This is a genomic window from Streptomyces sp. NPDC033966 (assembly GCF_055575955.1).
This window is the reverse complement of record NZ_JBVIRQ010000001.1, coordinates 572,658-688,000: the sequence shown is the minus strand read 5'-3', so window position 1 is coordinate 688,000 and position 115,343 is coordinate 572,658. Positions and strand designations below refer to the sequence as shown.

The following is a 115,343-nucleotide window of genomic DNA, read 5'->3' as shown; positions in this document are numbered from 1 at the left end:
CGGCGGCGAGATCACCCCCGACTCCCCGCTCTGGAAGGGCCACCAGGCGGAGATGGACGCCAACAACCCCGAGAAGCTCGCCGAGAAGCTGATCGCGAGCGGCGGCCCGGACGTCTACATCAACTTCCAGGTCGGCACGAAGGAGTCCGGCAAGGACCGGATGACCGCGTTCGTGCAGCAGTACGGCAAGGGCCCCGTCAAGACGACCATCCGCGACATCCAGAACGGCGAGCACAACGGCTGGCACTACGTGCGCGGCATGAAGGAGGGCTCGCTGGAGTGGGTCAGCAAGGTGCTGAAGGGCCCCGAGCCCGAGGCGGGCTGACCCGGCCCCCGTACGTTCGAAAGCCTCCCGTTCCCGCAGGCAGGACCCGTCCCCCGACCCGCCGCCGGACTCCGCCACGTGGCCCTCGCCACGTCGCCCCGGTCCCAGGCAACCCATACGGTCGTTCACACCTCTGTACAGGTGTCAAGGGGGACCAATCGGTCCGACCCGCGCCCAACCAGGGCGCCGGAGAAGGAACGGGAACGAATCCGTGCAGTATGACCACCAAGGCGACGGCGGCCCCACGACCAAGGGCGGCCGTCGCCCCCGGCGCCCGCGCAGGCGCCAGATCCTGATCGGCGGCGGACTCGCGTTCGCCCTCGCCGCCGGGGGCGGCGCGGCGTACAAGGCGGGGCTCTTCTCGGACATAGGGGATCCGGTCTCCTTCGGCAAGATCCAGGAGTCGGCCGCCGCCGAGGACATCCGCCCGGGGGTGCTGATGCCCACGGGCCCCAAGGCCGATTTCACCCGCACGAGCCGGCTGCCCGACGGCACACAGATCGCGATGACCACCGTGACCGGCGGGAAGTCCGGCTTCACGGGCGACGTATGGGTGTGGGTGCCCAAGGAGTACGACGAACCGCGCTACGCCAAGAGCGCCTTCCCCGTGCTGATCTCCCTGCCGGGCGGCCGCGGCTACCCCAAGAACTACTGGGGCACCGGTCCCGGCCTCGGGCTCCAGCAGGCCGTGATCGACGGGGTCAAGGCCGGCACCAGCCTGCCCTTCATCCTCGTCATGCCGGTGATCAACGCGGACACCAAGCACCACTTCGACGGATCGGACATCCCCGGCCAGCCGAAGATGGGCACCTGGATGGCCGATGACATCCCGGATTTCACGAAGGCCAATTTCCGCACCTTCACCTCCCGCGACGGCTGGGCCTTCATGGGCTCCTCCTCGGGCGGGTTCGGCGCCTTGAAGCACGTCCTGAAGTACCCCGAGCGTTTCAAGGCGGTCATCGCCAGCGGCGTCGACATCGTGCCCGACTCCCCGCTGTGGAAGGGGAACCGGCAGGCCATGGAAGAGAACAACCCCGAGAAGCTCGCCGAGAAGCTGATCGAGGAGGGTGGTCCGGAGGTCTGGATCAACTTCCAGATCGGCACCAAGGAGAGCGGCCGGGACCTGGCCGAGCGGTTCATGCGCGAGTACGGCAGGGGCCCCGTGCACACCCGGCTGCAGGTGATCCAGGATGGTGAGCACAACGGGAAGTCGTACGTACGCGGAATGAGGGAGGGCTCCCTGGAGTGGATCAGCAAGGTGATGCAGGGACCGACACCCGATCCCGCCGTGCGATGAGCCCTGCGGTGAAGGGGGCCACCGCGGCCGCCGCCGCGGGGATCGCGATGGTGTGCGCCGTCGCGTTCCTCAAGGCGCCCGGCGACCGCCCGGTGCACCCCTTCCCCACCGTCGGCGTGCTCATGGCGAACGGGGAGCACTGGTGCACGGCGAGCGTGGTCGACAGCCCCAAGGGCAACGTCGTCGCGACCGCCGCGCACTGCGTCGCCCCGGCGGGCGAGGACGGCGTGCCCGGCGAGGTCGCCCACGACGGCCTCGCCATCGGCGAGCTCTCCTTCGCGCCCGCCTTCTCCGGGGAGGGCTCCGGCACCCAGCCCCTCGGCGTGTGGAAGGTCCGCTCGATCCACGTCGACGAGCGCTGGACGAAGTGGGGCGACGACACCGCCGACTTCGCCTTCCTCACCATCGAGCCCGACGAGGACGGCCGCAGCGTGCAGGACGCCGTCGGCGGCAAGAGCGAGGCGCCCGCGCCCGACTGGACCTCCGGGTACGAGCGCGAGGTCACCGTCGTCGGCTACCCGGAGTCCGAGCACAACCCGCAGAACAAGCCCGTGTCCTGCACCACCCAGACCCGCCACGACCTCGACGACCCCGACATGCTGTACATCAGCTGCTCGGGCTTCTGGACCGGAACCAGCGGCAGCCCCTGGATCGCCGACCGCGGCGGCACGGGGCAGCCGGGCCGGCTGATCGGGGTGCTCAGCGGCGGGGACACGGACGTGGACTCCACGGCCGCGCTGTACGACGAGAAGGCCAAGGCCCTGTACGAGCGGGCCGCCGAGGGCTGAGCGGAGCTACTTCTTCCGGCGTTCCGTGCTGACGATCACGCCGACCGCCGCCACCACGATCGCGCCGCCGAGCACGATCGGCAGGGTCAGCGGCTCGTCCAGGATCAGCGCGCCCAGCGCGACGGCCACCACCGGATTGACGTACGCGTACGTGGCCACCAGCGACAGCGGCGCCGCCTGGAGCAGCCACGCGTACGCGGTGAAACCGACGACCGACCCGATCAGCACCAGGTAGCCCAGGGCCACCCACGAGGAGGTGGAGAAGGCCCCGACGTCCAGGCCGTGGTGCTCCCCGCGCAGCAGCCCCACCACCACACCGGCGGCCCCGCCGGCCAGCATCTGGTACGCGGAGCCGGTGAAGGGGTTGGCCGGCATCGGCAGCCGCCCGGCCGAGAACGAGCCCAGCGACCACAGCAGCGCGGCGCCCACCACCAGCAGCACCCCGCCCAGGTGGACGTCCCCGCTCAGCCCCGGACTGGTCAGCACCGCCAGCCCGGCGAGGCCCACCAGCACCCCGGCCAGGGTGCGCAGCGGCGGCCGGTCCCCGGTGGCCGCCCGCAGCACCACCACCCACATCGGCACCGACGCGACCAGCAGCGCGGCCAGCCCGGACGGGATGGAGGTCTCGGCTAGCACCACCAGGCCGTTGCCGCCCAGGATCAGCAGCAGGCCGACCAGCACCAGCGACCGGGCCTGCGCGGCCGTGATCCTGAGCGCGGCCGGCCCGTACCGCCAGGCGACGATGCCGGCCAGCACCAGGCCGGCGGTGATGAAGCGGGCCCCGGCGGACAGGAAGGGCGGCATGGTCTGGACGACGATCCGGATGCCGAGGTAGGTCGAGCCCCAGACCACGTACACGAGCGCGAGCGCGAACCACACCGCTCCGGTGGTCCTGCGGCGGGGAGTGTCCGCGGCCGTGCCCGTGCCTGCGTCGTCTATCGGAGTCGAGGTGCCCATGGCCGGATCCTACGGTCGGTGCCGCATGCACGCTTCTCGATATCCCCTCTTTACGCGGTCCTCGCGCGACTCGGCCGTGGCCGGCCTCCCCGGCTTCGGGCCCGCTGCGCCGGACTCCGTCCGTCGGCTCCAGGGCGGGCTTCTCGCTATCTCAGCCCTTGAGCAGGGCGTTCAGCTCGCCGTAGGGCAGGGCCCCGGCGAGGGAGCCGTACGTGCCGCCGGCCAGCAGTTCCTCGGTGGCGCGGCGGACCACGGCGTACGCGGCCTCCGCCACCCAGGAGCCGAGGCTGACGCGGGCCGCGCCGAGGGCGCCGAGCTCGGCGACGGAGGGGGCGTCCGGGCCGACGAGGACGTTGAGCGGGGCGTCGATGCCCTTGGCGAGCTCGGCGACGGTGGCCGGGTCGGTGACGCCGGGCACGAATACGCCGGTGGCGCCGGCGGCGAGGTAGGCGGCGGCGCGGGACAGGGTCTCGTCGAGGCGGGTGGAGCTCTCGCCGAGGCCGAAGAGGTACGTGTCCACCCGGGCGTTGATGTACAGCGGCACCCCGGCCGCGTCGGCCGCGGCGCGGGCCGCGGCGAGGCGCTCCGCGTGCTCGGCGGGGGCGCGGTGGCCGTCCTCGATGTTGATGCCGACCGCCCCGGCGGCCAGCACCCCGGCGACGGTCTCCCCGACCCCGGCGGCGTCGGCCGCGAACCCGCCCTCGATGTCGGCGGTGACGGGCACGGAGACGGCCGAGGCCACCCGGGCGATCAGCTCCAGCGCGCGCTCCCGCGCGAGCGCGTCCCCGTCGGGCGCCCCGAGCGACCAGGCGACCCCGGCACTGGTGGTGGCGACGGCCGCCGCCCCGGCGGCCTCGACGAGCCGGGCACTGGCGACGTCCCAGGCGTTGGCGAGGGCGAGGGGGGCGGCGGGGGTGTGCAGCGCGGTGAAGGCGGTGGCCTGGGCGGCGCGGTCAAGGTTGGTGGTCATGGCCCCAGTTGACCAGACTCCGCCCTCGCCCGGCTGGCGATTTTCCGACGCCTACCGCTGCCCTGGCCGGGCGGTGTACGGGTCCCCGGGCGGGGCGCTGCGCGGGGCCGGTTCCCCCACCCGCCCTTCGCCCGTTCCCCGGGGCTGCGCCCCGGACCCCTTCCTGGGGGCTCCGCCCCCAAACCCTCCCCCAGCTACCGCTGGGAGGTGCCCCCAGCGCCTCAAACGCCGGCGGGGCTGGATCTGCCGGCCCGGGCCGGCAGATCCAGCCCCGCCGGCGTTTGAGGCGCGGGCGCGGTAGCGCCGTGCAGTGAGCCGCGCCCGGCGACCGAGGGCGAGAACGGTTGAAGGGCGGGGAGGGGCCAGGCCCGCGCAGCGGCACAGCAGCCGCACCCGACCCACCGGCCCCAGCCCGCCAAGCGGCCCCGCCCCGCGTCCGCATCCGCCGGACGGAGCCCGGCGCGGCGGCGCGTTAAGAAGGGGCCGGCGCCAGGCCCGACTTGGCGCCCGCTCCGCACAAGGGGAGGACCGCCGTGCGCCCCCGGAGGGGGTCGCCGGGGGCGGTGGGGGAGACCGCCGCCCAGCAGGCCGCCGCCGTCGGCTCCACGAACAGGCCGCGCCGCGCCAGGTCCCGCTGCGCCTCGCGCAGCCGGTCGTCCGGGACCGTCAGGAACGTGCCGCCGGACTTGCGGACCGCCGCCAGGATCTGCCGGGCCCGCGGCGGGGCCGGGATCGCGATGCCCTCCGCCGCCGTCGGCAGCTGCGGCACCGCCGCGGCGTCCTCCGCGCCCGCCGCGAAGGCGGCCGCCAGCGGGGACACCGCCTCCGCCTGCACTCCGATCAGCGCGGGCGGCCGTACCCCGCGCCGGGCCAGCTCCTCCACCGCCAGCGCCGCGCCCAGCAGCAGGGTGCCGTTGCCCACCGGCACGACCAGCGCCTCCGGGAGCCGCCCGCCGAGGGCCTCCCAGATCTCGTACGCGTACGTCTTGGTGCCGTGCAGGAAGTACGGGTTGAAGACGTGGCTGGCGTAGAAGACCCCCGGCTCGTCCGCCGCCGCCCGCGCGGCCCGCGCCGTGGCCTCGCGGCCGCCCGCGATGAAGCGTACGGCCGCCCCGTGGGCCCGCATCTGCTCCGTCTTCTTCTCCGAGGTGCCCTCCGGCACGAAAACTTCACAACTCAGCCCGGCCCGCGCGCAGTACGCCGCCACGGAGGTCCCCGCGTTGCCGCTGCTGTCGGCGATCACCCGCTCCGGGGCCAGCCGCCGTGCCAGTTCGGCGAGCATGACCGCGCCCCGGTCCTTGAAGGACAGCGTCGGCATCAGGAAGTCGAGCTTGGCGTGAATCCGCTCCGCCAGCGGCACCAGCGGGGTGTGCCCCTCCGAGAGCGAGACCGAGAACGCCCCCGGCAGCGGCAGTGCGGGCGCGTACCGCCACAGCGAGTGGGGTCCCGCCGCCGGTTCGAGGGGGATGGCCGGATCGGGTGTGAAGTCGAGGTCCCAGGGGCCGCCGCACAGGGGGCAGCACCACGGCGCGGTCCGCACGTCCGCGTGCGTGCCGTCCTCGGGGCAGACGTAACCAGGAAGTGCGTGCGTCATGTGCGGAGCGCCTTTGCTCGTTCATGGCCGTTGTATGGCACGGATGTTACGCGTCCGTTGTGCTCCTCCGTGGCTCTTGTGGGACGGCGCGGGGTGGGTCAACCTTTCGGGGACGGCGGCCCGTTGGGGCGGAAAGCGTTGTCATGGACATGGCTAAAGCGAGTTCTTCCGCGTGTCCTCGCACCGCCGCTCGGCAGCCGCAGCCCACCCTTAAGAGGAGGACCCCCCACATGTCCGTGATGCGTCACACCCGCCGGAGGATCGCCGGCGTCAGCGCGACCGCCGTCGTGGCCCTCGCGCTCGGCGCGGCCGCCGCCTTGCCGGCCTCCGCGGCCGACGGCGGCCCGCAGGGCGTCATCGAGAACGCCGGCGTCGCCGGGGCCGTACCCGGCAGCTACATCGTGACCCTGAAGGACTCCGCCGCCCGCTCCACCGCGGACAGCGGCAAGGCCGTCGCCAAGCGGTACGGCGCGAGGATCGACCGGACCTACAGCGCGGCCCTCAACGGCTACTCCGTCGAGGTCTCCGAGGCGCAGGCCCGCAAGCTCGCCGCCGACCCGGCGGTGCGGTCCGTCGTGCAGAACCGCACCTTCACCGTCGACGCCACCCAGCCCAGCCCGCCGTCCTGGGGCCTGGACCGCATCGACCAGCGGGCCCTCCCGCTCGACCAGAGCTACACCTACCCGGACAAGGCCGGCGAGGGCGTCACCGCGTACATCATCGACACCGGTGTCCGCATCACCCACCAGGACTTCGGCGGCCGCGCCTCCTACGGCTACGACGCCGTCGACAACGACAACACCGCCCAGGACGGCCACGGCCACGGCACGCACGTCGCCGGCACCGTCGCGGGCGGCGCGTACGGCGTGGCCAAGAAGGCGAAGATCGTCGGCGTCCGGGTGCTCGACAACAACGGCTCCGGTACGACGGCCCAGGTGGTCGCCGGCATCGACTGGGTCACCCGCAACGCCGTCAAGCCGGCCGTGGCCAACATGTCGCTCGGCGGCGGCGCGGACTCCGCGCTCGACACCGCCGTACGCAACTCCATAGCCGCCGGCATCACCTACGGCGTCGCGGCCGGCAACGAGTCCACGGACGCCTCCACCAAGTCCCCGGCGCGCGTCGCCGAGGCCATCACCGTCGGCTCGACCACCAACACCGACGCGAAGTCCAGCTTCTCCAACTACGGCTCCATCCTGGACATCTTCGCGCCGGGGTCCAACATCACCTCGTCCTGGGGCACCGGGGACACCGCGACGAACACCATCTCGGGCACCTCGATGGCCACCCCGCACGTCGTCGGCGCCGCGGCCCTCTACCTCTCGCAGAACCCGGCGAGCACCCCGGCGCAGGTCCGCGACGGCCTGGTGGCGGCGGCCACCCCGAACGTGGTGACCAGCCCCGGCACCGGGTCCCCCAACCGCCTGCTGAACGTGGGCGCGAGCACCACGCCGCCGAACCCGGGCACCAAGTTCGAGAACACCGCCGACTACGCGATCAACGACAACGCCACCGTCGAGTCGCCGGTCACCGTCAGCGGGATCTCCGGCAACGCCCCGGCCGCGCTGAGCGTCTCGGTCGACATCAAGCACACCTACATCGGTGACCTGAAGGTCGACCTCGTCGCCCCCGACGGCACGGTCTACAACCTGCACAACCGCAGCGGCGGCAGCGCCGACAACATCATCCGCTCCTACACGGTCAACGCCTCGTCCGAGGTGGCCAACGGGGTGTGGAAGCTGCGGGTGAACGACAACGCCAACGTCGACACCGGGAAGATCGACTCCTGGGCGCTGCAGTTCTGAGCCGGGCGGTTCTGACGCCGGGCGGTTCCGGCGCCGGGCACCGCACTGAGGTCCTCAGCCCGGGCGACCGGGCGGCGAGGGGCGCGATAACAGGCTGGATCGCGCGATGAACGCGGGGGTGACCGACTGCTCGGTCGCCCCCGCTGCGTACTATTTCGCGCATTCGTTCGCGCCGCCCCTGATGGAGCACTCACCCGGTGAGCACCCCGCCCCCGCAACATCCCCCCGCCGGCCCGGGCCACGCGTGGCCCCCGCCGTCGCCGCCGGTGTGGGGGCCGCCGCCCGCGTACGGGCACCCGCCCGCGCTCAACGGATTCGCGCTGGCCTCCCTGCTGGTCGGGCTGCTGTGCTTCCCGCCGCTCGGGATCGTCTTCGGCGTCGTGGCGCTGGTGCAGATCGCGCGCAAGGGGGAGCGGGGCCGCGCCCTCGCCGTCGTGGGTCTGGTGGTCTCGCTGCTGACGACCGCGGTCCTGGTCACCGGTGTCACCCGGTACGCGGAGTACTTCGCCGGCGGGCTGGGCGGAGCGCCGGCGCCGGAGGAGGTCGAGGGCCAGCTGACGGGGATGGACGAGCTGCGCGTGGGCGACTGCTTCAACGTCCCCGGCGGCGACCTGCTGGACGAGACCCGCTTCACCTACCGGGTCGGCTGCGACCGGGTGCACGACGCCGAGGTGACCTCCACGACGCAGCTCGGGCCGGGCGCCTATCCCAGCAAGGGGTGGCTGAAGGAGAACGCCACGGACACCTGCTGGAAGGCGCAGGACGCGTACGCGATGGACTCGTGGGCGCTGCCCGGGTACGCGGAGATGTTCTACTTCACCCCCTCGCCGGACAGCTGGCAGAGCGGCGACCGGCGGCTCCTGTGCCTCATCGGCACGTCGACGGAGGACCACAAGGGCAGTCTGCGCAAGGATGCGGGGATGCTGACGCCGGATCAGGTGACCCTGCTGAGCGCGCTGAACACGGTGGACCAGGCGCTGGGGCGCGCCCCCGCCCGGGACCTCGACGAGGCGCTGCCCGAGTACCAGAAGTGGGCGCGGGGCGTGGACGAGGCGCTGGCGGCGCAGGAGCGGATGCTCCAGGGCGCCACCTCGGGCCAGGGCACGGGCCCGGCGGCGGGCGCCCGGCTCAGGGAGGTCGCGGCGGCGCGCAAGGAGTGGCAGCGGGCGGCCCGGGCGACGCGGCCGGCCGACTTCCAGCGGGCTTGGGACGCGGGGCTGGAGGCGCTGTCGGTGGACACGGAGAAGACGCTGCGCGGGTCGTACGGGCTCTCGACGCGGGTTCCGGAGTGGCTGGAGCCGGGTCCGGACGGGTCGGGGCCCGGGTCCGGGCGGGGGCCTTCGTCGGAGTCCGTCTGAGGTTCTGTGGGTAACGCGCGGTAAGGGGTTTGAGTGACCTGGGTTCATCACATCGAGTGAAACTCTGGCCCGTGCTTGCGCTGCTCAACCGTCGGTTGCCAGGGTGTAGCTGTCTGTCAACCTGATGGGAGTGGCTCGTGACTTTCGGTGAGCAGCCGGCCTATCTCCGCGTCGCCGGGGATCTGCGACGGAAGATCGTCGATGGCTCCCTGCCCCCGCACGCCCGGCTCCCTTCCCAGGCCCGGATCCGCGAGGAGTACGGGGTCTCCGACACCGTGGCGCTGGAGGCGCGCAAGGTCCTCATGGCCGAGGGGCTGGTGGAGGGCCGCTCCGGGTCCGGCACGTACGTGCGCGAGCAGCCCGTGCCCCGTCGGGTCGCCCGCTCCGGCTACCGCTCGGCCGGGGCGTCGACGCCGTTCCGCCAGGAGCAGGCGGAGGCGGGCGCGCGCGGCACGTGGGAGTCCAACAGCGAGCAGACGGCCGCGCCGGACCGGATCGCGGAGCGCCTCGGCATCGAGCCGGGGGACCGGGTCATGCGTACCCGGTACGTCTTCCGCGACGCGGGGGAGGCCATGATGCTCTCCACCTCCTGGGAGCCCCTGGCCGTGACCGGCCGGACCCCGGTGATGCTGCCGGAGGAGGGGCCCCTGGGCGGCTCGGGGGTGGTGGACCGGATGGCCGCCATCGACGTGGTCGTGGACAACGTGGTCGAGGAGGTCGGGGCCCGGCCGGGCCTGGCCGAGGAGATCATGTCGCTGGGCGGGGTCCCGGGGCACGTGGTGCTGGTGGTGAGCCGTACGTACTACGCGTCGGGCCGCGCCGTGGAGACCGCGGACGTGGTCGTGCCGGCGGACCGCTACCGCCTCTCGTACCACCTGCCTGTCCGGTAACAGGGCACGCGCGGGGTTTTCGGCCGTTTCGCAAGGGTCCGGGGCGCGCCCCGGACCCTTGTTCGACTCGACTCCGTACGGCGCGGCGGGCGCTCCCACGTCGCCCGCCCGCCGGTGCGCTCCGTGCGCCGGGTCCGGACCGGCGTACACGGCCCGCCCGTACGCCTGGCCGGATGCGTACGCCCCCCAGGTACCTCTTCGTGAAAAACCGTATCCGCTCAGTAAAGGTCGGGCGTAAGCTCAGGCATATGCGCAATGCGGTTTCCTGGGCAGGTACAGCGGCGGAGGGTGAAGCGCGATGACCGACAGCGGTGCCCTGCTTCCATGGCTGGTCATACGTCAGGACGACAACGGCAACCGCTACCGGGTGGGGCGCTACCCCACCCGGGCCGAGGCCCAGAAGGTCGTCGACAGCCTCGACGACCGGGGACACAAGCAGCTCTACTGGGTCGAGCGGATCGGACAGGAAAGCCAGACCGCCACCACCAACTGAATCGGCTGAGGGCACTGGCATAGGCTCCGTCCATGACTGTACGAGTGGTCGTGGGCGGAGCCCTTTGTCATGACGGGCGCCTGCTGGCCGCCCGGCGCAGCGCGCCGCCCGAGCTGGCCGGCCGGTGGGAGTTCCCGGGCGGCAAGACCGAGCCGGGCGAGACCGTGCCCGAGGCGCTGGTGCGCGAACTGCGCGAGGAGCTCGGCGTGGAGACCGAGGCGCTGGAGCGGATCCCGGGGGAGTGGCCGCTGAAGCCCGGCCTGGTCCTGCACGTGTGGACCGCCCGGCTGGTCTCGGGGGAGCCCGAGCCGCTGGAGGACCACGACGAGCTGCGCTGGCTCGCCCCGCACGAGCTGGACTCGGTGGACTGGCTCGACCAGGACCGGCCCTTCGTCGAGGAGGCCGGCCGCCGGCTGCGCGCCGGAGCGGACGCGGAGCGGGAGGCCGGGCGGACCGCGGGATAGGCGGCGGGGCGGGCGCCGCGTCGCACGGCGGGGCGCACCGGGGCGCGTGACGCTCCCGCTCTAGGCCGTCTGCGCCACAGTGCGCCGGTGCGTGGGGGATCGGGTGGTACGGCGCCCCGAATATCGGGTATGTCGCTATTAGTCCCTAATCTCCTCCCCCTTTCGTCCCGACGAACCTGACTGGGGTCGCTGGTGGCCCGGGAAGTGATCGGCGTGATCGACACAGACGGTGAATGCGCCGAGTGGGCCTTCCCCGCCGAGCCCGGTGCCGTCCGCACCGCACGCCACGCCGTGCGCGGCACCCTCCGCTCCTGGGGCCTGGAATCCGTCGGCGATGTGACCGTCCTGCTGGTCAGCGAGCTGGTCACCAACTCCCTGCGCTACGCCTCCGGCCCCATCGGGGTCCGCCTGGTACGGCGCAATCCGGCCGCGCCGGACCTGGCCGGCGGCCCGGCCCTGCTCGTGGAGGTCTCCGATCCGCTTCCGGATCCGCCCCGCGAGCGGATCGCGAACCCCGACGACGAGGGCGGGCGCGGGCTGCACCTCGTCGCCGTCTCCGCGCGCCGCTGGGGGACCCGGCACGGGAAGACGGGGAAAACCGTGTGGTTCGAGTTGGCTCTTCCTGGTGAGTAACAAGGAGAAGGGCGGCAGTGGGTCTCCCGGGCGGCGTCTGGGGAGACCACGGGACGTGGCCGGAAAACAACGGGACCCTTTTGTGATCGTGAACGCCGTGCCGTACGGGGCCGTGGTGCTGAATACTTCGGTCATGGCCGGTCCGGTTGCGGTGAGCTGGAGGGGACGGTCGCGTGAGCGAGATACCTGCGCAGACACATCAGGCCCGTGTGCCCGGGGAGCCTTTGCACGACTCCCTGTGGCACAGCAGTCCGCCTGGCTCGATATACGACTACATAAAGGTCGCCTCCTTCTCGATCGGCCCTGACGGGCTCATCGACCAGTGGAGCCTGCGCGCCGAGGAGCTGTTCGGGCTCAGCGCGGCGCAGGCGGTCGGGCGCGACCCGGTCGAGGCCTTCATGCCCCCCGAACTGCGCGAGGGCGGGCACCGCAAGGTCGCCGAGATCCTCGACGGCAAGGAGTGGACGGGCCTGATCCCCTTCCGGATCCCCGGCGGCAAGGGGGCCCACGGGGTGGCCGAGATCTACGTGATGCCCACCCAGACCGAGAGCGCCGAGCGGGCGGCACTCTGCGTCGTCGTCGACGTGCGCGCGCTGCGCCGCATCGAATCCGACCTCGCCGCATCACAGGCCATATTCGGCCAATCTCCCTTCGGGTTCCTGCTCTTCGGCACCGACCTCACCGTGCAGCGGGCCAACCGGCGCTTCGCGACCGTCTTCGGCGGAGCGGTCGAGGAGCACCGCGGCCGCACCGTCCACGACTACCTGCCGCCCCACGAGGCCGACCGGATGGCCGAAGCCCTGCGCCGGGTACTGGAGACCGGCGAATCCGTCACCGACCTGCGGATCACCGGCGCCACCCCCCGCAGCCGCGACGACCGCCACTGGTCCATCAACCTCTACCGGGTGCACGACGGCACCGGCCGCCCCATCGGCGTCGCCGGCCTCGGCACCGACGTCACCCGCCGCCACCTCGCCGCCCGCGAGGCCGCCGGGGTCCGCCGCAACCTCGCCCTCCTCAACGAGGCCGGGCACCGCATCGGCAACTCCCTCGACCTGGAGACCACCGCCCGCGAACTCCTCGACGTCACCGTCCCCGGCTTCTGCGACCTGGCCGCCGTCGACCTCTACCAGGGGCTGCTGCTCGGCGACGACGACCGCCCCGCCCGTCCCCAAGGGCCCGGCGTGCCCTCCCTGCCCGACCAGGGCGCCCGCCGCGGCCCCTCCGCGAAACTGCGCCGGGTGGCCTTCGCCTCCGCCGTCTCCGACGCCCCCCTGTCGGGGCCCGGCGCACTGGTGGCCGTGGGGGAGACCCACCGCTACCCCGCCGCCTCACCCGGAGCGATGGTCCTGCGCACGGCCCGGCCCCGGCTGGTCGACGCCGCCGGTCCCGACGACCTCGTCCAGTCCACGCTGATCGTCCCGATGGTCGCCCACGACACCGTGGTCGGCCTCGCCCAGTTCTCCCGTACGAAGGGCAGCGAGCCCTTCGGCGAACGCGACCGGGCCGTCGCCGTGGAACTCGCCTCCCGGGCCGCCGTCTGCATCGACAACGCCCGCCTCTACCGGCGCGAGCACGAACGGGCGCTGATCCTCCAGCGCAGCCTGCTCCCGCCCGGCGACCCCGAGGCCGCCGGCCTCGACATCGCCTGCCGCTACCTGCCGGGCAACGCCGCCACCGAGGTCGGCGGCGACTGGTTCGACGTCATCGAACTGCCCGGGCACCGCACCGCCCTCGTCGTCGGCGACGTCATGGGCCGCGGCCTGCGCGCCGCCGTCGCCATGGGCGAACTGCGCACCGCCGTACGCACCCTCGCCCTGCTGGACCTGGAACCGGCCGAGGTGCTCACCGCCCTCGACGAGGTCGCCCGCGGCCTCGGCGCCCCCGGCGGCGCCCAGCAGGCCTCGCGCGCCGCCCTGCACTCCCGCGACGCCGACCGCTCCGAGGTCTACCTCGCCACCTGCGTGTACGCCGTCTACGACCCCGTCACGCGGCGCTGCACCCTCGCCAACGCCGGCCACATGCCGCCCGTACTCGTCGAACCCGCCGAGGACGGCGCCGAACCACGCCCCGGGCTGCTGCTGGAGATTCCGACCGGGATGCCGCTCGGGGTGGGCGGCGAACCCTTCGAGGAGGTCGAGGTCGATCTCCCCGAGGGCGCGCTGCTCGCCCTCTACACCGACGGCCTGGTCGAATCCCGGGACCACCCCCTGGAGGAGGGCCTGCGCGGACTGCGCGGGGCGGTCGCCGATCCGTCCCGCCCCCTGGAGGAGGTCTGCGACCACGTCCTGAACACCCTCCACACCCGGCACGGCGAGGACGACATCGCCCTGCTCATGGCACGGGTCCAGGGGCTGCCCGCCGGCGCGGTCGGCGACTGGCAGCTGCCCCGCGAGGCCCGTTCTGTCGGCCGGGCCCGGGAACTGGCCCGGGCCAAGCTGCCCGGCTGGGGCCTGGAAGGCCTGCTCGACACCACGGAACTGCTGGTCAGCGAACTCGTCACCAACGCCCTGCGGTACGGGGAGGGCGAGATCCGGCTGCGGCTGCTGCTGGACCGGACCCTGGTGTGCGAGGTCTGGGACGGCAACCTCGCCCAGCCGAGGCGCCGCCGCGCCCGGGACACCGACGAGGGCGGCCGCGGCCTCCAGCTCGTCGGCCTGCTCTCGGCCGGCTGGGGCACCCGCCGCACCCACCGGGGGAAGACCGTCTGGTTCGAGCTCCCGCTCCCGATGCCGGGCGGCGCACCGGGAGAGGCGGTCACCGAGCTCTCGGCGGAACAGCTGCTGAGCATGTACGGCTGACGGCTGACGGCTGACGGCTGAGGGCGGATGCGGGTCCTATGCCGCGCGGGCTTTGAGGGCGGCCAGGCGGGCCTCGATCTCCGAGGCCTTGCCGAGGTCCTCCAGCGACTCGAACTGGGCGTCCAGGGAGGAGGCCGCCAGCTCCGACTTGCCCATGGCCATCGCCTCCTCCCGCCGCACCTTCTCCTCGAAGCGGTTCAGGTCGCTCGTCGGGTCCAGGACGTCGATGCTCTTGACCGCGTCCAGCATCGTGTTCTGCGCCTGCGCCGTCCTCGCCCGCGCCACCAGCTCGTCCCGCTTGGCCTGGAGCTCCGTCAGCTTGTCCTTCATCGAGCCCAGGCCCGCCTTGAGCTTGTCCACGACCTCCGTCTGAGCGGCGATCACCGGCTCCGCCGTCGCCGCCTCCTTCTCCGACTGCAACTGCCGGCCCAGGGCCACCTTCGCCAGGTTGTCGAACCGGTCCGCGTCCGCCGCCGCGCCGGACGCGCGCAGCTCGTCCGCCTTGCGGCTGGCCGCGAGGGCCTTGCCGCCCCACTCGGCGGCCGCGTCCACGTCCTCCTTGTGGTCGGCCTCCAGCATCCGCAGGTTGCCGATGGTCGTGACCACCGCCTGCTCGGCCTCCGAGATGTTGTTCGAGTAGTCGCGGATCAGCTGGTCGAGCATCTTCTGCGGATCCTCGGCCTGGTCCAGCAGCGCGTTGATGTTGGCCTTCGCGAGCTGGGTGACACGGCCGAGGACGGTCTGCTTGCTCATCGGGGTCCTTCCTGGTGGGTCCGGTGCCTCGTCGTTCAGAAGCGGCCGCCGCCGCCCATGCGGCCACGGGTGCCGCCGCCCCCGTAGGAGCCGGGCCCGCTGCCGAAGCCCCCTCCGCCCCCGCCGCCGAAGCCGCCTCCCCCTCCCCCTCCGCCTCCGCCTCCGCCGCCGAAGCCGCCCCGGCCGCCGCCGCCCCGGAGGATCTCGCCGAGGATGATCCCGCCGAGTACGGCACCACCCCGGCCGCCGCCCCCGCGCCGGCCCGCGTACGGGTTCCGGTACGCCCGGACGTCCTCCTCCGCCAGCTGCTGCGCCTGCCGGGCCAGTGAGTCCGCCTGCTGCGCCTCCGCCAGCGCGCCCGCCGGATCCTGGCCGGCCAGCGACGCCGACCGCTCCAGGTGCCGCTGCGACTCCGCCAGCCGGGTCCGGGCCTGGCTGCCGACGGCGCCCCGGCTGGTGGTCACGTAGTCCGTCGCCGCGCCGATGGCACTGCGGGCCGACAGCTGGGCCTGGTCCAGCAGCGCCGCCGCCCGCCGCCGCCCCGACTCCTGCTCCCGCGCCCCCGCCAGGGCCTCGTCCAGCGCCGCGTCCGCCTCCTCGACCCGGCGCAGCGCGTCGATCGGGTCGTACCGGCCGGCCGCCTGCTCCCGCCGCACGTCGGCCAGTACGGACTCCGCCCGGCCGATCCGGCCCCGCAGGTCGCCCGTGGCGGAGCCGGCCCGGGTACCGGTGAGCAGGCCGCGCGCGTCGGCGAGGTCCGTCTCCGTCTCGGTGAGGGCGCCCGGCAGCTTCCCGGCCGCCTCCGCCAGCTCCTGCGCGCGCCGCTCGACCGCGTCCACCAGGGTCGCCGCCTGGTCCACCGCGCCCTCGGCGGCCCGTACGTGCACGGCGGCCCGGCCGTTGTCCCCGGCACCGAGGGCGGCCCGCGCCTCACCGAGGCTGGTCGTCGCGAACAGCAGCCGGTCCTCGGCCTGCTCCGGGTTGGAGGCCACCGGCGCGGCCGCGGAGTCCGCGTAGCGGCCCGTCAGCGCGGTGAGGGTCGCCCCGGCCGTCGTCGTACGGCCCGTCAGCGCGCGGAAGTGCGCCTCCACCGTGGCCAGGGCCTGCGGGGCGTTCTTCTCCAGGTCCCGCAGCCGGTCGAAGTCCGCCGACTCGGAGTCGAGCCGGCGGTTCGCCTCCGTGCAGCGGGCCACGATCTCCTCCAGCATCCGCCGCCGCGTCGCCTCGTCCTCCGGGTAGGCGTCGTCCAGCTGCTGGCGCAGCCGGAAGGCGTGCGTCAGCTCGTCCCTGGCGTACGCCACCGCCGCGGTGAAGGTGCCGACCGCGTCGTCGCCGAACTGCGCCGTCGCGAAGCCGAGCTCCTCGGTGCTCGTGCGGACGGCGTCGTCGGTCTCCACGAGCAGGGCCTTCGCCCTGGCGTCGAGCTCGGGCAGCGGAGCGGGCCCCGCCCGCGCCCCGTCCCAGCCGGGGTGGGCGGTGGTGGTGCCCCGGCCCGTCCCGTCGCGCTTCCTGCGGCGGCGGTACGCGTACACCCCGAGCGCCCCGGCCGCACCGACGGCGACCACCGGCAGCACGAAGTCCCCGGCCCCGCCCTCGCCTTCCGGCGCGGCACCGGGATCGGCGGTGCCGGGGGTGACGGCGGGCACGGGCACCGGCTTTCCGCCGAGCACCGCGTCGTAGCCGTTCGCCGCGCCGATGGCGGCACCCGCCCAGTCGTTCTGGCGCAGGGCGGGCTCGATGGCGGTACGGGCGACGTCCGCGAGCTGCGCCTCGGTGAAACCGGAGTCGACATCGGCCGAATAGGCGTACTGGCGGCCGCCGGTCGCCACCGCGAGCAGGACGTCGTCCTGGCCGAGGCCGTTCTTCTGGGCGGTGGCGTCCGCCCAGCTCTGCGGGGCGCGGCCGGAGAAGTCGCGCACGTACGCCACGAAGAGCTGGACCTTCCGGTCGGCGTACAGCCGCTCCAGCGCGGCGGCCACGGCGGGCCCCCGGTCCCCGAGGGCGCCGACGCGGTCGGTGACCTGCCCCTGCCGCGACAGCGCGACGGGATCCTCGGCGCGGGCCGGCGCCGTCGGCAGCACGAGCAGCACGGGCAGCGCGGCGGCGACGATCAGGGCCCGGAGGGCGGCGGTGCCTCTCAGCGGATACACATCTGGGAGGCTATGGGGCCCTGTGCGCCCCCGCACCTGGAACCCCCGTCCGGGGGCGGTGTGCCGCTGCGCGGGGCCGTCCCCTACCCGCCCTTCAACCTTTCTCGCCTCAGATGCCGGCGCGGCTCACTGCACGGCGCTACCGCGCCCGCGCCTCAAACGCCGGCGAGGCTCAAAGTGCGCTGCTGCGCGCACTCCGGCAAATCCGGCCCCGCCGGAGTTCGAGGCGCTGGGGGTACCCCCAGCGGTAGCTGGGGGAGGGTCCGGGGGCGGAGCCCCGGGGAACGGTGGAAGGCCGGTAGGGGACCTCGCCCCGCGCAGCGGCCCAGCCACCCGCAGGCGACCCACCGGCACCAGCCACGGGGCCCGGCCCGGCCCCGCGTCCGCCGGACGGAGTCCGGCGCAGCGGCGCGAAGCCGGGGAGGCCGCCTGCGGCCGAGTCGTGCGAGTGGCGCGTGAAGAGGGCGTGGCCGCCTGCGGCCGAGTCGTGCGAGCGGCGCGTCGGAAATGGGGCGCGGCGCGTCATGACGGGGCGGGCAGCGGCACCCCCCGGAGGGACGGCCGGGCCAGGACGAGGGCGTCCGACGCCACCACCGGGGCGGGGCCGTCGGACGGGTGGTCCCAGTGGCCGCGGGGTTTGCCGTTCGTGACGTCCAGGCCCGTCACGAACGGCAGGGCCGTCCGCCCCAGCAGCCCCCGCCGCCCGCCGTGGGAGGACCTCACGTACAGCACCCCCCGCCGCACCCCCAGCAGCTGCAGCACGCACGCCGTGCCCTCCCGCCGCGTCACCGGCCGCTGCCACCGCACCGCCCCGCTCTCCGCGTCGAGCGCGAACACCACGTCCCAGCCCTGTTCCGCGCGGTACGCGGCCGCGTACACCACCCCGTCCCCGACGAGCAGCCCCGCCGCCGGCGCCCCGGGCTCGAAGCGCCACAGCTCGTAGCCCTTGCGCCGGTCCAGGGCGCGCAGGACACCGCCGTCCAGCACGTGCACCGGCCCGCCCGGCAGGTGGTCGGGGGCCGGCCGCGTGCCGGCGTCGTAGCCGCGCGGCCACGACCACAGCGGGGTCCCGCTCGGCAGGTGCAGCGCCCGCAGCCGGCGGCCGTCCCCGACGACCAGGCACTCGCCGGCGACGGTCAACGCCGCCCCGCCCGGCAGCGGATGCCGCCACACCGGTTCCCCGGCGGCCTTGTCCAGGGCGGTCAGCTCGCCCTCCGCCGCGTGCAGCACCAGCCCCGGCGCCGGGGTCAGCGACGCCGGCTCCGCCAGCTCCCGCCACCACCGCACCCGCCCGTCCGCCGGATCCCGGACCACCAGCCGCCCGCGCGACCCGCCGCCCGACCCCACGACCACGCACACGGTGTCCGCGTCGGCCGCGCACCACACCCGCTCCGGCTCCGGCAGCGGCCGCGCCGGCACCCCCTCGTCGGCGGACGCCGTCCAGCGCCCGGCCCCGGTCGCGGCGCCCACGCACCCCACCTCGGCCCCCGCCGTCCACACCACCCGCTCCCCGGCCGCGTACAGCGCGTCCGGCCGGTCCCCGCTGTGCCACCCCGCCGCCGGCCGGGGCCCGGCCGCGCCGGGGCGCGGCCCCACCGTGCGCGGGGGCGGCGTACCGGGGTCGGCCGCGGCGGCCGCCAGCCAGGGCGCCCCCGCCGTGCAGTCGCGGGCGATCCAGGCCAGCTCCCGGCCCCGCTCGGCGGGTTCGACGAGCCCCCGCGCCGCGGCCGCCCGCTCCCGGGCGACGGCCGGGTCGAGCACGGAGCGGTGGCCCCGCACGCTCAGGTCCCGGGCGGCGTCCAGGGCCGCCCGGGCCGCCTCCAGCTCCGCGTCCCCGGTGTCGGCCAGCGCCTGCTCCGCCAGGGCCAGGGCCTCCGCCGCGCCCGCCCGGTCCCCGACGGCGGAGCGTTCGCCCGCGACCCGGCACAGCGCCCGCACCCGGGCCCCGCCGCCCGGGATCCGCGCGGCCAGCCGGAGTGCGGCGGGCAGGTCCTGCCGGGCGACGGCGGTGACGGCCTTGGACTCGGTGGCGGCCCGGACCACCGGGCTCTGGATCAGGGACAGGTACCCCTCCGCCCGGGGGAGGTCGGCCGCGGCGGACGCCAGCGCGGCCCGCGCCAGTACGGCCTCCTCCGCCGGGCTGCCGGCGAAGTACCGCCGGGCCAGCCGGACCCCGCGTTCGGGGGCGACCCCCGCGAGTTCCTCCGCGACCTTGCGCAGCCGGGCCGTCCGCTTGGGGTCGGGCACGGTGAACAGGGCCTGCTGCGCGTCGGTCAGCACCCGTTCGGTGCGGGCGGGGGCGTCGCGCGAGATCCGCCGGGCCAGCCCGGTCAGCAGCGCGGCGACCCGGGCGCCGTCGCCGTCCCCGTCGGTCCAGGCCCAGAGCTCGGCGTCCGCCAGCAGCCGGCCGGCGAGGCCCGCGTCGAAGCGCGCCGCCGCCTCCGCCGCGAGGGCGAGCCCCTCGGTGCGCGCCTCGCCGGCCCCGGGCGGCAGGGAGGTCAGCGTCTCCTCGGCCTCCAGCAGCAGTTCCCGTACGAAGTCCCGTACGGCCCCGGGAACGACGCCCGGCTCCGTCTCCGGCCGGGCGTCCGCCTCCGGCCCCGGCCGGGCGTCCGCCTCCGGCTCCGCCTCGGGCCCCGGCCCCGGCCCCGGTTCCGGCTCCCGCGGGGCTTCCTCCGCGACGGGACCCGGATTCCGCACCCCGACGGAATTCCCCTCCCCGGCCCGGCCCGCCGCCTCCCGCAGCGCCCGCGCCACCCGCTCCGCCGAATCCGGCCGGTCCCGCGGGTCCTTCGCCAGCAGCGCCAGCACCAGCCGGCCCAGTTCCCGCGGCACCCGCTCCGCGGGCAGCGGCACCGGCGCGTCCTCCACGTGGCGCCGCATCAGGACGTACATCGGCTCCGCCGACCCGAAGGGCGGCTCCCCGCTCAGCAGGGCGTAGAGCACGCACCCCAGCGCGTACAGGTCGCAGCGGGCGTCCACGTGCTCGCCGCGCCACTGCTCGGGCGCCATGTACGGCGGGGTGCCGAACATCCGCCCCGTCACCGTCCACCCGGCCGTGGCATCGGCGGAGTGCGCTATGCCGAAGTCGCAGATCTTCAGGCGGCCGCCGGGCTGGAGGAAGAGGTTCTGGGGCTTCAGGTCCCGGTGGACCACGGCCTGTTCGTGCGCGGCCGCCAGCGCCTCCGCCGTCTGCGCGGCCAGTCCGACCGCCTCGGCCACCGGCAGTCCGCCGGGGAAGCGGGCCAGCCGCGCCCCCAGGTCCTCCCCGGAGAGCAGCTCCATCACGATGAACAGGCGCCCCTCGTGCTGCCCCACGTCGTGCACGACGGTGATGCCCGGGTGCTGGAGGCGCGCCCCGATGGTGGCCTCCCGACGGAACCGGGCGATCAGTTCCTCGTTGGTCGCCGCGTCCAGCAGCACCTTGACCGCCACGGCCCGGTGCAGGGCCTGGTCGTGGCCGCGCCAGACCTCGCCCATGCCGCCGGCACCGAGCCGCTGGTCCAGCCGGTACCGGTCCGCCAGTACTTCCCCCACCCGCACCGCGAAGCCCCCTGAGATCACGTCGTCCGACGGTCATCCAGGGGGCATTGTCCACCGCCGAGTGAACTAACGGGGGTCGTCGGCCGAACGGCGCCGGATCTTGTTCCCCAGCCACACCAGGGGGTCGTACTTGCGGTCCACGGCCCGCTCCTTCAGCGGGATCAGGGCGTTGTCGGTGATCTTGATGCCCTCGGGGCAGACCTCCGTGCAGCACTTGGTGATGTTGCAGTAGCCCAGCCCGTGTTCCTCCTGGGCGGTGCGCTTGCGGTCCAGGCCGGCGTCCGCGGCCGCGTCCAGCGGGTGCATGTCCAGCTCCGCGACCCGCATCAGGAAGCGGGGGCCGGCGAAGGCGGTCTTGTTCTCCTCGTGGTCGCGCACCACGTGGCAGGTGTCCTGGCACAGGAAGCACTCGATGCACTTGCGGAACTCCTGCGAGCGTTCCACGTCCACCTGCTGCATCCGGTACTCGCCCGCCGCGACCCCCGGCGGGGGCACGAAGGCCGGGACCTCGCGGGCCTTGGCGTAGTTGAAGGACACGTCCGTGACCAGGTCGCGGATCACCGGGAAGGCCCGCAGCGGGGTGATCGTGACGGTCTCGTCCCGCCCGAAGACGGACATCCGCGTCATGCACATCAGCCGCGGCCGGCCGTTGACCTCCGCGCTGCACGAGCCGCACTTGCCCGCCTTGCAGTTCCAGCGGACCGCGAGGTCGGAGGCCTGGGTCGCCTGGAGCCGGTGCACGATGTCCAGGACCACCTCGCCGTCGTGCACCTCGACGGTGAAGTCCCGCAGTTCCCCGCCCTCCGCGTCGCCCCGCCAGACCCGGAAGCGTGCGTCGTATGTGGTCACCCGTACAGCTCCTCTTCGGCGAGGTACTTGGCCAGTTCTTCCTTCTCGAAGAGCGCGAGCAGGTCGGGGCGGATCGGCTCGGTACGGACCCGCTCCAGCGCGATCCGCGCCGCGGCGGGATCGGCGGGGGCCGGGTCGACGGGGCGGCACAGCAGGTTCACCGGCCGCCACTGCCGTTCCATCGCCGGGCAGTCCTCGCGGGTGTGCCCGCCCCGGCTCTCGGTGCGCTCCAGGGCGGCGCGGGCCACGCACTCGCTGACCAGCAGCATGTTGCGCAGGTCCAGCGCCAGGTGCCAGCCCGGGTTGAACTGCCGGTGCCCCTCGACCCCGGCGCGGGCCGCCCGTACGCGCAGGGCCGCCAGCCGCTCCAGGGCCTCGGCCATCTCGCCCTCGCGGCGGATGATGCCGACCAGGTCGTTCATCGCCGTCTGGAGCTCCTGGTGGAGGGTGTACGGGTTCTCCGCGCCCTCGTCGGCGTGGAACGGGGCGAGGGCCTCGGCGGCCGCCGCGTCGATCTGCTCCTGCGAGACCGCGGGACGCGGCGCCGGGACCGCCGCGTACCCGGCCGCGTACTCCGCCGCGTGCAGTCCGGCCCGCCGGCCGAAGACCAGCAGGTCGGAGAGGGAGTTGCCGCCGAGCCGGTTCGAGCCGTGCATGCCGCCCGCGACCTCGCCGGCGGCGAACAGTCCCGGTACGCCGACGGTGGCGGCGGTGTCGGAGTCGACCGCGATCCCGCCCATCACGTAGTGGCAGGTCGGGCCGACCTCCATGGGCTCGGCGGTGATGTCCACGTCCGCCAGCTCCTTGAACTGGTGGTACATGGAGGGCAGCCGGCGTTTGATCTTCTCGGCCGGCATCCGGGTGGACACGTCGAGGAACACCCCGCCGTGCGGGGAGCCGCGGCCCGCCTTCACCTCGGCGTTGATGGCGCGGGCCACCTCGTCGCGGGGCAGCAGCTCGGGCGGGCGCCGGTTGTGGTCCGGGTCCTCGTACCAGCGGTCGCCCTCTTCCTCCGACTCGGCGTACTTCTCCTTGAAGACGTCCGGGACGTAGTCGAACATGAACCGCTTGCCCTCGGAGTTGCGCAGCACCCCGCCGTCGCCGCGCACGGACTCGGTGACGAGGATCCCCTTCACCGAGGGCGGCCAGACCATGCCGGTGGGGTGGAACTGCACGAACTCCATGTTGAGGAGCGGTGCCCCCGCGAGCAGGGCCAGGGCGTGGCCGTCGCCCGTGTACTCCCAGGAGTTGGAGGTGGTCTTGAAGGACTTGCCGATCCCGCCGGTTGCCAGCACTACCGCCGGGGCCTCCAGGACGAAGAAGCGGCCGGTCTCGCGCTCGTAGCAGAAGGCCCCCGAGACCCTCTCCCCCGCGGCGGAGCCGCTGTCGGACGCGGTCTTGAGGACCCTGGTGACCGTGCACTCCTGGAAGACCTTGAGGCGGGCCTCGTGGTCCCCGTACTCCTTGAAGTCCTCCTGCTGGAGCTGGACGATCTTCTGCTGGAGGGTGCGGATCAGCTCCAGGCCGGTCCGGTCGCCGACGTGTGCGAGGCGCGGGTACTCGTGCCCGCCGAAGTTGCGCTGGGAGATCCGCCCGTCGGGCGTGCGGTCGAAGAGCGCGCCCCAGGTCTCCAGCTCCCAGACCCGGTCCGGGGCCTCCTTGGCGTGCAGTTCGGCCATCCGCCACTGGTTGAGGAACTTGCCGCCGCGCATGGTGTCGCGGAAGTGGACCTGCCAGTTGTCGCCCTCGTTGACGTTGCCCATGGAGGCGGCGATCCCGCCCTCCGCCATCACCGTGTGGGCCTTGCCGAAGAGGGACTTGCAGATCACGGCCGTACGGGCGCCCCGCTCGCGGGCCTCGATCGCGGCCCGCAGCCCGGCACCGCCCGCGCCGACCACGACCACGTCCCACTGCTGCCGTTCCACTTGAGCCATCTCAGAAGATCCTCGGGTCGGTGATGGTGCCGCTGGCCAGCAGGTACACGTAGAAGTCGCACAGGGCCACGCTGATCAGGGAGGCCCACGCGAGCTGCATGTGGCGGGCGTTGAGCCGGCTGACCCAGCCCCACAGGCGGTAGCGCACCGGGTGGCGGGAGAAGTGCTTGAGGCGGCCGCCCATGATGTGCCGGCAGGAGTGGCAGGACAGCGTGTAGGCCCAGATCAGCACGATGTTGGCCAGGAAGACCAGGGTGCCCAGCCCCATGTGGCCCCAGGCGTAGTGCTCGTCGCGGAACGTCAGCACGGTGTCGTACGTGAGGATGCCGGCGACCGGCACCGCCGCGTAGAAGAAGTACCGGTGCAGGTTCTGCAGGATCAGCGGGAAGCGGGTCTCACCCGTGTACGAGGCGTGCGGCTCGGCGACGGCGCAGGCGGGCGGGGAGGCCCAGAAGCCCCGGTAGTAGGCCTTGCGGTAGTAGTAGCAGGTCAGCCGGAAGCCGAGCGGGAAGACCAGGATCAGCAGGGCGGGGGACAGCCCCCACCAGCTGCCGAACAGGTCGAGGTTCGGCCCGCCGCGCATCTCCTGGCAGTTCTCCGCCAGGCAGGGGGAGTAGAAGGGGGAGACGTACGGGGCGGCGTAGTAGTGGTCGTCGGCGAAGGCCCGCCAGGTCGAGTACGCGATGAAGGCGAGCAGCCCGGCCGCGGTGCCGGCGGGCGACAGCCACCACCGGTCGGTCCGCAGGTGCCGGGCCGTGATCGCGGCCCGCGAGGGGCCGTGGACCCCGCCGGGCCGCTGTCGGGGTGGTTCCGTGCCTGTGGCCAAGGGGAACTCCGGGTGGAGTGGTCGAGGGGTGGCCCAGGAGGCCCGGCCGCCGGAGCGGCCGGGCCAGATGGGGGTGCTGCGTGCGGACGGGCTGCGGGCCCTAGGGGGCGCGGCGGTCGCGGGCCCCGAGGCCCTCGTCGTCGGTGTCCGTCCACAGCGTGTTGTCGTACGGGGTGTCCGGGATGGTCACCATCCTGGATTTCTCCGGCGGCCTGGAGGCGGCGGCCGGCGCCTGCCGGGCGACGTCCTTCTCCAGCTGCTCCACCGAGCGGACCAGCTCGTCGAGACTGCGCCGTACGGCGGTCAGATCGTCTTGCAGGGACATGACTTGCCCTCACTTCCGCAGGGTGCGGTGGCAACGCTCACGGGCGCCTGCGAGTGTCGCGCCTCCCGTCCCCGGTTGTGAAGGGACGTGCAGCGATTCCGGGCGCGCAGGCGCAAACCGTGCGCCCCTCCCTGCTCCCATTTTCATCCCTCGAACGAGGGAACGCGCGTCTGGGCGCGGAGCCCCGCGGTGGCAGGGGGCGGGGGGCGTGCCCGGGGGCGCAAGCCGGATTGGTCCGCACGGGTGGGGTTCGCGGCGTGGCGAGGGGCCGCTGCGGAGGACGCGGGCGGCGGTCGATTTCAGTGGGTTTCCACACCGGTGTGATCAGCTCCATATACCGCCGAACGTGATCAAGACGCTCTTTTCACGGCCCTCGCGCCCCGCCCCGGAGGTACCACCCATGACCCAGAGAAGGCGCAGGTCCTTGGCGCTCCTCACCTCGGGAGTCCTCGCACTGCCGCTCCTCGCGGGCTGCGGCGCCGGTGAGGACGAGGGCGGCCCGGCCGCCGCGGGACCGGACATCGCGACGACCGTCCGCGAGCAGGTCGCCGACGGCGGCGTGCTGCGCTGGGCCGTGGACTCCCTGCCGGAGACCCTGAACACCTTCCAGGCCGACGCGGACGCCACCACCAGCCGGATCGCCGGCGCGGTCCTGCCCCAGCTGTTCACCCTGGACGCCAAGGGCCGGCCGGTGGCCAATCCGGACTACCTGGAGAAGGCCGAGGTCGTCGAGCGCGAGCCCAAGCAGGTCGTCCTGTACAAGCTGAACCAGCAGGCGGTGTGGAGTGACGGGCGCGAGATCGGCGCCGCCGACTTCGTCGCCCAGTGGCGGGCCCTGAACGGCAAGGACTCGGCGTACTGGACCGCCCGCAACGCCGGCTACGACCGGATCGAGAAGATCGAGCGCGGCAAGACCGACCTGGAGGTCAAGGTCACCTTCGTCAGGCCGTACGCCGACTGGCGCTCCCTGTTCAGCCCGCTCTACCCCAAGCAGGTCATGGGCACCCCCGAGGCCTTCAACGAGGGCGCCCGCGGCGCCCTCAAGGTCACCGCCGGGCCCTTCGGCCTCGGGGCCGTCGACAAGAAGACCGGCACCGCGGCGCTGACCCGCAACCCGCGCTGGTGGGGCCGGCCCGCGAAGCTGGACACCCTCGTGCTGACGGCGGTGCCCAGGGCGGGCCGTCCGGCGGCGCTGGCCGAGGGGAAGGTCGACCTGGCCGAGATCGACCGCGCGGGCGCCGACCGCATCGCCCTCGCCCACCGGGACGCTGGCCGGGTGGACGGCACGCACGGCCCGGCCGCCTCCCTCACCCCCGCCCAGGCCACGCTCTCCTGGGCGCTGGCCCACGGCGCCGACGAGGCCAGGGCGAAGGAGGAGCAGGAGACCCGCCAGAAGAACGCCGACGCCGTCAAGAAGTACGCGGAGGAGCAGTCGGCGCTCCGCGGCTTCACCGTCCGGAAGTCGCTGGAGCCCGCCTACACGCAGCTGGCGATGAACGGGGCCTCCGGCCCGCTGTCGGACGAGCGGGTCCGCCGGGCCGTCGCCCGCGCCCTGGACCGCAAGACCCTCGCCGAGATCGTCCTGAAGCCGCTCGGCCTGCCCGCGAAGCCGGTCGGCAGCCACCTGGCGCTGGCCGGGCAGCAGGCGTACGCGGACAACAGCGACGCCCTGGGCGGGCAGGACACCCAGGCGGCGCAGGCCCTGCTCGCGGACGCGGGCTGGCGCAAGGGCGGCAAGCTGAACGAGCCGGCCGGGGCGAAGGCGGGGCCCGAGAGCGCGGAGGGCTCGCAGGACGACTCCAAGACCCCGGCGGGCGCCAAGCCCGGACCGGGCGACGGCACCGGCGACGACGGCCTCTACATCGTGGGCGACGACGGACGCAACGGCGACCTGCGCTCGGCCACCGCCGACCTGGGCCTCCGCCGGACCCGCCCGGGCCTGCCCGGTGCCCCCGCCGCCGGGCTGCGCGTCCTGCCCGAGGCGCCCGCGCCCGGCTTCGGGGCGGCCCCGGCCGACGGCCTCGCCTCCTTCGGCCGCACCGACGGGCCCTCGCCGGCCCTGGCCCCGGCCTCGCTCGCCGCCCAGCAGGAGCACGCACTGCTGGCCCAGGCGGAGGCCCTGGCGAAGGCCGGGGCCGCCCCGGCCGCGGCCGACGACGGCAAGGCGCCCGCCGAGGAGGACGCCGCCAAGGAGGGCGACGACGCCAAGGAGCCCGCGGCCGCCAGCCCGGCCCCCGTCCCCGTCCCCGCCCCCGTCCCCGCCAAGCAGGCCCGCACCTCCGGCGCGATGCTCGCCAAGGACGGCAAGCCCCTCAGCCTGCGCTTCGTCCTCCCGGCCGGACCCGGCTCGGAGGCCCTGCGCTCGGTCGGTGAGCGGATCTCCCAGATGCTCCAGAGGATCGGCATCAGCACGGAGATCAAGAAGGTGGCCGACGAGAGCTTCTTCAAGGACCACGTCGCCTCGGGCCAGTACGACCTGGCCCTGTACTCCTGGCCCGCGACGGCCTTCCCGGCCACCGACGCCCGCCCCATCTTCGCCAAGCCGGAGCCCGCCGCCGACGGCTCGCTCCTGGTCGAGCAGAACTACACCCGGGTCGGCACCGACCACATCGACCAGCTCTTCGACCAGGCGGCCGGCGAGCTGGACGAGGCGCAGGCCCGCGAGCTGATGCGCAAGGCGGACGCCCGGATCTGGGCCGCGGCCGGCTCCATCCCGCTCTACCAGCGCCCCGAGCTGGTCGCCGTGAAGCCGGGTATGGCCAACGCCGGGGCCTTCGGGCTCGCAACGCCCCGCTACCAGGACATCGGCTGGAAGAAGCCGCCGGCCGCCAAGGACACCGAGGACGGCAAGAAGAAGTAGCCGCGGACATCGGGTGAAAAAAGGGGGCCTGTCAGGTTGACCCCCGGGTAGCAAGCTCAGAAGTGACTCAAGTTCCTTGCCCGCCGGATCCCCGGCGGGCAAGGTCGTGCCCACACCCATTGACCAGCCCATTGACCCGCATGAACACAGGCCGCACCCCCGCCGGGACCCCCCACCCGAAACCCGGCGTTCCTCAGCCGTCCGGCCTCTTGACAGACCCCCCGGCAGGCGGTTCCCGCCACTCGACGTAGGATGGGGTAAGGCCGTGGCAGGTTTTCCGCCCGGTCGAGGCGCGCGTGCCGGACCGTACGCGACGCCATCCACGATCCCGGGAGAAGCGCCGAAGTGCCCACGCGCCACGACATCCGTAACGTCGCCATCGTCGCCCACGTCGACCATGGCAAGACGACCATCGTCGATGCCATGCTCAAGCAGGCCGGTGCCTTCGCCGCCCACCAGCAGCTCGACGACCGCATGATGGACTCGAACGACCTGGAGCGTGAGAAGGGCATCACGATCCTCGCCAAGAACACGGCGGTGAAGTACCACCCCAAGGACGGCGGGGCCCCGATCACGATCAACATCATCGACACCCCCGGCCACGCCGACTTCGGTGGCGAGGTCGAGCGCGGTCTGTCGATGGTGGACGCCGTCGTCCTCCTGGTGGACGCCTCTGAGGGTCCGCTGCCCCAGACCCGCTTCGTGCTGCGCAAGGCCCTCCAGCAGCGCAAGCCCGTCATCCTCTGCATCAACAAGACGGACCGCCCCGACTCCCGGATCGACGAGGTCGTCAACGAGACGTACGACCTCTTCCTCGACCTGGACGCCGACGAGGACCAGATCGAGTTCCCGATCGTCTACGCCTGCGGCCGTGACGGCATCGCCTCGCTGACCAAGCCGGAGGACGGCACCGTCCCCGCCGACAGCGACAGCCTGGAGCCGTTCTTCTCGGCCATCCTGGAGCACGTCCCGGCCCCGGTGTACGACGAGGAGGCCCCCCTCCAGGCCCACGTCACCAACCTGGACGCCGACAACTTCCTCGGCCGCATCGCACTGCTCCGCGTCGAGCAGGGCGAGCTGCGCAAGGGCCAGACCGTCGCGTGGATCAAGCGTGACGGCACGATCTCCAACGTCCGCATCACCGAGCTGATGATGACCGAGGCGCTCACCCGCAAGCCCGCCGAGGTCGCCGGTCCCGGTGACATCTGCGCCGTCGCCGGTATCCCCGACATCATGATCGGCGAGACCCTGGCCGACCCGGAGAACCCGATCGCCCTGCCGCTGATCTCGGTGGACGAGCCGGCCATCTCCATGACCATCGGCACCAACACCTCCCCGATGGTCGGCCGCGGCGGCACCGGCAAGGGCGCGGACGCCAAGTCCGCGGTCAAGGACCGCAAGGTCACCGCCCGCCAGGTCAAGGACCGTCTGGACCGCGAGCTGATCGGTAACGTCTCGCTGCGCGTCCTGGACACCGAACGCCCCGACGCCTGGGAGGTGCAGGGCCGCGGTGAGCTGGCGCTGGCCATCCTGGTCGAGCAGATGCGCCGCGAGGGCTTCGAGCTGACCATCGGCAAGCCGCAGGTCGTCACCCAGGAGATCGACGGCAAGGTCCACGAGCCGGTCGAGCGCATGACCATCGACGTGCCCGAGGAGCACATGGGCGCGGTCACGCAGCTCATGGGCGTCCGCAAGGGCCGCATGGACAACATGTCGAACCACGGCTCCGGCTGGGTCCGCATGGAGTTCGTCGTCCCGTCGCGCGGCCTCATCGGCTTCCGTACGGAGTTCCTGACGAACACCCGCGGTACGGGTATCGCCCACTCGATCCACGAGGGCCACGAGCCGTGGTTCGGCCAGCTGGTCACCCGCAACAACGGCTCCCTGGTCGCCGACCGCGCCGGCGCGGTCACCCCGTTCGCGATGATCAACCTGCAGGAGCGCGGCGTCCTGTTCACCGACCCCGGCACCGAGGTGTACGAGGGCATGATCGTCGGCGAGAACTCGCGCTCCGACGACATGGACGTGAACATCACCAAGGAGAAGAAGCTCACCAACATGCGTGCGGCTTCCGCGGACAACACGGAGAACGTGATTCCGCCCCGCAAGCTCTCCCTGGAGCAGTCCCTGGAGTTCTGCCGCGACGACGAGTGCGTCGAGGTGACCCCGGAGGCCGTCCGCATCCGCAAGGTCGTCCTGGACCAGAAGGAGCGCTCGCGCACCGCGTCGCGCGCCAAGTCGGCCAAGTAGTACGCGAGTCGGACTCTGGCCGAAAGCAGTACGGCTGACAACGGCCCCTCCCCGCACCGCTCCGGTGCGGGGAGGGGCCGTTCGCGTTTGTCAAACGGATTGTTGAGTTCTGGTGTCCGCATAGCGAGCGTGACGCTCCGGATGATGAGCTAACCGTCCGTTTCGCACGTGTCTGTCTCCTATCCGTTTGTCCGGATTTCGGGTTTTCGCCATGCGGTGATGTTGTGAAAACGAGACCACTTAAGTGTGGTTTACGGCCTGGGAGTCCCTGAGGATTGGCTCCATTGAGCTCGGGTCAATGGGTCACACGCTGTGGGGAGCGTCGACTCACGAGCACACACGATGGGACCGGATTTCGCTGTCAGGGGTGTCAGCGGGAACCGGGTCCTTCACGAATCGACAGTGACTCCTGAGGAGGCAAATACCCATGCGCGGAGCAACGAGCGCCAAGTGGGTCGCGGGTGCCGTGATCGTGGCCATGGCCGCGACGGCCTGCAGCACCGGTAGCAACGACGCCGGTGGCAAGGGCGGCAACATCACGGTTGTGCTCGGCGAGCCGCAGCACCGCCTGATCGGTCAGGACACCGCCGAGTCCGAGGGCTCCGAGATCATGAACGCGGTCTTCAGCGGTCTGGTCAAGTACGACACCAAGACCAACGAGCCGAAGCTCGACGTCGCCGAGTCCATCGAGAGCACGGACTCGAAGACCTGGACCATCAAGGTCAAGGACGGCTTCACCTTCCACAACGGTGAGAAGGTCGACGCGCAGTCGTTCGTCCGCGCCTGGAACTGGGGCGCCAACCAGGAGAACGTGGCCGAGGCCATGCCGTTCTTCGCCAAGATCGAGGGCTCCGACGAGCTCGCGCCGGGCAAGGACAAGAAGCCCACCGCCAAGGAGCTCAAGGGCCTCAAGGTCGTTGACGAGAAGACCTTCACCGTCACGCTGAAGGAGCCCTTCTCCCAGTTCAAGACCATGCTGGGCTACAACGCCTTCTTCCCGCTGCCGAAGGCCTTCGAGACCATGGACTCGAAGAAGTTCGGCGAGAACCCGATCGGCAACGGCCCCTTCCAGATGGACGGCGCCTGGGAGCACAACAAGCAGATCAAGGTCAAGCGCTTCGACAAGTACCCGGCCGAGGGCCGTGCGAAGCTCGCGGGCGTCACCTTCAAGATCTACGACAACATGGACACGGCGTACAACGACCTGCGCGCCGACAACATCCAGATCGTCGACAAGCTCCCGATCTCGGCGATGGCCACCGTCTCCCAGGAGTTCGGCGACCGCTACATCTACAAGCCCGAGTCGGCCGTCGGCTACATCGGCCTCCCGCTGGAGACGAACCCCGAGGCGTTCGGCAAGCTGGAGATCCGACAGGCCATCTCCATGGCCATCGACCGGGACACGCTGACGAAGACCATCTTCAACGGCACCCGCAAGCCGGCCGACGACTTCATCAGCCCCATCATCCCGGGCTACCGCAAGGGCGCGCTGGGCGAGGTCGGCCAGTACAACCCGACCAAGGCCAAGGAGCTCTTCGAGAAGGCCGGCGGGGTCCCCGGCAACAAGATCGAGCTCGGCTACAACGCCGACGGCGGCCACAAGGAGTGGATCGAGGCCGTCGCCAACCAGCTGAAGGCGAACCTCGGCATCGAGGTCACCGCCAAGCCCTACGCCAAGTTCGGTGACATGCTGGACGACCTCGGTGCGGCGAAGTACAAGGGCGCCTTCCGCATGGCGTGGTCGATGGACTACCCGGCGGCGGAGAACTACCTGCGTCCGGTCTTCTCGAAGGTCGCGATCGAGCAGGGCTCCAACTACGGGCACTACCGCAACGACGAGTTCGAGAAGATCATGGCGGAGGCCGACAAGGCCACCGACGCCGCCGAGGGTCTGAAGCTGTACCAGAAGGCCGATGACGTCATCATCCGCGACCTTCCGTACATCCCGGTGTTCACGTACATGTCCTCCGCGGCCTACTCCAAGTCCGTGAAGAACGTCGAGGTCGACGCCCAGGGCCAGATGGACCTGGCGAACGTCGAGCGCAACTAACACCCCTCGTCACTTAGGGGAGTTCCGGGGGGCGGGCAGACGGAATCAGGTTTCCGTCTGCCCGCCCTTTCCCCCTGTTCTTTGCTGGAGGTCTGATGGGCCGCTACCTCATCCGCCGACTCATACAGGCGATCCCTGTGCTGATCGGCGCCACGTTCCTGATCTACCTGCTCACCTTCGCGATGCCCGGCGCTGACCCGATTCAGCTCCTCGCCGGCGAGAAGAAGGCAGACCCGCTCGTCGCCGCCATGCTGCGCGAGAAGTACCACCTGGACGACCCGTTCCTGCTGCAGTACTGGAACTACATCACCGGTGTGTTCCAGGGTGACCTCGGCGAGACCCTCACCGGGCGCAAGGTCACCGACCTGATCGGCGAGGCGTTCCCGTACACGGTGAACCTCGCCATCTTCGCCTTCGTGATCGAGGCGATCGTGGGCGTCGCGGCCGGCATCATGGCCGCCCTGCGCCGCGGCAAGTTCCTCGACCAGCTGGTCCTCATCTCCACCCTGATGGTCATCTCGATCCCCGTCTTCGTGACCGGCTTCGTCCTCCAGCTGACCCTCGGCGTCCAGCTGAAGAACAGCTGGGGCATCGAGCTCTTCTCCGTCTCCTTCAACGAGAACGACGGACTCCAGGCCTACCTCCTCCCGGCCTGGGTGCTCGCCTCGACCTCGCTCGCGTACGTGGCCCGACTCACCCGTACCAGCCTCATGGAGACCATGCGCGCGGACTACGTCCGCACCGCGACCGCCAAGGGCCTGCCCCGCCGCCGCGTCGTCGTGAACCACGCGCTGCGCAACGCGCTGATCCCGATCGTCACCTTCCTCGGCGCCGACCTCGGTGCCCTCATGGGCGGTGCGGTCATCACCGAGCGCATCTTCAACATCCACGGCCTCGGCGGCCTGCTCGCCCAGTCCGTCTACCTCAAGCAGGGTGCCGTCGTCGTGGGTGGTGTGACCCTCCTGGTCCTCATCTACCTCGTCGCCAACCTCCTTGTGGACCTGCTGTACGCCGTGCTCGACCCGAGGATCCGCTATGCGTGACACGAATACGGTGGAGGACTCGATGACCGACACCCAGACGGCCGCGGCCACCTCCGGGGGCAAGCAGGCCGGCAAGGTCCAGGACAAGAAGAAGGACCGCGAGGCCAGCCTCTGGTCCGACGCGATCGACGACCTGCGCCGCAACCCGATCTTCATCATCGGTGCCGTGCTCGTGGTGTTCCTGCTGATCGTCGCCGCCGTGCCGCAGCTGTTCACCGACGGCAGCCCGTTCGACGCCGGCGCCTGCAAGCTGGAGGACTCGCTCAAGACCCCGAGCGCGGCCCACTGGTTCGGCTACGACATCCAGGGCTGCGACGTCTACACGCGTACCGTGTGGGCCGCCCGCAACTCCGTGATCGTCGGCGTCGTCACCACCACGCTCGTCCTGTTCGTCGGCGGCGCCCTCGGCCTGATCGCCGGCTGGGTCGGCGGCTTCGTGGACAGCATCCTGTCCCGCTTCACCGAGATCTTCTTCGCCATCCCGCTGCTGCTCGGCGGCATGCTGATCATGTCCGCCATGCCCGGCAACGCCTGGACCGTCTCGCTGGTCCTCGCGGTCCTCGGCTGGCCGCAGATCTTCCGCATCATGCGGTCCTCGGTGCTGCAGAACAAGAACAACGACTACGTCGTGGCCGCCCGCGCCCTGGGCGCCGGGACGATGCGCATCACGATCCGCCACATCCTGCCGAACGCCGTCGCCCCGGTCATCGTGGTCGGCGCGATCAGCCTCGGTGTGTACATCTCCGCCGAGGCGGCCCTGTCGTACCTCGGCATCGGTGTCCAGCCCCCGGAGATCTCCTGGGGCCTGATGGTCAGCGACGCCTCGGCCCGCTGGCTCCAGGCACCGCACGTGCTGCTGTTCCCGTCCATCGCGCTGAGCGTCACCGTGCTCGCGTTCATCATGGTCGGCGACGCGGTACGCGACGCCCTCGACCCGAAGCTGCGCTGAGGAAGGGCGTAACGTTGACCACCATCGACAAGACCTCGAACGTCCCCGCGCCCCGATCGGCGCCGGAGGGCACCCCCCTGCTCGAAGTGCGCGACCTGCACGTCGAGTTCCACACCCGCGACGGTGTCGCCAAGGCCGTGAACGGCGTCTCGTACTCCGTGAACTCCGGCGAGACCCTCGCGGTGCTCGGCGAGTCCGGCTCGGGCAAGTCCGTGACGGCGCAGGCCATCATGGGCATCCTCGACATGCCGCCCGGCAAGATCCCGTCCGGCGAGATCCTCTTCCAGGGCCAGGACCTGCTGAAGCTCCCGGCCGAGGAGTACCGCAAGATCCGCGGTTCGAAGATCGCCATGATCTTCCAGGACGCCCTGTCCTCGCTGAACCCGGTGCACACCGTCGGCGCCCAGCTCGGCGAGATGTTCCGCGTCCACCGCGGCATGTCCAAGAAGGACTCGCTGGCCAAGGCCGTCGAGCTCATGGACCGGGTGAAGATCCCCGCCGCCAAGGCGCGCGTGGGTGACTACCCGCACCAGTTCTCCGGCGGTATGCGCCAGCGCATCATGATCGCCATGGCGATGGCCCTGGAGCCCGACCTGATCATCGCCGACGAGCCGACCACGGCCCTCGACGTGACGGTCCAGGCCCAGGTCATGGACCTGCTCGCGGAGCTCCAGCGCGAGATGAACATGGGCCTGATCCTGATCACCCACGACCTCGGCGTCGTCGCCGACGTCGCGGACAAGATCGCCGTCATGTACGGCGGCCGGATCGTCGAGACCGCCCCGGTCCACGAGATCTACAGCCGCCCGGCGCACCCGTACACCCGCGGCCTGCTCGACTCGATCCCGCGCCTGGACCAGAAGGGCCAGGAGCTCTACGCGATCAAGGGCCTGCCGCCCAACCTGCTCAACATCCCCCCGGGCTGCGCCTTCAACCCGCGCTGCCCGAAGGCGCAGGACGTCTGCCGCACCGACGTCCCGGTCCTGCACCAGGTGACCGAGCAGGACGGCACCGCGCTCGCCGGCCGCGGCAGCGCGTGCCACTTCTGGAAGGAGCAGATCCATGGCTGACCTCACCAAGCCCAAGGGTGAGCCGATCCTTCAGGTGCGCAACCTGGTCAAGCACTTCCCGCTGACCCAGGGCATCCTGTTCAAGAAGCAGATCGGCGCGGTCAAGGCCGTGGACGGGATCTCCTTCGACCTCTACCAGGGCGAGACCCTCGGCATCGTCGGCGAGTCCGGCTGTGGCAAGTCCACCGTCGCCAAGCTCCTCATGAGCCTGGAGAAGGCCACCGCCGGCGAGGTCTTCTACAAGGGCCAGGACATCACCAAGCTGTCCGGTGCGGCCCTCAAGGCCGTCCGCCGCAACATCCAGATGGTGTTCCAGGACCCGTACACCTCGCTGAACCCGCGCATGACGGTCGGCGACATCATCGGCGAGCCGTACGAGATCCACCCCGAGGTGGCCCCGAAGGGCGACCGGCGCCGCAAGGTCCAGGAGCTCCTGGACGTCGTGGGCCTGAACCCGGAGTACATCAACCGGTACCCGCACCAGTTCTCCGGCGGCCAGCGCCAGCGCATCGGCATCGCCCGCGGCCTCGCGCTGAACCCGGAGATCATCATCTGCGACGAGCCGGTCTCCGCGCTCGACGTGTCGGTGCAGGCGCAGGTCATCAACCTGATGGAGAAGCTCCAGGACGAGTTCAACCTGTCCTACGTCTTCATCGCGCACGACCTCTCCATCGTCCGGCACATCTCGGACCGCGTGGGCGTCATGTACCTGGGCAAGATGGCCGAGATCGGCTCCGACGTCCAGATCTACGACCACCCCACCCACCCGTACACCCAGGCACTGCTCTCCGCGGTGCCGGTGCCGGACCCGGAGGCCCGCGAGGGCCGCGACCGGATCATCCTCACCGGTGACGTCCCCTCCCCGGCCAACCCGCCGTCGGGCTGCCGCTTCCGCACCCGCTGCTGGAAGGCCGAGGAGAAGTGCGCCACGGAGGAGCCGCTGCTGGCGATCCCGACGCGCTTCCAGGGCACCGACAGCCTGGCCGCGCACGAGTCGGCCTGCCACTTCGCGGAGGAGAAGGCCGTCCTGGCCGGCTGACCTCCCCGTACGGCGTACGCGTCCCAGGGCGCCCGGGGACGGAGCACCAGCTCCGTCCCCGGGCGCCCTCGGCGTTCCCCGCCCGGCCCGGCCGCGCAGGTCCAAAGTCCGTTGCGGCCGCGCCCCGGCGCCGCCGACAGTGGACGGATGACCACCGAGACGCTGACCGTCCGCCCCGCCGGGCCCGGGGACGCGCGGGACATCTGCGCACTGCTCAACGCCGTCGACGTCATCGAGATCGGCAGACCCGAGACCGGCCTGGGCACCGTCGAGGCCGACCTCAACCACCCCGACGTGGACCTCGCCGCCGACTCCTGGCTCGCCTTCCAGGACGGCCGGCTCGTCGCCTACGCACTCGTGTGGGCCGACTCCGGACCCGGCGCCGTCGACGGCGACCACTACGTCCTGCCCGGCCACGGCCGGGCCGCCCTGGCGCTGCTGCGGCGGATGGAGGACCGGGCCCGCGAGATGGCCGCCGGCACCGGCGCCGGCGCGCGGCTGCGGATCCAGCTCAACGTCCGGCCCACCCTCGACCTCACCCTCCTCACCGGCCGCGGCTACCGCAGCGTCCGCCGCTACCAGGTGATGACCCGCCGGCTCTCGCCCGCCGCCGACCTGCCGCCCGCCCCGCCCGAGGACTTGGCCCTGCGCGACTGCGCCGCCGACGAGGCCGACCGCCGCCGCGCCCACGCCCTGGTGGAGGAGACCTTCGCCGCGCACTTCGGGCACGCGCACCGCCCGTACGAGGCCTGGCTCGACCACATCGACGGCCGCGCCCTCGACTGGTCGCTCGTCTGGATCGCGAGCCTGCCCGGCAAGGGCGACGCGGCCGTCCTCGTCACCCGCGACGACCGCACCAGCATGGGCTGGATCAGCCACCTCGGCGTACGCGAGGACCTGCGCGGCCGGGGCATCGGCGCCCACCTGCTGCGGCACGCCTTCGCCGCCTACGCCGCCCGCGGCCGCGACACCCTGGGCCTCGGCGTGGACACCCTCAACGAGAGCGGCGCCCTCGCCCTGTACGAGGCGCACGGCATGGCCCTGCACTACGCCGTCGACACCTGGGAGCTCATGTTGCACCCCCAGGGGTGACAGGCGGGGGACGCGAGGGTGCAATCGGGCCAACCGGGAGTGCGCGAGCCTGCACATGGGGTGACATTGCCCCTAAGTGAGTCTCGGTACCCCTAGGAGGCAGTCCATGCGCGGAGCCACCCACGCCAAGTGGGCCGCATGTGCGGTGGCCGTCGCCCTCGCGGCGACGGCCTGCGGCGGCGGGAGCGACACCGGCGGGGGCGGCGGCGCGGCCGGGATCGTCAGCTCCTCCTGGGGTGACCCGCAGAACCCGCTGGAGCCCGCCAACACCAACGAGGTGCAGGGCGGCAAGGTCCTCGACATGCTCTTCCGGGGCCTCAAGCGCTACGACGCGAAGACCGGCGAGGCCAGGAACATGGTCGCCGAGAAGATCGAGACCACCGACGGCCAGAACTTCACGATCACCCTGAAGGACGGCTGGAAGTTCAGCAACAACGAGCCGGTCACCGCGCAGTCCTTCGTCGACGCCTGGAACTACGCGGCGGACGTGCGCAACAAGCAGAACAACGCGCCCTTCTTCGCCGACATCGTGGGCTACGCCGACCTGCACCCCGCCTCCGGGGAGCCCAAGGCCAAGACCATGTCCGGCCTGGTCGTCAAGGACGCGAAGACCTTCACCGTCGCCCTGAAGTCCAAGTTCTCCACCTGGCCCGAGACCCTCGGCTACCAGGCCTTCTCCCCGCTGCCCAAGGCCTTCTTCACCGACCACTCCGCCTGGCTCGACAAGCCCGTCGGCAACGGCCCGTACACGGTGGACTCGTACACCAAGGGCACCGGCATGAAGCTGCGCGCGTGGGAGGGTTACCCCGGCGAGGACAAGGCGCAGAACGGCGGCGTCGACCTCAAGGTCTACACCGACAACAACACCGCCTACACGGACCTGATCTCCGGCAACCTCGACCTCGTCGACGACGTCCCCGCCCAGCAGCTGAAGAACGTCAAGAACGACCTCGGCGACCGCTACATCAACCAGCCGGCCCTCATCATCCAGACCCTCACCTTCCCCCTGTACGACCCCCAGTGGGGCAAGGAGGGCATGGAGAAGGTCCGCCGCGGCATCTCGATGGCCATCAACCGCGACGAGATCACCCAGCAGATCTTCCGCGAGACCCGCACCCCCGCCAAGGACTGGACCTCCCCGGCCCTCGGCGACAAGGGCGGCTTCAAGTCCACCCTCTGCGGCGACGCCTGCAAGTACGACCCCGCCGAGGCCAAGAAGCTCATCCAGGAGGCCGGCGGCCTGCCCGGCGGCAAGATGACCCTCACCTCGAACGTGGACACCGGCTCGCACCGCGACTGGATGGACGCCGTCTGCAACAGCGTCAACAACGCCCTCGGCGAGGGCCCGGTCTGCACGGTCAACCCGGTCGGCACCTTCGCGGACTTCCGCAACCAGCAGAGCGCCTACAAGCTCACCGGCCCCTTCCGCTCCGGCTGGCAGGCCGACTACCCGCTGATCCAGAACTTCCTCCAGCCGCTGTACTACACCGGCGCCTCCTCCAACTACGGCAAGTTCAGCAGCCCGGACTTCGACAGGCTCGTCGACCAGGCCAACCAGGAGACCGACGCCGCCAAGGCCACCGCCGCCTTCCAGGACGCGGAGAAGATCCTCGCCGAGCAGATGCCGTCCATCCCCCTCTGGTACCAGAACGGCAGCGCCGGCCACTCCGAGCGGATCTCCGACGTCGCCCTGAACCAGTTCAGCGTCCCGGTCTACAACGAGATCAAGGTCAGCTGACCACCACGACGGATCGATCCTGGAGCAGTCCATGGGACGTTACGTGATCCGGCGGCTGCTCCAGATGATCCCCGTGTTCATCGGCAGCACCTTCCTGATCTTCATCATGGTCTACGCGCTCGGCGACCCGGTCGCGGCCCTCTTCGGCGACAAGGCACCCGACCCCGCCACGGCCGCCCGGATCCGCAAGGACCTCTACCTCGACCGCCCGCTGTGGGAGCAGTACGTCCACTACATGGGGCAGATCTTCAAGGGCGACTTCGGCACGGCCTTCAACGGCCAGAAGGTCACCGAGCTGATGGCCACCGCCTTCCCCGTCACCCTGCGCCTGACCCTGGTCGCCATCGCCATCGAGATCCTCGTCGGCATCACCCTCGGCGTGGTCAGCGGACTGCGCCGGGGCAAGGCGATCGACACCACCCTGCTCGTCCTCACCCTCGTCGTCATCTCGGTGCCCACCTTCGTCACCGGCTACCTGATCCAGTTCGTCCTCGGCGTCAAATGGGGCTGGGTACGCCCCACCGTCTCCCCGGACGCGCCCTTCGACGAGCTGATCCTGCCCGGCGTCGTCCTCGCCCTGGTCTCCCTCGCGTACGTCACCCGGCTCTCGCGGACCTCCATCGCCGAGAACGTCAAGGCCGACTACGTCCGCACCGCCGTCGCCAAGGGCCTGCCGCGCCGCCGGGTCATCACCCGCCACCTGCTGCGCAACTCCCTGATCCCGGTGGTCACCTTCATCGGCACCGACATCGGCGCCCTGATGGGCGGCGCCATCATCACCGAGCGGATCTTCAACATCCACGGCGTCGGCTACCAGCTCTACCAGGGCATCCTGCGCAACAACTCGCCCACGGTGGTCGGCTTCGTCACCATCCTCGTCATCGTGTTCCTGGTGGCGAACCTGCTCGTCGACCTGCTCTACGCGGTCCTGGACCCGAGGATCCGTTATGCCTGAGCCCGAGCGCCCCGAAGGCCCCGGCGGCTACGACCCGGTGGGCCCCCGCCCCGGCGAGGCGATGTCACCCACCGGCCAGGGCGGGGCCATGGACCTGGCCCTCCAGGAGGCCGAGAGCGTGGAAGGCGTCGCCGTCGCCAAGGAGTCCGGACCCGCCGGAGCGGCCGGCCCCCGGGAGAAGGCCCGCTCCCTGTGGTCCGACGCCTGGCACCAGCTGCGCCGCAACCCCGTCTTCATCGTCTCGGGGCTGATCATCCTCTTCCTCGTCCTCATCTCCATCTGGCCCCAGCTCATCGCGAGCGGCGACCCCCTCCAGTGCGACCTGTCCAAATCGCAGCGGGGTTCCTCCCCCGGACACCCCTTCGGGTACGACACCCAGGGCTGCGACGTCTACACGCGGACCGTCCACGGCGCCCGCGCCTCCATCACCGTCGGCGTCTGCGCGACCGCCGGCGCCGCCCTGCTGGGCTCCGTACTCGGCGGGCTCGCCGGGTTCTTCGGCGGCTGGGGCGACTCCCTGCTCTCCCGCGTCGCCGACATCTTCTTCGGGATCCCCGTCGTCCTCGGCGGCCTGGTCTTCCTGTCCGTGGTCACCAGCACCACCGTGTGGCCCGTCGTCGGCTTCATCGTGCTGCTCGGCTGGCCGCAGCTCGCCCGCATCGCCCGCGGCTCGGTGATCACCGCCAAACAGAACGACTACGTCCAGGCCGCCAGGGCCCTCGGCGCCGGCAACGGCCGCATGCTGCTGCGCCACGTGGCCCCCAACGCCGTCGCCCCCGTCATCGTCGTCGCCACCATCGCGCTGGGCACCTACATCTCCCTCGAAGCCACCCTGTCCTTCCTCGGCGTGGGCCTGCGCCCGCCCACGGTCTCCTGGGGCATCGACATCTCCAACGCCGCCACCCAGATCCGCAACGCCCCGCACATGCTGCTCTGGCCGGCGGGCGCCCTGAGCCTGACCGTGCTCGCCTTCATCATGCTCGGCGACGCCGTGCGCGACGCCCTCGACCCCAAGCTGCGCTGAGGAGTGTGAGCCGCCAGATGCTGCTCGAAGTCCGGGACCTGCACGTCGAGTTCACCACCCGCGACGGGGTCGCCAAGGCCGTCAACGGGGTGAACTACTCGGTGGACGAGGGCGAGACCCTCGCCGTGCTCGGCGAGTCCGGCTCCGGCAAGTCGGTGACGGCCCAGGCGGTGATGGGGATCCTCGACGTCCCGCCCGGCCGGATCGCGGGCGGCCAGATCCTCTTCAAGGGCAAGGACCTGCTGAAGATGAAGGAGGAGGAGCGCAGGAGGATCCGCGGCGCCGAGATGGCGATGATCTTCCAGGACGCCCTGTCCTCCCTCAACCCCGTGCTCAGCGTCGGCGCCCAGCTCGGCGAGATGTTCGAGGTCCACCGGGGCACGTCCCGCAAGGAGGCCCGCGCCAAGGCCGTGGAGCTGATGGACCGGGTGAAGATCCCCGCCGCGAAGCAGCGGGTCGGGGACTACCCGCACCAGTTCTCCGGCGGCATGCGCCAGCGCATCATGATCGCGATGGCGCTGGCCCTGGAACCCTCCCTGATCATCGCCGACGAGCCCACCACCGCCCTCGACGTCACCGTCCAGGCCCAGGTCATGGACCTGCTCGCCGAGCTCCAGCGCGAGCTCAACATGGGCCTGATCCTCATCACCCACGACCTCGGAGTCGTCGCCGACGTCGCCGACAAGATCGCCGTCATGTACGCGGGCCGGATCGTCGAGGCCGCCCCCGTACGCGAGATCTACGCATCGCCCGCCCACCCGTACACCCGGGGCCTGCTCGACTCGATCCCGCGCCTGGACCAGAAGGGCCAGGAGCTCTACGCCATCAAGGGCCTGCCGCCGAACCTGCTCGCCATCCCGCCCGGCTGCGCCTTCAACCCGCGCTGCCCGATGGCGCAGGCCGTCTGCCGCACCGAGGTCCCGCCGCTGGCCGACGTCGCCCCGGACCGGGCCAGCGCCTGCTTCTTCTGGAAGGAGTGCCTCGGTGCCTGAGCCCATCCTGGAGGTCCGCGACCTCGTCAAGCACTACCCGCTGACCCGGGGCATCCTCTTCAAGAAGCAGGTCGGCGCGGTCAAGGCCGTCGACGGCGTCTCCTTCTCCCTCGCCCCGGGGGAGACCCTCGGCATCGTCGGCGAGTCCGGCTGCGGGAAGTCCACCGTCGCCCGGATGCTGGTCAACCTCGAACGCCCCACCGCCGGCGCGATCTCGTACAAGGGCGAGGACATCACCAAGCTCTCGGGCCGCGCCCTGAAGGCGGTGCGCCGCAACATCCAGATGGTGTTCCAGGACCCGTACACCTCGCTGAACCCGCGCATGACGGTCGGCGACATCATCGGCGAGCCGTACGAGATCCACCCCGAGGTGGCCCCGAAGGGCGACCGGCGCCGCAAGGTCCAGGAGCTCCTGGACGTGGTCGGCCTGAACCCGGAGTACATCAACCGGTACCCGCACCAGTTCTCCGGCGGCCAGCGCCAGCGCATCGGCATCGCCCGCGGCCTGGCCCTCCGGCCGGAGATCATCGTCGCGGACGAGCCCGTCTCCGCGCTCGACGTCTCCGTCCAGGCCCAGGTGGTCAACCTCCTGGAGCGGCTCCAGGACGAGTTCGGCCTGTCGTACGTGTTCATCGCGCACGACCTGTCCATCGTCCGGCACATCTCCGACCGGGTCGGGGTCATGTACCTCGGCCGCGTCGTCGAGATCGGCACCGACACCCAGATCTACGACCACCCCACCCACCCCTACACCCAGGCCCTGCTCTCCGCCGTGCCCGTACCCGACCCCGGGGCCCGGGCCCACCGGGAGCGGATCATCCTCACCGGCGACGTGCCCTCCCCGGCCAACCCGCCGTCGGGCTGCCCCTTCCGGACCCGCTGCTGGAAGGCCGAATCCCGCTGTGCGACCGAGGTCCCCCTGCTGGCCGTCCCGCAGGCCCTCCCCCCGGGCCCGGCCGCCCACCCGTCGGCCTGTCACTTCGCGGAGGAGAAACGGGTGGTCCCGCCCCCGGGCGAACTCCCGCCCCCGCCGACCCCCCTGACGAAGGAGTAGCGAGCACTTTCGGACGGCCGGGTGAGCGATCATTTCCAGCCACCCCGCACGTGGCCGCCCGGTCGGACCGGCTTTGACCCAACACGCTTAACACAGGGGCAACTTGACCGTTTCTGCCCCGAGATCTGGGGCATGCAGTCTGGGCCGTGTGCGGCCGTGCGGGTGCCGACAGCCGGCCGGGAGGGCGCTCAGCCCTCCCGGCCGGCCTTCGTGTGCCCCGGCCGTGCGCGGCATGCGCCCCTCGTGCTGCCGGAATTCGATCGATGCGCTGGTACGGATAGTTATGATCCGTAGCGCACGGTGGGTATGAATTCGCCGAGCACGAGTACGCATACCGATGTCCGCTCGACGTGGAGGTGAAACGCCGTGGCACTCTCGATCTCGGCCGTGGTGCTGCTGGCGATCGTCGTCTTCCTTCTGGTCCGGAGGTCGGGTCTGAAGGCGGGGCACGCGTTCGTCTGCGTACTGCTCGGGTTCTACCTGGCGAGTTCCACGGTCGCGCCCACCCTCAGTCAGCTCACGTCCAACGTGGCGAGCATGATCAGTGGCCTCAAGCTGTAGAGGGTGCTCGTAGGGTGGACCCATGAACGGTCTTCCCGCCCGTCGTCTGCTCCTCGTGCACGCGCACCCGGACGACGAGTCGATCAACAACGGCGTCACCATGGCCAAGTACGCGGCCGAGGGTGCCCACGTCGCGCTGGTGACCTGCACCCTCGGCGAGGAGGGCGAGGTCATCCCCGCCGAGCTGGCCCACCTGGCGCCGGACCGCGACGACGCCCTCGGCCCCTTCCGGGTCGGCGAGCTCGCCGCCGCCATGAAGGAACTCGGGGTCGCCGACCACCGCTTCCTCGGCGGCGCCGGCCGCTTCCGGGACTCCGGGATGATGGGCGCCCCGCAGAACGCCCGCCCCGGCTCCTTCTGGTCGGCCGACCTGGACGAGGCCGCCGGGTACCTCGTGGAGGTGATCCGGGAGCTGCGCCCGCAGGTGCTGGTCACCTACGACCCCGACGGCGGCTACGGCCACCCCGACCACATCCAGGCCCACCGGGTCGCCACGCGAGCCGCGGAACTGGCCGCCGACGCCGCGTTCCGCCCCGGGCTCGGCGCCCCGCACGCCATCGCGAAGCTCTACTGGAACCGCGTGCCGGCCTCGGTCGTCGAGGAGGGCTTCGAGCGGCTGCGGGCGGCGGGCGCCGGCTTCCCGGGCATCGCGACCCCGGACGACGTGCCGGGCGTGGTCCCCGACGAGCGGATCACCGCCGAGATCGGCGACGAGGGCGGCGCGACCGTCCTGGCGGCGGCGAAGGCGGCCGCCATGCGGGCGCACGTCACCCAGATCGCCGTGGACGGCCCCTTCTTCGCCCTCTCCAACGACCTGGGCCAGCCCCTGTTCGCGCGGGAGTACTACGAGTTGGCCGCGGGCCGCTCCGGCGCCCCGGCCGGCGAGCGCGAGCGGGACCTCTTCGCGGGGGTGGAGGCGTGACCACCGCGCTGACCCCCGGGCGGATCGCCGCCCTGCTCGGCCTGCTCGTCCTCGGCACGCTGACCGGCGCGGCCGGCTGGCTCGTGGTCGACCTGTGGTTCCCGGCCGGGCTGCTGCTCGCCCTGCTGGCCCTCCTCGGGCTGTTCCTCGCGGGCCGTCTGACGGTCGGCGGGGGCCTCGGCGTGGGCGCCCCGGCGGCCGGCTGGTTCCTGTCCTACGTCCTCCTCGGCATCCCCCGCCCCGAAGGAGACTTCGTGCTCGGTTCCTCCGGAATCGGCATGTACGCATACCTTTTGGGGGGAAGTGCGGCCGCTGTGATCTGTGCCACGATGCGCGGGCCCGCGCAAGGGGCCGTTTCGGCCTCGGACTCCCGCGGATGACAGGCCGCTGAACTCCCGCATCCGCCGATCGGGGACGGGTTGCGGGGGTTTGACGGGCCCTCGCCCGGGGGCGCGCGGAAGCAGAAGAGGAACCTGGGATTCCTGGCCGACAGTTGCGCCCGGGCGGCGGCCAGTATGGTGGACGGGCCGCCGAGCTGCCCGCGCACGGAATGACGGGCGGCGGAGCCAACCGGGAGAACCTGCCTTGAGTCGTGAAACCGACAGTTCGTCCCCCGGGCCCCAAGGGCACGGTGGAGCCGCCTACCCCTCGGGTACGCCGCCGTATGGAACCGGCCAGTATCCGTCCGTGCCACCCGGTCCCGGCGCCGCGACCGTCCCGGAGGAGAACCCTGTGACCTCGAACCCGTCCACGCCCGACACCGACGGGCCGAAGACCGAGACCCACCTGACGACCCGGATCCGGATCAACATCCCCGGATCCCGGCCGATCCCGCCCGTGGTCGTCCGCAAGCCCGTCAAGGACGGCGGCCAGGACGCGTCCCCGGCCGCCGCCGGTCCGGACGCGGCCCCGCGCACGCCCGAGCGGCGCCCCGCCCCGGCACGGTCCGCGGCCCCCGCGCTCCCCGCGGCCCCGGCACCCGCGCCGGCCGCACCCGCGCCCCAGCCGGCCCCCGCGCCCGCCGAGGAGCCGACCAGCAACTGGTTCGCCCCGCGCAAGGCGGCGGCGCCCCCGCCGACCGCGACGCCCCCGGCCGGCGTGCCCGTGACCCCCGGCGCGCCCGGCGGCTCCGGCGCCCCCGGCGGTCCCGGCGCGAGCTACGGCTCCGGCGTGCCCGGCTCCGGCGTGCCCGGCTCCGGCGTGCCCGGCTCCGGCGTGCCCGGCACCGGCGTGCCCGGCACCGGCGCCGGCTTCGCGCCCCCGGCCGAGCCCGGGTACCCGCGGCCCCCGGCCGCGCACGGCAGCGGAGCCGGCTTCGCGCCGGCCCCCGCCGTCGGCGGACCCGGAGTCGGCGCGCCCCAGGGGTACACCGGGTACGACAACGGGCCCGTCACCGAGCCCTTCCCCGCCTTCCCGGAGCCCTCCGGGCCGACGGGCGGACCCGCGCTGGGCACCGTACCCGTCGGCGCCGAGGCGCCCCCGAGCTGGCCCGGCCCCGAGGCCTTCGACACCCCGGCCCCCGCGCCCGTGCCCGCCCCCGGTCCGGCCGCCCCGCCGCCGGGCCCGAAGCCGCCGCGCCAGATGACGCCGCCGCCCGCCCCCGCGGGCAAGTCCGCCAAGTCCGCCCCGGCCGGCAAGCCCGCCAAGAAGAAGGGCCGCTCCAAGCTGGTCCTCCTCGCCGGCGGCATCGTCGTCCTCGCCGGCGTGGCCTACGGCGCCGGACTGCTGATGAACCACTCCGACGTCCCCAAGGGCACCACCGTCCTCGGCGTCGACATCAGCGGCAGCCGCGACGACGCCGTGGCCAAGCTCCAGACGGCCTTCGGCAAGCGCGCCGCCGCCCCGCTCCAGCTCAGCGTCGGCGGCAAGCAGGTCGAGCTGAAGCCCGAGAAGGCCGGCCTGACCCTCGACAGCCAGACCACCGTCCGCAACGCCACGGGCAGCGACTACAACCCCGTCACCGTCATCGGCTCCCTCTTCGGGGTCGAGCGCACGGCCACCGCCGTCATGCCGGTCGACGAGGAGAAGCTGCGGGTCTCCCTCCAGGAGCTGGCCGGCGCCGCCGGCTCGGCCTCCGAGAGCACCATCAAGTTCGACACCGGCAAGGCCGTGGCCGTGCCCGGCAAGGCCGGCGAGGGCCTCGACGTCGACGGCTCCGTCGACAAGGTCACCGAGGCCTTCCGCGCGCTCGTCGCCAACGGCAAGGCCCCGACCGTCGAACTCCCCGTCGCCAAGAAGGAGCCCACGGTCAACCAGGCCGAACTGGACCGCGCCATGAAGGAGTTCGCGGAGCCCGCGATGTCCGGCGTGGCGACGGTCAAGGCGGGCACCAAGTCCATCCCCTTCGGCCCCAAGTCCCTGCCGAAGATCCTCAGCATGACGGCCGTGGACGGACGCCTCGTCGAGAAGTACGACCTGGAGGCCCTGAAGGCCACCTACGGGAACGCCTTCGACGGCGTCCTGATCACCCGGGGCACCGGCGCCAAGACCCCCGTCACCCCACAGGACGTCGCGGGCGCCCTCGGCAAGGCCCTCATCGGCAAGACCCCCGCCGAACGGACCGTCACGATCGACACCAACGCGAACTGACCGGCCCGCCCGCACCACCCGCGCGAAGCCCCTCCCCGAGCCCCGGGAAGGGGCTTCGCCGCATCCCCGGCACCCCCTCCGAACAGGCCCGTCACGTCCACCGCATGACATCCGTCATGCGGGAGTCACGACCCGCGACACTGCCGCGCCCACCCCCGCACGGGCGAACCTTGAGCCATGACGACGACGACCGCGGCACACCCCGCCGCCCCGGGCCCCGCAGGCGGATCCGGCGACACCGCAACCGTGGTGTCCTTCCAGGACGTGACCAAGAGCTACGGCAAGGTCCGGGCCGTCGACGGGCTCTCCCTCGAACTCCACCCGGGCGAGACCGTCGCGCTCCTCGGCCCCAACGGCGCCGGCAAGTCCTCCACCCTCGACCTCCTCCTCGGCCTGCGCCCCGCCGACTCCGGCACCGTCAGCCTCTTCGGCACCACCCCCCGCGAGGCCATCGCCTCCGGCCGGGTCGGCGCCATGCTCCAGAGCGGCGGCCTGATGGAGGACGTGACCGTACGCGAGCTCGTCACCCTCGGCTGCGCCCTGCACCCGCGCCCGTACCCGGTCGACGAGGTGCTCAGCCGGGCCGGCGTCGAGGAGATCGCCGGCCGGCTCGTCAACAAGCTCTCCGGCGGCCAGGAGCAGCGGGTGCGCTTCGCGCTCGCCACCGCCGGCCACAACGACCTGATCGTCCTCGACGAGCCGACCACCGGCATGGACGTCACCTCCCGCCAGGCCTTCTGGGCCACCATGCGGGAGCAGGCCGCGCAGGGCCGCACGGTCCTGTTCGCCACCCACTACCTGGAGGAGGCGGACGCGATCGCCGACCGCGTCCTCGTCCTCAACAAGGGCCGGCTGCTCGCCGACGGCACCGCCGCCGAGATCAAGGCCAAGGCCGGCGCCCGCAAGGTCGCCTTCGACCTCGACGGGCCGGTCGACGAGCAGGCGCTGCGCGCCCTGCCCGGCCTGACCGCCTTCGACCTCACCGGCCGCTCCGTACGGCTCCAGTCGCGCGACGCCGACGCCACCGTGCGGGCCGTGTACGAGCTCGGGCTCTACCCCCGCAACCTGGAGGTCGCCGGCCTCGGCCTGGAGCAGGCCTTCATCGCCCTCACCGAGGCCGAGGAGGCCACCCGATGACGAACACGGTCCACACCGGTACCCTGCGGCTGGTCAAGCTGGAGATCTCCCGCGCCCTGCGCAACAAGAAGTACCTGTTCTTCACCGTCATGTACCCGGCCGCGCTCTTCCTGATGCTCGGCGGCACCCTGGACGGCACGACGAAGGTCATGGGCACCGAACTGACCATGCCCGCCTTCTACATGGTCGCCATGGCCTCCTTCGGCGCCCTGACCGCCGTGCTGATGGGCAACAGCGAGCGCATCGCCAAGGAGCGCGAGAAGGGCTGGGTGCGCCAGCTGCGGCTGACCGCCCTGCCCGGCCACGGCTACGTCCTCGCCAAGACCGCCAGCGCGGGCGTCCTGTCCCTGCCCTCCATCCTGGTCGTCTTCGCGGTCGCCGCGGGGGCCAAGGACGTACGCTTCGACGCCTGGCAGTGGTTCGCCCTCACCGGCGCGATCTGGGCCGGCAGCCTCGTCTTCGCCGCGCTCGGCGTGGCCATCGGCTACCTCGCCAGCGGGGACAACGTCCGCCCCATCACCATGCTGTTCTACTTCGGCCTCTCCATCCTCGGCGGGCTGTGGATGCCCACCGCGAACTTCCCCCAGTGGCTGCGGAACATCTGCGAGTGGCTGCCGACCCACGCGTACGCCGGCCTCGGCCAGGCCATCGAGCTCGGGGGCGCCCCGCACGCCAAGGACGTGGCGATCCTCGCCGTGTACTTCGTACTGTTCACCGGTGCGGCCGCCTGGCTGTACCGCAAGGACTCACTGAAAGCCTGAGACAGTGGCGCTGACGCAGGAAACCGACGGTCTGCACCGCATCGGCCAGGCACCGGAGACCACCACCCACAAGGTGGTGAAGAGCCTGTGGATCGGCATCTGGCTGTTCTACCTCAGCGCCCCCGTCACCGACCTGGTCAGCGGCGGACACAGCACCGGGGCCCGGCTGCTCGGCGGGCTGGGCCTGCTGGCCTTCACCTGCTGGTACCTGGTGCTGGTCTTCCGCACCGTCAGGATGATGCCGGTGCCCAGGGTGCTGGTCTCCCTGGCCGTGCTCGCCACGCAGGCCACCGTGCTGTCGCTGACCCTGGGCCGCGAGTGGCTGGTGCTCTTCGTGTACGTGTCCATCTCCTCCGGCGCCGCGCTGCCGGGGGAGGTGTCCCGCTGGACCGTCCCGGGCGCGACCGCGCTGCTGACGGCGGTGGCTTTCGCGGTCCCGGGCGGCACCCAGTACCTGGCCGGGCTGGTGGTCCCGGCGCTGATGGGCGGCTTCGCGATGGTCGGGGTCCGGGCGATGATCCGGACCACCATAGAGCTGCGCCAGGCCCGGGCCACGGTGGCCGAGCTCGCGGCCAACGAGGAGCGCCTGCGGATGGCCCGGGACCTGCACGACCTGCTGGGCCACTCGCTGTCGCTGATCACCCTCAAGAGCGAGCTCGCGGGCCGGATGCTGCCCGAGCACCCCGAGCGGGCCGCCCGGCAGGTGGCGGACATCGAGCGGGTCAGCCGGCAGGCGCTGGTCGACGTACGGGAGGCCGTGAGCGGCTACCGGCGGCCGACGCTGCCCGGCGAACTCGCGGGCGCGCGCACGGCGCTGGCGGCGGCGGGCGTGGCGGCGGACCTGCCGGCCGACCTCGAGGACGCCGAGCTCCCGGAGGAGACGGAGTCCGCGCTGGCGTGGTCGCTGCGCGAGGCGGTGACGAACGTGGTCCGGCACAGCGGGGCCCGGCGCTGCACGGTCACCCTCGCCGCCCGCCAGACCCTCGCGGGCCCGGTCGTCGAACTGACGGTGACCGACGACGGCACGGGCGGCCCGGCCGTCCCCGGCAACGGCCTGACCGGCCTGACGGAACGGCTGGAAGCGGTCGGCGGCACCCTGTCGGCCGGCCCGGCGGGCAAGACCGGCTTCCGCCTGCTGGCGCGGGTCCCCCTAGGATCCGGGTCATGAGCGAAGCCAGCGCCGCCCCCATCCGGATCCTCCTGGCCGAGGACCAGTCGATGGTCCGGGAGGCCCTCGCGGCCCTCCTCGGGCTGGAACCGGACATCGAGGTCCTGGCCCAGGTCGCCCGCGGCGACGAGGTCCTGCCGGCCGCCCGGTCCCACGACGTGAACGTCGCACTGCTGGACATCGAGATGCCGGGCCTGACGGGCATCGAGGCGGCCGCGCAGCTGAGGGCGGCCCTGCCCGCCCTCAAGATCGTCGTCCTGACCACCTTCGGCCGCCCCGGCTACCTCCGCGGGGCCATGGAGGCGGGCGCCTCGGCCTTCCTCGTCAAGGACGCCCCGGCCGCCCAGCTCGCCGACGCGGTGCGCAAGGTCCTGGCGGGGGAGCGCGTCATCGACCCCACGCTCGCGGCCGCGGCCCTGGCGGAGGGCGCGAACCCCCTGACGGACCGCGAGCGGGAGATCCTGCGGGCGGCGGAGTTCGGCGCGACCAACGCCGAACTGGCGGCCCGCCTCAGCCTCTCGCAGGGCACGGTCCGCAACTACCTCTCGACGGCCATCCAGAAACTCGCGGCCCGCAACCGCGCCGAAGCGGTCCGCGTGGCCCGCGAGAAGGGCTGGCTGTAGACCGGGGCGGTGTTGCCGCTGCGCGGGGCGGTCCGCTACCCGCCCCCGCACCCGAACCACCGGCCCCGCTCAGTTCAGCAGCGCCCGCGCGGCGGCGGCCTCGGCGCGGATCCGGGTCGCGGACTCGGGGTCGACCGCGTCCATCACCACCGCGTACGCGTCCATCTCCGCCGCACCCTCCTGGAAGGAGCCGCGTTCCACCAGCAGCCGCGCCCGCTCGTAGCGCAGGGCCGCCGGATGGGAGGGCAGGAGCAGGGACAGGTCGAGGGCCCACAGGGCGACCGCCGAGTGCTCCGGGCGGGAGGAGGCCCAGGCGCGGATGTTGTTCAGGATCCGCAGCACGATGTCCAGGGTGCGGGCCGGGGTCTTGGGGGCGGCCGCCAGTTCCGCCGGGCCCGCGCCCAGCGACGCGCCGCCGGCGAAGGGGTCCACCACCACCGAGTCCTCCGGGTCCCCGAAGCCCACCACGAAGTGCCCCGGCAGCCCCAGCCCGTACACCGGCGCACCGGCCCGCCGGGCCACCTCCAGCCACACCACCGAGAGGAGGATCGGCAGGCCCCGCCGGCGCAGCAGCACCTCGTGCAGGAGGGAGGACGACAGCAGGTCGTAGTCCTTCGGGGTGCCGTGGAAGCCCAGCCGGCCGCCCAGCAGCTCCGTCACCGCCGCCGCCCACGACCGCGCGTCCCGCAGCCCGTACGGCAGCATCCCCGCGAGCCGGTCCAGCTCGATCTCGGCCCGGTCCATGGCCCGTTCGTCCAGCTCCGGATCCGCCTCCGCGGCCAGCAGCAGGCACAGCCGGGCCAGGTCGGGCCGCTCCGCGCGGGCCTCCGCCGCGAACAGCTCGCGGGTGTTCACCGCGCCGCCCGGAAGTGGTGGTAGGCGTGGTGCGTGGCGAAGCCCATCCCGTCGTACAGGCCCCGCGCCGCCGGATTGTCCGTCTCCACCTGGAGCCACGCCGCCGACGCGCCCTCCTCCAGCGCCCGCCGGGCCAGCGCCGTCATCACCGCCGTCGCGAGCCCCCGCCGCCGGTCCTCCGGGGCGACGGTCACGGCCGCGAAGCCGGCCCAGCGGCCGTCCACCACGCAGCGCCCGATCGCCCGGCCGTCGTCCAGGGAGGCGAACCACACCGACGGGCCCTCCACCAGCATCCGCCGGGCGAGCTCCGGGTCCCGGACCCTGCCGTAGCGGGCGAGCCACCGCTCGTCCGGCTCGCGGGTCAGGCGTACCGCCGCCACGTCCGCGTCCAGGTCGCCCACCGGGGCCAGCGCCCCGACGCGCACCTCCGCCGAGACCTCGTTCACCCAGCCGCGCCGCTCCAGCTCGGCGCAGAGCAGCTCCTGCGTGCCCGCGGCGCCCGTCGCGGCCTGCACGTACGCCGGAAGGTCGCGCTCCGCGTACCAGGAGGTCACCCGCGCGAGTGCTTCGTCCAGGGGTATGCCCGGGTCGCCGAGCGGGAGCACGGAGTTGGCGCGCCGCGTGAACCCGGCGGCGGCCCGCAGCGTCCACTCGCCGAGCGGCTCGCTCTCCAGCGGCAGCCAGGCCCGCGCCGTGACCCGCGCCAGCTCCTCGAAGGAGGCCGCGGGACCCCTGCGCCGGGCCGGCGCGGGCGGCACGATCTTGCCCGCCACCAGCGAGGATTCCGGGATGTGGACGGACACGCCGTCCTTGCGTGTGATCGTCAGCACACCCCCCGTCCAGGATGTGAGCACACCGACCACGTCCGCGAACACCGGGGCACCGCTCCTGCCGCCCTCCACCCGTCGTACAGAGACCCGTTTACCCACGTCAACCGGGGTAATACGAATCTCCAGCAGCCCACCGGCAGTGATTTCCACAGCTCTGTCCGCCCCTCCTGTTCGGATCGTGCCCGGGAACGGAGATACTAGATGCGGGCATCGACGACGCCGCGCTCCCGCGCGAATGGACAGCCCTACCGAGGAGGAACGAGAGCGTGACCTACGTCATCGCGGAGCCTTGTGTCGACGTCAAGGACAAGGCCTGCATCGAAGAGTGCCCCGTCGACTGCATCTACGAGGGCCAGCGGTCCTTGTACATCCACCCGGACGAGTGCGTCGACTGCGGCGCCTGTGAGCCGGTCTGCCCCGTCGAGGCCATCTTCTACGAGGACGACACCCCGGAGGAGTGGAAGGACTACTACAAGGCGAACGTCGAGTTCTTCGACGAGCTCGGTTCGCCCGGTGGTGCCTCCAAGCTCGGCCTGATCGAGCGCGACCACCCCTTCGTCGCGGCGCTGCCCGCCGACATCAACGCCGGCGAGCACTGACCGTTCACGGCAGACGCGCCTCTCGGTCCCGTACGGCACTCCTGCCGGGCGGGACCGAGCCGTTTCCCCGTACGACACAGCCCCGCACCTCACAGAGAGCAGAGAGCACCGTGGCCGCAGTTTCCGACCGTCTTCCCGCCTTTCCCTGGGACAAGCTGGAGCCGTACAAGGCCACGGCGGCGGCCCACGCTGACGGCATCGTCGACCTGTCCGTCGGCACCCCCGTGGACCCGGTGCCCGAACTGATCCAGCGCGCCCTCGTCGCCGCCGCGGACTCCCCGGGCTACCCCACCGTGTGGGGGACGCCCGCCCTGCGCGACGCCATCACCGGCTGGCTGCGGGGCCGCCTCGGCGCGAGCGCCGCCGGACACCGCAACGTCCTGCCGGTGGTCGGCTCCAAGGAGCTGGTGGCCTGGCTGCCGACCCAGCTGGGCCTGGGCGCCGGCGACAAGGTCGCCTACCCCCGGCTCGCGTACCCGACGTACGAGGTCGGCGCGCGGCTGTGCGGCGCCGAGGCCGTCGTGTACGACGACCCGACGGAACTGGACCCGGCGGGCGTGAAGCTGCTGTGGCTCAACTCCCCGTCCAACCCCACCGGGAAGGTCATCCCGAAGGAAGACCTGATCCGGATCGTCGCCTGGGCGCGCGAGCACGGCATCCTGGTCTTCAGCGACGAGTGCTACCTGGAACTGGGCTGGGAGGCCGAGCCCGTCTCCGTCCTGCACGACGACGTGTGCGGCGGCTCGTACGAGGGCCTGGTGGCGGTCCACTCGCTCTCCAAGCGCTCCAACCTGGCCGGCTACCGGGCCGCGTTCATCGCCGGTGACGCGGCCGTCCTCGGCGAGCTGCTGGAGATCCGCAAGCACGGCGGCATGATGACCCCCGCCCCGGTCCAGGCGGCCACGGTGGCCGCCCTCGGCGACGACGCCCACGTCGAGGAGCAGCGCGGCCGCTACGCCGCCCGCCGCGAGGCGCTGCGCACGGCACTGGAGTCGCACGGCTTCCGCATCGAGCACAGCGAGGCCAGCCTCTACCTGTGGGCGACCCGCGACGAGCCCTGCTGGGACACCGTCGCGCACCTCGCCGAGCTCGGCATCCTGGTCGCGCCGGGCGACTTCTATGGTGAGGCCGGCGCGAACTTCGTCCGCGTGGCCTTCACGGCCACCGACGAGCGGGTCGCCGCCGCGGTCAAGCGCCTCGGCTGACCACCGCCGCCTGCGGGAAACGGACCGAGGGGGCCGGGAGCAGCAGCTCCCGGCCCCCTCGGGCGTTCGCGTGTCCGGCGGCGGTCAGCCGCCCAGCGGCAGGCCGCCCAGGGGCAGCTGGCCCACCGGCAGCTGGCCGGCGACCGGCAGGCCGCCCAGCGTCTGGCCGGCCGCGCCGGCGCTGCCGACGGCCTCGGTGGCGGGGGCGGCGACGGGGGCGGCGGCCGGGAGGGCCTCGGTGGCGGTGTGCGCGGCGTCGGTGGCGGCGCCGGTGTCGGGGGCGGTGAGCGTGTTCAGCTTCGGCAGGGACTCCAGGCCCACGGCGTCGGCCGCGCTGGCGGCGCCTGCCGCACCGACCACGGGAGCGGTACCGGCTGCGAGGAGAAGCGCGGCGCGGGCGATCCGACGGGTCAGGGGGAGGGTCATGATGCTCCTAAGCGGTAGCGGCTGAGTACGCCGTGTACAACCGCTCCCGGGGTGGGGGGAGTTGCGGACCCGCCGGGTAAAGGATCAGTAACGCATCGTTTAATCGGCTTCCGTGACAAGAGCACCGGACCCGCGCCGACCTGCGGTTCTGTCCGCCTTCCGGGTGTACGGGCCGAACGCGTGGACCCCCCTCACGGGTGACGGGGCGTACGCGTGACCGTGCCGCCGGGGCGTCGCGGCCGAGCCGCCCGCGCGCCGGGGGCGTACGCGGGCACCCCGGTGACCGGCACCGGCCCGCGGGCGGCGGCGCTCAGCGGGCGGCGGCGCTCAGCGGGCGGTGGCGCGGGCCATGAAGATCCGCACCTCGCCCGGAGCCGCGTCGTGCGGGTCCCCGGCACCGCCCTTGCGGCCGCCGCCCTTGCCCTGCCACGCGCCGCCGTCCCTCCCGGCCACCCACGAGGAACCGTCGTACGACACCCGTGCGATGCCCAGCTCCTTCGACCGGGCCACCGCCCAATGGGCCATCGCCCGCCCCCGCCGCGCCTCGGCCGGGCCGCCGCCCTCCTTGAGCCGCAGCCCGACCTCCGGCTCGGGCACCGACCCGCCCGCCGCCGACCGCCCGCCCGGAGCGCCCGCCCGGCCCGCGCCCAGCGCCTCCCGCGCCGGCGCTCCGAAGGCCCGCGCCAGCTCCGCCCGCACCTTCTCCGGGTCGCCCGCCGAGGGCGCCGGGCCGGAACAGGCCAGGGAGGCCGGCGTGCCGTTCTCGCCGAAGACGGCCGTCAGGACCGTCGCGTCCGGCTCGTGCTTCGCGTACGCCTGCGGGAAGCCGCTGAGCTGCACCTTCTGCGCGGCCACCGTCAGCGGCAGCCGGGTGTAGCCCTTGATCTCCGCGAGCCGGTCGTAGAAGATCCCCGCCGAGTACACCGGATCCATGATCTGCTCCGGGGTCCCCCAGCCCTGCGAGGGCCGCTGCTGGAACAGCCCCAGCGAATCGCGGTCCCCGTGGTCGAGGTTGCGCAGCGCCGACTCCTGCATCGCCGTCGCCAGCGCGATGGTCACCGCCCGGTCCGGCAGCCCCTTGGAGATCCCGACGGCGGCTATCGTCGCCGCGTTCGCCGCCTGCTCCGGCGTCATCTCGTACGTCTGGACGTTCCCCGCGCCCGCGGAACCCGCCCCGGTCGCCGAAGCCGTGCAGTAGGCGGCGCCGTTGTCGGACTCCCGCTGGACGACGAAGTACCCGATCACCCCGAGCAGGACGACCAGGCCGACGGCCTTGCGGAACGGCCGGCGGCGGCGGGGGCGGGAGCGATCGGTCTCGGACACGCGGCCCACCGTACTTGAGGCCGATAAACCGTCCACCGGCCGGACGCTCCCGCTTCCCGCCCATCCCGGGGCGTTAGGGTCAGTTCCATGTCCGAATCCGAGCTGGACCTCACCCTGGACGCTGCCGAGCTGACCGCCCGGCTCGTCGACATCCCTTCCGTGAGCGGCGACGAGAAGGTGCTCGCCGACCTGGTGGAAGACGCGCTGCGCGCCCTCCCGCACCTCACCGTCGACCGCCTCGGCAACAACGTCGTAGCCCGTACGCACCTCGGCCGCGCCGAGCGCGTCGTACTGGCGGGCCACCTCGACACCGTGCCGATCGCCGACAACGTCCCGTCCCGCCTGGACGAGAACGACGTCCTGTGGGGCTGCGGCACGACGGACATGAAGTCCGGGGTCGCCGTACAGCTGAGGATCGCGGCGACCGTCCCCGAACCCAACCGCGACCTCACCTTCGTCTTCTACGACCAGGAGGAGGTGGCCGCCGACCTCAACGGCCTCGGCAAGGTCGCCGACGCCCACCCCGACTGGCTGGCCGGTGACTTCGCCGTACTGCTGGAGCCCTCCAACGCCGAGGTCGAGGGCGGCTGCCAGGGCACCCTGCGCGTGCTGCTGCGCACCAAGGGCGAGCGCGCCCACTCCGCGCGCAGCTGGATGGGCGCCAACGCCATCCACGCCGCGAGCCCGATCCTGGCGAAGCTGGCCGCGTACGAGCCCCGCAAGCCGCTCATCGACGGCCTGGAGTACCACGAGGGCCTCAACGCGGTCCGCGTCGAGGGCGGCGTCGCCAACAACGTCATCCCGGACGCCTGCACGGTCACCGTGAACTTCCGTTACGCCCCCGACCGCAGCGAGGCCGACGCGCTGGCCCACGTCCGGGAGGTCTTCGCGGACTGCGACATCGCCGAGTTCGTGGTCGACGACTCCTCCGGCGGCGCCCTGCCCGGCCTGTCGCACCCGGCCGCGGCGGCCTTCATGGAGGCCGTCGGCGGCCGTCCGATGCCCAAGTTCGGCTGGACGGACGTCTCCCGCTTCAGCGCGCTCGGCGTTCCGGCGGTCAACTACGGGCCGGGTGACGCCCTGCTGGCCCACAAGGTCGACGAGCGTGTCGAGACGAAGGCCATCCTGCACTGCGAGGAACGACTCCGCGCCTGGCTGACCTCGTAAATTCCCCTTCCGGTCACCTTCGTGCGCCTAACCTGATCCAACGATCAGCAGGAGGGAGCACGTCATGGGCAACCACGGCAATGCCGAGGGGTCCCGCCGTCGGCCCGAGGAGCAGCAGCTCGGGCCGGTGCTGCGCAGGCGGGGCCAGGTGCAGGCGGGCAGTACGACGGACCAGCGGCTGCTGGACTCGGCCGGTCCCTCCGAGTGGGTGCACACCGATCCCTGGCGGGTCCTGCGCATCCAGTCGGAGTTCATCGAGGGCTTCGGCACCCTGGCGGAGCTGCCGCCCGCGATCAGCGTGTTCGGCTCGGCCCGCACGCCGGTGGACTCGCCGGAGTACGAGGCGGGCGTACGGCTCGGCAGCGCGCTCGTCGAAGCCGGCTTCGCGGTGATCACCGGCGGCGGCCCGGGTGCGATGGAGGCGGCCAACAAGGGCGCCCGCGAGGCGAACGGCATCTCCGTCGGCCTGGGCATCGAGCTCCCCTTCGAGCAGGGGCTCAACCAGCACGTCGATCTCGGGCTGAACTTCCGGTACTTCTTCGTCCGCAAGACGATGTTCGTGAAGTACAGCCAGGGCTTCGTGGTGCTGCCGGGCGGACTCGGCACCCTGGACGAGATGTTTGAGGCGCTGACCCTGGTCCAGACGCAGAAGATCACCAGGTTCCCCATCGTGCTCTTCGGCACGGAGTACTGGGGCGGCCTGATCGACTGGCTGCGGAACACGGTCATCGCCCAGGGCAAGGCCTCGGAGAAGGACCTCTACCTCTTCCACGTCACGGACGACGTGGACGAGGCGATCGCGCTGGTGACGAAGGAGGTCGGCAAGTAGCCGACCGGCAGCGGGGCGGGCCGCTCCGGCCCAGGGCGGCGCGGCCCGCGGCCTCAGGCCAGCCCGCGGCGGGCGACGGCCGGCGGGCGGTGCCCCTGGATCGAGCGGACCATGTCGAGGACCTGCTTCGTCTCCGCGACCTCGTGGACGCGGTAGACCTGCGCGCCGAGCCAGGCCGAGACGGCCGTGGTCGCCAGGGTGCCCAGCAGGCGCTCCTTGACCGGCTTGTCGAGGGTCTCGCCGACGAAGTCCTTGTTGGACAGGGAGACCAGCACCGGCCAACCGGTTTCGGTCATCTCCGCGAGCCGGCGGGTGGCTTCCAGCGAATGCCGGGTGTTCTTCCCGAAGTCGTGGCCCGGATCGATCATGATCGACTCCCGGGGCACCCCGAGGGCCTCGGCCCGCTCCGCGAGGCCGACCGTGACGCGCAGGATGTCCTCCATCACGTCCTCGTACGAGGTCCGGTGCGGCCGCGTGCGCGGCTCGACCCCGCCCGCGTGGGTGCAGACGATGCCCGCGCCGTAGCGCGCGGCGACCTCCGCCAGCTTCGGGTCCACCCCGCCCCACGCGTCGTTCAGCACGTCCGCCCCGGCCTCGCAGACCGCCTCGCCGACCTCGTGCCGCCAGGTGTCCACGCTGATCACCACGTCCGGGTGGCGGCGGCGCACCTCCGCCACGAAGCCGACCGTGCGCCGGGCCTCCTCCGCCGCGTCCACGTGCTCGCCGGGGCCCGCCTTGACCCCGCCGATGTCGATGATCGCCGCGCCCTCGGCCACGGCCTGCTCCACCCGGTCGAGGGCCGGCTCGTCGCGGAAGGTGGCGCCCTGGTCGTAGAAGGAGTCCGGGGTGCGGTTCACGATGGCCATGATCACCGGCTCGTGGGTGTCGAACTCGCGCCTGCCCAGTCGCAGCATCCTGCTCTTTCCTCCTTCGGCGACCCTCGCGCCTCGTCTGCGACCTTAACCTGAGGGGCAGGAGTCTCTCAGGGGAGTTGATCGTGTTCTGGTTCTTGCTGATCGCGCTGGTCGTGGTCGTGGCCGCGGTCACCCTCGCGGTGGTCGGCGGCGGTGCCGAGGCCGTGCTGCCCGAGGCCGAGCCCGACCGGGTGGCCGACGCGCTCCCGGAAAGCCGGCCGGTGGTACGGGCGGACATCGACGCGCTGCGGCTGCCGGTCGCGCCGCGCGGCTACCGGATGGCCGAGGTGGACGACGTACTGGACCGGCTCGCCGCCGAGCTGGCCGAGCGGGACGCGCGGATCGCGGAGCTGACGGCCGCGCGCGCCCATGCCCCGGCGGACCGGGTCGACCTCACGAAGGACGAACGGTGAGCGGCGCGGGACTGGTGGCGGGCCCGGACGGCGGGCTGCGCTGTCCGTGGGGGCTGTCCGCGGAGGACTACGTCGTCTACCACGACACCGAATGGGGCAAGCCCGTCCACGGGGACGACGCCCTGTACGAACGGCTGTGCCTGGAGGCCTTCCAGTCCGGGTTGTCCTGGATCACGATCCTCCGCCGCCGCGAGGGCTTCCGGAAGGCCTTCGCGGACTTCGAGATCGCGGCGGTCGCGGAGTTCGGGCCGGCCGACGCCGAGCGGCTGATGGGCGACGAGGGGATCATCCGCAACCGGGCCAAGATCGAGGCCACCCTCGCCAACGCGAAGGTGCTGGCCGGCTGGGGGGCGGGGGAGCTGGACGGACTGATCTGGTCCCACGCCCCGCAGAAGCGGGGCCGGGCCCCGAGGAGCACCGCCGACGTGCCGGCGGTGACCCCGGAGTCCACGGCCCTGGCCAAGGCCCTGAAGAAGGCGGGCATCCGCTTCGTCGGGCCGACCACGGCCTACGCCCTGATGCAGGCGTGCGGCCTGGTCAACGACCACCTCGCGGGCTGCGTCTCCCGCGAGGGGTGAGGCGTCAGCGGCCCAGGTACTCCGGCGGCTGCTTCGCGAGGAAGGCCTGCACGGCGATGGAGTGGTCCTCGGAGGCCCCCGCGCGGGTCTGGAGGACGTCCTCGCGCTCCAGGGCCTCGGAGAGGGTGTGCGAGGCCCCGTACGCCAGGGACTCCTTCAGGGCCGCGTAGGCCACCGTCGGGCCGGAGGCGAGGGCGCGGGCCACCTTCTCGGCCTCGGCGCGCAGCGACTCCGCGGGCACCAGCCGGTTCACGATGCCCAGCTCATAGGCCTCCTGCGCCTTGATCGAGCGGGGGAACAGCAGCAGGTCGGAGGCCCGGGAGGCGCCGATCAGCCGCGGCAGCGTCCAGGACACCCCGGAGTCGGCGGTCAGGGCGACCCCGGCGAAGGAGGTGTTGAAGGACGCGGTCTCGGCGACGACGCGGAAGTCCGCCGCGAGCGCGAACCCGAAGCCGGCCCCGGCGGCGACGCCGTTGACCGCGGCCACGACGGGCTTGGGCATCTCCGTCAGGGCCCGCACGATCGGGTTGTAGTGCTCGGAGACCGTGCTCATCGTGAGCGTCGAGCCGTTCTCGCGGTCCGCGGCGAGGTTGCCGATGTGCTCCTTGAGGTCCTGGCCCACGCAGAAGGCCCGGTCCCCGGCGGCGGTGAGCAGGACCGCCCGTACGGCGGTGTCGGCGGCCGCCGCCCGAACGGCGTCGCGCAGGGCGACCTTGGCCTCCGTGTTCATGGCGTTCATCGCGTCGGGCCGGTTGATCGTGACGGTCGCGAGTCCGTCGGTCACTTCGTAGAGCACGCTGTCGGCCATGGCGGGGGTCCCCCTTCGTCGCGGGCTTGGCTACCGGCCGGTACCGGCGGGTGCAAGGGCCAGCATGGCGGACGGGAGCGGGGGCGGGCATGTGATGTGCGTCAAACAAAGCGGAGCCCCACCCCCGGGGACGGCGGCGAAGTATCGCAGGCGGATCCCCGAAATGAGTGGTTTTGGTCGCGCGCGTTGCGCAAGCGTTCCCTTCCGATGTTGGTCATCGGGTCCTGACATGCGGGATAATGGCTGGGAAGCAATGTGTTCGATGCCGGGTACTAGGCGCCTGAACGGGGCCGTCGGCTGACGATGAGCTGGTTTCAGGAAGGGGAACGAGCATGGCGGCCATGAAGCCGCGGACGGGCGACGGCCCGCTCGAGGTCACCAAGGAGGGGCGAGGCATCGTCATGCGCGTACCGCTCGAAGGCGGCGGTCGACTTGTCGTCGAACTGACGCCGGACGAGGCGGACGCCCTGGGTGACGCCCTGAAGAAGGTCGTCGGCTGAGCCTCGGCCCTTTGATCTTGCCCCGCCCCTGCCGCCCACCGCGGCGGGGGCGGGGTTTTTTTGACGCGCCGCTCGCACGGCTCGGCGCCGGGGCGCGGGGTCTGGGTCGGAGCCCCTGGGGGTACCTCCCAGCGGTAGCTGGGGGAGGGACGGGCGAAGGGCGGGTAGGGGAACCCGCCCCGCGCAGCGGCACCGCCGCCCCCGGCCGGACCCGGACCCCGCCCGGTCAGGGCAGGGGCGCCCGGGCGCCGGCCGGCCAGGTCAGCGGCGGACGGCGCAGAGGAGCCCGTCCCCCACCGGCAGCAGCGCGGCTTCCAGCGCCGGGCTCTCCCGCACGCTGCGCAGCAGCTCGCGGACCCGGATGACCTCCACCGGCTGGGCCGCCGAGTCGACCGTACGGCCGTCGGCGAAGACGCCCTCGAAGCACACCAGGCCGCCGGGGCGGAGCAGCCGCAACGATTCCGCGAGGTAGTCGAGGGACTCGGCCGGGTCGCCGTCGCAGAAGACCAGGTCGTACCCGCCGTCGGCGAGCCGCGGCAGCACGTCCAGCGCCCGCCCCGGAATGAACCGCGCGCGGTTCCCCGCGAAGCCGGCCGCGCGGAAGGCCTGGCGGGCGAAGGCCTGCCGGTCGGGTTCGGGGTCCACCGTGGTCAGGACCCCGTCCGGCCGCATCCCGTGCAGCAGGTGGATCCCCGAGACGCCGGTCCCGGTGCCGATCTCGGCGACGGCCTTGGCGTCCGCGGTGGCGGCGAGCAGGCGCAGCGCGGCCCCGGTGCCGGGGGACACGGACCGCAGGCCCGCTTCCCTCGACCGGTCTCGGGCCCATCGCAGAGCGTCGTCCTCGGCTACGAACGCGTCGGCGAACGCCCAGCTCGTCTGCCGGTTGCCGCTAATGACCCTCTCCTGTCCCCATAGTTGGCGCAACGGTGACTGTATCCGCTGACGTCGGGAACCCGCAGATGGGACCGGGCGTTGGGAGGGTGAGAGGCGGGATAGAGGGGACGGCTGCGGGCAGATCGGCGGTCCGGACCCCGAGGTCCGTGCAAAGTTACTGCAAAAACGCTTATCCAGAGCTGACGGGAGGGGTGGCTATGGTAGGGGCTCCACTGGACACCACCAGAGCCGACAGGGGAGGTGCGGCTGCGCCTGTGGATCGTGGAGGCGTCCTCAGACGTCTCTTCTGGTCGGCGGGTGAGCCGAAATCCGTGACCTACACCGCTGACCGCTTCCACACCGCCCACACCGCGACCACCGCGACCTTTGCCGCCGATGCGGGCTCCCAGGCGTGGACCCCTCCCTCATGGGAGGAGATCGTCAGCACGCACAGTGCACGGGTCTACCGCCTCGCCTACCGCCTGACGGGCAACCAGCACGACGCCGAGGACCTGACGCAGGAGGTCTTCGTCCGCGTCTTCCGCTCGCTGTCCACCTACACGCCCGGCACCTTCGAGGGCTGGCTGCACCGCATCACCACGAACCTGTTCCTGGACATGGTCCGCCGCAAGCAGCGGATCCGCTTCGACGCGCTGGGCGACGACGCCGCCGAGCGGCTGCCGAGCCGTGAGCCGTCCCCCCAGCAGGTCCTGCACGACACGCACTTCGACGCGGACGTGCAGCAGGCGCTGGACACCCTCGCGCCCGAGTTCCGCGCCGCCGTGGTGCTCTGCGACATCGAGGGCCTGTCCTACGAGGAGATCGCCGCCACGCTCGGCGTGAAGCTCGGCACCGTCCGCAGCCGCATCCACCGGGGCCGCTCGCACCTGCGCAAGGCGCTCAAGCACCGGTCTCCCGAGTTCCGTGCCGAGCAGCGCGCGCTGGCGGGCGTGGCGGTGGGCGCCCCGGGCGCCGGGGGAGAAGGCGGAGCCGAGTGAGCGGAGCGAGTCCCTCCCCCGCCGAGCAGCACCTGGGTGACCGGCTCGCCGCCCTGGTGGACGGGGAGTTGAAGCACGACGCGCGCGAGCGGGTGCTGGCGCACCTGGCGACCTGCGCCAAGTGCAAGGCCGAGGCCGACGCGCAGCGCCGGCTGAAGACCCTGTTCGTGGAGAGCGCCCCGCCACCGCTGTCGGCCGGGCTGCTGGCCCGGCTCCAGGGGCTGCCGGGAGCGGGCCCGGACGGGCCTGCCGGGCCCGCCGGGCCGGGCGGCGGACCGGGGGCTCCGCTCGCGCCCCCGGCTCCGGGCGTCGACCCGTTCTCCTCGTTCGGGTACTCCGCTCCGGCCGCCCCGCGCGAGGGTTTCCGTATCCACGAGGTGGGCCGTCCCAGACGCCGCTTCGCCTTCGTGGCGGCGGGAGCCGTGTCGCTGGCCGCGATCGCGCTCGGCGGCTCGCTGCCGCTGGACGGGATCGAGCCGAACGCCCGGGGCGAGGCGCCCGCGACCAGGCCCGGACCCTCGGTGCCGCTGACCGACGCCTTCGTCCGCGACCGGGTCCCGACCCCCGGCGTGACGACCGGCGTGACGACCGGCCCGGTCCCGGTGGGGCAGCTGCCCACGGCGGCCTCCTCGGCCCCGGCGACGGCGCGGCCGGTCTCCCTCTCCCGCTGACCCGGGCCCCGAGGGGCCCGGGTACCTGGTTGAATCTGCGGCACACGCGCCGCCCCGCGGTGCGCCAGGCCCGCGGGGGAGCGCCCATGTCCGACAGTCAGCAGAACGGTCCGGCTCCGGCGTGGTGGAGCCGGCCCGCCGCCGTGCCGGAGCCGGGCCCGGAAGCGGACACCGGCCGGACTCCGGCGGTGCCCGCCCCGGACCAGGCCCCCGGCTCCGCTCCCGGCCCCCGCTACGACCCCTGGGCCGCCGGCCCGCTCCAGGTCGTCGACCAGGGCAGGGCGCCGCGCGGCGGGCCCGCGCTGTGGCAGCTGGCGGTCGTCGGCACCGTCATCGCCCTCCTCGCGGGCTGTGCCGGCGGCTACCTCGGCATCCTCTCCGAGCGGCGCACGAGCACCCGCCTCGAGCTCCCGCAGGCCGCCGTCGACAACAAGGGCCGGGCCCCCGACAGCGTGGCCGGCATCGCGGCGACCGCACTGCCCGGCGTGGTCACCCTGCACGTCAGCGGGGGCGGCGGCAGCGGCACCGGAACCGGGTTCGTGCTGGACGACCAGGGCCACATCCTGACCAACAACCACGTCGTCGCCGACGCCCGCGACATAACGGTCACCTTCAGCACGGGCGAGAGCGTCAACGCCGAGCTCGTCGGCCGCGACGGCGGCTACGACCTGGCCGTGGTGAAGGTCAACGGGGTCCGGGGCCTGCGCCCGCTGGCGCTCGGGAACTCCGAGAACGTCCGCGTCGGCGACCCGGTGGTGGCCATCGGGGCCCCCTTCGACCTCTCCAACACCGTCACCTCGGGCATCATCAGCGCCACCGGACGCCCCATCACCGCCGGCGGCGGCAAGCGCGACGGCAGCGACATCAGCTACGTCGACGCCCTCCAGACGGACGCCCCCATCAACCCCGGCAACTCCGGCGGCCCCCTCCTCGACTCCCGCGCCCACGTGATCGGCATCAACAGCGCCATCCGCGGTGCCGACAAGGGCGAGGACGGTGACGACCCCACCCGCCAGAGCGGCAGCATCGGCCTCGGCTTCGCCATCCCCGTCAACCAGGGCAAGCGGGTCGCCGAGGAACTCATCCGCACCGGCCGCGCCACCCACCCCGTCATCGGCGTCACCCTGGACATGGAGTACAAGGGCGACGGAGCCCGGGTCGACGCCAAGGGCGAGGACGGCAAGCCCTCCGTGGTGGCCGACGGCCCCGGCGCCCGCGCCGGGATCCGGCCTGGCGACGTGATCACCAAGGTGGACGGCGTACGCGTACACGGCGGCGACGAGCTGATCATCAAGATCAGGGCGCACCGGCCCGGCGACCGCCTCGGCCTGACCGTGCTGCGCGACGGCAAGGAGCGCACCCTGGACGTGGTCCTCGGCTCTGCGAGCGGCTCCTGAGAGGCCCCGGGGACGCCCGGGGGAGGCCCCCCGGGCAGCCGTCCGCGACACGAATACCGGATGACGCCCGGGTGAATCCGTGAACGGTCGCGCACCGGCGTAGGGGAGCGCAAGGAACGCCGGGTACCGTTGACCGGGCCGGATGTGGAGAGAGCCGAGGAGCGGCAAGGTGTTCAACGACATAGGCGCACTCGAGCTGGTCACCATCGTGGTGCTCGCCATCCTCGTCTTCGGCCCGGACAAGCTGCCGAAGGTGATCCAGGACGTCTCGGGCTTCATCCGGAAGATCCGCGCGTTCTCGGACAGCGCCAAGCAGGACATCCGCTCCGAACTGGGCCCCGAGTTCAAGGACTTCGAGTTCGAGGACCTGAACCCGAAGACCTTCATCCGCAAGCAGCTCACCGAGAACGAGGACCTCCAGGAGCTGCGCAGCAGCTTCGACCTCCGCAAGGAGCTCAACGAGGTCACCGACGCGGTCAACAGCCGGGAGACGGACGCGGGCCGGGCCCCCGCGGCGCCGTCCGTCACGCCCGCCGCCGGCACCGGCCCGGACCTGCTGAAGAAGCCCGCCGCACCGGCCGCGGAGCCCCGCACCCCCTTCGACGCCGACGCCACCTGATCCGCAGCCTGCCCGTCGATCCGGGACCGGATGGCTATCCTCCATCTGTCCGGACCGAGGACGCCCTACGGTGGGGGTCCCCCCAGCCCAGCGAGGGGGAGGGCCGTTCCGGACCCCACGGAACGAGAGGCCGCCCATGGAGACGACGAGCAGCAGCCGGGTAGGCACGCAGCCTGCCGAAGCCCCCGAAGACGCACCACCCGCGCAGCCCGAGCCCCCGGAGCATACCGGCGGCCAGGCCGCCCCCGGCCAGCCCCCGGGAGCCGCCGCGCCGGTCCCGGCGGCCCGCCGGGGGGCGGCGGGCTACCTGAGCGCCGAGTTCCCCTGGTACGGCCTGGACGGGGCCTTCACCGGCCCCCGCTGGCTGATGCAGGTCGGCACCGGCGCCGACGGCAGCGTGGAGCACGGCTCCACCGGTCACGGGGACGAGCCCTCCGCCCGGGGCGAGATCGCCACCGGCGAGAAGGACCGCTTCGCGGTGGTCATCACCGTCGCCGGGAACCCGCCGCGCCGCAGCGGAGACGGCACCGGCGTCCTGGAGGCCACCTCGGTCTCCTCGGCGGCCTGGCTGGCCGGCTCGGGGCTGCTGTCGTACAGCTGGCCGCCGCAGATGGACCACACCCGGCGCGACGACTGGCTCGACCAGCAGACGGAGGCCGCCTGGGAGCTCGCCGACGACCTCGCGGGACCGGACTGGTCGACGCTGTCGCTGCCCGTGGACGGGGAGCCGACGCCGTTCCACTACCGGGAGTCGGAGTTCGGGTGGGTGCTGGCCGGGTCCACCGGGAGCGGGGTGCACCTGGGGGCGTACGGGCGGGGGATGAGCGCGTACGGGCTGGGCTTCTCGGCCATCGCCGACCTGGGGACGTACGAGTAGGTACGGCAAAGGGCACCGCCCGGCGGCGGTGCCCTTCACGCCGCGCGGTCCCCGCGGGTGCGGGGCCGGCTCAGCGGCTCAGAACTTGTTGCGCGGCGTGATGCCCAGGCTCATGCCCGAGAGGCCACGGGCGCGGCCGCCGAGCTTGCCGGCGATCGTGCGCAGGGCCGCACCCGCCGGGGAGTCCGGGTCGGACAGGACGACCGGCTTGCCGTCGTCGCCGCCCTCGCGCAGCCGGACGTCGATCGGGATCGTGCCGAGCACGGGGACCGTCGCGCCGACCGTCTTGGTCAGGCCGTCGGCGACCTTCTGGCCGCCGCCCGAGCCGAACACGTCCACCATCTCGTCGCAGTGCGGGCACGGCAGGCCCGACATGTTCTCGACGACGCCCACGATCTTCTGGTGCGTCTGCACCGCGATCGAGCCGGCCCGCTCCGCGACCTCCGCCGCGGCCTGCTGCGGGGTGGTCACGACCAGGATCTCGGCGTTCGGCACCAGCTGCGCCACGGAGATCGCGATGTCGCCGGTGCCCGGCGGCAGGTCCAGCAGCAGCACGTCCAGGTCGCCCCAGAACACGTCCGCCAGGAACTGCTGGAGCGCTCGGTGCAGCATCGGGCCGCGCCACACCACCGGGGCGTTGCCCGGGGTGAACATGCCGATGGAGATGACCTTCACGCCGTTCGCGGACGGCGGCATGATCATGTTCTCGACCTGGGTGGGCTTGCCTTCCACACCGAGCATCCGCGGCACGCTGTGCCCGTAGATGTCCGCGTCGACCACGCCGACCTTCAGGCCGTCGGCCGCCATCGCCGCGGCCAGGTTGACCGTCACGGAGGACTTGCCGACGCCGCCCTTGCCGGAGGCCACCGCGTAGACGCGGGTCAGCGACCCCGGCTTGGCGAACGGCACCTCGCGCTCGGCGGTGCCGCCGCGCAGGGTGGCCGCCAGCTCCTTGCGCTGCTCGTCGCTCATCACGTCCAGGGAGACGGCGACGGAGGTGACGCCCGCGACCTTCTCGACGGCCTCGGTGACGTTCTTGGTGATGGTCTCGCGCATGGGACAGCCCGACACCGTGAGGTAGACCGTGACGGCGACGGCGCCGCCCTCGCCGATCTCCACCGATTTGACCATGCCGAGCTCGGTGATCGGCCGGTGGATCTCGGGGTCGTTGACCGTCGCCAGCGCGTCCAGGATCGCGTCCTGCTCCGGCACGGCGGCGGAGGGTGTCTCGGTAGCCATGCCCCGATGGTACGGCTCGGTAGCAGGGCTCAGGTAAGCCGATCAGCGGTCGCCTTCGTCACTTTCACCGGGGAACAGCCGCCGCTCGTCCATCTCCTTGATCAGGTCCTGGAACTCCGAGCGGATCCAGTCGCGCGTGGCGACCTCGCCCAGGCCCATCCGCAGCGCCGCGATCTCCCGGGTCAGGTACTCCGTGTCCGCGATGGAGCGCTCGTTCTGCTTGCGGTCCTGCTCGTGGGTCACCCGGTCCCGGTCGTCCTGCCGGTTCTGCGCGAGCAGGATCAGCGGGGCCGCGTACGAGGCCTGGAGGGACAGCATCAGCGTCAGGAAGATGAACGGGTACTGGTCGAAGCGCAGGTGGTCGGGGGCGAAGATGTTCCACAGCACCCACACCACGATGACCAGGGTCATCCAGACGATGAACCGGCCCGTGCCGAGGAACCGCGCCACCCGTTCCGACAGCCGCCCGAAGGCCTCCGGGTCGTACTCGGGCAGCAGCTTGCGGCGGTCCGGGCGCGGCTGGTCCAGCCGTACGCGCGACCGCGTCAGCGCGCTCGCCCCCGCGGGCGCCGCGCTCCTCGCCCGTTCGGCGGAACGTTCCGTCCGCTCGTTGCGGAGCCGCTCGGCGGCCTCCTCCAGGCGCTCCGAGAGCCCCTCCCGGGCCTGCTCGCGCCTCTCCCGGCGCCGCTCGCGCGCCGCATCGCCGCGCCCGCGCTCAGTGCCCACGCAGGGCCTCCTCGGAGTGGAAGTCCGTCTCCCGCCAGTCGTCGGGCAGCAGGTGGTCCAGTACGTCGTCCACGGTGACCGCGCCCAGCAGCGAGCCGCTCTCGTCGACGACCGGCGCCGCGACCATGTTGTACGCGGCCAGGTAGCTGGTCACCGCCGGCAGCGAGGCGTCCGGGCGCAGCGGCGGCAGGTCCGCGTCCACCAGCGAGCTGACCAGGGTGAACGGGGGGTCCCGCAGCAGCCGCTGGAAGTGCACCGTCCCCAGGTACTTGCCCGTCGGCGTCTCGTCCGGCGGCCGGCAGACGTAGACCTGCGCGGCCAGCGCCGGCGACAGGTCCGACTTGCGTACGCGGGCCAGCGCGTCCGCGACGGTGGCGTCCGGGCGCAGCACGATCGGCTCGGTGGTCATCAGACCGCCCGCGGTGTTCTCCTCGTACGACAGCAGGCGCCGCACGTCCGCCGCGTCGTCCGGCTGCATCAGCGTCAGCAGCCGCTCCTTCTCCTCCTCCGGCAGCTCGGAGAGCAGGTCGGCCGCGTCGTCGGGGTCCATGGCCTCCAGGACGTCGGCGGCGCGCTCCTCCTTCAGCTTGCCGAGGATCTCCACCTGGTCGTCCTCGGGCAGCTCCTCCAGGACGTCCGCGAGCCGGTCGTCGTCGAGGGCGTTGGCCACCTCGGCGCGCCGCTTCGGCGTCAGGTGGTGCAGGACGTTCGCCAGGTCCGCCGGGCGCATCTGTTCGAAGGTCGCGACCAGGCTCTCGGCGCCCTGGCCCTCCTCCTCCAGGGAGAACCCGGTGACCGCCGACCACTCCACGGTCAGCGTCTCACCGCGCCGGCGCAGCGCGCCGCCCTTGCCCTTGCGCACGAAGATCCGGTCGATCTCCCAGTCCCGGCGGGCCGGCAGCTGCTGGATGGCCACGTCCAGGACGGTGACCTCCTCACCGCCGTCCACGAGCCGCACCCGCCGGTCCAGCAGCTCGCCGAGGACCAGCCGCTCGGTGGGGCGCTGCTCGAAACGCCGCATGTTGACGACACCGGTGGTGATGACCTGGCCCGACTCCACGCCCGTCACCCGGGTCATGGGCAGGAAGATCCGCCGCCGGCTGACCACCTCGACGACCAGGCCCAGCAGCCGGGGCGGGCGGCCGCCGACCCGCAGCATCGCGACGAGGTCGCGGACGCGGCCGACCTGGTCGCCGTTGGGGTCGAAGACGGGCACACCCGACAGATGCGAGACGAAGATCCGCGGGGCGCCTGCAGCCATCCGTGCGCCTCCTAGAGCGTCCATCAACAGTCGTGCCGTGCCTCAGGCTAGCCCGTGGCGGGGGAAGGCGTCCTGGTGGGGCCGTCCGGCCGGGGTGTGTCCGGGGGTCCGGCGGGGCCGCGCCCCCGGCCGGGTACGCTGCCTGCTGCCGCAGACCCCGACGGAAGGCCCGCGCCCGTGACCGCCCACACCCCCGCCGTACGGCTGCGCCGGGCCGCCTTCATCGGTGCCCTCTGCGCGGGCCTCGCCGTCGCCGGGACGGGCTGCGCCGAGAAGAAGGACCCGGACAAGGGCACGAACGGCGTCGGCAAGCTCGCCGCCGACAAGATCGAGGGCCAGGCGAAGGCCGCCGCGACCGCCGCGAACTCGGTCCACCTGGCGGGCACGCTCGTCACCGGCGGCAAGACCTTCACCCTCGACATGCGGCTGAAGGCCGACGGCGGCTCCGGCGAGGTGAAGTCGGCCGAGGACACCTTCCAGCTGCTGCGCGTCGGCGAACAGCTGTACCTGAAGGCCAGCGCCGCCTTCTGGGGCAAGTCGGACTCGGCGGGCAAGCTCGGCGACAAGTTCGTGAAGGTGCCCGAGGCCGACCCCTCTTACAAGCAGTTCCGCGGGTTCACCGACATGCACGTCCTGCTGGACGGGCTGCTGGGCCTCCAGGGCAAGCTCACCAAGGGCGCCTACACCACCGTCGGAGCCACCCGCGCGGTCCCCGTCTCGGGGGACGCGGGCAAGGGCGGCAAGCTGTCGGTGTCCCTGGAGGGGACCCCGTACCCGCTGCTGATGGAGCGCGCGGGCGGCGCCGGCCGGGTGGAGCTGTCCGAATGGGGCAAGCCCTTCCCGCTGGAGGCGCCCGCGCAGGACCAGACCGTGGACTACGGCAGCCAGCTGCCCACCACCAAGGACGGCAAGGGCACCGCCCCCACCGCCTCCCCGGCGCCCTCGAAGTCCTCCGGCCAGGGCTCCGACCCCAAGGGCTGAGCCCCGAAGGACACGGCCTAGCGCTTGGCCCTCTTCCGCTTCAGCAGCAGCTTCGGCAGGCCCGCCGGGATCGGCCTGCGGGTGACGGCCGGGGAGCCCACCGGCCGCGCGGCCAGCGAACCGTCCGGCAGCGCGTCGGCCACCGCCACCGGCTCCAGGCGCAGCAGCCGGCACTCACGGGCCCAGCGCTCCGTCATCTGCTCCGAGTCGGGCGCGTTCAGCCGCTTGCCCTTCAGCTCGGCGACGGCCGCCTCCCAGGAATCGCTGCCGGGCACGAGCTCCCGTACGGCCGCGGTCCAGGCCACGAGCCGGCCGCCCTTGTCCTTGCTGCGCACGGTCACCTCCGCCGAGGTGCCGTCGGTGAGGCCGGGGAAGGGCTGCTCACCGGGGCCGTCGCCGAGCACGTGCGCGGCGCCGTCCACCCAGGCGTGCCACAGGGCCCGGTCGGCACCGGTGCCGCGGACCCAGATCAGGCCGGACTTCTTGGAGGCCTCCTCGACGAGGGCCAGGTCGAGCGCGCTGAGAGTCATGCGCACAGCGTAGGCGGTGCGCTCCCCGCGGCTACAGCCAGCCGTTACGCCGAAGGGTGCGGTGGATGGCGAAACAGCTCCCGACGATGGCGGCCATCACCAGGGGATAGCCGTACTTCCAGTGCAGCTCCGGCATGTGGTCGAAGTTCATCCCGTACACACCGCAGATCATCGTCGGCACGGCGATGATCGCCGCCCAGGAGGTGATCTTGCGCATGTCCTCGTTCTGCGCGACCGAGGCCTGCGCGAGGTTCGCCTGGAGGATCGAGTTCAGCAGCTCGTCGAAGCCGATGACCTGCTCGTGCACCCGTGCCAGGTGGTCGGCCACGTCCCGGAAGTACTTCTGGATGTCCGGGTCCACCAGCCGCATCGGCCGCTCGCTCAGCAGCTCCATCGGCCGCAGCAGCGGAGACACCGCCCGCTTGAACTCCAGCACCTCCCGCTTGAGCTGGTAGATGCGGCCCGCGTCACCGCCCCGGGCGACACCCTTGGCGGGGGCGGCGAAGACCGCGCTCTCCACCTCGTCGATGTCGTCCTGCACCGCCGCCGCGACCGCGATGTACCCGTCGACCACGTGGTCGGCGATCGAGTGCAGCACCGCCGAGGGGCCCCGCGACAGCAGCTCCGGGTCGTCCTGGAGGCGGTGGCGCAGACTCCGCAGGGAGCCCTGGCCGCCGTGCCGGACGGTGATGACGAAGTCGGGGCCCGTGAAGCACATCACCTCGCCGGTCTCCACCACCTCGCTGGTCGCGGTGAGTTCGGCGTGCTCCACGTAGTGGATCGTCTTGAACACGGTGAACAGCGTCTCGTCGTACCGCTCCAGCTTCGGCCGCTGGTGCGCGTGCACCGCGTCCTCCACGGCCAGCGGGTGCAGCCCGAACGTGGCGGCGATACCGGCGAACTCGTCGTGGGTGGGCTCGTGCAGCCCGATCCAGGCGAAGCCGCCGTCCTCGCGCACCCGGCGCAGGGCCTCACGCGGCGTCAGACGGTCCCCCTGCGCGCGCCGGCCGTCGCGGTACACGGCGCAGTCGACCACCGCACTGCTGGCGGAGGGGTCGCGGGTGGTGTCGTAGCCGGGCTGTACGGGAGTGGACTTGCGCAGTGCCGGACGGACGGCGGCACGGAGGTAGGGCAGCATCGACATGGCAGGCTCCTTCTCGCGCACGGCTGCGGACCGTACGGGTGGGAGGCCCTCTGCGGACCGGAGGCGGGCAGCCCGGGACCGGCCGAGGGAAACAGGACGGGAGGACAAAGTTCTGCCGTCGCTCTTCTGCTGATCAGAAGATCAAAGGTGGCTGGAGCCGCCCTTGACGGACGCCGAAGAGCGATTGGTACTGCACGATCGACTTCGGTCCATCGCAGCCCCACCTCCTCCGGCCGGTCCCCCGTGGGGGACGTCCTGTCGCCGGAGCCCTGAAACAACTCTTCTGAGTGCGGCCCCGACCAGCTGTCAACACTATCAGCCGACGGATGGTCAAGACCCGCCCTTTACCCGGCGGATACGAGTTCTATGCTCGCTTCATGGCAGAAATTCTGGCCCTCGTCGAAGCCCGGCTGCGCAGCACGCTCGGCGAACCCGACGCCCGCGCCTCCGTCACCTTCCTGGGCACCGACCGCATCGAGGTCCTCCGCTTCGCCGACGGCGACCTCGTCCGGTACGCGACCCTCGGCATGTCCGCCCACCCGATGACCGACCCCACCGCCGTCGTCGCCGACCCGGTGCGCGGCCCGCGCGCCGAACTGGTGCTGACCGTACGGGCGGGCCGCGCGCCCACCGACAAGGTGCTGCGGCCGCTGGCGGTACTGGCGGCCTCCCCGATGGTCGAGGGGCTCATCGTGGCCCCCGGCGCCTCGCTGGACGTCGGCGAACCACTGTGGGACGGCGCCCCGTTCAGCTCCGTACTCGTCGCCGAGCCCGGCGGACTCGTCGAGGACCTGGAGCTCGACGAGCCCATGGACCCCGTCCGCTTCCTGCCGCTGCTCCCCATGACGGCGAACGAGGCCGCCTGGAAGCGGGTGCACGGAGCCGCCGCGCTCCAGGAGCGCTGGCTCGCGCGCGGCACGGATCTGCGGGACCCTCTGCGTACGGCCGTCGCACTGGACTGAGCCCGGACGGGTGATCGCGTCTTGACGACGCCCCGGGCGGGGAGGAGCGTGCTTCTTATGAGGGGCGAACCGAGTTGCCCGAAGTGCGGTGGCCGGGTCCGCGCGCCCGGCCTCTTCTCCGACTCCTGGCAGTGCGCGGTGCACGGCGCCGTCCACCCGCTACAGCCTGTGATCCCGCCCAGCGTCGAAGGGCTGGAGGTCGTCGTCAACCGGGCGAAAGTGCCCGTGTGGATGCCGTGGCCGCTGCCGGTCGGCTGGCTGTTCACCGGCGTGGCGAGCGCCGGTGACGACCGCAGCGGCGGCCGCGCCACCGCCGTGGCCTGCACCGGCCCGGGGCCGCTCGGCGGCCTCGGGGAGCTGCTGCTGATCGCGGAGGAGCTCGGCGTCGGCCTGGGCTCCCGCTTCGCCGGCATCGACGCCCCCGACCCGGGCCCCTACATCGACGTCTCCGCCCCGCCGCACGCCAAGGTCGTCGCCGCGGGCCGCCCCACCCCCCTGTGGCACGTCAAGGGCGCCCCGGACGACCGCGCCGTCTTCGCGGGAGAGGCCCGCGGCCTGTGGCTGTGGGCCATCGTCTGGCCCGAACAGACGGGCCTCCTGATGTACGACGAGCTGGTACTGACGGACCTCCGCGACGCGGGCTCCGAGGTCGAGCTCCTGCCCTGCGGGGCGCTGAGCCCGCGGATCCTGGGGTAGGGGCGTACGGATCTTCGCGGCGGGCCCGCTATCTCCCCCTCGAGGGGTGGGGGCCGGGCGGTGTTTGCCCACCCGCCTCCGGGTGCGGGTCCGGGGTCCGGGGGTCCGTACCCCCTCGGGCGGTCTCGCAGCCGGTTTGGGGGTTTCCCGTCAGTCCCATCGTCCTTCCGTGTCGGGCCGGTCCCTCAAGGGCGCTCCCTTCGGTCGCGTCACTTCGTGATCGCCTTCGGCGACCCTTGACCGACCGTCCCGCCCCGGAAAGCCGAAAGACTGCCGGGAAGCCCCCAAAAGAACGGCACGGTCCATGGTTGGACGGACGGGTCCGTCAGGGATGAGGCGAGGGGGCGGGCGTGGGCCGGCCGGGCATCCGGGCCCTCAAGAGCCGAGAATCCGAGCCGGGGCGCGACTAGGCGCACGAGAGGTTGATCAGAGCGACCTACGGAGCCCCCAGGCGCGCCAGATCGCTACGCGCTCCTCATATCTCAGCGTCCGACGACCGTCCGGGGCTGATACCCGCACCAGAGGTTGATCAGGGCAGCGTGGGAAGCACATGGGCGCGACGGATCGCTACGCGCTTCTCTGATCTCGGCGGCCGGCGGCCGTCTGGGGCTGGTCTGGGGCGGGTTCGACGTTGGTGGCGGCCGTGGTGAACTCGCGACCGGAGGCGCCCCGGATGTAGGCGAGCTCCATCCAGCGCTCGATGCCGGTGTCCGAGACGTTCTCGTTGATCACGGCCATCAGCTCGCCCTCGACGCCTGACGCGATGTCGCGGACGCGTTGGCGGAGGAGCCGGTGCGGCACGTACTCGTAGCACTCACTCATCGGACGCCGCCTCGAACGTGTTGAGGAAGCGCTCCCAGCCGACTTGGGCACGGTTCAAGAGGTCCTCGCTGAGGTCTCCAACTCGGGCCCCCGTTCGACAAGGGCAGCGATGGGCGACAGCTTCAGATCGTTCCGTATTGACGGATGTCAGGCACATACGGGTGCACCCCTCAGTTGTGCGCCGAACCGGCAGCATCTCTAGAGATGTTTTCACTGAAGCCGATCCTGCCCCTTCCGTCAAGGCTTCTCTAGAGATCTTCGCCCGCAAGGCTGATGCGTGCAGTGCTCTACCTCTGGCCCTAGGGTGTCTAGAGAAGAGAAGGAGTGATCGTTTCGATGAGCAGCCAGGGCGGCACTCGCCAGCCGAAGTACCAGCGGATTGCTGACGCGCTGAGGGCGGCGATCCGGTCGGGCGAGTACGGCCCGGGCGACCGTTTGCCGGGCGAGAACGACCTCATGGCCACCTACGAGGTCGCGCGGATGACCGCACGCCAGGCCCTCGGCGTGCTTCAGAACGAAGGCCTCGCGGAAGCGCGGAAGGGCGCCGGCGTCTTCGTCCGAGCTTTCAGGCCCCTGCGGCGGCACGGCATCCAGCGTCTCGCGCAGGAGCAGTGGGGTTCGGGGCGCTCCATCTGGTCGACGGACAGCGAAGGCCGAGAGGTCGTCGTCGATCAGGTCGAGGTACATGAAGAGCCGGCAAGCGACACGATTGCCGCAGCTCTCGGCCTGCCGGACGAGTCTCCGGTCTGGGTGCGCAGCCGCCGGTTCGTGCTGGACGGCAAGCCGGTGCTCTTCGCGACGTCGTATCTGCCGTCAAGCGTCGTGGCCGACTCCGCCATCACCCGATCCGACACCGGGCCTGGTGGGACATACGCAAGGCTGGCCGAGCTGGGCCATAAGCCCGTTCACTTCCGTGAGGAGGTTCGGTGCCGTATGCCGTCCGCCGGCGAGGCCGAATGTCTCGCCCTCTCCATGGGGACACCCGTCATCCAGATCGTCCGCACCGCTTACGCCGAGGACGGCCGGGCGGTTGAGGTCAACGAGATGACTCTGGACTCCGCTTCCTACGTCCTGGAGTACGACTTCGACGCCTAGGGCTGTCTGCGGCATCAACTAGGGTGCGCGGATGCTATTCGGACGTAGGCGGTTTCCCGCCATCATCGGGGCCTTCGAGGCAGCCATAGGTGCTCAGGACGCCGACGCGGCGGAGCGTGCCTTCGAGCGGCTGACGCACGGTTTCGGCAAGGCGGCGGACGCCGACCTGCAGGCGGCGGGGCCTCGGCTCGCCGCGCTGCTCGGGCAGGTGCCGCCCGGGCCGCGAGCAGCCGTGGCCGTGCTGAGTGGCGCATGTGTCGAGCGGGGGGCCGACCCGTTGGCCTGTGCTCCCGCCGTGTTCGCGGGCGCCCGGGACGCCTTCGAGCAGGCCGCCGTCTTCTGCGAGCGGTGGGCGGCTCTGGGTAGGGGCGAGCTACCCGACCACGAGGGCGAGGGCCTGGAGGAGGCCGACTTCGAGCGGATCGGCTTCGAGCCCGTCATGGCCTGGCAGTCGCTCCCGCAGTTCGAGATGGCCTGTGTGGCCATGCTCAATTCCTCCCAGGTACGCCGAGAGGTCCCCGGCCGCGAGGAGTTGGCGGCCGCCGTCGCGCGGGTGGCGGAGCTGTCGGGTGAGCCGTTCAAGTGTCTTGCGTACGCAGTCGCCGTCCTCGACGACGAGCCGCTCGTCGTACTCGATCGCGTCACGGGCACCGGCTTCGCGCTGCGCGCCTCCGGCATCGGCGACAACTTCCAACTGCACACACTCCTTGCCGACGCCCTGATCGGCCGTGGCCTCGTGGAGGGTCAGGCGCCATCGGATGAGGCAGTCGCCTGCTGCCGTGACCAGGCGGGGATGGTGCCGACCACCGGATCCTTCAACCTGGTCGGCGCCGACGGCGAGTGGATATGGAACGAGGGCAAACCGGCGGACATCCCCGTCGTGGACGGCGTCCGGCTCGTGGTCCTCGATCCGCCCACGTATCAGAGGAACTGGCCCGCCGGCCGCTTCTTCCCCGGGATGACCGGCGAGGTCGTCTACGACCGCGTCCTTGAGCCGGAGGAGTCGGCCGCTCTGCTCGCCCGAGTGTCCGCTCCCATCCGCTGACGCGGGAAGCGGACATGACCAGCCCCGGACGGCCGTCAGTCGCCGAGACCGGAGAAGCGCGTAGCGATCCGACGCGCCCACCCGCTTCCTCGGCTGCTCTGATCAACCTCTGGTGCGGGTATCAGCCCAAGACGGCCGTCAGTCGCCGAGATCAGGGGAGCGCGTAGCGATCCGACGCGCCCATGCGTCACCCGCGCTGCTCTGTTCGTCCTCTGGTGCGGGTATCAGCCACAGACGGCCGCCGGACGCTGAGATGACAGGAGCGCGTAGCGATCTGGGGCGCTCGGGTGCTCCGGAGGTCGCTCTGATCAACCTCTCGTGCGCATAGCCGCACCTCGCCCCGGAATCCGGCATCCAGGGGCCCGGATGCCCGGCCGGCCGAGGCCCGGCCCCGTCGCCTCATCGCTGACGGACCCGCCCCTCTCCTCCTGCCCCGTGACCGTTCTTTTGGGGGCTTCCCGTCAGTCTTTCGGCTTTCCGGGGCGGGTCGGTCGGTCAAGGGTCGCCGAAGGCGATCACGAAGTGACGCGACGAAGGAGCGCCCTTGACAGGCCGGCACGACACGGAAGGACGATGGGACTGACGGGAAACCCCCAAACCGGCTGCGAGACCGCCCCGCCGAAACCCCACCCCCACCCCACCCACCCGCACCCCGGGGGCGCGTGGGCACCCCCCGCCCGGCGGGACGGTTCCGCGCCCTGTGGGCGGTACCCTGGAGTGTCCCCCGTCCGCGTGAACCCTGGAGTCCGGCTGTGCGCATCGACCTGCACGCGCACTCCACCGCTTCGGACGGCACCGACACCCCCGCCGAGCTGGTGCGCAATGCCGCCGCGGCCGGGCTGGACGTGGTCGCGCTGACCGACCACGACACCGTCGGGGGATACGCCGAGGCGATCGCCGCCCTGCCCGCCGGGCTGACGCTGGTCACCGGGGCCGAGCTGTCCTGCCGTCTCGACGGCGTCGGGATGCACATGCTGGCGTACCTGTTCGACCCGGAAGAGCCCGAACTCGCCCGTGAGCGGGAGCTCGTGCGGGACGACCGGACCCCCCGCGCGCAGTCCATGGTGGGCAAGCTCCAGGCGCTGGGCGTGGACGTCACCTGGGAGCAGGTGGCCCGGATCGCGGGGAACGGCTCGGTCGGCCGCCCGCACATCGCGACCGCGATGGTTGAGCTGGGGGTCGTCCCCACCGTGTCCGACGCGTTCACCGCGGACTGGCTCGCCGACGGCGGCCGCGCGTACGCCGAGAAGCACGAGCTCGACCCCTTCGACGCCATCCGCCTGGTCAAGGCGGCCGGCGGGGTCACCGTGTTCGCGCACCCCGCCGCCGTCAAGCGCGGCGAGTGCGTGCCTGAGTCCGCGATAGCCGCGCTCGCGGCCGCCGGCCTCGACGGCATCGAGGTGGACCACATGGACCACGACACCGCCACCCGCGCCCGGTTGCGCGGACTGGCCGGGGACCTCGGTCTGCTGACGACCGGCTCCAGCGACTACCACGGCAGCCGCAAGACCTGTCGTCTCGGGGAGTACACGACCGACCCCGAGATCTACGGCGAGATCACGCGTCGCGCGGCGGGGGCCTTCCCCGTGCCCGGCGCCGGTGGAGACGCCCGCGCGTAAGCGCCGCGCCCACACGTCCCCCTCCCGCTTTTTGGTAACACCCCTCACTGCAAGGCATCACTGTGTTTGATTTCGCCGTCTTCGGATCCCTTTTTCTCACGCTTTTTGTGATTATGGACCCCCCGGGGATCACGCCGATCTTCCTCGCCCTGACCTCCGGCCGTCCCGCGAAGGTCCAGCGCCGCATGGCCTGGCAGGCCGTCTGCGTGGCCTTCGGGGTCATCGCCGTCTTCGGTCTCTGCGGCCAGCAGATCCTGGACTACCTGCACGTCTCCGTCCCGGCGCTGATGATCGCCGGTGGTCTGCTGCTCCTGCTGATCGCGCTCGACCTGCTCACCGGCAAGACCGATGAGCCCAAGCAGACCAAGGACGTGAACGTCGCGCTCGTCCCGCTGGGCATGCCGCTGCTGGCCGGCCCCGGTGCGATCGTGTCCGTCATCCTGGCCGTGCAGAAGGCCGACGGGTTCGGCGGCCAGGTCTCCGTCTGGACCGCGATCGCCGCCATGCACGTCGTGCTGTGGCTGACGATGCGCTACTCGCTGGTGATCATCCGGGTCATCAAGGACGGCGGCGTCGTCCTGGTCACCCGCCTCGCCGGCATGATGCTGTCGGCCATCGCCGTCCAGCAGATCATCAACGGCGTGCTCCAGGTCGTCCGCGGCGCCTGACCGCTCCGCTCCCCCCGCCTGGACATGCGAACGCCCCCGCACCGGATCGGTGCGGGGGCGTTCGGAAATCGTCAGGAGGACGCACTCTCGGCCGGTCGGATCAGGATGCGCTGGCCGATGGCGGCCGCCTGCTGCACGATCCGGTTGACGGAGGCCGCGTCCACGACGGTGCTGTCCACGGCGCTTCCGTCGACATCGTCCAGGCGCAGAATCTCGAAGCGCACGGCTTCTCCCTTCGTCGGTGTTCTCCTTGCACAGGGGTCAACAGGGACCGCGTGAGAAACATTCCCTACGCTAAGGAAATTTTTTCCTTAGCTAACTACCGACCACTAAAGGGCTGCCAGAAGTTCACTAGGGCACCCGCTGTGACCTGCGGGTTCTCCGCGTTGGGGGAGTGCTCGGCGCCTTCCACCACCACCCGGGAAGCAGCCAGACGGACGGCCATCTCGTCCATCAGCGGCACCGGCCATGCGTAGTCGACCACTCCGGACAGGACCAGCTTCGGCAGCGGCACCGCCGCCAGCTCCGGCACCCGGTCGGGCTCCGAGATCAGCACCCGCCCGGTGGTGATCAGCTGCTCCGGAACGGTGCCCAGCCAGCGCTCGTGCAGGAACGCCGCCAGCTCGGGGGAGTCCGGCTCCGCGTCCACCGGGTCCTGGGCCCGCATCGCCGCCCACACCGTCTCCATGCAGGTGGCGGGCGCGGTGTCCCGCAGCTCCTCCAGGGCCATGACCAGCAGCTTCGTACGGGCCTGCTGCTCCTCCGCGATGGCGGCGGGCCCGCTGCTCATCAGGGTGAGGGAGGCGAAGGGGGAGGCGTCGCGCAGCACCGCGGCGCGCGCCACCAGGCCGCCGAGGGAGTGCCCGACCAGGTGCAGCGGGCCGGAGCCCAGCGCCGCGGCCTGGGCCAGCACGTCGAGGGCCAGCTCCTGGAGTTCGTACGCGGCCTCCTCGTGCGGGCCGGGGGTCTCGTACTGGCCGCGCCCGTCGACGGCGACCACCCGGTAGCCGGCGGCGGCGAGCGGCTCCAGCAGGGCGATGAAGTCCTCCTTGCTGCCCGTGAACCCGGGGACCAGCAGGGCCGTTCCGCGTACGGGCTCACCCGCCTCGTGCACGGCGAACTCACCGCGGGCGGTGGTCAGGCGGTACGCGCGGGCGACGGACGGCAGGGTGAGGCGCGGCGGCTTGCTCATGGCCCGAGGTTACCGGTCCGTAGCGGGCGTCCGGGCAAGGGAACGGCCCCGGCCCCCTCGAAAGGGGACCGGGGCCGTTCTACGGGCGTGCGCCCGGCCGGGTCAGCGGAACCGGCGGGTGGTCCGGGCCGGCTCGACCGGCGGGGCCATCTGGAAGTCCGGCTCCGGCGCGGCGGCGGCGGGCTTGCGGGCCCGGGTCCGCCGGGGCGCGGGCGCCTCGGCGACCGCACCCTTGACCACGTCGGGGATCGGGGTGGCCACGGCCTTGCGGGTCGGGACCCGGCGCGGCTTGACCGGGGCCGGCTCGGCGGCGGCGGCCGGAGCCGCGGCGGCGGTCGGGGCCTCGGCCACGGGGGCCTCGACCACGGCGGTGGCGGTCTTGCGGGTCCGCGTCCGCTTCGGCTTGGCCGGGGCCTCCTCGGCCACCGGGGCCTCGGCCACCGGCGCCTCGGCGGCCGGAGCCTCGGCCACGGGGGCCTCGACCACGGCGGCGGCAGCGGTCTTGCGGGTCCGCGTCCGCTTCGGCTTGGCCGGGGCCTCCTCGGCCACGGCCGGAGCCTCGGCCACGGCCGGGGCGGCGACCGCCACCGGGGCTTCGGCCACCGGGGTCTCGACCACGGCGGCCTCCGCCACGGCGGCGACGGCCGAAGCGGTCACGCGGGTCCGGCGGCGGCGCGGCCGGCGCGCCTCGTCGGCGGCGGGAGCCTCGGCGGCCGGGGCCTCGGCCGCGGCCGGGGACTCCACCCCCGACTCGGCGTCCAGCTCGGCACCGCCACGGGTCCGGCGGCGCTGGCGCGGCGTACGGGTGCGCTCGGGGCGCTCCTCCGTCACGACGGCGGCAGCGGCGCCGCGGCCGCCACGGCCACCGCGCCCGCCGGTCTCGCCCAGGTCCTCCAGGTCCTCGGCCTTCAGGCCGGCCCGCGTGCGCTCGGCGCGCGGCAGGATGCCCTTGGTGCCGGCCGGGATGTTCATCTGCTCGTACAGGTGCGGGGACGTGGAGTACGTCTCCACCGGGTCGTGGAAGTCCAGCTCCAGCGCCTTGTTGATCAGCTGCCAGCGCGGGATGTCGTCCCAGTCGACCAGGGTGACGGCGATGCCCTTGTTGCCCGCGCGGCCGGTACGGCCCACGCGGTGCAGGAAGGTCTTCTCGTCCTCGGGCGTCTGGTAGTTGATGACGTGCGTCACGCCCTCGACGTCGATGCCGCGGGCGGCGACGTCGGTGCACACCAGCACGTCGACCTTGCCGTTGCGGAACGCGCGCAGCGCCTGCTCGCGGGCGCCCTGGCCCAGGTCGCCGTGGACGGCGCCCGAGGCGAAGCCGCGCTTCTCCAGCTGCTCGGCGATGTCGGCGGCCGTGCGCTTGGTACGGCAGAAGATCATGGCCAGGCCACGGCCCTCGGCCTGCAGGATGCGGGAGACCAGCTCCGGCTTGTCCATGTTGTGCGCGCGGAAGACGTGCTGCGCGATGTTGGCGACGGTCGCGCCCTCGCCGTCCTCGGAGACGGCGCGGATGTGCGTCGGCTGCGACATGTAGCGGCGGGCCAGGCCGATGACCGCGCCCGGCATGGTCGCCGAGAACAGCATGGTCTGACGCTTCGGCGGCAGGTAGCCCATGATCTTCTCGACGTCGGGCAGGAAGCCCAGGTCGAGCATCTCGTCGGCCTCGTCCAGGACGAGCGCCTTGACGTGCGAGAGGTCGAGCTTCTTCTGCCCGGCCAGGTCGAGCAGGCGGCCCGGGGTGCCGACGATGATGTCGACGCCCTTCTTGAGCGCCTCGACCTGCGGCTCGTACGCGCGGCCGCCGTATATGGCGAGCACGCGGACGTTGCGGACCTTGCCCGCGGTCAGCAGGTCGTTGGTGACCTGGGTGCACAGCTCGCGGGTCGGAACCACCACGAGGGCCTGCGGTGCGTCGGTCAGCTGCTCGGGCGTGGCCCGGCCGGCCTCGACGTCCGCGGGGACGACGACCCGCTCCAGCAGGGGAAGGCCGAAACCGAGCGTCTTGCCGGTTCCGGTCTTGGCCTGGCCGATGACGTCCGTGCCGGAGAGGGCGACGGGGAGGGTCATCTCCTGGATCGGGAAGGGGGACACGATGCCGACGGCTTCCAGGGCCTCGGCGGTCTCGGGAAAGATCCCGAGTTCTCGGAACGTAGTCAGGGTGCTGCCTCTTCTGTGAGACGCGGCGCGAGGCGGCGAGGGGGGTCCTACCGTGCCGGGCTTGCAGTACTGCTGTGTACATACAAAGCTGCGCGGGACCACTGGCCTTCGCTCAAGCGCTTCTGCCGCTGAGGGGGCCCCTCGTGCGGATCGGTGCGCATGGACGCACCACCACACAGAGGGCGGTCGGGTGGAGCCGATCGGGCCACCGACCGGGCATCCTCATTCGGATGGCCCGCCGAGTATTCGGCAGGCGCATTACCACTGTACCTCGGAATCGCGCAGGTGTGTCGGGTGAATTCACCAGGTAGGCGTGTTTACGGAGGTCGACGGTGCGCAGGTGTGGTGACTTGTGCGGCCTTTCGGCGGGCTATTGTGCGGAGCATGTCGACCGTAGAAAACGCATCTCCCGCCGACGACGACGCCCAGGACCAGCCGCAGGGCATCGCCGCCCAGGACTGGGCGACGGCCTCCGCCTCCCCCCAGTACCGGGCCGCCGTCGTGGACCTGCTCGGCGCGCTGGCGTACGGGGAGCTCGCGGCCTTCGAGCGCCTCGCGGAGGACGCGAAGCTCGCGCCCAGCCTGGGTGACAAGGCCGAGCTGGCGAAGATGGCCTCCGCCGAATTCCACCACTTCGAGCGGCTTCGGGACCGCCTCGCGGCCATCGACGCCGAGCCGACCGCCGCGATGGAGCCCTTCGCCAAGGGCGTGGACGACTTCCACCGCCAGACCGCCCCCTCCGACTGGCTGGAGGGCCTGGTCAAGGCCTACGTCGGAGACTCGATCGCCAGCGACTTCTACCGCGAGGTCGCCACCCACCTCGACACCGACACCCGCGCCCTGGTCGTCGGCGTCCTCGACGACACCGGCCACGGCGGCTTCGCCGTCGAGAAGGTCCGCGCCGCGATCGAGGCCGACCCGCGCTGCGGCGGCCGGCTCGCGCTGTGGGCCCGCCGGCTCATGGGCGAGGCCCTGTCGCAGGCGCAGCGCGTGGTCGCCGAGCGCGACGCGCTGTCCACCATGCTGGTCGGCGGCGTCGACGGGATGGCGGCCGGCTTCGACCTGGCGGCCGTCGGCGAGATGTTCACCCGCATCACCAAGGCGCACACCAAGCGCATGGCCGCCCTGGGCCTCGCGGCCTGATCCCCGGCCGGGCGCGTCCACGCCCCGGCGCGCACGGCTCCAGCGGGGCGCGAGGCTTACTCAGCCCCCCGACGAGAGCGAAAACGGAGCGCGCCGGGGGGACCTCCCGGAGCCGGCGGCGGGACGCAGCAGCAGGGACAGGACGACGGCCGAGACGCCGACGCCGCCCAGCAGCGTCGCGAACAGGGTGTTGTGCCCGGGACCCAGCGACATGTGTGTCAGGTACGCCCCGAACAGGGCGCCGACCACTCCGCTGACCAGCACCGTTCTGGTGGAGGGCAGCCGCTTCGCGAGGACTCGCGAGGCGGCGCCGGCCAGTGCGAGGCCGAGCACTCCGGAGCCGAGCGCCTCCATCAGCAGCATCTGGTCACTCCCATGCGTCAGGGCGAACCGGGTCACTGCGGTCCTACCCGAAGCGGAAGAAAGGGAAACGGCCCGGCGGAACCATCCGCCGGGCCGTTTCCTTGTTACTCGGTGCCTCGAAGAGCGTCAGAGCGCCCCGAAACCGACCTTGCGCACGCTCGGCTCGCCCAGGTCGACGTACGACAGGCGGTCGGACGGCACGAGGACCTTGCGGCCCTTGACGTCGGTCAGGCTCAGCAGCGGCGCCTTACCGGACAGCGCGGCGGCCACGATGGCCTCCAGCTCCTCGGCGCTCAGGTCGCTCTCCAGCACGATCTCCCGGGGTGCGTGCTGCACGCCGATCTTGACCTCCACGGCTATGTCCCTCCGACGGTCCGGTTCGCGCGATCAGCCGCGCCGTACCCGGTCCACATTAGCCCGGAGAGGGGACACGATCGGCTCGCGGCGGACACGCTCGCAGCGAACAGCGCCGGTCAGGCCTCCGTCCCGTGCAGCGGGAAACCGGCGATGCCGCGCCACGCCAGCGAGGTCAGCAGCCCCACCGCCGTGTCACGGGCCACCGGGCTCTCGCTGGAGAGCCAGTAGCGGGCCACGACCTGCGAGACCCCGCCCAGACCCACTGCCAGCAGCATCGACTCGTCCTTCGACAGGCCGGTGTCCTCGGCGATCACGTCCGAGATGGCCTCGGCGCACTGGAGCGAGACCCGGTCGACGCGCTCGCGCACCGCCGGCTCGTTCGTCAGGTCCGACTCGAAGACCAGCCGGAACGCGCCGCCCTCGTCCTCGACGTACGCGAAGTAGGCGTCCATCGTCGCCGCCACGCGCAGCTTGTTGTCGCTGGTGGACTCCAGCGCCCCGCGCACCGCCTGCAGCAGGTTCTCGCAGTGCTGGTCCAGCAGGGCGAGGTACAGGTCGAGCTTGCCGGGGAAGTGCTGGTACAGCACCGGCTTGCTGACACCGGCGCGCTCGGCGATGTCGTCCATGGCCGCCGCGTGGTAGCCCTGCGCGACGAAAACCTCCTGGGCCGCGCCCAGCAGCTGGTTGCGCCGGGCACGGCGCGGCAGCCGCGTACCCCGCGGACGCGCTGCCTCGGTCTGCTCGATGGCTGTCACGCCGCCTCCCACTTTCTTCAAGAACACAGTGCGCTCTGCGCCGCGCCGCCATCGTACTTTTCGGTAACCGAATCTGGTGGGTTCAAGCCGAGTTTTCTCGCGGTACGGACCGCTTGGACACACGCCTGACACGCTGGTCAGCGCCCGTCGGAGCGGCGACGGCGGCGATCAGCGGTAGTCCTCCTCGTCCAGTGGGACCACCCGGGCCTGCTCGGCGGCGTCAGCCTCCGGGGCCTCACCCGGGTCCAGGCCGGAGAGCGGCTCATCGTCCTGCGGCTGGATCTCGGTGTGCTGTTCGGCGGCGTCCGCCTCCGGGGCCTCGGCGTCGAGGGATTCCCGGAGCTGCTCCCGGAAGGTGTCCGGTTCCGCGGGGTCGACAGTCATTCCGCTCCCCTCGCCTTCGCTCGTCCTCACTACGAGCCTAGGAGGATCGGGAGTGCGCCGCCAGACGGCCTGTGACTGCGAACACAAGAGAACGCAAGGGGCCGGGCGTGATCGTCTCGTAACATTGGCCCATGTCTTCGACCGAGCCGCCGGGCGTACGGTCCACCGCCGAAGCGGCCTCCCAGGTGGGTGCCGTCCGGGTGGCCGAGGGGGAGCAGCTGCGCACCGTCGCGCTGCCGGGCCTGGAAATGAACGTACGTTTCCGGCCACCGCTGCGGGAGGGTCTGCCGCCCGCGCTGTTCGTGCACGGACTCGGCGGTTCCTCCCAGAACTGGTCGGCCCTGATGGAGCGGCTCGCCGGCACCGTCGACGGCGAGGCCCTGGACCTGCCCGGATTCGGCTGGTCCCCGCCGCCCGCCGACCGGGACTACTCGGTGACCGCGCTCGCCCGCGCCGTCATCCGCCACCTTGACGCCGCCGGGCGCGGCCCGGTGCACCTCTTCGGCAACTCCCTCGGCGGAGCCGTCTCCACCCGCATCGCCGCCGTCCGGCCCGACCTGGTGCGCACCCTGACCTTGGTCTCGCCGGCGCTGCCCGAGCTGCGCGTGCAGAAGTCGGCCGTGCCCACGGCCCTGCTGGCGCTGCCGGGCGTGGCCGCGCTGTTCGGGCGGCTCACGGTCGGGCTGACGGCCGAACAACGCACCCGGGGAGTGACGGACCTCTGTTACGGGGACCCCTCACGGGTGACGACGGAGGGCTTCCGCGCCGCCGTCGAGGAGATGGAGCGGCGCATGGCGCTGCCCTACTTCTGGGACGCGATGACCCGTTCCTCGCGGGGGATCGTCGACGCGTACACCCTCGGCGGGCAACACGGACTGTGGCGCCAGGCGCAGCGCGTGCTCGCGCCGACCCTCCTCGTCTACGGTGGGCGCGACCAACTGGTCTCGTACCGTATGGCGCGCAAGGCCGCCGCGCATTTCCGCGGCTCGCGGCTGCTGAGCCTGCCCGAGGCCGGGCACGTGGCGATGATGGAGTACCCCGAGGTGGTGGCGGCGGCCTTCCAGGAGCTGCTGCGCGACACCGCCGGGCGCGAAACCGACCGAAGTACCGAAGACGGCAAGGGCTGAGGACGTGGGACGACATAGTCGCAAGGCCTCGGCCCCGGTCCGTCCGCAGCCGGAGCCCGAGGCGCCGCAGGCGCCGTACGAGCCGCAGGGGTACGCGGCCGACCCCTACGGGGGCGGGCCGTACACCCCCGACCCGTACGAGCCCGCGCCCGCGCCGTACGCGGGGCCCCGGCCCGGCGGTACGCACCCGGCCGTCGAGCCGACCGCCGTCCACCAGGGGTACGCGCCCCCGCGCGGTGCCCGCCCCGGCGGCCACCCCGAGCACCGGGAAGGCGGCGCCTGGGGTGCCGCCCCGGCCGCCGCCGTCTACGGGGACTGGCGCGGGACACCCCGCGCCACCGCCGCCCCGGCCCCGGCCCCCGCGCCCGCCCCCGCCCCGCGCACCGACACCCCGGCCTTCGGCGAGCCCGTGGCCGCCGCCCGGGCGGAGCCCGCCCCGCGCGACCCCTTCACGTCGACCGGCTCGCACCGCCGGGTGCCCGGACCCCGCAGTCCCGAGGCGTCCGCCGCCGCGCCCGCGACCGGCCGCGGCACGAAGATCCGTACGTACACGGGAATGGCCGCGGCGGCCGTCACCACCGTGCTGGCCGTCGTCGTCGCCGGACAGGTCGCCGCCGACGGCGACTCCGAGACCGCCGCCCGCGCCGCCGGGGACGACGCCCCGAAGCGCACCCAGACCGACAGCTCCCCGGCCTCCCGCTCCGACGGCCGCCCCACCCCCTCCGTCCCGCCGGCCGCGGCCGCGCAGCCGGCGACGTACGAGCAGCAGATGGCCCAGCAGCTGCCCATCGACGCGAAGCTCACCGGCCCGGGGACCTTCGACACCGTGCCCGGCGTCGCCAAGGCCCCGGGCAAGGGGAAGCGGGTGCGCTACCGGGTGGACGTGGAGCAGGGCCTGGGGATGGACGCGCAGCTGTTCGCCGACGCGGTGCAGCGCACCCTCAACGATCCGCGCAGCTGGGCCCACGGCGGCGCGATGACCTTCGAGCGGGTGCCGGGCGGCGAGGCCGAGTTCGTGATCACCCTGGCCAGCCCCGGGACCACCGGCGTCTGGTGTGCCAAGTCCGGGCTCGACACCACGATCGACAACGTCTCCTGCGACTCCGCGTCCACGGAGCGCGTGATGATCAACGCCTTCCGGTGGGGCCAGGGTTCGCAGACCTACGGCGCCGACCAGATGCTCGCCTACCGGCAGATGCTCATCAACCACGAGGTCGGCCACCGGCTCGGGCACGGGCACGTCAGCTGCCAGACCCCGGGCGCCCTCGCGCCGATCATGCAGCAGCAGACGAAGTCCCTCGACATCGACAACATCCGCTGCAAGCCCAACCCCTGGGTGTACCCCGGGAGTTGACCGAAGCGTGCGGACGGGCGGCTTGATCCTTCGTTGACAAGCCGTCCGCTCATCGGTAATTGTTCTCCGCATGTCGCACCGCCACACCTCCGTCGCGAGCGCCGCCATCGAGCTGGCGCTCCTCGGTGTGGCCGCGCACAGCGTGGCCGACATCTTCTGTCGCTGACGCCCTGTCCTGAGCGCGCGACCACCCTTCTCTCCCTTGGCTTCGCCGCGCCCGGGCACTTCCCCTGCCCGCGGGCGCGGCCCCTCGTTCCCCTTCCCGGTCCTCCCGGCGCTCTTGCGCCGTTCCGAGGCCGGACGCCGTCCTCGCGTGGCCCCCGACGTATCTCCTTCCACGCCGAGAGGTCCCGTTTCCCCATGCTTTCCGCCGGTTCATCCCGCCAGTCCCGCATATCGCGCCGCATCGCCGCGGCCACCGTCAGCCTCGTCCTGGCCGGGGGCGCCGCGGCATGCGGGCCCGAGGACGCGGCGGGCAAGGCCGGAGGCGGGTCCGGCGGCAAGCCCGGCGCCGCCGGCGCCCCGCAGAAGGGCGGCACCCTCACCGTCCTCAACACCGAGCCGCAGAACGACTTCGACCCGGCCCGGCTCTACACCTCCGGCGGCGGAAACGTTCCTTCGCTGGTCTTCCGCACGCTGACCACCCGCAACCGCGAGGACGGCCCGGCCGGCGCCAAGGTCGTGCCCGACCTGGCCACCGACACCGGCCGGCCCAACGCCGACGCCACCGAGTGGACGTACACCCTCAAGGACGGGCTGAAGTACGAGGACGGCAGCCCCATCACCACCGCCGACATCAAGTACGGCATCGAGCGCTCCTTCGCCGCCGAACTCTCCGGCGGCGCCCCCTACCTGCGGGACTGGCTGGTCGGCGGGGAGACCTACGAGGGCCCGTACAAGGACGGCGGCAAGGGCCTCGACTCCATCGTGGTCCCCGACGCGAAGACCATCGTCTTCAAACTCCGCAAGCCCGAGGGCGAGTTCCCCTTCCTCGCCACCCAGACCCAGTTCGCCCCCGTGCCCAAGGCCAAGGACACCGGCGCCAAGTACGAGGAGCACCCCGTCTCCTCCGGCCCGTACAAGGTCGCCAAGAACACCGGCGACGGCGAGACCCTGCTGCTGGAACGCAACGAGAACTGGGACCCCAAGACCGACGAGGAGCGCAAGGCCTACCCGGACAGGATCGACGTCCGCTCCGGGCTCGACGCCGCCGTCGTCAACCAGCGGCTGTCCACCAGCTCCGGCCCCGACGCCGCCGCCGTCACCACCGACACCAACCTCGGCCCCGCCGAACTCGCCCAGATCGGCGACAACAAGGAACTCGCGGGCCGCGTCGGCACCGGCCACTTCGGCTACGTCAACTACCTGGCCTTCAACCCGAAGGTCGCCCCCTTCGACAACCCGAAGGTCCGCCAGGCCATCTCGTACGCGATCAACCGCACCAGCGTGATCAACGCCGCCGGCGGCTCCGCGCTGGCCGAGCCGGCCACCACCTTCCTGCCCGAGCGCGAGGCCTTCGGCTTCACGCCCTACGACCACTTCCCGGCCGGCAAGGCGGGCGACCCGGCCAAGGCCAAGGAGCTGCTGAAGGAGGCCGGTCACCCCGACGGGCTCACCATCACCCTCACCCACTCCAACGCGCAGAACCGCCAGACCGGCCCCGACGTCGCCACCGCCGTCCAGCAGGGCCTCGCCGCCGCCGGGATCACCGTCAAGCTGGAGGGCCTGGAGAACAACGCCTTCAACGAGCGCCGCTGGGACGCCAAGAACACCCCCGGCTTCTTCCTCTCCCGCTGGGGCGCCGACTGGCCGTCCGGCGGACCCTTCCTCGCGCCGGTCTTCGACGGCCGGCAGATCGTCACCAATGGCTCCAACTACAACCACGCCCAGCTCGACGACCCCGCAGTGAACACCGAGATCGACGAGATCGCCAAGCTCACCGACCTCGCCGCGGCCGGCAAGCGCTGGGGCGCCCTGGACAAGAAGATCGGCGAGCAGGCCCTCGACATCCCGCTCTTCCACCCCGTCTACAAGCGGCTCGTCGGCAAGGACGTCAAGAACGTCGTCATCAGCGACTGGACCGGCGTCCTCGACATCTCGCAGGTCGCGGTCAAGTGACCCTGCTCCTCGACGGGCCGGCGCCGGCGGCGACCGGGGCCCCCGCCCCGGCCGCCGGCGCCGGCCGCCAGGTCTGGCGACGGCTGCGCACGCGCCCGTCCGCCCTCGGCGCCGCCGCCGTCCTGGCCCTCCTCGTCCTCCTCGCCCTCACCGCCCCCCTCTTCGCCCAGCTCACCGGACAGGACCCGAACGCCTACCACGACGACCTCGTCGACTCGGCGCGCGGCGGCGTCCCCCTCGGCTCCTTCGGCGGGATCTCCGCCGACCACTGGCTCGGCGTCGAACCGGGCACCGGCCGCGACCTCTTCACCCGGCTCCTCCACGGCGCCCGCGTCTCCCTGCTCGTCGCCCTCGGCGCGGTCGCCGTGCAGATGCTCGTCGGGGTGAGCGTCGGAATCGCCGCCGCGCTCGGCAACCGCTACGTCGGACAGCTCATCGGCCGCTTCACCGACGTGATGATCGCCCTGCCCATGCTGGTCATCGCCATCGCCCTCACCGCCGTCGTCCCGCCCGGCTTCCCCCGGCCGCTGCTGCTCGTCCTCGTCATCGGCCTGTTCGACTGGGGCGGCACCGCCCGCATGGTCCGCTCCCAGACCCTCGCCCTGAGCGGCCTGGACTTCGTCGAAGCCGCCCGGCTCTCCGGCTGGGGACCCCTGCGCGTCGCCCGCCGGGAACTGCTGCCCTCCCTGGCCGCGCCCGTCATCACCCTCGCCGCGATCAAGGTCCCCGCCGCCATGGTGGCCGAGGCCTCCCTCTCCTTCCTCGGGGTCGGAGTGAAACCGCCCACCCCCTCCTGGGGGCAGATGCTCTCCGGCGCACAGACCTGGTTCCGCGCCGACCCCGCCTACGTCCTGCTCCCCGCCGGACTGCTCTTCGTCACCGTGCTCGCCTTCACCGTCCTCGGCGACGCCGTCCGCTCGGCCCTCGACCCGCGCGAGGACTCGCGCCTGCGGGTCGGTACCGGAAAGGAGCGCACGGCATGACGCGCTTCGTGCTCAAACGGGCCGCGGGCGCGCTGTTCGTGCTGCTCGCCCTGTCCGTCATCGTCTACGCCCTCTTCTACGTCGCCCCCGGCGACCCCGCCCGCCTCGCCTGCGGGGAACGCTGCAACCCGCAGCAGATCGCCCAGGTGCGCGAACAGCTCGGACTGAACGACCCGGTGGTCACCCAGTACCTGCGCTTCCTGGAGGGACTGCTCGCCGGCCGGGACTACTCCGCCGGCGCCGGGACCGTCCTGCACTGCGACGCGCCCTGCCTCGGATTCTCGTACCAGAACGACCGGGAGGTCACCCAGCTGCTCCTGGAGCGGCTGCCCGCCACCTTCTCGCTCGCGCTCGGCGCCCTCGTCATCTGGCTCGTCGTCGGAGTCGGCACCGGCCTGCTGTCCGCACTGCGGCGCGGCGGGGCCACCGAACGGGCGCTGACCGTGCTCACCCTCGCCGGCACCGGCACCCCCGTCTTCATCCTCGGGCTGCTGCTGCTCATGACCGTCTGCGCCTACCTGCGCTGGCTGCCCTTCCCGACGTACGTGCCCTTCGGCGAGGACCCCGAGCAGTGGGCCTGGAACCTGCTGCTGCCCTGGGTGACGCTCGGCCTGTTCGAAAGCGCCAAGTACGCGCGCCTCACCCGCAGCTCCACCCTGGAGACCCTCGCCGAGGACCACATCCGCACCTTCCGCGCCTACGGCGTCGGGGAGCGGGCCGTCGTCACCCGGCACGCGGTACGCGGCGCCCTCGGACCCGTGATCGCGCTCAGCGCCGTGGACTTCGGCACCCTGATCGGAGGCGCCGTGCTCACCGAGTCCCTCTTCGGGATCCCCGGCCTCGGCAAGACCCTGATCGACGGAGTCCGGGTCGTGGACCTGCCCGTCGTGGTCGGCGTCGTCCTCGCCATCGGCGCCGCCGTCGTCATCGCCGGCGCCGTCGCCGACCTGCTCCACGCCCTCGCCGACCGAAGGGTGGCCCTCGCATGACCGGCCCGCTGGTGGACGTCACCGACCTCGTGGTCGACTTCCCGGTCGGCGCCCCCGGTACGTACGTACGGGCCGTCGACGGCGTCTCCTTCACCCTGGAGCCCGGCCGCGCCCTCGGCATCGTCGGCGAATCCGGCAGCGGCAAGTCCACCGTCGCCGCTGCCCTGCTCGGCCTGCACCACGGCACCGGGGCACGGCTCTCGGGCACCGTCCGGGTCGACGGCACCGACCTGGCCCAAGCCGGCCCGGCACAGCTGCGCGCCCTGCGCGGCGGGACCGCCGCGATGGTCTTCCAGGACCCCCTCAGCTCCCTCGACCCCTACCAGGCCGTCGGCGACCAGATCGCCGAGGTGTACCGCGTCCACACCGCCGCCTCCCGCCGGGCCGCCCGGGCCCGGGCGGCCGAGGTCCTGGACCGCGTCGGCATCCCCGACGCGGTACGCCGCTCCCGCGCCCGGCCCCACGAGTTCAGCGGCGGCATGCGCCAGCGCGCGCTCATCGCGATGGCCCTGGCCTGCGAACCGCGGCTGCTGATCGCCGACGAACCGACCACCGCCCTCGACGTCACCGTCCAGGCCCAGATCCTGGACCTGCTGCACGGACTGCGCCAGGAGCACGGCCTCGGGCTGCTGCTGGTCACCCACGACGTGGGCGTCGCGGCGGAGAGCGTGGACGAGCTGCTGGTCATGCGGGACGGCTCCGCCGTGGAACGGGGCCCGGTCCGCCGGGTCCTCTCCGACCCCGAGGCCCCCTACACCCGGGACCTGCTGGCAGCCGTACCGCGGCTGGACGCCCCGCGACCGCACGCCCCGCGACCGGACGCCCCGCGCGGGGCCCGGCTGCGGGTGGCCGCCGGCCCGGGAGCACCCGAGCCGGAGCCGCAGGCACCCGTCGTCGAAGCCGTCCGCCTGCGCAAGGACTTCGGCCGCGGCCGGCGCAAGGTCGGCGCGGTGGCCGGGGTCTCCCTCGCCGTACGGGCCGGCGAGACCCTCGGGATCGTCGGCGAGTCCGGCAGCGGCAAGAGCACCCTCGGACGGATGCTCGTCGGACTGCTGGAGCCCAGCTCGGGACAGGTCCGGCACGCCGGGACCGAGGTCTGCGGCATCGCCGGCGGCGCCCAGATGGTCTTCCAGGACCCCGTCTCCTCCCTCAACCCGCGCCGCTCCGTCGGAGAATCCATCGCCGACCCGCTGCGCGCCGCCGGAGAGCGCGACGAGGCCCTGATCCGCGCCCGCGTCGACGGGCTGCTGACCCGCGTCGGCCTGGAGCCCGGCCACTACGACCGCTACCCGCACGAGTTCAGCGGCGGCCAGCGCCAGCGCGTCGGCATCGCCCGCGCCCTGGCACCCCGGCCCCGGCTGATCGTCTGCGACGAGCCGGTGTCCGCCCTCGACGTCACCACCCAGGCGCAGGTCACCGCCCTGCTCGCGGAACTCCAGCGGGAACTGGGCATCGCGCTCGTCTTCATCGCGCACGACCTCGCGGTGGTCCGCCAGGTCAGCGACCGGGTCGCCGTCATGCGCGGCGGCGTGGTCGTGGAGGAGGGACCGGTGGAGGAGGTGTACGGCCGGCCCGCCCACGCGTACACGCGACAGCTCCTCGACGCCGTCCCGGCACTCGATCCGGCACTCGCCGCCGAACGACGCTCCGCGCGGCGGGCCGAACGCCAGGAGGCCTTCGCGTAACGCCTTTCTTAGCGTGCTCGAACGCGAACCGTACGGGAAAGTTACGACTCTTCACCCCTTCCGGTGGCGCGACGGACAACCGTCCGTCGCGCCACCGGCGCATCCGCTTGAGTTCTCCCGCGGCGGGTCGCCGGACCGACGGCGACCGCCTGGAACGGGAGATCGGGGGTGCCACTCGTGCGGATCGGACTGGTCACGGAAGGTGGTTATCCGTATGCGGCGGGCGAGGCGAGGCTCTGGTGCGACCGGCTCGTGCGCGGGCTGCCCCAGCACGAGTTCGAGCTCTACGCGCTGAGCCGCACCGCCGGGCAGGAGGAGAGCGGCCGGGTCACGCTCCCGCCGCACGTCAGCCGCGTGCGCACCGCCCCGCTGTGGGCCCCCGCGGACGACGGGCGCACGTACTCCCGCCGCGAGCGCCGGCACTTCGCCGAGTGCTTCGCCGAGCTGGTCCGGGGGATCTGCGCCGGCGAGCCCGACGCCTTCGCCGCCGGACTGTACGCGCTCGCCGAACTCGCCCGCGACCAGGGCGGGATGTACGCGGCCCTGCGCTCCGAGACGGCCGTGCGGGCGGTCGAGTCCGGCTGCCGCGCCCCGGGCGCGGGCCGCGCCGCACAGGCCGCGCGGGTCCCCGACCTGCTGGAGTTCGTGGACGAACTGGAGCGCGCGCTGCGGCCCCTGTCCCTCGACTGGTACGAGGACGAGGGCCTCGGCCGGGCCGACGTCTGCCACGCCGCCGCCGGCGGGGTCGCGGCCGTACCCGGACTGCTGGCCAAACGCTTCTTCGGGGTCCCGCTGCTGGTCACCGAGTACGGCGTCCAGCTCCGCGCCCACTACCTGGAACAGCGCGAGGACACCCGGCCCGCCGTACGCGCCCTGCTGGCCGCCTTCCACATCCGCCTCGCCGGGGAGATCTACGCCGGCGCCGACCTCCTCACCCCCGGCAACGCGCACGCCCGCCGCTGGCAGGAGCGCTGCGGGGCGCCCCGGGAACGGCTGCGGACGGTCTACCCGGGCATGGAGGCGGACCGATTCGCCGCCGTCGGCGAGGACCCCGACCGCGGGGACCCCGACACCCTGGTGTGGGTCGGGCGGATCGAGCCGGCCAAGGACCTGATCGCCCTGCTGCACGCCTTCGCGGAGGTCCGCCGGGCCGCCCCGCACACCCGGCTGCGGATCTTCGCCTCGGCGGCCGCCCCGGGCGCGGCATCCTCCAACTACCTGGCCGACTGCCGCTCGCTGGCAGCCCAGCTCTTCCCCGACGAGGCCGCCGACGCGCGGACCGTGGGGGAGAGCCCCGTCACCTTCGAGGAGATCGGCGGACCCGAGGCGCCCTCGCCGGCCGATGCGTACGGGGCGGGGCGGATCGTGCTGCTGTCCTCGGTGATCGAGGGCTTCCCCATCACCCTGGCCGAGGCCATGTTCTGCGGCCGGGCCACCGTCTCCACCGACGTCGGGGCGGTCCGCGAGGTCATCGGCGGCACCGGGCTCGTCGTCCCGCCGCGCAACCCCCGGGCGCTGGCCGAGGCCTGCCTCGCGCTGCTGGAGGACCCCGAGCGGGCCCAGCGGCTGGGCGCGGCGGCGCGGGCCAGGGCGCTGGAACTGTTCACCGTCGAGCAGAACGTGGCGGCCTTCGAGGAGAGCTACCTGCGGCTCCTGGCCGTTGGTCCCTCACGGACGGAGGGGGAGGTGCCGTTCGCCTGGCCGGCGGAGGCGCGGGTTCCAGGGCCGTGGGTGCCCCACGCGGCCGAGACCGGTCTGGCTCCGGAGGCGGCGGTATGACGACCTCGGACATCACCGGTGCGGCGCCGCTGCCGGGGGCTCTGCCCCCCGACGCTCCCCCGGCTACCGCCGGGGGGACCCCCAGCGCCTCGAACTCCCCCGGCTACCGCCGGGAGGTGCCCCCGGGCGAGGCCGGATTCGGGGCCGGCGGGGCCGAGAGGGGGCGGCGGAAGGCCGCAGGGGATCCCGTCAAGGCGCTGTTGCACCGGCACCGGGAGCTCTGTGAGCGGGCCGTCGATCCGTTGGAGATCGCCGCCGGGCTGGAGGCCCACGGCATCACCGACCGGACCGCCGCGCGCTTCCGGCACCGGGACGTCTTCACCCTCGCCGAGGAGCTGTACGCCCGGACGCCGCGCGGCGAGGCCCCCGACGCCGCGCCCGTGCGGCCCCCGGCCCGGACCCGGGCGGTACGCGGCTTCGGGTACGCCCTGCTGCCCGGCGCCCTCGCCCTCGCCGCGGCCGCCGCCGGGACACCGGGGGCCGGACCCCTCGCGGCGGTCCTCACCGCCGCCGCCCTGGTCTGGCCCGGACGGAGCGCCGGGGGGCGCTTCCCCTACGCCGCCCACCTGCTGGCGGCGGCCGCCGTCGGCTGGGCCGTCCACCGGCACGGCCCCGCCCTCGGCGCCGCCCTCGCGCTGGCCGTCGCCCCCGGACACCTCGCCGGGGTCCTCTACGCCGCCCGGGCGCGCCGCCGGCTCGTGGGGAGCCGGGCCCTGGAGGACTTCGCCGCCGGGGCGCGGCCGCTGCTCGCCGGGATCCTCCTGCTGTTCACCGCGGCCGCCACGGGGGCGGCCGCGCTCACCGGAGCCGCCCCGGGGACGGCGGTGCCGCTCGCGGTGCTGCTGTTCCTGGCCCGGCTGCTGCTGCGGCACGGCGCGCACCGCACGCCGGCCGCCGCGGCCCTGGCGCTCGCCCTGGTCCCGGACCCGGCGGCGGTCCTCGCCGCCGCGGCGGGACTCCTCGTACACGCCTTCCTCGCGCTGTCCCGTGCCTCCGCACACGCGCGTCACCGGCCCCACCGACACCAAGGAGAAACAGCATGACCGGCCAGCCAATCGACCAAGGGGTTGCGCGATGAGGGTGCTGCTGATCGGAGCCAACGGCTACCTCGGGCGTTACGTCGCCGACCGGCTGCTCGCCGACCCGGCCGTGCAGCTCACCGCGCTCGGCCGCGGCGACGACGCCGACGTCCGCTTCGACCTCGCCACCGGGAGCCCGGGCGCGCTCACCCGGTTCCTGGACGCCGTCCACCCGGGCGTCGTCATCAACTGCGCGGGCGCCACCCGCGGCGGCGCCCGGGAGCTGACCCGGCACAACACCGTCGCCGTCGCCACCATCTGCGAGTCCCTGCGCCGCAGCGGCTGCGGGGCCCGGCTCGTCCAGCTGGGCTGCGCCGCCGAGTACGGGCCCAGCCAGCCCGGCTCCTCCACGGCCGAGGACGCCGTCCCGAGACCCGGCGGACCGTACGGCGTCAGCAAACTCGCCGCTACCGAGCTGGTCCTCGGCTCCGGGCTGGACGCCGTCGTGCTCCGGGTCTTCTCGCCCGTCGGGCCCGGTACCCCGGCCGGCTCCCCGCTGGGCCGGCTCGCCGAGGCCATGCGGCGGGCCATGCAGTCCGGGGACGGCGAGCTCAAGCTCAGCGGCCTCGGGGTGCAGCGCGACTTCGTCGACGTACGGGACGTCGCGCGGGCCGTGCACGCGGCCTCCCTGTCCGCCGCCCAGGGGGTCGTGAACATCGGCACCGGCCGTGCGGTCCGGCTGCGCGACGCGGCCTCCGTCCTCGCCCGGGTCGCCGGCTACGGCGGCGCCCTGCACGAGCTGGACGTGCCGCACGGCGCCGACCGGCACGGCCACGGCGGCCGGCCGCAGGGCCTCGCCGCCATCGGCTCCCCCCGCTCCGAGGCCACCCCCGAGCAGCTCGCCGCGACCCCCCAGTCGTACCCCTACCCCGACGGCTGCGGGGCCTGGCAGCAGGCCGACGTGCGCACCGCCCGCGACCGGCTCGGCTGGCGGCCCCGGATCAACCTGGAGGAGTCCCTCGCGGACATCTGGATGGAGGCGGCGTGCCGTATCTGACCACCCCGCCGGGGGCCACGGCGGCGGCCGCGACCGAGGCCGGCCGGCTCGGCCTGGGCATCCCCGGCTACGCGCACCCGCTGGTCGCCCCGGTGGAGTGGGCCGAGCTGACCCGCCCGGGGACCCCGCTGCACTGGGCGGTGCTCAACGTCACGGACGGCCCCGGCGGCCGTCCCGACCCGCACTGCACCGAGGCGGCCGCGAAGCTGCGGCACGCGGGCGGGACGGTCCTCGGGCATCTCGCGATGCGGGACGGCTCCCGGTCCTTCGGGGAGCTGCTCTCCGACGCGCACCGTTTCCGCGACTGGTACGGCGTCGGCGGCTTCTACCTGGCCGGCGCCCCCGCCGACCGGGCGGACCTGCCCGCCGTGCGCCGGGTGACCGACGCGCTGCGCGGGCTCGGCGAGGGGCTGCGGATCGTGCTGGGACACGGCACGCACCCCTACGAGGGCTACGTGGAGGCCGCCGACCAGCTGGTCACCTTCTCCGGGGCATGGGCCGACTACCGCTGGTCGCAGGTGGCGGAGTGGACGGCCGACCACCCGTCGGAGCGGTTCTGCCACCTCGTCCACGGCGTGCCCCGCACCCATCTGGAGGAGGCGGTGCGCATCGCCCGCTGGCAGGGCGCCGGAACCATCTGGTTCACCGACCGCAGGCGCACCCCGGACCGGGACCCCTGGGCGTCGATGCCCGCGTACTGGGACGAAATCGTCTCACGTATCGGACCGGGTGTCTCGGAATGAAGAAGGGCGTGGCAGTGTTACGGGAAGAACCACCGTTCAGACTTACCCATCTACGGAGTCCCCGTGTCGCTGCCACCCCTGGTAGAGCCAGCTGCTGAGCTCACCGTTGACGAGGTCCGTCGGTACTCCCGCCACCTGATCATCCCGGATGTCGGGATGGACGGCCAGAAGCGCCTGAAGAACGCCAAGGTGCTGGCCGTGGGCGCGGGCGGCCTCGGCTCGCCCGCCCTCATGTACCTGGCCGCGGCCGGCGTCGGCACCCTGGGCATCGTGGAGTTCGACGAGGTCGACGAGTCGAACCTGCAGCGCCAGATCATCCACAGCCAGTCGGACATCGGCCGCTCCAAGGCCGAGTCCGCCCGGGACAGCGTGCTGGGCATCAACCCGTACGTCAACGTGGTCCTTCACGAAGAGCGGCTCGAAGCCGAGAACGTGATGGAGATCTTCAGCCAGTACGACCTCATCGTCGACGGCACGGACAACTTCGCCACGCGCTACCTGGTCAACGACGCCTGCGTGCTGCTCAACAAGCCGTACGTGTGGGGTTCGATCTACCGCTTCGACGGCCAGGCCTCCGTCTTCTGGTCCGAGCACGGTCCCTGCTACCGCTGCCTGTACCCGGAGCCCCCGCCGCCGGGCATGGTCCCGAGCTGCGCCGAGGGCGGCGTCCTGGGCGTGCTCTGCGCGTCCATCGGCTCGATCCAGGTCACCGAGGCCATCAAGGTCCTCACCGGCGTCGGCGAGCCGCTCGTCGGCCGCCTGATGATCTACGACGCCCTGGAGATGCAGTACCGCCAGGTCAAGGTCCGCAAGGACCCCGACTGCGCGGTCTGCGGTCCGAACGCGACCGTCACCGAGCTCATCGACTACGAGGCCTTCTGCGGCGTCGTGTCGGAGGAGGCCCAGGAGGCCGCCGCCGGCTCCACGATCACTCCGAAGCAGCTCAAGGAGTGGATCGACGACGGCGAGAACATCGAGATCATCGACGTCCGTGAGATCAACGAGTACGAGATCGTCTCGATCCCCGGCGCGAAGCTGATCCCCAAGGGCGAGTTCCTGATGGGCACCGCCCTCCAGGACCTGCCGCAGGACAAGCGCATCGTCCTGCACTGCAAGACGGGTGTCCGCAGTGCGGAAGTCCTCGCGGTGCTGAAGTCCGCGGGCTTCTCCGACGCGGTGCACGTCGGCGGCGGCGTCATCGGCTGGGTCCACCAGATCGAGCCCGAGAAGCCGGTCTACTAGGAGTGCCCTGAGCAGTGCCCCGAAGGGGCCGTACCCGCGGGCGGGTACGGCCCCTTCCGCATGCCGGGCTCAGGCCGCCGTGCAGACGGTGCCCGCGCCCGGCACCTTGCCGTCCAGCAGGTACGCGTTCACCGCGCCCTGCACGCACTTGTCGCCGCTGTTGTACGCGCCGTGCCCCTCGCCCTTGTACGTCAGCTCCACGCCCACGCCCTTGCCGAGCCGCTCGGCCATCTTGCGGGCGCCCTCGTACGGGGTCGCCGGGTCACCGGTGTTGCCGATCACCAGGATCGGGGCGGCGCCGGGCGCGGAGACGTCCGGGGTCTGCCAGGCGCCGGGCACCGGCCAGTTGGTGCAGCTCAGCATCGCCCAGCCGAGGAAGTCCCCGAAGACGGGCGAGGCCGAACGGAACTCCGGCAGCCGGGCCTTGGTCTCCTCCAGGGTGTAGCGCTCCTTGGAGTCGGCGCAGTTGATGGCGGTGTTGGCCGCACCGATGTTGCTGTAGCGGCCGTTCTGGTCGCGGCCGTTGAGGGCGTCGGACAGGGCCATCAGCAGCTGCCCCTGACCGCCTTCGGCCTCGTCCAGGCCCTGTTCCAGCAGCGGCCACAGCTGCTTGGAGTAGAGGGCCTGGGCGATGCCGTTGGTCGCCTGGGACTCGGTGAGCCGCCGGTCGCCGATGCCGGCGATGGGCTTGGCGGCCAGCTCCTTCTGCAGCTTGATGACGTTGTCCTCGATCTCCTTGGCGGTGCTGCCCTGGAGCCGGCACTGGTCGCCGCGGTTCACGCAGTCCTGGGCGAAGTTGCCGAGGGCCAGCTGGAAGCCCTTCGCCTGCCCCAGCGCGCCCTGTTCGGTGTCCTTCGTGGGGTCCACGACGGCGTCGAAGACCGCCCGGCCCACGTTCTTCGGGAACAGGTGGGCGTAGACCCCGCCGAGTTCGGTGCCGTAGGAGATCCCGAAGTAGTTCAGCTTCTCGTCGCCGAGGGCCTGGCGGATCCGGTCCAGGTCGCGGGCGGCGTTCTCGGTGCCCACGTACGGGAGCACCTTGCCCGAGTTGGCCTTGCAGGCGTTCTGGTAGGTGCGGATGCCGTCGACGAAGGCCTTCTCCTGCTCCGGGGTCGTGGGGGAGGAGTCCTGCGCGTAGTACTTGTCGAGCTGCTTGTCGTCCTCGCAGCGGACGGGGGCGCTGCGGCCGACCCCGCGCGGGTCGAAGCTCACCAGGTCGTACCGGGCGCGCAGGGCCTCGTACTCCTTGGCGGCGCCGGGCAGGGTGGAGATCCCGGAACCGCCGGGACCGCCGAAGTTGAACACCAGCGAGCCGAGCCGCTTGGCCTTGTTGCGGGCCTTCGCGCGGATCAGGGCGATGGGGATGGTCTCGCCCTCGGGCTCGGCGTAGTCGAGCGGTACGTCGAGGGTGGCGCACTGCCAGTCCTGGCCGGGCGCCGACCCGCCGCCCTGGGCGGCCGTGGGGGCGTTGCACTCGCCCCAGGACAGGGGCTTGGCCGGTTCGGCGGCTCCGGTACCGGTTCTCTGCCGACTGCTGCCGCCACCGTCGGAACAGGCGCCGGTGGTGAGCAGCGTTGCGGTGAGCGCGGCGGCGGTGGTGGCCCGCAGGACGTTTCTCGGCATGCCCCCATCCTGTGGGTCCGCCCCCGCCCCCGCCCCCGCGCTGACCCGTTCGGGGGGTGCGGGGACGGGTGCACGTGCGCGGCGGCGGTGATCTCCAGGGCCTCCTCCCAGGTGGCCCGCACCAGCCCGCCCTTGCCGTGCGCCCGCTGGTAGCGGCGGCGGCGCTCCGGGTCGCCCTGGATGTCGGCCCAGGCCAGGACCGAGCCCGGGCGTACCGGCGGGGCTCGGTGGCCTACCACGCGCCGGCCCTCGCGCCGGCCGCGCTGCTCTCCCCGTGGCCGGCCCTCCCCTTCGCCGCGTACCTCGCCCGCGCGGCCACCCTCCCGGGCCGAGGCCTGCGCCCGGCGCTGGTCGGCGCGGTGGAACTCGCCTGCGCGGCGGCCCTCCTGACGACGCTGAGCCTCTCCTGACCCGCCGCTCGCGCGGCGCGAAGCCGGGGAGCGGCTCCGGCGCCGAGCCGTGCGAGCGGCGCGTCGAAAACTAGGGCCTGTCCGACCCTGACCCACCGGACAGGCCCTAGATGGCTTCCTTGCGCGTCAGGAAGTTGAACGACACCCACCCCGGCAGCACCGGCAGCCAGAAGGTCATCAGGCGGAACAGCAGCACCGCCGAGATCGCGACCTCCTTCTCCAGTCCCGCCGCGATCAGACCCAGCGTCAGGGTGGTCTCCACGGCGCCCATGCCGCCAGGCGTCGGAGCCGCCGAACCCAGCGCGTTGCCCGCCAGGAACACCACCGCGATGCTCGCGTAGCTGATGGCCTCGCCGCCCCCGAAGGCGCGGATCGAGGCGTCCAGGCACATCACGAAGCAGCCGGTCAGCAGCAGCATCCCGCCGATGCCCGTCACCAGCTTCTGCGGCCGCTGGAGCACGTCCAGCATGCGCGGCACCACGCCCGCGAACAGCGCCCGTACCCGCGTCACCACGAACTTCCGCAGGAACGGCACCGCCGTGACGACCAGCACCAGCACCGCCACCGTCAGCAGACCCGCGATCACCGTCCTCGACGGGGCCATCTCCGGGGTCTTCTCGGTACCCGTCAGGTAGCCGAAGGCCAGCAGCAGCAGGATGTGGCTGGCCAGCCCGAACAGCTGCGACGCGCCGACGCTCGCCACGGCCAGCCCCGGCCGGACCCCCGCCCGCTGGAGGAACCGGGTGTTCAGCGCGACACCGCCCACCGCCGCCGGGGCGACCAGCTTCACGAACGACCCCGCGACCTGCGCGACCACCGTCCGCAGGAAGGGGACCCGCTCCGGGACGAAGCCCAGCAGGCTCATCGCCGCCGCGAAGTACGTCAGCACCGAGAAGGCCAGCGCCGCCCCGACCCAGCCCCACCGGGCCTGGCCGATGATCGTCGCGAAGTCCACGTGGGCCAGCTGCGTGAGCAGGAAGTACGCACCGAAGGCACCCGCGATGAAGGACACCAGCGTGCGCGGCCGGATCCGTTCCAGCCGGGCCGGCTCCACCGGCGCCTGCGGGCGGATCAGCAGCACCTGCTGGCGGATCTGGCTCAGCAGGTCCTCCTCCCGCGCCCCTTCCAGGGCGTCGTCCAGCGCCCTCTTCTCGGCCTTGCGGTCGGCCGCCGCGGTGGCCGCCGCGGGTTCGGAGCCCGCCTCACGCGCCGCCTTCGCCGCCCGCGAGGACTCCAGTACGGCTTCCCGCTGCCGGTCGGCCCGCTCCCGGGCCAGCCTGCGCAGGGTCGCCCGCGTGGAGCGGCTCAGCGCGATCGGCTGGAGCAGCGGCAGGCAGTCCGCCACCGTGTCCGGCCCGAGCACCGACACCGCCGAGGCCACCGACCGCTCCGCGCCGACCCGCAGGCCGAGCGTGGTCAGCAGCTGTGCGACGTCCATCCGCAGCACCAGGTCGCCGGCCGCGATCTCACCGCCCCGCAGGTCGGTGAGGATCACCTTGCCGGAACGATCCACCACCAGCGCGTCCCCCGTGAGCCGGCGGTGCGCGATCCGGCGCGACTGCAGGGCACGTACCTGCTCCCACGCGTTGCGGCTCAGCTCGTCGGTGATCTCCTCGTCGGCGAGCGCGTCCAGGTTGCGGCCGCCCAGGTGCTCGTAGACGAGCATCACGGCGTCCGGACCCAGCTCGGAGGTGGCGATCAGCTTCGGCGCGTTCGCCCCGGCCGCGATCGCGGCGTACGCGAGCAGGGCCTCCTGTTCGAGGGCCTGGCGCAGCGACTGGATGCTGCGCCGGGTGGTGATCCCGCGCAGGGTCATCCGCCGCCAGACCCGGTAGAAGAAGCCCTGCGCCTGCTGTTCGCGGTCCACGACGGTGACGTCCAGCGGCGGGCCGTCCTCCAGCGTGACGTGGTACCGCCGGCCCCGGTCGCCGGTCTCCGTGCTGTCCCCGTCCGCGGCCTCGGCGCGCATCGCGCTGACCGGCTGGAAGCCGACGCGGCGCAGGCCGGCGAGGAGGTTCTGCCCGGTGGGGCGGACGTTGGGCGAGCCGACCGCGTACAGCGTCCCGTAGGCCACGCTCCAGCCGATCAGCACCGTCAGGATGATCGAGAACGGCGTGGTGTAACCGCTGACCAGCATGGCGAAGGCGTCCAACAGCAGCACCACCCAGAGCGCGACCCGCCAGCGGGGCCGCCGGGTCATCCCGACGGCGGTCATGTACGCGATCACGGGCGCGAGGTACCCGTGCACCGGGTCCGTGGAGCCCGCCGTGGCCGTGGCACGGGTCAGGGCGTCCCGGATGGTCTCGGGGGCGGCCTGGGACACCCACAGGTCGGTGGCCAGGGTCACCCCGTGCGCGAGGACGGCCGCGAGGACGCCGTCGGCGATGCGCAGCCCGTCGCGCTTGATCAGCCGCTCGATGGCGAAGGCCACCGGCACGAGGAGCACGGCGATGCTGGACACCAGCCCCGCGACCTTGATCAGCAGGGCCGGCGCCTGGCCGGTGCCCTGCGTGATGTCCTGCTCCAGGCCCGCGGTGGTGCCGTGGGCGAACGCGGCGATGCCGAGCACGACGGCGATGCCGAGGATCCCGGCGAGCAGGCGTACCAGGTCGGAGGGCCGGTGCACGCGTGCGGCGAGCAGCGGCTCGTCCACCTCGACGCGGTCGGCCGCCGTCGGCGTGTGGCCGGGCGGGTCGTCGGGGTGCGCCTCGTCCGGGCGCGCGTCATCGCCCCTCGCCGCGCCGTCCGGAGGGCTCACAACCCGCTCCTTCGCCGTCACATCCGTCTCTTCTTGATCACGTATCACCAGTCACCGCCCGGAAGATGGTGGCACGGACGGGCGGCCGTGCGGGGCAGCAGGGTGCGCGCCGGTACGGAAGGAAGGCTTCCACCGGACCGGCCGGAGCATCCGGCACCATGTGCCGAATGAGCGAAGAGCTGCCCGCCTACGCGGAGCGGGTACTGGAGGTGGCCGAGCGGATTCCGCCCGGCCGGGTGATGACGTACGGGGACGTCGCCGAGTGGCTCGGCGAGGGAGGCCCGCGCCAAGTCGGGCGTGTCATGGCCCTGTACGGAGGAGCCGTGCCCTGGTGGCGCGTGGTGCGGGCGGACGGCGTACCCCTGCCCGGCAGCGAGCGGCGCGCCCTGGAGCACTACCGCACCGAGGGCACCCCGCTGCGCGAGACCCCCTCCGGCGAACCCCGGCTGGCCATGCGCAGGGCGCGCTGGGACGGGCGCGACGCGGGGGCCGGGGGCGACGAGGCTCACACCTGACAGCTTCCGGCATCCGAGACGCGGGCGGCGGGTCGAAGGCCCGTACGGAGGACGGCGCCGGAGCACTCCCGGGCGACTTCCGCACCCCGCGGGACGGACTGCGCCGGCCGGCGCGGTTGGCGTAGCGTTGCCTCTTCGGCGTACGCGGCCGCGGTCCTCCCGACCGGCGCGGCCGCCGGCCAGACCGCAGCAACCGCAGACCCACCAGGACCGGCACCCCACGTGATCACCTCTCCCCCCGGCCGCTCGGAGCGGCGTACGCGCACGGCTGACGCGTACCGCCTGGTGCGCACCGGGCCGGTCCAGGTGGCTCCCCCTGTCCTGGACGCAGCACAGCGGGCGGTGGTTGATCACACCCGCGGACCCCTCCTGGTTCTCGCCGGCCCCGGCACCGGCAAGACCACCACCCTCGTCGAGACCGCCGCCGCCCGGGTCGAGGCCGGCACCGACCCCGCCCGGATCCTCATCCTCACCTTCAGCCGGAAAGCCGCAGTGGAGCTGCGCGACCGCGCCGCCCTGCGGCTCGGCGGCGCCCGCGCCCCGCAGGCCACCACCTTCCACTCCTTCTGCTACGGCCTGGTCCGCGCCCACCAGGACCACGAGCTCTTCGCGGACCCGCTGCGGCTGCTGTCCGGCCCGGAGCAGGACGTGATGGTCCGCACCCTGCTGGAGGGCCAGCGGCGGCTGCGGTCCATCCGCTGGCCGGACGACCTGCGGGCCGCGCTGACCACGCGCGGGTTCGCCGACGAGGTCCGCGCCGTCCTGGCCCGCGCCCGCGAACTGGGCCTGGGCCCCGCATCCCTCGCCACCTTCGCCGAGCGCATCGGCCGCCCCGACTGGAAGGCGGCCGCGGCCTTCCTCTCCGAGTACCTCGACGTCCTCGACCTCCAGGGCTCCCTGGACTACGCGGAGCTCCTGCACCGCGCCGTCCTCCTGGCGGAGACCACCCCGTCGCTCTCGGCCACGTACGACGTGATCCTCGTGGACGAGTACCAGGACACCGACGCCTCCCAGCTGCGGCTGCTGCGCGCGCTGAACGGGCCGGCCGGGACGCTGGTGGCCTTCGGCGACCCCGACCAGTCGATCTACGCCTTCCGGGGCGCCGACATCAACAACGTCCTCGACTTCGAGTCGGCCTTCCCGGGCGCCGAGGTCCGGGCCCTGACGGTCGGCCGCCGCTCGGGCGCGAACCTGCTGGCCGCCACCCGCCTCCTCACCACCCGCATGCCGCTGCCGCGCCTGCCCGCGGCCGCCGTCCGGGCCCACCGGGACCTCGCGCCGGCCCGGGAGGGCGGCAGCGTGGAGGTCTACACGTACCCGACGGCCGGCGCCGAGCTGGACAACATCGCCGACATCCTGCGCCGCGCCCACCTGGAGGACGGCGTCCCCTGGCGGGACATGGCCGTCCTGGTCCGCGCGGGCGGCCGCACCCTCCCGGCGATGCGCCGCGCCCTCATCGCGGCGGGAGTCCCGGCGGAAACGGACGCCGCGTCCACCCCCCTCCGCCACGAACCCGCCGTCGCCCCCCTCCTGACAGCCCTCCGCCTCACGGCCACCGCCGCGGCCCTACCGGGCGCCGACGAGGAGGCCTCTGCCCAGCCGGACCCCACTGCCCTGCCGGGCGGGGACCGGGACGAGGCCGCCCAGCCGACCGCCACTGCCCTGCCGGGCGGGGACCGGGCCGGGGCCCTGCCGGAAGCTGCCCTGCCGGGCGGGGACCGGGCCGACTCTGCCCCGTCGGACGCGGCCGCCCTGCCGGCGCAGGCTGCCGCCCTGCTGGGCGAGGTGCCGGGCGCCGAACCGATTGCTGCCCGGCCGGACGCGGACCCCGGCGCGGCCGCCCTGTCGGGCGCGGCCGTATCCGCCGCCGCCCTCCCGGGCGTTGCCGCGGTGTCGGCCGCCCTGCCGGAGGCCGCCGGGTCGACAGGCTCCGAGGCGTCCGCTGCGGGCGCCGCAGGCGCCGGCGTGCGCGAGCTCGCTGGCGACTCTGGGGCGGGCGGGCGGGACTTCTCCCCGCGCGGCGGCGCCGAGACAGACGCAGAGTCCCTGCCCGGCCAGGCCGCGGAGGTAGCGCTGGGCGCCGCCGGCGCCGGGGTGCGCGAGCTTGCTCGTGACTTCGGGGCGGGTGGGCGGGATCTTCCCCCGGGGCACGGTACCGGGGCGGGATCCGGCGGTAGCGGGGACGTCCCCGCTACCGCCGGAGGCGAGGGGTGGGTCGGAGTCGAGGGGGCGACCGTGCTGCTCACCTCGCCGCTCGGCGGGATGGACGCCGCCGATCTGCGGCGGCTCGGGCGGGCGCTGCGGGACGAGGAGCGGGCCGCCGGCGTCGCCGTGCCCGCGCCCTCGGACGTGCTGCTGGCCCGCGCCCTCGCCGAGCCCGAGCGGCTCACCGCCCACGACCCCGCCTACGCCCGCGGCGCCCAGCGCCTCGGGCTGCTGCTGCGCAAGACCCGCGAGCTGCTCCAGGGCGGCGGCACCGCCGAAGAGGCCCTCTGGACCCTCTGGGACGGCACCCCCTGGCCGCAGCGCCTCGAACGCCAGGCCCGCCGCGGCGGCACCGGCGGACGCAACGCCGACCGCGACCTCGACGCGGTCTGCGCCCTCTTCGACAACGCCGCCCGCGCGGAGGAACGTACCGGCGGCCGCGGCGCGCTCAACTTCCTCGAACAGCTGGAAGCCGAGGACATCGCCGCCGACACCCTCACCGGCAAGGCGGTCCGCACCGACGCCGTACGCCTCATGACCGCCCACCGCTCCAAGGGCCTGGAGTGGGGCCTCGTCGTCGTCGCCGGGGTCCAGGAAGGGCTCTGGCCCGACCTGCGTCGCCGCGGCTCCCTCCTCGAAGCCGACCGCATCGGCCGCGACGGCCTCGCCGAACCCCTCACCCCCGGCGCCCTCCTCGCCGAGGAGCGGCGGCTCTTCTACGTCGCGGCCACCCGCGCCCGCCACCGCCTCGTCGTCACCGCCGTCAAGGCCCCCGCCGAGGACGGCGACCAGCCCTCCCGCTTCCTCACCGAACTCGGCGTCACCCCCAAGGACGTCACCGGCCGTCCCCGCCGCCCCCTCGCCGTCCCCGCGCTCGTCGCCGAGCTCCGCGCCACCACCGTCGACCCCGAGGCCTCGCCCGCCCTGCGCGACGCCGCCGCCCGGCGCCTGGCCCGCCTCGCCGCGCTCACCGACGACGAGGACCGCCCGCTCGTCCCCGCCGCGCACCCGCAGCGCTGGTGGGGCCTGTACGAGCCCACCGCCTCCGCCGTGCCGCTGCGCGACCGCGACCGGCCCGTCACCCTCTCCGGCAGCGCCCTGGACCAGCTCGCCAACACCTGCTCCCTCCAGTGGTTCCTGGGCCGCGAGGTCAAGGCCGACACGCCCTCCACCGCCGCCCAGGGCTTCGGCAACGTCGTCCACGTCCTCGCCGACGAGGTCGCCTCCGGCCGCACCCCCGCCGACCTGGCCGTCCTCATGGAACGCCTCGACTCCGTCTGGGACGCCCTCGCCTTCGACGCCCCCTGGAAGTCCCGCCAGGAGAAGGACAACGCCCGCGCCGCCCTGGAACGCTTCCTGCGCTGGCACACCACTGACCGCGGCGGCCGCTCCGCCGTCGCCACCGAGCACGACTTCGACGTCACGCTCGACGCCGGCGAGTACGCCGTACGGATCCGCGGCTCCATGGACCGCGTCGAGACCGACCCGCAGGGCCGCGCGTACGTCGTCGACTTCAAGACCGGCAAGGGCGCACCCACCAAGGACGAGGTCGCCCGCCACCCGCAGCTCGCCGTCTACCAGCTCGCCGTCCGCGAGGGCGCCGTCGACGAGGTCTTCGACGGCCGCCGCCCCGAACCCGGCGGCGCCGAACTCGTCCAGCTGCGCCAGGGCGCGGCCAAGCGCGACGGCGGCGACGAGGTCCCGAAGATCCAGGCGCAGGAACCGCTGTCCGGCGGCGGCTCCGGCGAATGGGTCGGCGACCTGCTGGCCACCGCCGCCGGCCGGGTCCTCGACGAACGCTTCGCCCCCGCCACCGGCGAACACTGCGCCCGCTGCACCTTCCGCAGCGCGTGCAGCGCCCGGCCCGAGGGCCGCCAGACCGTGGAATGAGACGCGGTCCGGGAGTGTCGGCGGCTCCGGCTAGCCTTTTGAGGTGACCGCGTACGTGTCCGGGCGCGCCCCCGTCCTCGACGATCCCGAGCAGCTCAAGGAGCTCCTCGGGATCCCGTTCACGCCCGAACAGCTGGCCTGCGTCACCGCCCCCGCCGCCCCCCAGGTGATCGTCGCGGGGGCCGGCTCCGGCAAGACCACCGTCATGGCCGCCCGCGTGGTCTGGCTGGTCGGCACCGGCACGGTCGCCCCCGAACAGGTCCTCGGCCTGACCTTCACCAACAAGGCCGCCGGCGAGCTCGCCGAGCGCGTCCGTACGGCCCTCGCCCGGGCCGGCGCCACCGACCCCGATCCTTCCCCGGCCGACGTCGAGGCCGGGGCGGCCGGCGGCGAGCCGCGCATCTCCACGTACCACGCCTTCGCCGGGCAGCTCCTCAAGGACCACGGCCTGCGCATCGGCCTGGAGCCCAGCGCCCGCCTCCTCGCCGACGCCACGCGCTTCCAGCTGGCCGCGAAGGTGCTCCGCGAGGCCCCCGGCCCCTACCCCTCGCTCACCAAGTCCGTCCCCGACCTGGTCAGCGACCTCCTCGCGCTCGACGGGGAACTCTCCGAGCACCTCGTCGAGCCGGACGCGCTGCGCGCGTACGACACCGGGCTCCTCGGCGTCCTCGCGGACACCAAGCTCACCAACGACGACCTGCGCAAGGTCCCCGAGGCGGTACGCGGCCGCCTGGAGCTGCTGGAACTGGTCTCCCGCTACCGCGCCGCCAAACGCTCCCGCGACCTCTTCGACTTCGGCGACCAGATCGCCCTGTCCGCGCGGCTCGCCACCACCCGCCCGGAGGTCGGCGCCCTGCTCCGCGAGGAGTTCCGGGTGGTCCTCCTCGACGAGTACCAGGACACCTCCGTCGCCCAGCGGCTGCTGCTCTCCGGCCTGTTCGGCGCAGGCACCGGGCACGCCGTGACCGCCGTCGGCGACCCCTGCCAGGCCATCTACGGCTGGCGCGGCGCGTCCGTCGCCAACCTCGACGACTTCCCCGAGCACTTCCCGCACGCCGACGGCAGCCCCGCGGCCCGGCTCTCCCTCAGCGAGAACCGGCGCAGCGGCGGCCGCCTCCTCGACCTGGCCAACGGCCTCGCCGCCCCGCTGCGCGCCATGCACGAGGGCGTCGAGGCGCTGCGCCCCGCCCCGGGCGCCGAGCGCGACGGCGTGGTCCGCTGCGCCCTGCTGAACACCCACGCCGAGGAGCTGGAGTGGCTCGGCGACTCCGTCGCGCACCTGGTCCGCACGGGCAGGGAGCCCGGCGAGATCGCGGTCCTGTGCCGATCGGCCGCCGACTTCGCGCAGATCCAGGCGGTCCTGGTCGCCCGGGACGTCCCGGTGGAGGTCGTCGGCCTCTCCGGGCTGCTCCACCTCCCGGAGGTGGCCGACCTGGTCTCCGTCTGCGAGGTGCTCCAGGACCCCGGGGCCAACGCCGCCCTGGTCCGCCTCCTCATCGGCCCCCGCTGGCGGATCGGCGCCCGCGACCTGGCCCTGCTCGGCCGGCTGGCCCGGCAGCTGGTCGCCCGCCCCGACGCCGCCGCCGGGCCCGACGGCCGGCTCGCGGCGGCGGTCGAGGGCGTCGACCCTGCCGAGGTCGTCTCCCTGGCCGACGCGCTGGAAACCTTCCTGGACGGCTCGGCCCCCGAGGACCTGCCCTTCTCGGCCGCCGCCCGGGTCCGCTTCGCGCACCTCGCCCAGGAGCTCCGCGACCTGCGCCGTTCGCTCTCCGACCCCCTGATGGACGTCCTGCACCGCGTCCTGGCCACGACGGGCCTCGACGTGGAGCTGTCGGCCTCCCCGCACGCCCTGGCGGCCCGGCGGCGCGAGACGCTGTCCGGCTTCCTGGACGTCGCGGCGGGCTTCGCCGCCCTGGACGGGGAGGCGACCCTCCTCGCCTTCCTGGGCTTCCTGCGCACGGCCGCGCAGTACGAGAAGGGCCTCGACCAGGCGCTGCCGGGCGGGGAGAACACCGTCAAGGTGCTGACCGCCCACAAGTCCAAGGGCCTGGAGTGGGACGTGGTGGTCGTCCCCGACCTGTGCGCGGGCTCCTTCCCCAAGGAGAAGGCCCCCGAGGCCTGGACCTCGTACCCGAAGGTCCTTCCCTACGCCCTGCGCGGCGACGCCGACACCCTCCCGGCCGCCCCGGCGTGGACCTCGGCGGGCCTGAAGTCCTTCAAGGCGGCCCTGAAGACCCACAAGGAGACGGAAGAGCTCCGCCTCGGCTACGTGACCTTCACCCGCCCCCGCTCCCTGCTGCTGGCCTCCGGCCACTGGTGGGGCCCGACCCAGAAGCGCCGCCGGGGCCCCTCGTCCTTCCTGACGGCCCTCCACGACCACTGCGCGGCCGGCTTCGGCGAGATCGAGGCCTGGGCGGACGAACCGGCCCCCGACGCCGAGAACCCGGCCCTGGCCGCCGAGGCCGCCCCGGACCACTCCTGGCCCCTGCCCCTGGACCCGGCCTCCCTGAACCTCCGCCGCCAGGCGGCCGCCCTGGTCGAATCCCACCTGGCCGCCCCGGGGACCCCGCCCCCGTCCGACGACCCCTACCTCTGGCCCCCCGACTGCGAGGACCCGTCGTACGACGAGGAACCCGCCGGGGACGACCCGTGGCACGCAGCCGGTGCTCCCGGGGACGACCTGTGGGACGCAGCCGGTGCTCCGGGGGACGACCCGTGGGACGCAGCCGGTGTTCCCGGGGACGACCCGTGGGCGGGCGGAGCCGTGCCCGCGCGGCCGGACGCGGCCGGGAACCGGGCCCACGGGGTCCGGGGCGCAGCCCCGGTTTCGGGAAGGGGCGGGGTGGGGGACGAGCACCTCCGGCCCGGGTCCGCCGACCCCGCCGCAGACGACCCGTGGGCGGGAGAGACCGTACGGCCCGCCGCCGGCGCCCCGGCCGAGGACCCGGACGACCTCTGGGCCGGTGAAGCCGCCTCCCCCGGGCCCGGGCCCGGCAGCCTGCGTGTCCCCGGACCGGAACGCACGGCGCGGCCGGCGCGGCCGGAGGCGGCCGGCCTGACCCCCGAGGAGGCCCGGGTGGTGGCTTCCTGGGACCGGGACCTCGACGCCCTGGAGGGCGAGCTCCGCCGCGCCCGCGCAGCCGTGCGGGACGTCGAGCTGCCCTCCGCCCTGTCCGCGAGCCAGCTCCTGCGGCTCGCCGCCGACGAGCAGGGCTTCGTACGCGATCTCGCCCGCCCCATGCCCAAGCCGCCGCAGCCCGCGGCGCGCCAGGGCACCCGTTTCCACGCCTGGGTGGAGTCCCGCTTCGACGAGCTGCCCCTGCCGCTCCTCGACGACCTCCTCGACCCCGCCGCCGACCTCCCCGGCTCCGACCAGGAGGTCGCCGACGAGGCCGACCTCGCCGCCCTCAAGGCCGCCTTCGAGCGCAGCGAGTACGCCGAGCGCACCCCGTACCGGATGGAGGCCCCGGTCCAGCTGACCCTCGCCGGCCGGGTGATCCGCGGCCGGATCGACGCCGTGTACCGCGACCCCGACGGCTCGTACGAGGTGGTGGACTGGAAGACCGGCCGCACCACCCAGGCCGACCCCCTCCAGCTCGCCGTGTACCGGCTGGCCTGGGCGGAAGCCACCGGAACCCCCCTCGACCGCGTTTCCGCCGCCTTCCTCCACGTCCGCAGCGGCCGCGTGATCCGCCCCCGGGACCTGCCCGGACGGGAGCGTCTTGAGCGGATCCTCCAAGGCAAATCGGGCACGGACGGCGCCCACCGGGCGGACGGTTAGGCTCGTGGCCATGAGCGAAGCCCCGGACAGCGTCGTCCGCACGTACATCGACACCCACCGCGCAGCCTTCCTCGACGACCTCGCCGAGTGGCTGCGCATCCCCTCCGTCTCGGCCCAGCCCGAGCACGCGGGCGACGTACGCCGCAGCGCCGACTGGCTCGCCGCGAAGCTCAAGGAGACCGGCTTCCCCGTCGCCGAGGTCTGGGAGACCGCCGAGGGCAGCGGCGCGCCCGCCGTGTTCGCGCACTGGCCGGCCGCCGACCCGGCCGCCCCCACCGTCCTCGTCTACGGGCACCACGACGTGCAGCCCGCCGCCCTCGCCGACGGCTGGCACACCGAGCCGTTCGAGCCGGTCGTCAAGGACGGCCGGATGTACGGGCGCGGCGCCGCCGACGACAAGGGCCAGGTGTTCTTCCACACCCTCGGCCTGCGCGCCCACCTCGCCGCGACCGGCGCCGGGGCCCCCGCCGTGCACCTCAAGCTCCTCATCGAGGGCGAGGAGGAGTCCGGCTCCCCGAACTTCCGCGACCTCGTCGAGGAGCGCGCCGCCGAGCTCGCCGCCGACGTCGTGATCGTCTCCGACACCGGCATGTGGTCCGAGACCACCCCGACCGTCTGCACCGGCATGCGCGGCGTCGCCGACTGCGAGATCGAGTTCCACGGGCCCGACCAGGACATCCACTCGGGCGCCTTCGGCGGGGCCGTGCCCAACCCGGCCACCGTCGCCGCCCGCGTCGTCGCGGCCCTGCACGACGAGGACGGGCGGGTCACGATCCCCGGCTTCTACGACAACATCGCCGAGCTGACCGACGCCGAGCGCCGCCTGATCGCCGAGCTGCCCTTCGACGAGAAGGAGTGGCTGCGCACGGCCAAGTCGTACGCGGCCGCCGGCGAGGCCGGCTACTCCACGCTGGAGCGCGTCTGGGCCCGCCCGACCGCCGAGGTCAACGGCATCGGCGGCGGCTACCAGGGCCCCGGCGGCAAGACCATCGTGCCCGCCTCCGCCCAGCTGAAGCTGTCGTTCCGCCTGGTCTCGGGGCAGGACCCGCACGAGGTCGAGGCCGCCGTCCGGGAGTGGGTCGCGGCCCGCGTCCCGGACGGGATCCGGCACTCCATCGTCTTCGGCGCCCCCACCCGCCCCTGCCTGACCCCGCTGGACCACCCCGCGCTGCAGTCCGTGGTCCGCGCCATGGGCCGTGCCTTCGGGCAGCAGGTCCGCTTCACCCGCGAGGGCGGCTCGGGCCCGGCGGCCGACCTCCAGGACGTGCTGGGCGCGCCGGTGCTGTTCCTGGGGATCTCCGTACCCTCCGACGGCTGGCACGCGCCCAACGAGAAGGTCGAGCTCGACCTGCTCCTCAAGGGCGTGGAGACCACCGCCTACCTGTGGGGCGACCTCGCCGGGAACTGGTCGCCGGAGCCCGCCGCCCCCGCCGCCACCACCGTCTGAAGCACGTTCCGTACGCCTGCCTTGTCCCACCACCGGGGGAGTTGGAAGTACCAGTGAGCACCCACACCGAGCGGCCCCTTTCGCTCACCGCGCCCAGCGGTATCGACCGCGCCGCGCACCACCGTCTCGACGAGGCGTGGCTCGCCGCCGCCTGGAGCCACCCGACGACCCGCGTCTTCGTCGTCTCCGGCGGCCAGGTGCTGATCGACGACACCCCCGACGGCGGCACGGGCATCGTGATGACCCCCGCCTTCGAGGCCCCGGTCACCGAGACGCACCGGTACTTCCTGGGCACGGACGAGGACGGCGTACGGTACTTCGCGCTGCAGAAGGACTCCCTGCCGGGCCGCATGGACCAGTCGGCCCGCCCGGCCGGGCTGCGCGAGGCCGGGCTGCTGCTGAACCCGCGCGACGCCGGGCTGATGGTGCACGCGGTGGCCCTGGAGAACTGGCAGCGCATGCACCGCTTCTGTTCCCGCTGCGGCGAGCGCACCGTCGTCGCGGCGGCCGGCCACATCCGCCGCTGCCCGGGCTGCGGCGCCGAGCACTACCCGCGCACCGACCCGGCGGTGATCATGCTGGTCACCGACGAGCAGGACCGGGCGCTGCTGGGCCGCCAGGTGCACTGGCCGGAGGGCCGCTTCTCGACGCTGGCGGGCTTCGTGGAGCCGGGCGAGTCGATAGAGCAGTCCGTGGTCCGCGAGGTGTGGGAGGAGGCGGGGGTGCGGATCGGCGAGGTCGAGTACGTCGCCAGCCAGCCCTGGCCGTTCCCGTACAGCCTGATGCTGGGCTTCAACGCCCGCGCGGTCAGCTCGGAGATCACGGTCGACGGCGAGGAGATCCAGGAGGCCCGCTGGTTCTCCCGCGAGGACTACCGCGCCGCGATCGAGGCCGGCGAGGTCCTGCCCCCGTCGGGCATCTCCATCGCGGCCCGCCTGGTCGAGCTCTGGTACGGGCAGCCGCTG

101 protein-coding genes (2 of these 101 cut by a window edge) are annotated in these 115,343 nt (G+C 73.0%); 69 read left to right on the top strand and 32 right to left on the bottom strand.

Annotated features, from left to right (window positions below; genetic code table 11):
* The 3 genes from ACZ518_RS03150 to ACZ518_RS03140 form a co-directional block, all read left to right on the top strand.
* Positions 1–325, top strand: the 3' end of a protein-coding gene (locus ACZ518_RS03150) for an alpha/beta hydrolase (protein ID WP_469111281.1). 827 nt of this gene lie to the left of the window's left edge; 325 of the gene's 1,152 nt are visible here — the last part of the coding sequence; the start codon falls outside the window, past its left edge; it ends in the stop codon at positions 323–325.
* A 211-nt stretch (positions 326–536) separates the two neighbouring features.
* A complete protein-coding gene (locus tag ACZ518_RS03145; protein ID WP_469111280.1) occupies positions 537–1,622 on the top strand; it encodes an alpha/beta hydrolase in 1,086 nt (361 codons plus the stop codon).
* 8 nt (positions 1,623–1,630) lie between these two features.
* The gene (locus ACZ518_RS03140; protein WP_469111279.1) at positions 1,631–2,410 is read left to right on the top strand and encodes a trypsin-like serine peptidase; all 780 of its coding nucleotides are present in this window, start codon (positions 1,631–1,633) and stop codon (positions 2,408–2,410) included.
* 6 nt (positions 2,411–2,416) lie between these two features.
* Here the strand turns inward: ACZ518_RS03140 and ACZ518_RS03135 are convergent, their stop codons facing one another.
* From ACZ518_RS03135 to ACZ518_RS03125, 3 genes are all read right to left on the bottom strand, one after another.
* On the bottom strand, positions 2,417–3,367 hold the full coding sequence (locus ACZ518_RS03135) for an EamA family transporter (protein WP_469111278.1): 951 nt from the start codon (positions 3,365–3,367) through the stop codon (positions 2,417–2,419).
* Positions 3,368–3,518: 151 nt separating this feature from the next.
* Complete coding sequence (locus tag ACZ518_RS03130) at positions 3,519–4,337, bottom strand: isocitrate lyase/PEP mutase family protein (RefSeq protein ID WP_469111277.1); 819 nt, start codon at positions 4,335–4,337, stop codon at positions 3,519–3,521.
* Between the two features lie 472 nt (positions 4,338–4,809).
* A complete protein-coding gene (locus ACZ518_RS03125; protein WP_469111276.1) occupies positions 4,810–5,931 on the bottom strand; it encodes a pyridoxal-phosphate dependent enzyme in 1,122 nt (373 codons plus the stop codon).
* 230 nt (positions 5,932–6,161) lie between these two features.
* On the opposite strand from ACZ518_RS03125, the gene ACZ518_RS03120 reads away from it, so the two are divergent.
* From ACZ518_RS03120 to ACZ518_RS03090, 7 genes are all read left to right on the top strand, one after another.
* Positions 6,162–7,736, top strand: coding sequence for a S8 family peptidase (locus ACZ518_RS03120; protein ID WP_469111275.1), 1,575 nt, complete (start codon positions 6,162–6,164; stop codon positions 7,734–7,736).
* 197 nt (positions 7,737–7,933) lie between these two features.
* A complete protein-coding gene (locus ACZ518_RS03115) occupies positions 7,934–9,094 on the top strand; it encodes a DUF4190 domain-containing protein (RefSeq protein ID WP_469111274.1) in 1,161 nt (386 codons plus the stop codon).
* A gap of 137 nt (positions 9,095–9,231) precedes the next feature.
* Positions 9,232–9,984, top strand: coding sequence for a GntR family transcriptional regulator (locus tag ACZ518_RS03110; protein ID WP_469111273.1), 753 nt, complete (start codon positions 9,232–9,234; stop codon positions 9,982–9,984).
* Positions 9,985–10,282: 298 nt separating this feature from the next.
* On the top strand, positions 10,283–10,477 hold the full coding sequence (locus ACZ518_RS03105) for an SPOR domain-containing protein (protein ID WP_125598320.1): 195 nt from the start codon (positions 10,283–10,285) through the stop codon (positions 10,475–10,477).
* Between the two features lie 32 nt (positions 10,478–10,509).
* Entirely contained in the window at positions 10,510–10,941 is a 432-nt protein-coding gene (locus ACZ518_RS03100; protein ID WP_469111272.1) for a (deoxy)nucleoside triphosphate pyrophosphohydrolase, read from the top strand.
* A gap of 204 nt (positions 10,942–11,145) precedes the next feature.
* Positions 11,146–11,574 carry an ATP-binding protein gene (locus tag ACZ518_RS03095; RefSeq protein WP_469111671.1) on the top strand — a complete coding sequence of 143 codons (429 nt, stop codon included), beginning with the start codon at positions 11,146–11,148 and terminating at the stop codon, positions 11,572–11,574.
* A 182-nt stretch (positions 11,575–11,756) separates the two neighbouring features.
* Complete coding sequence (locus tag ACZ518_RS03090; RefSeq protein WP_469111670.1) at positions 11,757–14,375, top strand: SpoIIE family protein phosphatase; 2,619 nt, start codon at positions 11,757–11,759, stop codon at positions 14,373–14,375.
* A 36-nt stretch (positions 14,376–14,411) separates the two neighbouring features.
* Here ACZ518_RS03090 and ACZ518_RS03085 read toward each other — a convergent pair whose 3' ends face one another.
* From ACZ518_RS03085 to ACZ518_RS03055, 7 genes are all read right to left on the bottom strand, one after another.
* On the bottom strand, positions 14,412–15,128 hold the full coding sequence (locus tag ACZ518_RS03085; protein ID WP_469111271.1) for a PspA/IM30 family protein: 717 nt from the start codon (positions 15,126–15,128) through the stop codon (positions 14,412–14,414).
* Between the two features lie 35 nt (positions 15,129–15,163).
* Positions 15,164–17,278, bottom strand: a complete 2,115-nt coding sequence (locus tag ACZ518_RS03080; RefSeq protein WP_469111270.1) for a TPM domain-containing protein — start codon at positions 17,276–17,278, stop codon at positions 15,164–15,166.
* A 522-nt stretch (positions 17,279–17,800) separates the two neighbouring features.
* A complete protein-coding gene (locus tag ACZ518_RS03075) occupies positions 17,801–20,842 on the bottom strand; it encodes a protein kinase domain-containing protein (protein ID WP_469111269.1) in 3,042 nt (1,013 codons plus the stop codon).
* Between the two features lie 45 nt (positions 20,843–20,887).
* A complete protein-coding gene (locus ACZ518_RS03070) occupies positions 20,888–21,670 on the bottom strand; it encodes a succinate dehydrogenase/fumarate reductase iron-sulfur subunit (RefSeq protein WP_469111268.1) in 783 nt (260 codons plus the stop codon).
* Complete coding sequence (locus tag ACZ518_RS03065; protein WP_469111267.1) at positions 21,667–23,604, bottom strand: fumarate reductase/succinate dehydrogenase flavoprotein subunit; 1,938 nt, start codon at positions 23,602–23,604, stop codon at positions 21,667–21,669. The genes ACZ518_RS03070 and ACZ518_RS03065 overlap by 4 nt, the downstream gene beginning before the upstream one ends.
* A 1-nt stretch (position 23,605) precedes the next feature.
* A complete protein-coding gene (locus tag ACZ518_RS03060; protein WP_469111266.1) occupies positions 23,606–24,430 on the bottom strand; it encodes a hypothetical protein in 825 nt (274 codons plus the stop codon).
* A 100-nt stretch (positions 24,431–24,530) separates the two neighbouring features.
* Entirely contained in the window at positions 24,531–24,755 is a 225-nt protein-coding gene (locus ACZ518_RS03055; RefSeq protein WP_469111265.1) for a hypothetical protein, read from the bottom strand.
* A gap of 400 nt (positions 24,756–25,155) precedes the next feature.
* On the opposite strand from ACZ518_RS03055, the gene ACZ518_RS03050 reads away from it, so the two are divergent.
* From ACZ518_RS03050 to ACZ518_RS02950, 21 genes are all read left to right on the top strand, one after another.
* Positions 25,156–27,615, top strand: a complete 2,460-nt coding sequence (locus ACZ518_RS03050; protein ID WP_469111264.1) for an ABC transporter family substrate-binding protein — start codon at positions 25,156–25,158, stop codon at positions 27,613–27,615.
* Between the two features lie 345 nt (positions 27,616–27,960).
* Positions 27,961–29,865 (top strand): translational GTPase TypA, encoded by a 1,905-nt coding sequence (typA, locus tag ACZ518_RS03045; protein ID WP_469111263.1) that lies wholly within the window; start codon positions 27,961–27,963, stop codon positions 29,863–29,865.
* Positions 29,866–30,292: 427 nt separating this feature from the next.
* Positions 30,293–31,915, top strand: coding sequence for a peptide ABC transporter substrate-binding protein (locus ACZ518_RS03040; RefSeq protein ID WP_469111262.1), 1,623 nt, complete (start codon positions 30,293–30,295; stop codon positions 31,913–31,915).
* 95 nt (positions 31,916–32,010) lie between these two features.
* Positions 32,011–32,958: an ABC transporter permease gene (locus tag ACZ518_RS03035; protein WP_405978768.1), complete on the top strand. Its 948-nt coding sequence runs from the start codon at positions 32,011–32,013 to the stop codon at positions 32,956–32,958.
* Positions 32,951–33,907, top strand: a complete 957-nt coding sequence (locus ACZ518_RS03030) for an ABC transporter permease (RefSeq protein ID WP_469111261.1) — start codon at positions 32,951–32,953, stop codon at positions 33,905–33,907. Before ACZ518_RS03035 ends, ACZ518_RS03030 begins: the two co-directional genes overlap by 8 nt.
* Positions 33,908–33,921: 14 nt before the next feature.
* Positions 33,922–34,977 carry an ABC transporter ATP-binding protein gene (locus tag ACZ518_RS03025; protein ID WP_469111260.1) on the top strand — a complete coding sequence of 352 codons (1,056 nt, stop codon included), beginning with the start codon at positions 33,922–33,924 and terminating at the stop codon, positions 34,975–34,977.
* Positions 34,970–36,016, top strand: a complete 1,047-nt coding sequence (locus ACZ518_RS03020) for an ABC transporter ATP-binding protein (RefSeq protein ID WP_469111259.1) — start codon at positions 34,970–34,972, stop codon at positions 36,014–36,016. Before ACZ518_RS03025 ends, ACZ518_RS03020 begins: the two co-directional genes overlap by 8 nt.
* 147 nt (positions 36,017–36,163) lie before the next feature.
* Entirely contained in the window at positions 36,164–37,108 is a 945-nt protein-coding gene (locus tag ACZ518_RS03015; RefSeq protein WP_469111258.1) for a GNAT family N-acetyltransferase, read from the top strand.
* A 106-nt stretch (positions 37,109–37,214) separates the two neighbouring features.
* Positions 37,215–38,846, top strand: coding sequence for a peptide ABC transporter substrate-binding protein (locus ACZ518_RS03010; RefSeq protein WP_469111257.1), 1,632 nt, complete (start codon positions 37,215–37,217; stop codon positions 38,844–38,846).
* A gap of 31 nt (positions 38,847–38,877) precedes the next feature.
* Positions 38,878–39,801 carry an ABC transporter permease gene (locus ACZ518_RS03005; protein WP_469111256.1) on the top strand — a complete coding sequence of 308 codons (924 nt, stop codon included), beginning with the start codon at positions 38,878–38,880 and terminating at the stop codon, positions 39,799–39,801.
* Positions 39,794–40,825 carry an ABC transporter permease gene (locus ACZ518_RS03000; RefSeq protein WP_469111255.1) on the top strand — a complete coding sequence of 344 codons (1,032 nt, stop codon included), beginning with the start codon at positions 39,794–39,796 and terminating at the stop codon, positions 40,823–40,825. Before ACZ518_RS03005 ends, ACZ518_RS03000 begins: the two co-directional genes overlap by 8 nt.
* A gap of 17 nt (positions 40,826–40,842) precedes the next feature.
* Positions 40,843–41,817 (top strand): ABC transporter ATP-binding protein, encoded by a 975-nt coding sequence (locus tag ACZ518_RS02995; RefSeq protein ID WP_469111254.1) that lies wholly within the window; start codon positions 40,843–40,845, stop codon positions 41,815–41,817.
* Positions 41,810–42,871, top strand: coding sequence for an ABC transporter ATP-binding protein (locus ACZ518_RS02990; protein ID WP_469111253.1), 1,062 nt, complete (start codon positions 41,810–41,812; stop codon positions 42,869–42,871). Before ACZ518_RS02995 ends, ACZ518_RS02990 begins: the two co-directional genes overlap by 8 nt.
* A gap of 366 nt (positions 42,872–43,237) precedes the next feature.
* Positions 43,238–43,432 (top strand): hypothetical protein, encoded by a 195-nt coding sequence (locus ACZ518_RS02985; RefSeq protein ID WP_045952243.1) that lies wholly within the window; start codon positions 43,238–43,240, stop codon positions 43,430–43,432.
* A gap of 22 nt (positions 43,433–43,454) precedes the next feature.
* Positions 43,455–44,354: an N-acetyl-1-D-myo-inositol-2-amino-2-deoxy-alpha-D-glucopyranoside deacetylase gene (mshB, locus tag ACZ518_RS02980; RefSeq protein WP_469111252.1), complete on the top strand. Its 900-nt coding sequence runs from the start codon at positions 43,455–43,457 to the stop codon at positions 44,352–44,354.
* Positions 44,351–44,734: a DUF6113 family protein gene (locus ACZ518_RS02975; protein ID WP_469111251.1), complete on the top strand. Its 384-nt coding sequence runs from the start codon at positions 44,351–44,353 to the stop codon at positions 44,732–44,734. The genes mshB and ACZ518_RS02975 overlap by 4 nt, the downstream gene beginning before the upstream one ends.
* Before the next feature lie 205 nt (positions 44,735–44,939).
* On the top strand, positions 44,940–46,943 hold the full coding sequence (locus ACZ518_RS02970; protein ID WP_469111250.1) for a hypothetical protein: 2,004 nt from the start codon (positions 44,940–44,942) through the stop codon (positions 46,941–46,943).
* A 177-nt stretch (positions 46,944–47,120) separates the two neighbouring features.
* Positions 47,121–48,080, top strand: a complete 960-nt coding sequence (locus tag ACZ518_RS02965; protein WP_469111249.1) for an ABC transporter ATP-binding protein — start codon at positions 47,121–47,123, stop codon at positions 48,078–48,080.
* Positions 48,077–48,841 (top strand): ABC transporter permease, encoded by a 765-nt coding sequence (locus ACZ518_RS02960; protein ID WP_469111248.1) that lies wholly within the window; start codon positions 48,077–48,079, stop codon positions 48,839–48,841. Before ACZ518_RS02965 ends, ACZ518_RS02960 begins: the two co-directional genes overlap by 4 nt.
* A gap of 4 nt (positions 48,842–48,845) precedes the next feature.
* Complete coding sequence (locus tag ACZ518_RS02955; protein WP_469111247.1) at positions 48,846–50,009, top strand: sensor histidine kinase; 1,164 nt, start codon at positions 48,846–48,848, stop codon at positions 50,007–50,009.
* Entirely contained in the window at positions 50,006–50,632 is a 627-nt protein-coding gene (locus ACZ518_RS02950) for a response regulator (protein WP_469111246.1), read from the top strand. Before ACZ518_RS02955 ends, ACZ518_RS02950 begins: the two co-directional genes overlap by 4 nt.
* A gap of 69 nt (positions 50,633–50,701) precedes the next feature.
* Here ACZ518_RS02950 and ACZ518_RS02945 read toward each other — a convergent pair whose 3' ends face one another.
* Together ACZ518_RS02945 and ACZ518_RS02940 are read right to left on the bottom strand one after the other, a co-directional pair.
* On the bottom strand, positions 50,702–51,487 hold the full coding sequence (locus ACZ518_RS02945) for a transglutaminase-like domain-containing protein (RefSeq protein ID WP_469111245.1): 786 nt from the start codon (positions 51,485–51,487) through the stop codon (positions 50,702–50,704).
* Entirely contained in the window at positions 51,484–52,467 is a 984-nt protein-coding gene (locus ACZ518_RS02940; protein WP_469111244.1) for a GNAT family N-acetyltransferase, read from the bottom strand. The genes ACZ518_RS02945 and ACZ518_RS02940 overlap by 4 nt, the downstream gene beginning before the upstream one ends.
* Positions 52,468–52,583: 116 nt before the next feature.
* Here ACZ518_RS02940 and fdxA point away from each other — a divergent pair, with 116 nt between their 5' ends.
* On the top strand, positions 52,584–52,916 hold the full coding sequence (gene fdxA, locus ACZ518_RS02935; RefSeq protein WP_007266339.1) for a ferredoxin: 333 nt from the start codon (positions 52,584–52,586) through the stop codon (positions 52,914–52,916).
* A gap of 110 nt (positions 52,917–53,026) precedes the next feature.
* Positions 53,027–54,121: a bifunctional succinyldiaminopimelate transaminase/glutamate-prephenate aminotransferase gene (locus ACZ518_RS02930; protein WP_469111243.1), complete on the top strand. Its 1,095-nt coding sequence runs from the start codon at positions 53,027–53,029 to the stop codon at positions 54,119–54,121.
* Positions 54,122–54,205: 84 nt separating this feature from the next.
* Here ACZ518_RS02930 and ACZ518_RS02925 read toward each other — a convergent pair whose 3' ends face one another.
* On the bottom strand, positions 54,206–54,547 hold the full coding sequence (locus ACZ518_RS02925) for an ATP-binding protein (protein ID WP_469111242.1): 342 nt from the start codon (positions 54,545–54,547) through the stop codon (positions 54,206–54,208).
* Positions 54,548–54,874: 327 nt separating this feature from the next.
* The gene (locus ACZ518_RS02920) at positions 54,875–55,870 is read right to left on the bottom strand and encodes a hypothetical protein (protein WP_469111241.1); all 996 of its coding nucleotides are present in this window, start codon (positions 55,868–55,870) and stop codon (positions 54,875–54,877) included.
* Between the two features lie 87 nt (positions 55,871–55,957).
* Between ACZ518_RS02920 and dapE the strand changes: the two genes are divergently transcribed.
* Together dapE and ACZ518_RS02910 are read left to right on the top strand one after the other, a co-directional pair.
* Positions 55,958–57,037 (top strand): succinyl-diaminopimelate desuccinylase, encoded by a 1,080-nt coding sequence (gene dapE, locus ACZ518_RS02915; protein WP_469111240.1) that lies wholly within the window; start codon positions 55,958–55,960, stop codon positions 57,035–57,037.
* A gap of 64 nt (positions 57,038–57,101) precedes the next feature.
* Positions 57,102–57,866, top strand: a complete 765-nt coding sequence (locus ACZ518_RS02910; protein WP_469111239.1) for an LOG family protein — start codon at positions 57,102–57,104, stop codon at positions 57,864–57,866.
* Positions 57,867–57,919: 53 nt separating this feature from the next.
* On the opposite strand, the gene folP is transcribed toward ACZ518_RS02910, so the two are convergent.
* A complete protein-coding gene (gene folP / locus ACZ518_RS02905; protein ID WP_469111238.1) occupies positions 57,920–58,780 on the bottom strand; it encodes a dihydropteroate synthase in 861 nt (286 codons plus the stop codon).
* 83 nt (positions 58,781–58,863) lie between these two features.
* Between folP and ACZ518_RS02900 the strand changes: the two genes are divergently transcribed.
* Complete coding sequence (locus ACZ518_RS02900) at positions 58,864–59,193, top strand: DivIVA domain-containing protein (RefSeq protein ID WP_469111237.1); 330 nt, start codon at positions 58,864–58,866, stop codon at positions 59,191–59,193.
* Entirely contained in the window at positions 59,190–59,771 is a 582-nt protein-coding gene (locus ACZ518_RS02895; RefSeq protein ID WP_469111236.1) for a DNA-3-methyladenine glycosylase I, read from the top strand. Before ACZ518_RS02900 ends, ACZ518_RS02895 begins: the two co-directional genes overlap by 4 nt.
* Positions 59,772–59,775: 4 nt before the next feature.
* Here the strand turns inward: ACZ518_RS02895 and chcB are convergent, their stop codons facing one another.
* Positions 59,776–60,579, bottom strand: a complete 804-nt coding sequence (gene chcB, locus ACZ518_RS02890; protein ID WP_469111235.1) for a 2-cyclohexenylcarbonyl CoA isomerase — start codon at positions 60,577–60,579, stop codon at positions 59,776–59,778.
* Between the two features lie 332 nt (positions 60,580–60,911).
* Between chcB and ACZ518_RS02885 the strand changes: the two genes are divergently transcribed.
* The gene (locus tag ACZ518_RS02885; protein WP_003966491.1) at positions 60,912–61,079 is read left to right on the top strand and encodes a DUF3117 domain-containing protein; all 168 of its coding nucleotides are present in this window, start codon (positions 60,912–60,914) and stop codon (positions 61,077–61,079) included.
* Positions 61,080–61,340: 261 nt separating this feature from the next.
* On the opposite strand, the gene ACZ518_RS02880 is transcribed toward ACZ518_RS02885, so the two are convergent.
* Positions 61,341–62,003, bottom strand: coding sequence for an O-methyltransferase (locus ACZ518_RS02880; RefSeq protein ID WP_125605621.1), 663 nt, complete (start codon positions 62,001–62,003; stop codon positions 61,341–61,343).
* 167 nt (positions 62,004–62,170) lie between these two features.
* Here ACZ518_RS02880 and sigE point away from each other — a divergent pair, with 167 nt between their 5' ends.
* The 5 genes from sigE to ACZ518_RS02855 all read left to right on the top strand — a co-directional run bounded on the left by sigE (position 62,171) and on the right by ACZ518_RS02855 (position 66,514).
* Positions 62,171–62,950: an RNA polymerase sigma factor SigE gene (sigE, locus tag ACZ518_RS02875; protein WP_125605623.1), complete on the top strand. Its 780-nt coding sequence runs from the start codon at positions 62,171–62,173 to the stop codon at positions 62,948–62,950.
* Complete coding sequence (locus ACZ518_RS02870) at positions 62,947–63,621, top strand: anti-sigma factor family protein (RefSeq protein ID WP_469111234.1); 675 nt, start codon at positions 62,947–62,949, stop codon at positions 63,619–63,621. Before sigE ends, ACZ518_RS02870 begins: the two co-directional genes overlap by 4 nt.
* An 86-nt stretch (positions 63,622–63,707) precedes the next feature.
* The gene (locus tag ACZ518_RS02865; RefSeq protein WP_469111233.1) at positions 63,708–65,018 is read left to right on the top strand and encodes a S1C family serine protease; all 1,311 of its coding nucleotides are present in this window, start codon (positions 63,708–63,710) and stop codon (positions 65,016–65,018) included.
* A 169-nt stretch (positions 65,019–65,187) separates the two neighbouring features.
* Entirely contained in the window at positions 65,188–65,637 is a 450-nt protein-coding gene (locus ACZ518_RS02860) for a sec-independent translocase (RefSeq protein ID WP_469111232.1), read from the top strand.
* 136 nt (positions 65,638–65,773) lie between these two features.
* Positions 65,774–66,514 (top strand): hypothetical protein, encoded by a 741-nt coding sequence (locus ACZ518_RS02855; protein WP_469111231.1) that lies wholly within the window; start codon positions 65,774–65,776, stop codon positions 66,512–66,514.
* Between the two features lie 78 nt (positions 66,515–66,592).
* Here ACZ518_RS02855 and ACZ518_RS02850 read toward each other — a convergent pair whose 3' ends face one another.
* The 3 genes from ACZ518_RS02850 to ACZ518_RS02840 all read right to left on the bottom strand — a co-directional run bounded on the left by ACZ518_RS02850 (position 66,593) and on the right by ACZ518_RS02840 (position 69,740).
* Positions 66,593–67,753, bottom strand: a complete 1,161-nt coding sequence (locus ACZ518_RS02850) for an Mrp/NBP35 family ATP-binding protein (protein ID WP_469111230.1) — start codon at positions 67,751–67,753, stop codon at positions 66,593–66,595.
* A gap of 42 nt (positions 67,754–67,795) precedes the next feature.
* Positions 67,796–68,302, bottom strand: coding sequence for a DUF1003 domain-containing protein (locus tag ACZ518_RS02845; protein WP_469111669.1), 507 nt, complete (start codon positions 68,300–68,302; stop codon positions 67,796–67,798).
* 166 nt (positions 68,303–68,468) lie between these two features.
* The gene (locus ACZ518_RS02840; RefSeq protein ID WP_125602977.1) at positions 68,469–69,740 is read right to left on the bottom strand and encodes a magnesium transporter MgtE N-terminal domain-containing protein; all 1,272 of its coding nucleotides are present in this window, start codon (positions 69,738–69,740) and stop codon (positions 68,469–68,471) included.
* 177 nt (positions 69,741–69,917) lie between these two features.
* Between ACZ518_RS02840 and ACZ518_RS02835 the strand changes: the two genes are divergently transcribed.
* A complete protein-coding gene (locus tag ACZ518_RS02835; RefSeq protein ID WP_469111229.1) occupies positions 69,918–70,721 on the top strand; it encodes a hypothetical protein in 804 nt (267 codons plus the stop codon).
* A 17-nt stretch (positions 70,722–70,738) separates the two neighbouring features.
* Here ACZ518_RS02835 and ACZ518_RS02830 read toward each other — a convergent pair whose 3' ends face one another.
* Positions 70,739–71,251, bottom strand: a complete 513-nt coding sequence (locus tag ACZ518_RS02830) for a hypothetical protein (protein ID WP_469111228.1) — start codon at positions 71,249–71,251, stop codon at positions 70,739–70,741.
* A 31-nt stretch (positions 71,252–71,282) separates the two neighbouring features.
* Positions 71,283–72,395 carry a magnesium and cobalt transport protein CorA gene (locus tag ACZ518_RS02825; protein ID WP_469111227.1) on the bottom strand — a complete coding sequence of 371 codons (1,113 nt, stop codon included), beginning with the start codon at positions 72,393–72,395 and terminating at the stop codon, positions 71,283–71,285.
* 377 nt (positions 72,396–72,772) lie between these two features.
* Between ACZ518_RS02825 and ACZ518_RS02820 the strand changes: the two genes are divergently transcribed.
* The gene (locus ACZ518_RS02820) at positions 72,773–73,357 is read left to right on the top strand and encodes a suppressor of fused domain protein (RefSeq protein ID WP_469111226.1); all 585 of its coding nucleotides are present in this window, start codon (positions 72,773–72,775) and stop codon (positions 73,355–73,357) included.
* Between the two features lie 57 nt (positions 73,358–73,414).
* Positions 73,415–74,053 (top strand): DUF6758 family protein, encoded by a 639-nt coding sequence (locus tag ACZ518_RS02815; protein WP_469111225.1) that lies wholly within the window; start codon positions 73,415–73,417, stop codon positions 74,051–74,053.
* 567 nt (positions 74,054–74,620) lie between these two features.
* On the opposite strand, the gene ACZ518_RS02810 is transcribed toward ACZ518_RS02815, so the two are convergent.
* Positions 74,621–74,875, bottom strand: a complete 255-nt coding sequence (locus ACZ518_RS02810) for a hypothetical protein (protein ID WP_469111224.1) — start codon at positions 74,873–74,875, stop codon at positions 74,621–74,623.
* A 336-nt stretch (positions 74,876–75,211) separates the two neighbouring features.
* On the opposite strand from ACZ518_RS02810, the gene ACZ518_RS02805 reads away from it, so the two are divergent.
* The 4 genes from ACZ518_RS02805 to ACZ518_RS02790 all read left to right on the top strand — a co-directional run bounded on the left by ACZ518_RS02805 (position 75,212) and on the right by ACZ518_RS02790 (position 79,302).
* Positions 75,212–75,970: a GntR family transcriptional regulator gene (locus ACZ518_RS02805; RefSeq protein ID WP_469111223.1), complete on the top strand. Its 759-nt coding sequence runs from the start codon at positions 75,212–75,214 to the stop codon at positions 75,968–75,970.
* Between the two features lie 31 nt (positions 75,971–76,001).
* Entirely contained in the window at positions 76,002–77,015 is a 1,014-nt protein-coding gene (locus ACZ518_RS02800) for a hypothetical protein (RefSeq protein ID WP_469111222.1), read from the top strand.
* Positions 77,016–77,767: 752 nt separating this feature from the next.
* Positions 77,768–78,634 (top strand): PHP domain-containing protein, encoded by an 867-nt coding sequence (locus ACZ518_RS02795; RefSeq protein ID WP_469111221.1) that lies wholly within the window; start codon positions 77,768–77,770, stop codon positions 78,632–78,634.
* 62 nt (positions 78,635–78,696) lie between these two features.
* Entirely contained in the window at positions 78,697–79,302 is a 606-nt protein-coding gene (locus tag ACZ518_RS02790) for a MarC family protein (RefSeq protein WP_469111220.1), read from the top strand.
* A 71-nt stretch (positions 79,303–79,373) separates the two neighbouring features.
* Here ACZ518_RS02790 and ACZ518_RS02785 read toward each other — a convergent pair whose 3' ends face one another.
* From ACZ518_RS02785 to ACZ518_RS02775, 3 genes are all read right to left on the bottom strand, one after another.
* On the bottom strand, positions 79,374–79,526 hold the full coding sequence (locus ACZ518_RS02785; protein WP_164495937.1) for a hypothetical protein: 153 nt from the start codon (positions 79,524–79,526) through the stop codon (positions 79,374–79,376).
* 95 nt (positions 79,527–79,621) lie between these two features.
* A complete protein-coding gene (locus tag ACZ518_RS02780) occupies positions 79,622–80,494 on the bottom strand; it encodes an alpha/beta fold hydrolase (protein WP_469111219.1) in 873 nt (290 codons plus the stop codon).
* A 102-nt stretch (positions 80,495–80,596) separates the two neighbouring features.
* The gene (locus ACZ518_RS02775; RefSeq protein ID WP_469111218.1) at positions 80,597–82,585 is read right to left on the bottom strand and encodes a DEAD/DEAH box helicase; all 1,989 of its coding nucleotides are present in this window, start codon (positions 82,583–82,585) and stop codon (positions 80,597–80,599) included.
* 450 nt (positions 82,586–83,035) lie between these two features.
* Between ACZ518_RS02775 and ACZ518_RS02770 the strand changes: the two genes are divergently transcribed.
* A complete protein-coding gene (locus ACZ518_RS02770; RefSeq protein ID WP_469111217.1) occupies positions 83,036–83,794 on the top strand; it encodes a ferritin-like fold-containing protein in 759 nt (252 codons plus the stop codon).
* A gap of 60 nt (positions 83,795–83,854) precedes the next feature.
* On the opposite strand, the gene ACZ518_RS02765 is transcribed toward ACZ518_RS02770, so the two are convergent.
* From ACZ518_RS02765 to ACZ518_RS02750, 4 genes are all read right to left on the bottom strand, one after another.
* Entirely contained in the window at positions 83,855–84,157 is a 303-nt protein-coding gene (locus ACZ518_RS02765) for a hypothetical protein (protein ID WP_469111216.1), read from the bottom strand.
* A gap of 126 nt (positions 84,158–84,283) precedes the next feature.
* Positions 84,284–84,511 carry a DUF3107 domain-containing protein gene (locus ACZ518_RS02760; RefSeq protein ID WP_469111215.1) on the bottom strand — a complete coding sequence of 76 codons (228 nt, stop codon included), beginning with the start codon at positions 84,509–84,511 and terminating at the stop codon, positions 84,284–84,286.
* 119 nt (positions 84,512–84,630) lie between these two features.
* Entirely contained in the window at positions 84,631–85,269 is a 639-nt protein-coding gene (locus ACZ518_RS02755) for a TetR/AcrR family transcriptional regulator (RefSeq protein ID WP_007266374.1), read from the bottom strand.
* A gap of 168 nt (positions 85,270–85,437) precedes the next feature.
* Positions 85,438–85,653: a hypothetical protein gene (locus ACZ518_RS02750; RefSeq protein ID WP_469111214.1), complete on the bottom strand. Its 216-nt coding sequence runs from the start codon at positions 85,651–85,653 to the stop codon at positions 85,438–85,440.
* 131 nt (positions 85,654–85,784) lie between these two features.
* Between ACZ518_RS02750 and ACZ518_RS02745 the strand changes: the two genes are divergently transcribed.
* The 12 genes from ACZ518_RS02745 to moeZ all read left to right on the top strand — a co-directional run bounded on the left by ACZ518_RS02745 (position 85,785) and on the right by moeZ (position 99,749).
* Positions 85,785–86,780, top strand: a complete 996-nt coding sequence (locus ACZ518_RS02745) for an alpha/beta fold hydrolase (protein ID WP_469111213.1) — start codon at positions 85,785–85,787, stop codon at positions 86,778–86,780.
* A 4-nt stretch (positions 86,781–86,784) separates the two neighbouring features.
* Positions 86,785–88,134: a DUF3152 domain-containing protein gene (locus tag ACZ518_RS02740; protein WP_469111212.1), complete on the top strand. Its 1,350-nt coding sequence runs from the start codon at positions 86,785–86,787 to the stop codon at positions 88,132–88,134.
* 70 nt (positions 88,135–88,204) lie between these two features.
* Positions 88,205–88,300: an Ms4533A family Cys-rich leader peptide gene (locus ACZ518_RS02735; protein ID WP_469111211.1), complete on the top strand. Its 96-nt coding sequence runs from the start codon at positions 88,205–88,207 to the stop codon at positions 88,298–88,300.
* 194 nt (positions 88,301–88,494) lie between these two features.
* On the top strand, positions 88,495–90,252 hold the full coding sequence (locus ACZ518_RS02730) for an ABC transporter substrate-binding protein (RefSeq protein WP_469111210.1): 1,758 nt from the start codon (positions 88,495–88,497) through the stop codon (positions 90,250–90,252).
* Positions 90,249–91,235, top strand: coding sequence for an ABC transporter permease (locus tag ACZ518_RS02725; RefSeq protein WP_469111209.1), 987 nt, complete (start codon positions 90,249–90,251; stop codon positions 91,233–91,235). Before ACZ518_RS02730 ends, ACZ518_RS02725 begins: the two co-directional genes overlap by 4 nt.
* Positions 91,232–92,224 (top strand): ABC transporter permease, encoded by a 993-nt coding sequence (locus ACZ518_RS02720; RefSeq protein ID WP_469111208.1) that lies wholly within the window; start codon positions 91,232–91,234, stop codon positions 92,222–92,224. The genes ACZ518_RS02725 and ACZ518_RS02720 overlap by 4 nt, the downstream gene beginning before the upstream one ends.
* Positions 92,221–93,909 (top strand): dipeptide ABC transporter ATP-binding protein, encoded by a 1,689-nt coding sequence (locus ACZ518_RS02715; RefSeq protein WP_469111207.1) that lies wholly within the window; start codon positions 92,221–92,223, stop codon positions 93,907–93,909. The genes ACZ518_RS02720 and ACZ518_RS02715 overlap by 4 nt, the downstream gene beginning before the upstream one ends.
* 177 nt (positions 93,910–94,086) lie before the next feature.
* A complete protein-coding gene (locus ACZ518_RS02710) occupies positions 94,087–95,688 on the top strand; it encodes a DUF3492 domain-containing protein (protein WP_469111206.1) in 1,602 nt (533 codons plus the stop codon).
* Positions 95,685–96,731 carry a hypothetical protein gene (locus ACZ518_RS02705; protein WP_469111205.1) on the top strand — a complete coding sequence of 349 codons (1,047 nt, stop codon included), beginning with the start codon at positions 95,685–95,687 and terminating at the stop codon, positions 96,729–96,731. The genes ACZ518_RS02710 and ACZ518_RS02705 overlap by 4 nt, the downstream gene beginning before the upstream one ends.
* A gap of 31 nt (positions 96,732–96,762) precedes the next feature.
* On the top strand, positions 96,763–97,764 hold the full coding sequence (locus ACZ518_RS02700; protein WP_469111204.1) for an NAD-dependent epimerase/dehydratase: 1,002 nt from the start codon (positions 96,763–96,765) through the stop codon (positions 97,762–97,764).
* Positions 97,752–98,507 (top strand): spherulation-specific family 4 protein, encoded by a 756-nt coding sequence (locus ACZ518_RS02695; RefSeq protein WP_469111203.1) that lies wholly within the window; start codon positions 97,752–97,754, stop codon positions 98,505–98,507. The genes ACZ518_RS02700 and ACZ518_RS02695 overlap by 13 nt, the downstream gene beginning before the upstream one ends.
* Positions 98,508–98,570: 63 nt before the next feature.
* Positions 98,571–99,749, top strand: a complete 1,179-nt coding sequence (gene moeZ, locus ACZ518_RS02690) for an adenylyltransferase/sulfurtransferase MoeZ (RefSeq protein WP_469111202.1) — start codon at positions 98,571–98,573, stop codon at positions 99,747–99,749.
* A gap of 69 nt (positions 99,750–99,818) precedes the next feature.
* Here moeZ and ACZ518_RS02685 read toward each other — a convergent pair whose 3' ends face one another.
* Positions 99,819–101,372: an alpha/beta hydrolase gene (locus ACZ518_RS02685; RefSeq protein WP_469111201.1), complete on the bottom strand. Its 1,554-nt coding sequence runs from the start codon at positions 101,370–101,372 to the stop codon at positions 99,819–99,821.
* Positions 101,373–101,509: 137 nt separating this feature from the next.
* Between ACZ518_RS02685 and ACZ518_RS02680 the strand changes: the two genes are divergently transcribed.
* Positions 101,510–101,782 carry a hypothetical protein gene (locus ACZ518_RS02680; RefSeq protein WP_469111689.1) on the top strand — a complete coding sequence of 91 codons (273 nt, stop codon included), beginning with the start codon at positions 101,510–101,512 and terminating at the stop codon, positions 101,780–101,782.
* Positions 101,783–101,888: 106 nt separating this feature from the next.
* Here ACZ518_RS02680 and ACZ518_RS02675 read toward each other — a convergent pair whose 3' ends face one another.
* Complete coding sequence (locus ACZ518_RS02675) at positions 101,889–104,588, bottom strand: lysylphosphatidylglycerol synthase transmembrane domain-containing protein (RefSeq protein WP_469111200.1); 2,700 nt, start codon at positions 104,586–104,588, stop codon at positions 101,889–101,891.
* Positions 104,589–104,707: 119 nt separating this feature from the next.
* Between ACZ518_RS02675 and ACZ518_RS02670 the strand changes: the two genes are divergently transcribed.
* The 5 genes from ACZ518_RS02670 to nudC form a co-directional block, all read left to right on the top strand.
* A complete protein-coding gene (locus ACZ518_RS02670) occupies positions 104,708–105,055 on the top strand; it encodes an MGMT family protein (protein WP_469111199.1) in 348 nt (115 codons plus the stop codon).
* A gap of 285 nt (positions 105,056–105,340) precedes the next feature.
* Positions 105,341–109,150, top strand: a complete 3,810-nt coding sequence (locus ACZ518_RS02665) for a UvrD-helicase domain-containing protein (RefSeq protein ID WP_469111668.1) — start codon at positions 105,341–105,343, stop codon at positions 109,148–109,150.
* 43 nt (positions 109,151–109,193) lie between these two features.
* Complete coding sequence (locus ACZ518_RS02660) at positions 109,194–112,931, top strand: UvrD-helicase domain-containing protein (protein WP_469111198.1); 3,738 nt, start codon at positions 109,194–109,196, stop codon at positions 112,929–112,931.
* A gap of 10 nt (positions 112,932–112,941) precedes the next feature.
* Positions 112,942–114,378 carry a dipeptidase gene (locus ACZ518_RS02655; protein ID WP_469111197.1) on the top strand — a complete coding sequence of 479 codons (1,437 nt, stop codon included), beginning with the start codon at positions 112,942–112,944 and terminating at the stop codon, positions 114,376–114,378.
* A 41-nt stretch (positions 114,379–114,419) separates the two neighbouring features.
* Positions 114,420–115,343, top strand: partial view of an NAD(+) diphosphatase gene (gene nudC / locus ACZ518_RS02650; protein ID WP_469111196.1) — the 5' portion only. It continues 24 nt past the right edge of the window; the window shows 924 of its 948 coding nt (coding positions 1–924); the start codon lies at positions 114,420–114,422; its stop codon lies off the right edge, out of view.

Bases quoted from the DNA above. Each gene is read 5' to 3' on its own strand.
- ACZ518_RS02950 (WP_469111246.1), top strand. From the start codon at position 50,006: ATGAGCGAAGCCAGCGCCGCCCCCATCCGGATCCTCCTGGCCGAGGAC.
- ACZ518_RS02655 (WP_469111197.1), top strand. From the start codon at position 112,942: ATGAGCGAAGCCCCGGACAGCGTCGTCCGCACGTACATCGACACCCAC.
- ACZ518_RS02750 (WP_469111214.1), bottom strand. From the start codon at position 85,653: ATGACTGTCGACCCCGCGGAACCGGACACCTTCCGGGAGCAGCTCCGG.
- folP (WP_469111238.1), bottom strand. From the start codon at position 58,780: ATGCTGCGACTGGGCAGGCGCGAGTTCGACACCCACGAGCCGGTGATC.
- ACZ518_RS03005 (WP_469111256.1), top strand. From the start codon at position 38,878: ATGGGACGTTACGTGATCCGGCGGCTGCTCCAGATGATCCCCGTGTTC.
- ACZ518_RS02715 (WP_469111207.1), top strand. From the start codon at position 92,221: ATGACCGGCCCGCTGGTGGACGTCACCGACCTCGTGGTCGACTTCCCG.
- ACZ518_RS02815 (WP_469111225.1), top strand. From the start codon at position 73,415: ATGAGGGGCGAACCGAGTTGCCCGAAGTGCGGTGGCCGGGTCCGCGCG.
- ACZ518_RS02810 (WP_469111224.1), bottom strand. From the start codon at position 74,875: ATGAGTGAGTGCTACGAGTACGTGCCGCACCGGCTCCTCCGCCAACGC.
- ACZ518_RS02685 (WP_469111201.1), bottom strand. From the start codon at position 101,372: ATGCCGAGAAACGTCCTGCGGGCCACCACCGCCGCCGCGCTCACCGCA.
- ACZ518_RS02885 (WP_003966491.1), top strand. From the start codon at position 60,912: ATGGCGGCCATGAAGCCGCGGACGGGCGACGGCCCGCTCGAGGTCACC.
- ACZ518_RS02855 (WP_469111231.1), top strand. From the start codon at position 65,774: ATGGAGACGACGAGCAGCAGCCGGGTAGGCACGCAGCCTGCCGAAGCC.
- ACZ518_RS03015 (WP_469111258.1), top strand. From the start codon at position 36,164: ATGACCACCGAGACGCTGACCGTCCGCCCCGCCGGGCCCGGGGACGCG.
- ACZ518_RS03105 (WP_125598320.1), top strand. From the start codon at position 10,283: ATGACCGACAGCGGTGCCCTGCTTCCATGGCTGGTCATACGTCAGGAC.
- ACZ518_RS02910 (WP_469111239.1), top strand. From the start codon at position 57,102: ATGGGCAACCACGGCAATGCCGAGGGGTCCCGCCGTCGGCCCGAGGAG.
- ACZ518_RS02765 (WP_469111216.1), bottom strand. From the start codon at position 84,157: ATGCTGCTGATGGAGGCGCTCGGCTCCGGAGTGCTCGGCCTCGCACTG.
- ACZ518_RS02700 (WP_469111204.1), top strand. From the start codon at position 96,763: ATGAGGGTGCTGCTGATCGGAGCCAACGGCTACCTCGGGCGTTACGTC.
- ACZ518_RS02720 (WP_469111208.1), top strand. From the start codon at position 91,232: ATGACGCGCTTCGTGCTCAAACGGGCCGCGGGCGCGCTGTTCGTGCTG.
- ACZ518_RS03000 (WP_469111255.1), top strand. From the start codon at position 39,794: ATGCCTGAGCCCGAGCGCCCCGAAGGCCCCGGCGGCTACGACCCGGTG.
- ACZ518_RS02770 (WP_469111217.1), top strand. From the start codon at position 83,036: ATGTCGACCGTAGAAAACGCATCTCCCGCCGACGACGACGCCCAGGAC.
- ACZ518_RS02820 (WP_469111226.1), top strand. From the start codon at position 72,773: ATGGCAGAAATTCTGGCCCTCGTCGAAGCCCGGCTGCGCAGCACGCTC.
- ACZ518_RS03055 (WP_469111265.1), bottom strand. From the start codon at position 24,755: ATGTCCCTGCAAGACGATCTGACCGCCGTACGGCGCAGTCTCGACGAG.
- ACZ518_RS03035 (WP_405978768.1), top strand. From the start codon at position 32,011: ATGGGCCGCTACCTCATCCGCCGACTCATACAGGCGATCCCTGTGCTG.
- ACZ518_RS03040 (WP_469111262.1), top strand. From the start codon at position 30,293: ATGCGCGGAGCAACGAGCGCCAAGTGGGTCGCGGGTGCCGTGATCGTG.
- ACZ518_RS02735 (WP_469111211.1), top strand. From the start codon at position 88,205: ATGTCGCACCGCCACACCTCCGTCGCGAGCGCCGCCATCGAGCTGGCG.
- ACZ518_RS02800 (WP_469111222.1), top strand. From the start codon at position 76,002: ATGCTATTCGGACGTAGGCGGTTTCCCGCCATCATCGGGGCCTTCGAG.
- ACZ518_RS03135 (WP_469111278.1), bottom strand. From the start codon at position 3,367: ATGGGCACCTCGACTCCGATAGACGACGCAGGCACGGGCACGGCCGCG.
- ACZ518_RS03010 (WP_469111257.1), top strand. From the start codon at position 37,215: ATGCGCGGAGCCACCCACGCCAAGTGGGCCGCATGTGCGGTGGCCGTC.
- ACZ518_RS02840 (WP_125602977.1), bottom strand. From the start codon at position 69,740: ATGGCTGCAGGCGCCCCGCGGATCTTCGTCTCGCATCTGTCGGGTGTG.
- sigE (WP_125605623.1), top strand. From the start codon at position 62,171: ATGGTAGGGGCTCCACTGGACACCACCAGAGCCGACAGGGGAGGTGCG.
- ACZ518_RS03125 (WP_469111276.1), bottom strand. From the start codon at position 5,931: ATGACGCACGCACTTCCTGGTTACGTCTGCCCCGAGGACGGCACGCAC.
- ACZ518_RS02830 (WP_469111228.1), bottom strand. From the start codon at position 71,251: ATGACTCTCAGCGCGCTCGACCTGGCCCTCGTCGAGGAGGCCTCCAAG.
- ACZ518_RS02925 (WP_469111242.1), bottom strand. From the start codon at position 54,547: ATGACCCTCCCCCTGACCCGTCGGATCGCCCGCGCCGCGCTTCTCCTC.
- ACZ518_RS02705 (WP_469111205.1), top strand. From the start codon at position 95,685: ATGACGACCTCGGACATCACCGGTGCGGCGCCGCTGCCGGGGGCTCTG.
- ACZ518_RS02960 (WP_469111248.1), top strand. From the start codon at position 48,077: ATGACGAACACGGTCCACACCGGTACCCTGCGGCTGGTCAAGCTGGAG.
- ACZ518_RS02965 (WP_469111249.1), top strand. From the start codon at position 47,121: ATGACGACGACGACCGCGGCACACCCCGCCGCCCCGGGCCCCGCAGGC.
- ACZ518_RS03020 (WP_469111259.1), top strand. From the start codon at position 34,970: ATGGCTGACCTCACCAAGCCCAAGGGTGAGCCGATCCTTCAGGTGCGC.
- ACZ518_RS03050 (WP_469111264.1), top strand. From the start codon at position 25,156: ATGACCCAGAGAAGGCGCAGGTCCTTGGCGCTCCTCACCTCGGGAGTC.
- ACZ518_RS02865 (WP_469111233.1), top strand. From the start codon at position 63,708: ATGTCCGACAGTCAGCAGAACGGTCCGGCTCCGGCGTGGTGGAGCCGG.
- ACZ518_RS02670 (WP_469111199.1), top strand. From the start codon at position 104,708: ATGAGCGAAGAGCTGCCCGCCTACGCGGAGCGGGTACTGGAGGTGGCC.
- mshB (WP_469111252.1), top strand. From the start codon at position 43,455: ATGAACGGTCTTCCCGCCCGTCGTCTGCTCCTCGTGCACGCGCACCCG.
- ACZ518_RS03100 (WP_469111272.1), top strand. From the start codon at position 10,510: ATGACTGTACGAGTGGTCGTGGGCGGAGCCCTTTGTCATGACGGGCGC.
- chcB (WP_469111235.1), bottom strand. From the start codon at position 60,579: ATGGCCGACAGCGTGCTCTACGAAGTGACCGACGGACTCGCGACCGTC.
- ACZ518_RS03120 (WP_469111275.1), top strand. From the start codon at position 6,162: ATGTCCGTGATGCGTCACACCCGCCGGAGGATCGCCGGCGTCAGCGCG.
- dapE (WP_469111240.1), top strand. From the start codon at position 55,958: ATGTCCGAATCCGAGCTGGACCTCACCCTGGACGCTGCCGAGCTGACC.
- ACZ518_RS02825 (WP_469111227.1), bottom strand. From the start codon at position 72,395: ATGTCGATGCTGCCCTACCTCCGTGCCGCCGTCCGTCCGGCACTGCGC.
- ACZ518_RS03030 (WP_469111261.1), top strand. From the start codon at position 32,951: ATGCGTGACACGAATACGGTGGAGGACTCGATGACCGACACCCAGACG.
- ACZ518_RS02850 (WP_469111230.1), bottom strand. From the start codon at position 67,753: ATGGCTACCGAGACACCCTCCGCCGCCGTGCCGGAGCAGGACGCGATC.
- ACZ518_RS03065 (WP_469111267.1), bottom strand. From the start codon at position 23,604: ATGGCTCAAGTGGAACGGCAGCAGTGGGACGTGGTCGTGGTCGGCGCG.
- ACZ518_RS02730 (WP_469111210.1), top strand. From the start codon at position 88,495: ATGCTTTCCGCCGGTTCATCCCGCCAGTCCCGCATATCGCGCCGCATC.
- ACZ518_RS02805 (WP_469111223.1), top strand. From the start codon at position 75,212: ATGAGCAGCCAGGGCGGCACTCGCCAGCCGAAGTACCAGCGGATTGCT.
- ACZ518_RS03130 (WP_469111277.1), bottom strand. From the start codon at position 4,337: ATGACCACCAACCTTGACCGCGCCGCCCAGGCCACCGCCTTCACCGCG.
- ACZ518_RS02780 (WP_469111219.1), bottom strand. From the start codon at position 80,494: ATGAGCAAGCCGCCGCGCCTCACCCTGCCGTCCGTCGCCCGCGCGTAC.
- ACZ518_RS02995 (WP_469111254.1), top strand. From the start codon at position 40,843: ATGCTGCTCGAAGTCCGGGACCTGCACGTCGAGTTCACCACCCGCGAC.
- ACZ518_RS03085 (WP_469111271.1), bottom strand. From the start codon at position 15,128: ATGAGCAAGCAGACCGTCCTCGGCCGTGTCACCCAGCTCGCGAAGGCC.
- ACZ518_RS02745 (WP_469111213.1), top strand. From the start codon at position 85,785: ATGTCTTCGACCGAGCCGCCGGGCGTACGGTCCACCGCCGAAGCGGCC.